General features: G+C 67.0%; 92 protein-coding genes and 2 pseudogenes (2 of these 94 running past the window's edge). 58 read left to right on the top strand and 36 right to left on the bottom strand.

All coding sequences use genetic code 11. The features are described 5' to 3' along the window. From NDI76_RS18400 to NDI76_RS18375, 6 genes are all read left to right on the top strand, one after another. A protein-coding gene (locus tag NDI76_RS18400) for a glycoside hydrolase family 3 C-terminal domain-containing protein (protein ID WP_310925624.1) crosses the window boundary here: on the top strand, positions 1-2,159 show its 3' portion. 553 nt of this gene lie to the left of the window's left edge; only the last 2,159 of its 2,712 coding nucleotides appear in the window; its start codon lies beyond the left edge, outside the window; the stop codon is at positions 2,157-2,159. A 321-nt stretch (positions 2,160-2,480) separates the two neighbouring features. Further along, the gene (locus NDI76_RS18395) at positions 2,481-3,281 is read left to right on the top strand and encodes an aldo/keto reductase (RefSeq protein WP_310925623.1); all 801 of its coding nucleotides are present in this window, start codon (positions 2,481-2,483) and stop codon (positions 3,279-3,281) included. Positions 3,282-3,389: 108 nt separating this feature from the next. Beyond that, positions 3,390-3,950: a type 1 glutamine amidotransferase domain-containing protein gene (locus tag NDI76_RS18390; RefSeq protein WP_310925622.1), complete on the top strand. Its 561-nt coding sequence runs from the start codon at positions 3,390-3,392 to the stop codon at positions 3,948-3,950. A 101-nt stretch (positions 3,951-4,051) separates the two neighbouring features. After that, positions 4,052-4,927, top strand: a complete 876-nt coding sequence (locus tag NDI76_RS18385; protein WP_310925621.1) for a helix-turn-helix domain-containing protein — start codon at positions 4,052-4,054, stop codon at positions 4,925-4,927. Positions 4,928-5,203: 276 nt separating this feature from the next. Then, positions 5,204-5,692, top strand: coding sequence for a hypothetical protein (locus NDI76_RS18380; protein ID WP_310925620.1), 489 nt, complete (start codon positions 5,204-5,206; stop codon positions 5,690-5,692). Positions 5,693-5,828: 136 nt separating this feature from the next. After that, positions 5,829-6,197 (top strand): DUF7837 family putative zinc-binding protein, encoded by a 369-nt coding sequence (locus NDI76_RS18375; protein WP_310925619.1) that lies wholly within the window; start codon positions 5,829-5,831, stop codon positions 6,195-6,197. Positions 6,198-6,245: 48 nt separating this feature from the next. On the opposite strand, the gene NDI76_RS18370 is transcribed toward NDI76_RS18375, so the two are convergent. From NDI76_RS18370 to lpdA, 5 genes are all read right to left on the bottom strand, one after another. Further along, complete coding sequence (locus NDI76_RS18370; protein ID WP_310925618.1) at positions 6,246-6,524, bottom strand: DUF6684 family protein; 279 nt, start codon at positions 6,522-6,524, stop codon at positions 6,246-6,248. Between the two features lie 56 nt (positions 6,525-6,580). Continuing rightward, the gene (locus tag NDI76_RS18365) at positions 6,581-7,474 is read right to left on the bottom strand and encodes a sulfurtransferase (protein WP_310925617.1); all 894 of its coding nucleotides are present in this window, start codon (positions 7,472-7,474) and stop codon (positions 6,581-6,583) included. A gap of 145 nt (positions 7,475-7,619) precedes the next feature. Beyond that, positions 7,620-9,203, bottom strand: a complete 1,584-nt coding sequence (locus NDI76_RS18360) for a dihydrolipoamide acetyltransferase family protein (RefSeq protein WP_310925616.1) — start codon at positions 9,201-9,203, stop codon at positions 7,620-7,622. A gap of 90 nt (positions 9,204-9,293) precedes the next feature. Then, on the bottom strand, positions 9,294-11,519 hold the full coding sequence (locus tag NDI76_RS22670; protein WP_425498381.1) for a thiamine pyrophosphate-dependent enzyme: 2,226 nt from the start codon (positions 11,517-11,519) through the stop codon (positions 9,294-9,296). Positions 11,520-11,612: 93 nt separating this feature from the next. Continuing rightward, positions 11,613-13,034 carry a dihydrolipoyl dehydrogenase gene (lpdA, locus tag NDI76_RS18345; RefSeq protein ID WP_310925615.1) on the bottom strand — a complete coding sequence of 474 codons (1,422 nt, stop codon included), beginning with the start codon at positions 13,032-13,034 and terminating at the stop codon, positions 11,613-11,615. 436 nt (positions 13,035-13,470) lie between these two features. Between lpdA and NDI76_RS18340 the strand changes: the two genes are divergently transcribed. From NDI76_RS18340 to NDI76_RS18330, 3 genes are all read left to right on the top strand, one after another. After that, on the top strand, positions 13,471-13,860 hold the full coding sequence (locus NDI76_RS18340; RefSeq protein WP_310925614.1) for a TFIIB-type zinc ribbon-containing protein: 390 nt from the start codon (positions 13,471-13,473) through the stop codon (positions 13,858-13,860). 4 nt (positions 13,861-13,864) lie between these two features. Beyond that, positions 13,865-14,653, top strand: a complete 789-nt coding sequence (locus NDI76_RS18335) for a GNAT family N-acetyltransferase (RefSeq protein WP_310925613.1) — start codon at positions 13,865-13,867, stop codon at positions 14,651-14,653. 105 nt (positions 14,654-14,758) lie between these two features. Beyond that, entirely contained in the window at positions 14,759-17,011 is a 2,253-nt protein-coding gene (locus NDI76_RS18330) for an NADP-dependent malic enzyme (protein ID WP_310925612.1), read from the top strand. A gap of 155 nt (positions 17,012-17,166) precedes the next feature. Here NDI76_RS18330 and NDI76_RS18325 read toward each other — a convergent pair whose 3' ends face one another. Both NDI76_RS18325 and NDI76_RS18320 read right to left on the bottom strand, forming a co-directional pair. Further along, entirely contained in the window at positions 17,167-17,919 is a 753-nt protein-coding gene (locus NDI76_RS18325; RefSeq protein WP_310925611.1) for a proteasome assembly chaperone family protein, read from the bottom strand. Between the two features lie 43 nt (positions 17,920-17,962). Next, a complete protein-coding gene (locus NDI76_RS18320; protein ID WP_310925610.1) occupies positions 17,963-19,273 on the bottom strand; it encodes a phosphoribosylamine--glycine ligase in 1,311 nt (436 codons plus the stop codon). 203 nt (positions 19,274-19,476) lie between these two features. Between NDI76_RS18320 and NDI76_RS18315 the strand changes: the two genes are divergently transcribed. Next, positions 19,477-19,872 carry a DUF7383 domain-containing protein gene (locus NDI76_RS18315; RefSeq protein WP_310925609.1) on the top strand — a complete coding sequence of 132 codons (396 nt, stop codon included), beginning with the start codon at positions 19,477-19,479 and terminating at the stop codon, positions 19,870-19,872. Positions 19,873-19,999: 127 nt separating this feature from the next. On the opposite strand, the gene NDI76_RS18310 is transcribed toward NDI76_RS18315, so the two are convergent. Together NDI76_RS18310 and NDI76_RS18305 are read right to left on the bottom strand one after the other, a co-directional pair. After that, positions 20,000-20,401 (bottom strand): hypothetical protein, encoded by a 402-nt coding sequence (locus NDI76_RS18310; RefSeq protein ID WP_310925608.1) that lies wholly within the window; start codon positions 20,399-20,401, stop codon positions 20,000-20,002. A gap of 87 nt (positions 20,402-20,488) precedes the next feature. Then, positions 20,489-21,664 (bottom strand): lycopene cyclase domain-containing protein, encoded by a 1,176-nt coding sequence (locus NDI76_RS18305; RefSeq protein WP_310925607.1) that lies wholly within the window; start codon positions 21,662-21,664, stop codon positions 20,489-20,491. Between the two features lie 241 nt (positions 21,665-21,905). On the opposite strand from NDI76_RS18305, the gene NDI76_RS18300 reads away from it, so the two are divergent. Next, on the top strand, positions 21,906-22,169 hold the full coding sequence (locus NDI76_RS18300; RefSeq protein ID WP_310925606.1) for a hypothetical protein: 264 nt from the start codon (positions 21,906-21,908) through the stop codon (positions 22,167-22,169). 156 nt (positions 22,170-22,325) lie between these two features. On the opposite strand, the gene NDI76_RS18295 is transcribed toward NDI76_RS18300, so the two are convergent. Beyond that, complete coding sequence (locus tag NDI76_RS18295; RefSeq protein WP_310925605.1) at positions 22,326-22,529, bottom strand: DUF5789 family protein; 204 nt, start codon at positions 22,527-22,529, stop codon at positions 22,326-22,328. Between the two features lie 215 nt (positions 22,530-22,744). On the opposite strand from NDI76_RS18295, the gene NDI76_RS18290 reads away from it, so the two are divergent. The 5 genes from NDI76_RS18290 to NDI76_RS18270 all read left to right on the top strand — a co-directional run bounded on the left by NDI76_RS18290 (position 22,745) and on the right by NDI76_RS18270 (position 28,931). Then, positions 22,745-24,142, top strand: a complete 1,398-nt coding sequence (locus NDI76_RS18290; protein WP_310925604.1) for a glycosyltransferase family 1 protein — start codon at positions 22,745-22,747, stop codon at positions 24,140-24,142. A gap of 353 nt (positions 24,143-24,495) precedes the next feature. Further along, positions 24,496-25,701, top strand: a complete 1,206-nt coding sequence (locus NDI76_RS18285; protein WP_310925603.1) for an AGE family epimerase/isomerase — start codon at positions 24,496-24,498, stop codon at positions 25,699-25,701. A 143-nt stretch (positions 25,702-25,844) separates the two neighbouring features. Next, a complete protein-coding gene (locus NDI76_RS18280; protein WP_310925602.1) occupies positions 25,845-26,579 on the top strand; it encodes a sugar phosphate isomerase/epimerase family protein in 735 nt (244 codons plus the stop codon). Positions 26,580-26,671: 92 nt separating this feature from the next. Then, positions 26,672-27,769, top strand: a complete 1,098-nt coding sequence (locus NDI76_RS18275) for a Gfo/Idh/MocA family protein (protein ID WP_310925601.1) — start codon at positions 26,672-26,674, stop codon at positions 27,767-27,769. Between the two features lie 394 nt (positions 27,770-28,163). Beyond that, entirely contained in the window at positions 28,164-28,931 is a 768-nt protein-coding gene (locus NDI76_RS18270; protein WP_310925600.1) for an IclR family transcriptional regulator, read from the top strand. A gap of 9 nt (positions 28,932-28,940) precedes the next feature. On the opposite strand, the gene NDI76_RS18265 is transcribed toward NDI76_RS18270, so the two are convergent. Then, positions 28,941-29,804 carry a UbiA family prenyltransferase gene (locus tag NDI76_RS18265; RefSeq protein WP_310925599.1) on the bottom strand — a complete coding sequence of 288 codons (864 nt, stop codon included), beginning with the start codon at positions 29,802-29,804 and terminating at the stop codon, positions 28,941-28,943. 132 nt (positions 29,805-29,936) lie between these two features. Here NDI76_RS18265 and NDI76_RS18260 point away from each other — a divergent pair, with 132 nt between their 5' ends. After that, positions 29,937-31,505, top strand: a complete 1,569-nt coding sequence (locus tag NDI76_RS18260; protein WP_310925598.1) for a class I adenylate-forming enzyme family protein — start codon at positions 29,937-29,939, stop codon at positions 31,503-31,505. A gap of 40 nt (positions 31,506-31,545) precedes the next feature. Here the strand turns inward: NDI76_RS18260 and NDI76_RS18255 are convergent, their stop codons facing one another. Then, on the bottom strand, positions 31,546-33,018 hold the full coding sequence (locus tag NDI76_RS18255; protein WP_310925597.1) for an SLC13 family permease: 1,473 nt from the start codon (positions 33,016-33,018) through the stop codon (positions 31,546-31,548). A gap of 83 nt (positions 33,019-33,101) precedes the next feature. Between NDI76_RS18255 and NDI76_RS18250 the strand changes: the two genes are divergently transcribed. Genes NDI76_RS18250 through NDI76_RS18240 form a run of 3 tightly spaced genes read left to right on the top strand, consistent with a single transcriptional unit; the run spans position 33,102 to position 35,112 of the window. Then, positions 33,102-33,725: an MBL fold metallo-hydrolase gene (locus NDI76_RS18250; RefSeq protein ID WP_310925596.1), complete on the top strand. Its 624-nt coding sequence runs from the start codon at positions 33,102-33,104 to the stop codon at positions 33,723-33,725. Between the two features lie 56 nt (positions 33,726-33,781). Next, on the top strand, positions 33,782-33,970 hold the full coding sequence (locus NDI76_RS18245) for a hypothetical protein (protein WP_310925595.1): 189 nt from the start codon (positions 33,782-33,784) through the stop codon (positions 33,968-33,970). Between the two features lie 59 nt (positions 33,971-34,029). Beyond that, positions 34,030-35,112, top strand: coding sequence for a cupin domain-containing protein (locus NDI76_RS18240; protein WP_310925594.1), 1,083 nt, complete (start codon positions 34,030-34,032; stop codon positions 35,110-35,112). A 25-nt stretch (positions 35,113-35,137) separates the two neighbouring features. On the opposite strand, the gene NDI76_RS18235 is transcribed toward NDI76_RS18240, so the two are convergent. Beyond that, the gene (locus tag NDI76_RS18235) at positions 35,138-35,458 is read right to left on the bottom strand and encodes a hypothetical protein (RefSeq protein WP_310925593.1); all 321 of its coding nucleotides are present in this window, start codon (positions 35,456-35,458) and stop codon (positions 35,138-35,140) included. A gap of 298 nt (positions 35,459-35,756) precedes the next feature. Between NDI76_RS18235 and NDI76_RS18230 the strand changes: the two genes are divergently transcribed. Beyond that, positions 35,757-36,959 carry an iron-containing alcohol dehydrogenase family protein gene (locus NDI76_RS18230; RefSeq protein WP_310925592.1) on the top strand — a complete coding sequence of 401 codons (1,203 nt, stop codon included), beginning with the start codon at positions 35,757-35,759 and terminating at the stop codon, positions 36,957-36,959. 265 nt (positions 36,960-37,224) lie between these two features. Next, the gene (locus NDI76_RS18225; RefSeq protein WP_310925590.1) at positions 37,225-38,133 is read left to right on the top strand and encodes an AEC family transporter; all 909 of its coding nucleotides are present in this window, start codon (positions 37,225-37,227) and stop codon (positions 38,131-38,133) included. 280 nt (positions 38,134-38,413) lie between these two features. Here NDI76_RS18225 and NDI76_RS18220 read toward each other — a convergent pair whose 3' ends face one another. The 3 genes and pseudogenes from NDI76_RS18220 to NDI76_RS18210 all read right to left on the bottom strand — a co-directional run. Beyond that, positions 38,414-39,262: a beta-keto acid cleavage family enzyme gene (locus NDI76_RS18220; RefSeq protein WP_310925589.1), complete on the bottom strand. Its 849-nt coding sequence runs from the start codon at positions 39,260-39,262 to the stop codon at positions 38,414-38,416. Beyond that, the gene (locus NDI76_RS18215; protein ID WP_310925587.1) at positions 39,259-39,399 is read right to left on the bottom strand and encodes a hypothetical protein; all 141 of its coding nucleotides are present in this window, start codon (positions 39,397-39,399) and stop codon (positions 39,259-39,261) included. Before NDI76_RS18215 ends, NDI76_RS18220 begins: the two co-directional genes overlap by 4 nt. A 165-nt stretch (positions 39,400-39,564) precedes the next feature. Further along, positions 39,565-39,823 (bottom strand): annotated as a pseudogene (locus NDI76_RS18210) (ABC transporter substrate-binding protein); the annotation flags it as partial. A 153-nt stretch (positions 39,824-39,976) separates the two neighbouring features. Here NDI76_RS18210 and tbsP point away from each other — a divergent pair. The 5 genes from tbsP (at position 39,977) to NDI76_RS18185 (ending at position 46,027) form a co-directional block, all read left to right on the top strand. Then, positions 39,977-40,807: a transcriptional regulator TbsP gene (gene tbsP / locus NDI76_RS18205; RefSeq protein WP_310925585.1), complete on the top strand. Its 831-nt coding sequence runs from the start codon at positions 39,977-39,979 to the stop codon at positions 40,805-40,807. A 102-nt stretch (positions 40,808-40,909) separates the two neighbouring features. After that, positions 40,910-41,653 (top strand): TrkA C-terminal domain-containing protein, encoded by a 744-nt coding sequence (locus NDI76_RS18200; protein ID WP_310925584.1) that lies wholly within the window; start codon positions 40,910-40,912, stop codon positions 41,651-41,653. A gap of 311 nt (positions 41,654-41,964) precedes the next feature. Then, positions 41,965-42,978: a DHH family phosphoesterase gene (locus NDI76_RS18195; protein WP_310925583.1), complete on the top strand. Its 1,014-nt coding sequence runs from the start codon at positions 41,965-41,967 to the stop codon at positions 42,976-42,978. A gap of 179 nt (positions 42,979-43,157) precedes the next feature. Further along, positions 43,158-44,891 (top strand): alkaline phosphatase D family protein, encoded by a 1,734-nt coding sequence (locus NDI76_RS18190; RefSeq protein WP_310925582.1) that lies wholly within the window; start codon positions 43,158-43,160, stop codon positions 44,889-44,891. A gap of 89 nt (positions 44,892-44,980) precedes the next feature. Further along, the gene (locus NDI76_RS18185; RefSeq protein ID WP_310925581.1) at positions 44,981-46,027 is read left to right on the top strand and encodes a M23 family metallopeptidase; all 1,047 of its coding nucleotides are present in this window, start codon (positions 44,981-44,983) and stop codon (positions 46,025-46,027) included. A gap of 3 nt (positions 46,028-46,030) precedes the next feature. Here the strand turns inward: NDI76_RS18185 and NDI76_RS18180 are convergent, their stop codons facing one another. The 3 genes and pseudogenes from NDI76_RS18180 to NDI76_RS18170 form a co-directional block, all read right to left on the bottom strand. Then, a complete protein-coding gene (locus NDI76_RS18180) occupies positions 46,031-46,966 on the bottom strand; it encodes a PH domain-containing protein (RefSeq protein WP_310925580.1) in 936 nt (311 codons plus the stop codon). Then, positions 46,963-48,411, bottom strand: a complete 1,449-nt coding sequence (locus tag NDI76_RS18175; protein ID WP_310925579.1) for a hypothetical protein — start codon at positions 48,409-48,411, stop codon at positions 46,963-46,965. Before NDI76_RS18175 ends, NDI76_RS18180 begins: the two co-directional genes overlap by 4 nt. A 374-nt stretch (positions 48,412-48,785) precedes the next feature. After that, positions 48,786-50,020: pseudogene (locus NDI76_RS18170) on the bottom strand (RNA-guided endonuclease TnpB family protein). A gap of 54 nt (positions 50,021-50,074) precedes the next feature. On the opposite strand from NDI76_RS18170, the gene NDI76_RS18165 reads away from it, so the two are divergent. The 3 genes from NDI76_RS18165 to NDI76_RS18155 all read left to right on the top strand — a co-directional run bounded on the left by NDI76_RS18165 (position 50,075) and on the right by NDI76_RS18155 (position 51,481). Further along, a complete protein-coding gene (locus NDI76_RS18165; RefSeq protein ID WP_310925578.1) occupies positions 50,075-50,215 on the top strand; it encodes a hypothetical protein in 141 nt (46 codons plus the stop codon). A gap of 66 nt (positions 50,216-50,281) precedes the next feature. Further along, positions 50,282-50,920, top strand: a complete 639-nt coding sequence (locus NDI76_RS18160) for a helix-turn-helix domain-containing protein (RefSeq protein ID WP_310925577.1) — start codon at positions 50,282-50,284, stop codon at positions 50,918-50,920. A 90-nt stretch (positions 50,921-51,010) separates the two neighbouring features. Further along, positions 51,011-51,481 carry a pyridoxamine 5'-phosphate oxidase family protein gene (locus tag NDI76_RS18155; protein ID WP_310925576.1) on the top strand — a complete coding sequence of 157 codons (471 nt, stop codon included), beginning with the start codon at positions 51,011-51,013 and terminating at the stop codon, positions 51,479-51,481. 147 nt (positions 51,482-51,628) lie between these two features. On the opposite strand, the gene NDI76_RS18150 is transcribed toward NDI76_RS18155, so the two are convergent. The 6 genes from NDI76_RS18150 to NDI76_RS18125 all read right to left on the bottom strand — a co-directional run bounded on the left by NDI76_RS18150 (position 51,629) and on the right by NDI76_RS18125 (position 57,086). Beyond that, a complete protein-coding gene (locus tag NDI76_RS18150) occupies positions 51,629-51,841 on the bottom strand; it encodes a hypothetical protein (protein WP_310925575.1) in 213 nt (70 codons plus the stop codon). A 138-nt stretch (positions 51,842-51,979) separates the two neighbouring features. After that, complete coding sequence (locus NDI76_RS18145; protein WP_310925574.1) at positions 51,980-52,117, bottom strand: DUF7560 family zinc ribbon protein; 138 nt, start codon at positions 52,115-52,117, stop codon at positions 51,980-51,982. A gap of 117 nt (positions 52,118-52,234) precedes the next feature. Next, entirely contained in the window at positions 52,235-52,648 is a 414-nt protein-coding gene (locus NDI76_RS18140; RefSeq protein WP_310925573.1) for a helix-turn-helix domain-containing protein, read from the bottom strand. A 155-nt stretch (positions 52,649-52,803) separates the two neighbouring features. After that, on the bottom strand, positions 52,804-53,154 hold the full coding sequence (locus NDI76_RS18135; protein WP_310925572.1) for a four-helix bundle copper-binding protein: 351 nt from the start codon (positions 53,152-53,154) through the stop codon (positions 52,804-52,806). Positions 53,155-53,435: 281 nt separating this feature from the next. After that, positions 53,436-54,035 carry an Lrp/AsnC family transcriptional regulator gene (locus tag NDI76_RS18130; protein ID WP_310925571.1) on the bottom strand — a complete coding sequence of 200 codons (600 nt, stop codon included), beginning with the start codon at positions 54,033-54,035 and terminating at the stop codon, positions 53,436-53,438. Between the two features lie 351 nt (positions 54,036-54,386). After that, the gene (locus NDI76_RS18125) at positions 54,387-57,086 is read right to left on the bottom strand and encodes a heavy metal translocating P-type ATPase (RefSeq protein ID WP_310925570.1); all 2,700 of its coding nucleotides are present in this window, start codon (positions 57,084-57,086) and stop codon (positions 54,387-54,389) included. Between the two features lie 232 nt (positions 57,087-57,318). Between NDI76_RS18125 and NDI76_RS18120 the strand changes: the two genes are divergently transcribed. The 7 genes from NDI76_RS18120 to NDI76_RS18090 all read left to right on the top strand — a co-directional run bounded on the left by NDI76_RS18120 (position 57,319) and on the right by NDI76_RS18090 (position 67,909). Next, the gene (locus NDI76_RS18120; protein ID WP_425498387.1) at positions 57,319-57,969 is read left to right on the top strand and encodes a helix-turn-helix domain-containing protein; all 651 of its coding nucleotides are present in this window, start codon (positions 57,319-57,321) and stop codon (positions 57,967-57,969) included. Positions 57,970-58,093: 124 nt separating this feature from the next. Then, positions 58,094-60,031 carry an ABC transporter substrate-binding protein gene (locus NDI76_RS18115; RefSeq protein WP_310925568.1) on the top strand — a complete coding sequence of 646 codons (1,938 nt, stop codon included), beginning with the start codon at positions 58,094-58,096 and terminating at the stop codon, positions 60,029-60,031. Positions 60,032-60,125: 94 nt separating this feature from the next. After that, the gene (locus NDI76_RS18110) at positions 60,126-61,115 is read left to right on the top strand and encodes an ABC transporter permease (RefSeq protein WP_310925567.1); all 990 of its coding nucleotides are present in this window, start codon (positions 60,126-60,128) and stop codon (positions 61,113-61,115) included. Beyond that, complete coding sequence (locus NDI76_RS18105) at positions 61,115-62,032, top strand: ABC transporter permease (RefSeq protein ID WP_310925566.1); 918 nt, start codon at positions 61,115-61,117, stop codon at positions 62,030-62,032. Before NDI76_RS18110 ends, NDI76_RS18105 begins: the two co-directional genes overlap by 1 nt. Beyond that, a complete protein-coding gene (locus NDI76_RS18100) occupies positions 62,029-64,122 on the top strand; it encodes an ABC transporter ATP-binding protein (RefSeq protein ID WP_310925565.1) in 2,094 nt (697 codons plus the stop codon). The genes NDI76_RS18105 and NDI76_RS18100 overlap by 4 nt, the downstream gene beginning before the upstream one ends. 55 nt (positions 64,123-64,177) lie before the next feature. Then, positions 64,178-65,623: an SLC13 family permease gene (locus NDI76_RS18095; RefSeq protein WP_310925564.1), complete on the top strand. Its 1,446-nt coding sequence runs from the start codon at positions 64,178-64,180 to the stop codon at positions 65,621-65,623. A gap of 57 nt (positions 65,624-65,680) precedes the next feature. Then, positions 65,681-67,909, top strand: a complete 2,229-nt coding sequence (locus NDI76_RS18090) for a glycoside hydrolase family 3 N-terminal domain-containing protein (RefSeq protein WP_310925563.1) — start codon at positions 65,681-65,683, stop codon at positions 67,907-67,909. Between the two features lie 16 nt (positions 67,910-67,925). Here NDI76_RS18090 and NDI76_RS18085 read toward each other — a convergent pair whose 3' ends face one another. Further along, positions 67,926-69,116 carry an amidohydrolase family protein gene (locus NDI76_RS18085; protein ID WP_310925562.1) on the bottom strand — a complete coding sequence of 397 codons (1,191 nt, stop codon included), beginning with the start codon at positions 69,114-69,116 and terminating at the stop codon, positions 67,926-67,928. A gap of 942 nt (positions 69,117-70,058) precedes the next feature. Between NDI76_RS18085 and NDI76_RS18080 the strand changes: the two genes are divergently transcribed. The 4 genes from NDI76_RS18080 to NDI76_RS18065 all read left to right on the top strand — a co-directional run bounded on the left by NDI76_RS18080 (position 70,059) and on the right by NDI76_RS18065 (position 77,450). After that, positions 70,059-71,912, top strand: coding sequence for a rhamnogalacturonan lyase (locus NDI76_RS18080; RefSeq protein ID WP_425498386.1), 1,854 nt, complete (start codon positions 70,059-70,061; stop codon positions 71,910-71,912). Positions 71,913-72,009: 97 nt separating this feature from the next. Next, positions 72,010-73,455, top strand: coding sequence for a sulfatase family protein (locus NDI76_RS18075; protein WP_310925560.1), 1,446 nt, complete (start codon positions 72,010-72,012; stop codon positions 73,453-73,455). A 56-nt stretch (positions 73,456-73,511) separates the two neighbouring features. After that, positions 73,512-76,379, top strand: coding sequence for a glycosyl hydrolase 115 family protein (locus NDI76_RS18070; protein ID WP_310925559.1), 2,868 nt, complete (start codon positions 73,512-73,514; stop codon positions 76,377-76,379). A gap of 72 nt (positions 76,380-76,451) precedes the next feature. Then, positions 76,452-77,450 carry a GDSL-type esterase/lipase family protein gene (locus NDI76_RS18065; protein WP_310925558.1) on the top strand — a complete coding sequence of 333 codons (999 nt, stop codon included), beginning with the start codon at positions 76,452-76,454 and terminating at the stop codon, positions 77,448-77,450. Positions 77,451-77,475: 25 nt separating this feature from the next. Here NDI76_RS18065 and NDI76_RS18060 read toward each other — a convergent pair whose 3' ends face one another. Then, complete coding sequence (locus NDI76_RS18060) at positions 77,476-78,474, bottom strand: Gfo/Idh/MocA family protein (protein ID WP_310925557.1); 999 nt, start codon at positions 78,472-78,474, stop codon at positions 77,476-77,478. A gap of 101 nt (positions 78,475-78,575) precedes the next feature. On the opposite strand from NDI76_RS18060, the gene NDI76_RS18055 reads away from it, so the two are divergent. From NDI76_RS18055 to NDI76_RS18035, 5 genes are all read left to right on the top strand, one after another. Beyond that, entirely contained in the window at positions 78,576-81,437 is a 2,862-nt protein-coding gene (locus NDI76_RS18055; protein WP_310925556.1) for a glycoside hydrolase family 2 protein, read from the top strand. Positions 81,438-81,560: 123 nt separating this feature from the next. Next, positions 81,561-82,532, top strand: a complete 972-nt coding sequence (locus NDI76_RS18050; RefSeq protein WP_310925555.1) for a Gfo/Idh/MocA family protein — start codon at positions 81,561-81,563, stop codon at positions 82,530-82,532. Beyond that, the gene (locus tag NDI76_RS18045) at positions 82,529-83,317 is read left to right on the top strand and encodes a hydroxypyruvate isomerase family protein (RefSeq protein ID WP_310925554.1); all 789 of its coding nucleotides are present in this window, start codon (positions 82,529-82,531) and stop codon (positions 83,315-83,317) included. Before NDI76_RS18050 ends, NDI76_RS18045 begins: the two co-directional genes overlap by 4 nt. A gap of 139 nt (positions 83,318-83,456) precedes the next feature. Further along, entirely contained in the window at positions 83,457-85,286 is a 1,830-nt protein-coding gene (locus tag NDI76_RS18040) for an ABC transporter substrate-binding protein (RefSeq protein ID WP_310925553.1), read from the top strand. 123 nt (positions 85,287-85,409) lie between these two features. Then, entirely contained in the window at positions 85,410-85,859 is a 450-nt protein-coding gene (locus NDI76_RS18035) for a universal stress protein (protein ID WP_310925552.1), read from the top strand. A 451-nt stretch (positions 85,860-86,310) separates the two neighbouring features. Here NDI76_RS18035 and NDI76_RS18030 read toward each other — a convergent pair whose 3' ends face one another. After that, entirely contained in the window at positions 86,311-89,031 is a 2,721-nt protein-coding gene (locus tag NDI76_RS18030; protein WP_310925551.1) for a family 78 glycoside hydrolase catalytic domain, read from the bottom strand. A 137-nt stretch (positions 89,032-89,168) separates the two neighbouring features. Between NDI76_RS18030 and NDI76_RS18025 the strand changes: the two genes are divergently transcribed. Further along, the gene (locus NDI76_RS18025; protein ID WP_310925550.1) at positions 89,169-90,776 is read left to right on the top strand and encodes a glycoside hydrolase family 28 protein; all 1,608 of its coding nucleotides are present in this window, start codon (positions 89,169-89,171) and stop codon (positions 90,774-90,776) included. Between the two features lie 58 nt (positions 90,777-90,834). After that, positions 90,835-92,535 (top strand): right-handed parallel beta-helix repeat-containing protein, encoded by a 1,701-nt coding sequence (locus NDI76_RS18020; RefSeq protein ID WP_310925549.1) that lies wholly within the window; start codon positions 90,835-90,837, stop codon positions 92,533-92,535. Between the two features lie 40 nt (positions 92,536-92,575). On the opposite strand, the gene NDI76_RS18015 is transcribed toward NDI76_RS18020, so the two are convergent. Next, a complete protein-coding gene (locus tag NDI76_RS18015; RefSeq protein WP_310925547.1) occupies positions 92,576-93,769 on the bottom strand; it encodes an oligogalacturonate lyase family protein in 1,194 nt (397 codons plus the stop codon). Between the two features lie 95 nt (positions 93,770-93,864). On the opposite strand from NDI76_RS18015, the gene NDI76_RS18010 reads away from it, so the two are divergent. From NDI76_RS18010 to NDI76_RS17980, 7 genes are all read left to right on the top strand, one after another. Next, the gene (locus NDI76_RS18010; protein WP_310925546.1) at positions 93,865-94,089 is read left to right on the top strand and encodes a hypothetical protein; all 225 of its coding nucleotides are present in this window, start codon (positions 93,865-93,867) and stop codon (positions 94,087-94,089) included. Positions 94,090-94,356: 267 nt separating this feature from the next. Next, entirely contained in the window at positions 94,357-96,120 is a 1,764-nt protein-coding gene (locus NDI76_RS18005; protein ID WP_425498385.1) for an ABC transporter substrate-binding protein, read from the top strand. Between the two features lie 61 nt (positions 96,121-96,181). Next, complete coding sequence (locus NDI76_RS18000) at positions 96,182-97,204, top strand: ABC transporter permease (RefSeq protein ID WP_425498380.1); 1,023 nt, start codon at positions 96,182-96,184, stop codon at positions 97,202-97,204. After that, entirely contained in the window at positions 97,197-98,216 is a 1,020-nt protein-coding gene (locus NDI76_RS17995) for an ABC transporter permease (RefSeq protein WP_310925544.1), read from the top strand. The genes NDI76_RS18000 and NDI76_RS17995 overlap by 8 nt, the downstream gene beginning before the upstream one ends. A 56-nt stretch (positions 98,217-98,272) precedes the next feature. Continuing rightward, complete coding sequence (locus tag NDI76_RS17990; RefSeq protein WP_310925542.1) at positions 98,273-99,310, top strand: ABC transporter ATP-binding protein; 1,038 nt, start codon at positions 98,273-98,275, stop codon at positions 99,308-99,310. Beyond that, positions 99,303-100,373 (top strand): ABC transporter ATP-binding protein, encoded by a 1,071-nt coding sequence (locus NDI76_RS17985; RefSeq protein WP_310925541.1) that lies wholly within the window; start codon positions 99,303-99,305, stop codon positions 100,371-100,373. Before NDI76_RS17990 ends, NDI76_RS17985 begins: the two co-directional genes overlap by 8 nt. Positions 100,374-100,468: 95 nt before the next feature. Beyond that, a complete protein-coding gene (locus NDI76_RS17980) occupies positions 100,469-100,696 on the top strand; it encodes a hypothetical protein (protein WP_310925540.1) in 228 nt (75 codons plus the stop codon). A 391-nt stretch (positions 100,697-101,087) separates the two neighbouring features. On the opposite strand, the gene NDI76_RS17975 is transcribed toward NDI76_RS17980, so the two are convergent. Genes NDI76_RS17975 through NDI76_RS17965 form a run of 3 tightly spaced genes read right to left on the bottom strand, consistent with a single transcriptional unit; the run spans position 101,088 to position 103,608 of the window. Next, positions 101,088-101,885, bottom strand: a complete 798-nt coding sequence (locus NDI76_RS17975; RefSeq protein WP_310925539.1) for an SDR family NAD(P)-dependent oxidoreductase — start codon at positions 101,883-101,885, stop codon at positions 101,088-101,090. 55 nt (positions 101,886-101,940) lie between these two features. Next, the gene (gene rhcF, locus NDI76_RS17970; RefSeq protein ID WP_310925538.1) at positions 101,941-102,789 is read right to left on the bottom strand and encodes a 2,4-diketo-3-deoxy-L-rhamnonate hydrolase; all 849 of its coding nucleotides are present in this window, start codon (positions 102,787-102,789) and stop codon (positions 101,941-101,943) included. Positions 102,790-102,849: 60 nt separating this feature from the next. Continuing rightward, positions 102,850-103,608: an IclR family transcriptional regulator gene (locus NDI76_RS17965; protein ID WP_310925536.1), complete on the bottom strand. Its 759-nt coding sequence runs from the start codon at positions 103,606-103,608 to the stop codon at positions 102,850-102,852. 107 nt (positions 103,609-103,715) lie between these two features. On the opposite strand from NDI76_RS17965, the gene NDI76_RS17960 reads away from it, so the two are divergent. Beyond that, positions 103,716-105,833, top strand: coding sequence for a beta-glucosidase (locus NDI76_RS17960; RefSeq protein WP_310925535.1), 2,118 nt, complete (start codon positions 103,716-103,718; stop codon positions 105,831-105,833). Positions 105,834-105,873: 40 nt separating this feature from the next. Here NDI76_RS17960 and NDI76_RS17955 read toward each other — a convergent pair whose 3' ends face one another. From NDI76_RS17955 to rhcE, 4 genes are all read right to left on the bottom strand, one after another. Further along, positions 105,874-109,149, bottom strand: a complete 3,276-nt coding sequence (locus NDI76_RS17955; RefSeq protein ID WP_310925534.1) for a family 78 glycoside hydrolase catalytic domain — start codon at positions 109,147-109,149, stop codon at positions 105,874-105,876. Between the two features lie 209 nt (positions 109,150-109,358). Then, complete coding sequence (locus NDI76_RS17950; RefSeq protein ID WP_310925532.1) at positions 109,359-110,390, bottom strand: TIGR03560 family F420-dependent LLM class oxidoreductase; 1,032 nt, start codon at positions 110,388-110,390, stop codon at positions 109,359-109,361. Positions 110,391-110,392: 2 nt separating this feature from the next. Further along, positions 110,393-111,598 (bottom strand): L-rhamnonate dehydratase, encoded by a 1,206-nt coding sequence (gene rhcD, locus NDI76_RS17945; RefSeq protein WP_310925531.1) that lies wholly within the window; start codon positions 111,596-111,598, stop codon positions 110,393-110,395. Between the two features lie 131 nt (positions 111,599-111,729). Next, the gene (gene rhcE, locus NDI76_RS17940) at positions 111,730-112,764 is read right to left on the bottom strand and encodes a 2-keto-3-deoxy-L-rhamnonate dehydrogenase (protein ID WP_310925530.1); all 1,035 of its coding nucleotides are present in this window, start codon (positions 112,762-112,764) and stop codon (positions 111,730-111,732) included. Between the two features lie 177 nt (positions 112,765-112,941). On the opposite strand from rhcE, the gene NDI76_RS17935 reads away from it, so the two are divergent. Both NDI76_RS17935 and NDI76_RS17930 read left to right on the top strand, forming a co-directional pair. Continuing rightward, positions 112,942-113,463: an LUD domain-containing protein gene (locus NDI76_RS17935; protein WP_310925529.1), complete on the top strand. Its 522-nt coding sequence runs from the start codon at positions 112,942-112,944 to the stop codon at positions 113,461-113,463. Between the two features lies 1 nt (position 113,464). Continuing rightward, positions 113,465-115,343, top strand: the 5' portion of a protein-coding gene (locus NDI76_RS17930) for an LUD domain-containing protein (protein ID WP_310925528.1). 353 nt of this gene lie beyond the right edge of the window; only the first 1,879 of its 2,232 coding nucleotides appear in the window; the start codon lies at positions 113,465-113,467; its stop codon lies beyond the right edge, outside the window.

The following is a 115,343-nucleotide window of genomic DNA, read 5'->3' as shown; positions in this document are numbered from 1 at the left end:
TCCAGTCGGAAGGCGTCGTCGCGACCCTGAAACACTTCGTCGCGTACAACCAGGCGAGCACCACGGGGAACGTGCTCGACTACTTCTCGTACTCCGAGCACAACGTCATCGTCGACGAGCGGCCGCTTCGCGAAATCTACTGCCGACCGTTTCGGGAGGCCATCGTCGAGGGCGGCGCCGGCGCGGTGATGCCCGCGTATACCCGCATCAACGGCACGTTCTGCTCCGAACACGACTACCTCCTCGAAGAGGTGCTGAAAGAGGAGTGGGGCTTCGACGGCTTCGTCGTCTCCGACTGGGGGGGCACGCACAGCACCGTCGACGCCGCGGTCAGCGGTCTCGATATCGAGATGCCGTCGGCGCAGTACTTCGGCGAGGCCCTCGCGGAGGCCGTCGAGAACGACGATCTCTGGGTCGGGAACGTGGACGAGCAGGTCCGGCGGGGCCTCCGGTCGCAGTACGAAATCGGCGCTCTCGACGGCGACAGGAAGGGTAGCGACCCCGTTCGCGGAACGGACGAACACTTCGCGCTCGCCCGACGGATGGCCGAGGAGGGGTCGGTCCTCCTGAAGAACGAGGACGACCTCCTCCCCCTCGACGAGGACGTGACGGACGTCGCGCTGGTCGGACCCAGCCCGACCGAGTTCAAGAACGACGTGGGCGGCAGCGACGCGGTCACGGGGATTCGGTACGTTAGCCCCGCCGACGGCATTGAGGCGGCGGGCGGCGACGGCGTCTCGGTGACCGCGGTGGCCACCGACCGCTACGAACCGGCGGGACCGACCGACTTCACACCCGCGGGCGGCGACGGCGGGGAGGTGGCAGCGACGGAGACAGAAGTGCAAACGGCGAGCACCGATGAGACCGAAATCGGAACCGAAACCGAATCCGGCGACGCGAGCGAGAGCGACAACGGGACGGAGAACGGGAACGGCTTCGTCGCGGAGTACTACGCGAACGGGGCGTGGGAGGGGTCCCCCGAACTCGTCCGACGCGAGAAGAGCGTCGACCTCACGGAGGCGGACCTCGAACGGTTCGCCGACGCCGACGCGGTCTCGGTCCGTTGGCGCGCGACGTACACGGCGCCCGAGACGGGGACGTTCGCGTTCCTCCTGACGAGTCAGGGCGCGAGCACGCTCTCCGTCGACGGCGAGACGGTCGTCGACAACGAGGGCGGCGGCTTCGCCGGGCCCAAGGGCGAGGAAGCGACGCTGGAGTTCGAGGAGGGAGAGACGTATACGGTCAGCGTCGAGGCGGCAGGCGCCGTCCCCGTGTCGTTGGAGGTGAACCCGCCGTCGTCGCTGGACGAAGCGGTCTCCGCGGCGGCGGAGGCGGACGTGGCGCTGGTCCTCGCTCGGACCGATACGTTCTACGGCGACGACCGACACGAGTTCGAACTCCCGGGCAACCAGAACGCGCTCATCGAACAGGTCGCGGCCGCGAACGGGAACGCCGCCGTTCTCCTGAACACGGAGACGCCGGTGGCGATGCCGTGGCTCGACGACGTACCGGCCGTGATGCAGGTGTGGTTCCCCGGACAGGAGGGCGGAGCGGCCCTCGGAAGTCTACTGTTCGGCGATATCTCCCCGTCCGGGAAGACGCCGGTCACGTTCGCCGAGTCGATGGACGACTACCTGCCCGGCGAGGTGACGACGCTCCCCGACGACGGACGCGCGTATCCCGGCGTGCGGGGGAACGTCTTCTACGACGAGGGCGTGTTCGTCGGCTACCGGCACTTCGACGAGGCGGACATCGAACCGCTGTTCCCGTTCGGTCACGGGTTGAGTTACGCGGCGTTCGACTACGGCGAGATAACGCTCTCGCGTAGCGAGACCACACCCGACGAGGGGTTGACCGTCAGCCTAGACGTGACGAACGAGAGTGAGACGACGGGGCGGGAGGCCGTGCAACTGTACGTCTCCGAGGTCGACCCGGCGGTCGAACGCCCGCCGAAAGAGCTCAAAGGCGTCGCGAAAGTCGAGATTCCGGCCGGCGAGTCCAGAACAGTCGAAATCGAACTCGGACGCGGCGCGTTCGAGTACTGGGACCCCGAGACGGAGGACTGGACCGTGAACCCCGGCGAGTTCGAGATACTGGCCGGTAGCTCCTCCCGAGATATCCGACACAGCGCGTCCGTATCTGTCGTCGAAAGGGAGTAGAAACCGAGCGGCGATACGTCCCCTCGCCTAACCCAGTCCTCTTCGCGACGGTTGTGCGCGAAGCGTCCGCTCCGGTGCGCGAGTCCGTTCGACGCTCTACGTTCGATATATGGCGCACGGACGCGTTTGGAACGACGTATCGAATATGAGTCTTTGACGTTATATTCCTCGGAAAAAGAACTAAAGGTGCACTTGATATAAACAGAGTAGGGAAGAGAGATGTCGAACTGCCCGGCGGACGGTCCGAATGATGGGCGCGCGTCGGTTCCACTGAACGTTGCGGGCGTCACCCCTTTATCTAGCGCGCCGGTAGGAGGAAGCGTGTTCGACGACGACACGCGACTCGGACTCGGGACGTACAGCCTGAAAGGCGACGAGGGGGCCGACACCATCGAGGCCGCCATCGACGCCGGTTACCGACACCTCGACACCGCCCGCCTCTACGAGAACGAGGAGACGGTCGGCGAGGCCATCGCCGCCTCGGACGTCGACCGCGAGGACCTGTTCGTGGCGACCAAGGTGGCACACTTCGAGGAACCGGAAAAGACCGAGGAGTACGTGCGAACGGCGGCCGAAGAGAGCTTCGAGCGACTCGGACTCGACCGCATCGACCTGCTGTACCACCACTGGCCGAAGGGACAGGACGACGTCGAGACGGTGCTGCCCGTCCTCGAAGAGTTCGTGGAGTCGGGCCGAGTCTCGAACCTCGGCGTGAGCAACTACACCATCGACGACGTGTCGCTGGCGCGCGACCTCGTGGACGTCCCCATCGAGGCCAATCAGGTGGAGATGCATCCGCTGCTTCCCCAAGAGGAGATGCGCGAGTTCCTCTACGGGAGCGACACCGACCTCGTCGCGTACTCGCCGCTGGCGCAGGGAGAGGTGTTCGAGGAGGACGCCATCGTCGAGATAGCCGACAAACACGGCGTCTCGCCGCCGGCCGTGAGCCTCGCGTGGGTGCTGGAGAAGGGCGCGACGCCGATTCCGCGGACGAGTTCCGTCGACCACCTCCGGGACAACCTCTCCGCTCGGACCCTCGAACTGGACGACGAGGACGAGAAGCGCATCGACGCTATCGCCCGCCGACACCGGTGCGAAGACCCCTCCTGGATGTCCTGGTAGGCTGCCGCGGCCGCCGATCGAATTTCCCGTCGCAGTACTGCGCTCTCGACCTCGTACGACGGTTCTGCCCAAATTCTTATCAGCTCTACGACCCTCGAATTAATCCGTATGAGCGACTCCGGTCAGCAGCTCGAGGACGTATCGGTCGCTATCTTCGTCGCCTCCGCGGGTTCGGAGGAAGTGGAGTTCACGGAGCCCAGAGAGGCCGTCACCGACGCCGGCGCCGACGTCACGGTCGTCGGACCCGAAACCGGCGACGCGGACCTGGTCAACAACGACCTCGAAGAGGGCCAAACCGTCGAAATCGAGGAGGCGTTCGAGGACGTCTCGGCCGACGACTTCGACGCGCTGGTCATCCCGGGCGGCACCGTCGGCGCGGACCGAATCCGTCTGGAGGACGAGGCGACGACGTTCATCGAAGAACACGTCGCGGACGACAAGCCGGTCGGCGTCATCTGTCACGGCCCGTGGACGCTTGTCGAGGCGGGCGTCGTCGACGGTCTGACGCTCACCTCCTTCCCCAGCCTGCAGACGGACATCCGCAACGCCGGCGGCGAGTGGGTCGACGAGGAAGTCGTCACCGACCAACGCGTCGTCACGAGTCGCAAGCCCGACGACATCTCGGCGTTCTGCGAAACCATCGTCGAGGAGTTCGCGGACGCGGCGTAGCGACTCGGCCGCACCCCGGACGCACCGAGCTTTTTCTTCGACCCGCCGACCGCTCCCGCGAGAACGTTTAGGGACCGCCGGACGGTAGTTCGCCCGTGACGATGGACCTCGATACTCGCGACCTCGCGATTCTCCTGGCACTCGGGGACGACGGCCCGGCGACCGCGAGCGACGTACAGACGGCGGCGCGCGAGGACGCCTCGACCGAGGCGGTCGAAGAGCGTCTTTCGCGCCTCGCCGAGGGCGGACTCGTCGCCCAAGCGGACGGCGGCGAGTACGAACTCACCCCGAGCGGTCGCCGGTTGCTCCGGACGGAGACGGACGATTCGGCGTCGCGTCCGGATGTCCCCGCGGAGGCCGAACGCGCCATCGAGACGGCCGACCTCCACCCCGGCGTCGCGGACGCCCTGGCGCGCGCGGTCGTCTTCCTCCGTAACTGGGGGTCGGCGACGTCCGAAGAGATAATCGACGCCGCGTACAGCGAGACCGACCTCGGGTACGACGACGGCGAGCGGTGGTGGGACGAACTCGTCCGCGACCCGTTCGGCGCTCTCCCCGGCGTCGTCCCGCCGTCGGACGAGGGCGGCGAGTGGCGATACGACGGGAGCGAGACGCCGTCTGACGACGCCGAGGAGGCGACGGGCGCGAACCGCGAGGGTGACGACGGGCGCCGCGTCCTCGACGGCGCCGACGACCGTTACGGGAGTGCGAAGCACGCCCTCGAACGCGAGGCGATGGACGACGCCGAGGCGGCGGCGTTCGCGGCGGCGTTCGAGGCGTTAGCCGCGTCGGACGACGCCGGCGCGACCGCCGCCGACCTCGTCGAACGCGCGGCGTCGGAGACCGGTTCGAGCGTCGACGCCGACCGACTGACCGAGGCCCTGGAGTCGGTTCCGGGCGTCCGGAGAGAGGGTGGCCGGTGGCGGTACGACCGGGACAAACGGTTCTGGAACGAGGAGGACTCGACCGGTGAGTAGCGTCGAGTCTGTCCGGACGGTCGGCGCCGCGCGCGACCCGTTCGGCTCCGACGCTGTCCCGACGCCGGAGTGGCGCCGGGCGTCGTAAGCCGTTCGGGCTCGCTCCCCGACCGCGTATAGCCGGCCTGCTTTCTATGTGAAGGCGTTTATCCGACCCCGGCAGGCGCTTCAGAAACGCCTGGTGTGTCCGTCGATAATCGGCCTCTCGAACCTGCTCCCGACGCTTCGAGGGGCCGTCACGCTTATCGAAACCGGGCCACTTCCGACGACGTACCCATGGCACTTCTACGGTCGGCGCGGCGAGACGACGGCGGCGACTCGGACGGCGCGTCGACGCTGAAAACCGGCGTCGTCGCGGGGTTCGTGGCGACCGTCGTGATGACGGCGTTCCGCGAACCGACCGCCCGGTCGCTCCCTCCGACGTCGAACTTCCTGAGCCGATGGCTCGGCGGCGACTCCGAGGACTACCCCATCTCGTCCGTTCTGCTCCACCTCGCGTACGGCGTCGGCGGCGGCGTCGCCTTCGGATTCGGTTGGACCCGCCGCGGCGTCCGGACCGACGAACCCGAGACCGTCGGGTTGATTCTCGGATCGCTGTACGGCGTCGCGCTCTCTCTCTTCGGCGAGCACGTCGTCCTGAAGTACCTCGTCGCGATGGAGCTAGATACGGACGAGTCGGCCGTGTTCCACGCGGGACATCTGATATACGGTCTCACCGTCGGCGTCTGGTTCGGGTCGCGCGAACGAGACGACGAGTCCGCCTGAGTTCGACTCGTCTCCCTCTTCAAGAGATTGCGTATCCGGCCTGAACGACTTTGAGGACCGCCCCCGACCGACCGAGTATGAACAGTCGTACCACGGACCGCGTCGGACGGGCGACCGCGCCGAGAACGACGGGTCGGTGCTGACCGTGCGACCCGACGCGCCGTCCGACGGCATCTGTCCGAACTGCCGAGCGTCGCTGTCCGCCTCGGAGGCGGTCGTGGCGTTCGAGTCGGACGCCTCCGACGCAGACGGCGTCACCCTCGTCGAGTGCCCCTCCTGTGGTTCGGTCGTCCGGCCAGCGTCCCCCGGTCCTGCTGACGACGGCATTCGCGTCTTTCGAGGGCGGTCCGCGTACGCGCTCTGTGCGACGTGCGGCGCCCCGGTCACGCTCGTCGTTCCCGAGCGCTCGGTGGTGACCGACCGACACCCGGACGGCGTGGTGAACGCGCGGTGCGAACGCTGCGCCGGCGTGACTACCGTCGGGTTCAAACGCAGGGGCGAGTGAGCGGGGCGGAAAAGGTGGGCGGAGAGACGAGACGGCTCGACCCGTCGGCTACAGTCTGTCGGACTCGGGCACCACTTCGTCGCCCGACTCGTCTCCGCTGGACGAGATGGCTCTCGCGGAGACGAACGTCAACAGTCCGAGCAGGACCAACGGAATGAGCGTGAGCATGTGCGTGAGGTTCATCGCGAACGGGTCGTAGGGGTACGGGTTGAACACGAGGTTCACACCGACGAAGAAGAGGAGGATGCCCATCGGCACGAGATTGACCGTGATGTCGAGGAGCGTCTCGTAGTCGAATCCGGCGATGGACGTGAGCGACGGACTCATGTCAGAGAGAACCGCTCCGACGTAGATAGTACTGTCGCCCGAACGGCGCTCGGGAGTTATCCCTTGCTCGCGCGCGACGCCGGGTCGTCGGTTTCGACTTCGATGGGCGAGCGGATGAGGTTGCCCCACTCGGTCCACGACCCGTCGTAGTTGCGCACGTCCTCCCAGCCCAGCAGTTCGTGCAGGGAGAACCAAGTGATAGAGGAGCGCTCGCCGATGCGGCAGTAGGTCACGACCTGACTGTCGCCCTCGATGCCGTGTTCGGCGTACATCTCGCGGAGTTCCTCGGGGTCTTTGAACCGGCCGTCGTCAGCGAGGTTCTCGCTCCACGTGATGTTCTCCGCGCCGGGGATGTGGCCCGCGCGCTGGGCCGTCTCGGGGCTCCCCTCGGGCGCTATCTTCTCGCCGCGGTACTCCTCGCCGCTCCGCACGTCGACGAGGGGGACGTCGAGTTCGAGGGCGTCGTCGACGCCTTCCCGGTAGATTCGGAGGCCGTCGAACGGGCCGCTGGCGTCGTACTCTCGCTCGGAGAAGTCGGGTTCCTCCTCGCTGGTCGGGAAGTCGTTCTCCATCCAGTAGGGTCGACCCCCGTCGAGCAGTTTCACGTCGTCGTGGCCGTAGTACTTGAACTGCCAGTAGGTGTAGGCGGCCCACTGGTTCGACTCGTCGCCGTACAGCACGACGGTGGAGTCCTCCGTAATTCCGGCCTCGCCCATTATCTCCGCGAACTCCTCCTTGTGGAGGATGTCGCGCTGGACGGAGTCCTGAAGGTGCGACCCCCAGCGGAAGCCGACGGCGTTGGGGATGTGCGACTCCGCGTAGGACTCGTCGTAGTCGATGTCGGCCTCCACGAGACGGTAGTCGGGGTCGTCGCTCCCGAACTCCTCGAGGTGGTCTTCGACCCATTCCGGCGAGACGATGGCGTCGCTGTCGTGCGCGGTGGAACTCATGCGCTGTCAACGTCGGTCCGCCACGCACGTCAATCATTGGGCCGCCGTCCGGGAGTTGTCGGAGCTGATGAGTGTCGATTCGCACGAGAGGTATCGGCGGAGAGTCGGGCGAAAGCGGGGACGGAGACGGACGCGGTTCGACCGCCTACAGGCGGCCGAGGAGCACGTCGGTGTTCTCGACGCCCTCGATGACGTACTCCATGAACTCGTTGGCCTTCACGCCGTCCACGAGGCGGTGGTCGTAGGTGAGGTAGAAGTCCACCTGCGGGCGCACTTCCACCTCGTCGTCGGCCGTCGCGACGGGTTCCTTTCGAATCCGGCCGATACCCATGATGGCCGCCTCGGGGTGATTGATGACGGGCGTGCCGAACGTTCGGTGCTCGCCGCGCGTGGCGAGGTTGGTGACGGTGAACGTGCCGCCTTGCATCTCCTCGCCGCCGATGGACCGGTCGCGGGCCCGTTCGGCGAGGTCGTTCATCTCGCGGGCCACCTCGACGATGGACTTCCGGTCGATGTCCTCGATGACGGGAACCATCAGACCGTCCTCGGTGTCGACGGCGAAGCCGACGTTGTAGTAGTGCTTCTCGACGATTTCTCCCGTCGTGTCGTCGACGCTGGCGTTCACCATCGGGAACTGCTTCAGCGCGGGGGCGACGGCCTTCAGGAGGATGGGCGTGTACGTCACGTGCACGTCGTGCGCCTCGTCCAGTCGCTCCTTCAGTTCGATCAGTTCCGTGGCGTCGGCCTGAAAGCCCGAGGTCAACTGCGGGACGATGGACGCCGAGCGAGTCATGTTCTCGGCTATCTGCCCGCGCAGGCCCGAGAGGTCGCGCCGCTCGGAGCGCTCTTCGTCCTCGTCGACCGGCACGGGTTCTATCTCGGTGGTCGGGTGGGAGATGGCGTTCGCCGCCGCACCGCCGGACGTCGCCGATTCGCCGGCGGACGCCTCGGACGCTTCCGCGGCCTCCCCGTCGGCGCTCTCGCCGGACCCGGAGAGGCGCGCCTCGATGTCTTCGCGGAGGACGCGCCCGTTCGGTCCCGACCCGTCTATGTCGGAGACGTCGACGCCCTCCTCGCGGGCGTACGCCCGCGTCCGCGGCGCGGCGAACACGCGACCCGCTTCGGTCGACGGCGACTGCGACTCCTCGCCCTCCGACTCGGCGTCGGCCTCTTGGTCGCTCTGGGCCTCGGCCTCGGACTGCTGGACGGCCTGTTCGCGGCCCTCGTCGACGCTCCGCGGTCCGTCGTCGCTCTCGTCGGCGTCCTCTGATTCGTCCGTCTCCTCTTCAGACTCCTCGGAGTCGTCTTCGGTCTCGGTTTCCTCGTCCGCTCCGTCGGCTTCTTCGTCGGATTCGGATTCTTCCTCGTCGGCCGCGTCGTCCTCGTTCTCCGCTTCGCCTCCTTCGGTTTCGTCGGTCTCTTCGGCCTCTTCGGCCTCTTCCTCCGCTTCCTCGGCCGCCTCCTCTTCGGCCGCACCGCTCGGCGGCGAGTCCGTCTCCATGACGACGAGGACGGACCCGACCTGCACGGTATCGCCCGCGTCGGCCTTCAGTTCCTCTATCGTCCCTGGACACGGCGAAGGGACGTCGGTGACGGCCTTGTCCGTCTCCACCTCGCAGAGCACGTCGTCCTCGGCGACGTCGTCGCCGGACCCGACGTGCCACTCGACGATTTCGGCCTCCGTCAACCCCTCGCCGGGGTCGGGGAGTTCGAACTCGTAGCGGGTCATCGCGCACCCCGCGGGGCGTCCGCGTCGTCCTCGTTCGAGTCCGTTCGGGCGGGCGATTCGTCTCGGGTCGCGGTCGGTCTCGCGTGGGTCTCAGAACTCATAGCTCATCACCGCCTCGATGGCGTGTTCGGCGCGTTCGGCGTCCGTCAGGTAGTCGTCCTCGATGTCGTTCGCGGGGAAGTGCACGTCGTACCCGGAGGCGCGTTTGACCGGCGCCTTCAGGCGGTCCAAGGCGTACTCGTTCAGCAGGGCCGACAGCTCCGACCCGAGGCCGAGCGTCCGCCTGCTCTCCTGGACGACGACGCACCGACCCGTCTTCTTCACCGAGTCGAGAATGGTCTCCACGTCCAGGGGCGAGAGCGTGACGAGGTCGATAACCTCCGCGTCGGCGTCGACGCTCTCGGCGGCCCGTCTCGCCTCGGGGAGCATCGCGCCCCACGTCAGGACGGTCACGTCCTCGCCCTCGCTGACGACTCTGGCCTCGTCCAACGGGAGCGTGTACTCCTCCGTCGGCACCTCGCCCTCGATACCGCGGTATATCTGCTTGGGTTCCATGAACACGACCGGGTCGTCACAGCGGATGCTCGACGCCAGAAGGCCCTTCGTCTGGTACGGCGTCGACGGGCAGACGACGCGGACGCCCGGCGCGTGAATCTCGAACGTTTCCGTGGACTCCTGGTGGTATTCGAGGGCCTTGATGCCGCCGCCGTACGGCATCCGAATCGTCATCGGCATCTCCACGTCGCCGCCGGTGCGCTTGTACATCTTGGCGACGGCGTACATGAACTGGCCGAAGGCGGGGTAGAAAAAGCCCATAAACTCTATCTCGGGAATCGGCCGGTCGTCGCGCATCGCCATGCCCGCGGCGGTGCCGATGATGCCGTTCTCCGAGAGGGGGGTGTCTATCACCCGCGAGTCGCCGAACTCGTCGAGCAGTCCGTCCGTGGCGCGGAAGACGCCGCCCAGCGGTCCGATGTCGTAGCCGAGGGCGCGCGTGTCGTCGTCGCGGTCCATCTCCTGGTGGAGCGTTCGGTTCACCGCGCTCACGATGTCCATCGACTCGCTGTCGGCGTCGTCGGGGTCGAGGGGGGAAGCGTCGACGTCGAGGGACGGCCCCTCGTCGGCCCACTGCTCGGTGTCGAACGCTTCGCCCGTGAAGTCCGTGAAGGGGTTCTCGCCGTCGCGTTCGCGTCGGAACTCGGTGCGCTGATGCGCCTCGCGCCAGGAGGTGCCGTGGAGGTGGTGGTCGAACATCCGCATCGGGTCCGAGTCCGGCACGTCTCGGGCCGTCGCCACGGCGTCGTCCACCTCCCCGTCGACCGCCTCCTGAATCTCCTCGCGTTCGCCCTCGTCGAGGAGGCTCTCGCCGTCGAGGTACGCGGAGAAGCGGTCTATCGGGTCGCGGTCGGCCCACTCCTCTTTCAGTTCCTCCTCCTCGCGATAGAGGCTCGCGTTATCGGAGGTGTTGTGGTTACCCATCCGGTAGGTGACGCACTCGATGAGCGTCGCTCCGCCGCCCTCGCGGGCGCGTTCGACGGCCTCCTCGGCCGCCTCGTAGACGGCGAGCACGTCGTTGCCGTCGACGCGTTCGTGCGGGACGCCGTACGCCTCCGCCTTCTGGGCGAACGTCTCCGCGCCGGTCTGTCGCTTCGACGGTTCGGAGATGGCCCACTGGTTGTTCTGGACGACGACGACGACGGGGGCGTCGAACACGCCCGCGAAGTTCATCCCGTCGTGGAACGACCCCTCGCTGGTCGACCCGTCGCCGATGAACGCCATGGAGACGTTATCCCTGTCGCGGAATCTGTCGGTCATCGCCGACCCGGCGGCGTTCGTCACGTTGACGCCGACGGGCGTGTAGTCGGGCGAGAAGTTCACCGGCGACTCCCAGTCGCCGAGTCCCTCCGCGACCGTCTCGGGGGCCTGTCCCGTGACGCCGAGGATGATTTCGGCCATCGGCACGTCCCAGTGCAGGAGCGCGGCGTTCTGGCGGTAGGTGTAGAACACCCAGTCGTCCTCGCCGAGGGCCGCGGCGGCGCCGAGCGCCGTCGCCTCCTCGCCGAGCGACCGCGCGACGAGGCTGGCCTCCCCGCTCCGTTGCATGTTGAGCATCTTCTCTTCGAGCGTCCGCGTGGCCACCATCGTTCGGTAGAGGCCGACGAGTTCGTCGTCCGCGAGGTCCGGCACCGCCGCGTCGTCGAGGAGGTCGCCGTCTTCGTCCAGCAGTTGGCGGAAGTCGCCCGGTTGGCCCGGTTCGGACCACATCTCGGTCTCGGTCTCGGTTTCGTTCTCCGACTCCTCGCTCTCCTCAGACATGGTCCCGTGTGAGCGGCCGTCGTCCGGCGGATGGTTCGCTGGCGGTTCGCCGCGTTCGCGCCGTCTTCGTGGTTGCGTACATGGTGGTGTGGGTCAGTCGTTCTGGGTGTGAATCGCGCGGCCCGACGCGTTCGCGGCCGCCTCCTTCGCCGCCTCCGAGAGCGTCGGGTGGGTGTGGATGGTCGCGGAGACGTCGTCGAGGGTCGCCCCGAGTTCGAGAGCGAGGCCGAACTCGGCTATCAGTTCCGAGGCCTCCGGGGCGACTATCTGCGCGCCGAGGAGGTAGCCCTCGTCGTCGTCAGCGACGACGCGGACGAACCCCTCCTCCTCGTCTAAGGTGAGGGCGCGGCCGTTCGCGCGGAGGGGCATCTCGCCGACGACGGTGTCGTAGCCCGCCTCCTCGGCGTCGGACTCGGTCATGCCCACGGTCGCTATCTCGGGGTCGGTGAACACGACGGTCGGGACGGCCTGGTAGTCGAGAGCGGCGGGTTCGCCGGCGATGACCTCCGCGACGGTTTCGCCCTCGCGCATCCCCTTGTGGGCGACCATCGGTTCGCCGGCCACGTCGCCGACGGCGAACACGTTGTCGACGGCGGTTCGACCCCGTCCGTCCGTCTCCACGAACCCGTCCTCGTTCGTCTCGACGCCGATGGCGTCGAGGTTCGCGGTGTCGGCGACGGGTTCGCGCCCGACGACGACGAGGACGCGGTCGGCGTCGTACTCGCTCTCCTCGCCGTCCTCTGTGACCGTCGTCACCCGGACGCCGTCGCCGTCGTCCGCCTCGGTCCACTCGTCGGCCTGTTCGCCGAACTGGAAGTCGACGCCGGACTCCGCCGCCCGTTCGCGGACGAGTTCGCTCGCCTCCTCGCCGTAACCGGGGAGCACCTCGTCCAGCATCTCCACGACGGTGACGTCGGTGCCGACTTTCGCGTAGACGCCGGCCAGTTCCATCCCGATGTAGCCGCCGCCGACGACGAGGAGCGAGTCGGGCGCCTCTTCGAGGGCGAGCGCTCCCCGGGAGTCGAGTATCGGGTCGTCGTCGAACGCGAATCCGGGCAGTTCGACGGGGCGACTCCCCGTCGCCACAACGGCGTACTCGAAGGACAGTTCGGCCTCCCCGTCGTCGGTGCGGACGGTCGCCGTCGTCCCGTCGACGAACTCGGCGACGCCCTCGACGACGGTGGCGCCCGCCGCCTCGCAGAGTTGCTCGACGCCGCCGGTGAGTCTGTCGACGACGCCGTCCTTCCACTCGACGGTGTCTTCGAGGTGCACCTCCGGGTCGGCGCGGACGCCGCGGTTCTCGGCCCCGGCGGCGTCGTGCGCGGTGTCCGCGGCGGAGATGAGCGCCTTCGAGGGGATACAGCCGTAGTTGAGACAGGTTCCGCCGACGGCCTCTTTCTCGACGAGGATCACGTCGAGTCCGAGTTGCCCGGCGCGGATGGCGGCGACGTACCCGCCCGGACCGGCGCCGACGACGAGCAGTTCCGTTTCGTTCGGTATCTGTTGGTCGGACATAGTGTGAATCGACTGCGGTCGGTCGTCGAGCGGTGCATCTGCGGGGCGAGGGTGTCGCTCTCGGCCCCTCCGGGGTCCGGGCGCGCCGGCCGACGTCGCCGCGGGTCGGTCCGAAGTCGGCGGCGCTCCCTCGCCTGTGGTGGGTGAATCATTCACAGAGATGATAAAGAAATGGGCCGAAGAGAAGAATACCCAGATGGAGTATGTTTATCTCCCGTCGACGACGCCGCTCGGAACCGGTCGACGGCCGGCGGACCCTCGCCGCACGAATCGGAGACTCGACCGCTGCTCCCGCCGTTCGCGGGACGGTCGACCTACTACCGCCCCGCTTGGTAGTCCGTCCTCGCCGCCCGAAGACCGCTCACGTCCCCGTATCTGACACATTCCGATGATGTCGGCCGCCAGAATGAACCGTTCCCTCTCCGAATCGTCGTGTATGACAGAGAGCACGAATGCGCCGGAGGACGCGGCCGGAATCAACCCCGGAAAGGTCGTCTACGACCACGAGGGGAACGAACTCGGCATCGTGTCCGACATGACGAGCGAGGGGTTCGAGGTGTCCATCGTCGACGACGTCGAATCGGTCGACGAGGACGGCTACGCGGACATCGACCACCCGGCCGTCGAGGGCGAGCAGTCCGCGAAGACGAACGAAGAGGACCTCCACGGCTCCGAACAGGAGGCGAACCCCGGACAGGAGTTCGGCGAGGGCTACATCATGTGGCGCTGCGACGACTGCGGCGAGGTGGGCGAACTCGAAGACGGCCTGCCGACGGAGTGTCCGGACTGTGGCTCCGAGGCAGTTCGCAAGCAGCGCGAGGACTAATCCGATGACGGAACACACCCTTCGCGAGTACGAGTCCGGCGACGAGGACCGCGTCCGCGAACTCGTCGAGAGTTCGATGACCACCTCCTACGCGCTCAGCCCCCGAGAGATAGACGCGATACTGGAGTCGGCGTACCTCGACGAGACGCTGTTGCACCCGCGCGAGGACGCCTTCGTCGTCGTCGCCGAAGCCGACGGAACGATCCTCGGGGCCGCGAGCGCGACGTTCGGCGACGACGAGACCGCCGTGCAGTGGATCCACGTCGACCCCGAGCGACGCGGCGAGGGCGTCGGCACGGCGCTGTTCGAGCGTATCAGCGAGGAGTTCGAGGAACGCGGCGTCGAGGCGAAGCGAGCCATCGCGCTCTCGGCCAACACGAACGCCGGCGCGTTCTTCGAGCGGTTCGGCTACGGGAAAGTCGACGAGCGACAGCGCGAAATCGGCCGTGAAGACCTCGTGGAGTACGTCTTCGAGGAGGGCGCCGAGACCGAGGAGAGCGACGCGGACGAGGCGTCCGCCGGGAACGAGTCCGTCCCCGACTACCCCGACACCGTCAGCGACGAGGACGGCGAGGAACTCCACCTCGGCGGCGACGACGACGACCTAGTGCCCGCCTCCGAGGGCTACTTCGTCGCGTCCTACACCGAGTCCGACCGCTCGGAGCGGTACGGCTACTACTGTCTGAACTGCGAGTCGCTGGACGTCTCCATGGACAGCATGGAGACGATACGGTGCAACGACTGCGGGAACACGCGCAACCCCGACGAGGAGTACGACGGCTCCTACCTGTAGTTCGGGGAGACCGCCCGACTCTCCCGCCGCGGACGGACCGGAGCGGACGCATCCTTCACCCGCCGGTCAGCTATCTTTATGCGGTGCGGGTGACGGTATCTGTCCATGTCACTTGACGACGACGCGCGGGAGTACCACCGCGAAGAACCACCAGGTAAGATCGAAATTTCGACCACGAAGTCGACGAGCACCCAACGCGACCTCTCCTTGGCGTACTCGCCTGGCGTGGCGGCCCCGTGCCGCGACATCGCCGAGGACCCCGAGTACGCTTACGAGTACACGGCGAAGGGCAATCTGGTGGGCGTCGTCTCTGACGGCTCCGCGGTCCTGGGTCTGGGTGACATCGGCGTGCAGGCGTCCAAGCCCGTCATGGAGGGCAAGGGCGTGCTGTTCAAGCGGTTCGCGGACATCGACGTGTTCGACGTCGAAATCGAACCCGAGGACGTCGACGAGTTCGTGAACATCGTCAGCGCGATGGAGCCTACCTTCGGCGGCATCAACTTAGAGGACATCAAGGCGCCGGAGTGTTTCGAGATAGAGTCGCGCCTGCGCGACGAGATGGATATCCCCGTATTTCACGACGACCAGCACGGGACCGCCATCATCTCCGGCGCCGCCCTGCTGAACGCACTCGACGTGGTCGACAAGGAGATGGACGAGGTGCGGGTGACGTTCGCCGGGGCGGGCGCCGCGGCGACGGCGACGGCGCGCTTCTACCTCTCTCTCGGCGTCCGCCCCAACAACATCGTGATGTGCGACATCGACGGCGTCCTCACCGACGAACGACGGGAGGCGGGCGAGTTGAACGCGCAGAACAGCGAGTTCGCCCGCGACGTTGAGGCCGACACGCTCGCGGAAGCGATGGAGGGCGCGGACGTCTTCGTCGGCCTCTCGGCGGGCGGCATCGTTTCCCGGGAGATGGTGGCGTCGATGGCCGAGGACCCGATTCTCTTCGCGATGGCCAACCCCGACCCCGAAATCGGCTACGAGGCGGCCAAGGAGGCCCGCGACGACACGGTCGTCATGGCGACGGGTCGGTCGGACTACCCCAACCAGGTGAACAACGTGCTCGGCTTCCCGTTCATCTTCCGCGGCGCCCTCGACGCCCGCGCCACCGAGATAAACGAGGAGATGAAGGTGGCCGCCGCGGAGGCACTCGCCGAACTCGCCCGCAAGGACGTTCCCGACGCCGTCGTGAAGGCCTACGGCGACCAACCCCTGCAGTTCGGCCCCGAGTACGTCATTCCCAAGCCTCTGGACACGCGGGTGCTGTTCGACGTCTCCGCCGCCGTCGCGCGGGCGGCGATGGAGAGCGGCGTGGCCAGACAGGAGATAGATTTGGACACCTACCGCGAGCGTCTGGAGGCGCGCGTCGGGAAGTCCCTGGAGATGCTCCGGGTCGTCCTCAACAAAGCGCAGAGCGACCCCAAGCGCGTCGTCCTCGCGGAGGGAGACCACGAGAAGATGATCCGCGCCGCCGCCCGGATGCGGACGGAAGGCATCGCCGAACCCCTCCTCATCGGCGACAGAGACCGCATCGAGTCGGTCGTCGCCGAACGCGGCCTCGACTTCGCTCCGGACGTCGTCGACCCGAGCGCCGACGCGATGGACGAGTACGCCGACCGACTCTATCGGAAGCGCCGGCGGAAAGGCCTGACGCGGCGGGAGGCGGCCGAACTCGTGAGTACCGACCCCGACTACCTCGCCAGCGTGATGGTCGACGCCGGCGACGCCGACGCGATGCTGACGGGCCTGACCCACCACTACCCGCCGGCGCTCCGCCCGCCCCTGCAGGTCATCGGGACCAAACCGGACGCGAACTACGCCGCCGGCGTCTACATGCTCGCGTTCCCCGACCGCGTGGTGTTCTGCGCCGACGCGACGGTGAACCGGGACCCGAGCGCCGACGTCCTCGCCGAAGTCGCCCAACACACCGCCGACCTCGCACGGCGGTTCAACGTCGACCCGCGCGTCGCGTTCCTCTCGTACTCCGACTTCGGGAGCGTCGACAACGAGGGAACGCGCAAACCGCGCGACGCGGCCCGGATGCTCCGCTCGGCGAACGTCGACTTCCCGGTCGACGGAGAGATGCAGGCCGACACGGCCGTCGTCGAGGACATCCTCACCGGAACGTACGAGTTCTCCGAACTCGACCGTCCCGCGAACGTCCTCGTGTTCCCCAACCTCGAAGCCGGCAACGTCGCGTACAAACTGCTCCAGCGGTTGGGCGACGCCGAGGCCGTCGGTCCGATGCTCGTCGGCATGGACGAACCGGTGCACGTCATCCAACGCGGCGACGAGGTCAAAGACATCGTCAACCTCGCGGCCGTCGCGGTGGTAGATGCACAAGAAGAGTGAAAACCACCGAGCGCACGCCCCCTTACGCCGGTAGCCCTGTAACGGATATCGAAAACGACGCCGTTTTTTCGGAGAACGTACAGTTCGAAACGATCGGAGCCGCGCGGTTCGGTCGGCCGAAGTGTGAGGCGGACGAACGTCTGACCGCGGCGGCGCTACATGAACATCCGGTCTTCGGGGTAGTCCCGCCCGGACCCGCCCTCTTCGAGCGTCCGCATTCGCTCTTCCAGTTCGCGGTACTGGTGCCGCAGTTCCTCCGCCTGTTGCCTGAGTTCCGCCTCGTCGATTCTGACGCCGTACAAGTCCTCCAGGGCGTCGAGAAGGAGCAACGCGGCGTCCAAGTCGGGCCCCGGCGGATGCGCTGGCGTCACGAGGGCACCGACGGGCGGCGCGTTGGCGTCGAGGCCGTGGAGCATCAGTTCCCCGAGGAATCCGTCGAAGAATCCGCCGCCCAGGGGTTTGACGTCCGCGTCCTCGAAGTGGGCGGCTTGGTACTCCTCTGTGGCGACGTAGAACACCGCGTGCTCGTCCGGCCCGTGCGCGAACGGAACGCCGTGAACGACGGTTATCTCCTCGATTCCGTACTCGCTCGCGAACGAGACGAGCGCGTCGCAGAACGGTTCGCCCACGCCGACAGGGAGGAACAGTTCGCTCACGAGCACGGTCGTATCGAACTCGGGGACGTCGTAGAGGCGCATCGGGTACCGAGGGGTTCCGTCGGTGAACGGCGTGATGTCGGTGAGGCCGCGCGCGGTGACCTGCCCGCTCTGCGTCGACGCCGAGTGCCCGACGAGGTAATCGACCGTACTCAGCCCCACCATGCCCGGGAACGCCGTTCCGACGACCAACCGGGAGCCGACGTTCGCGTCGTCCGACGCGCCGAACCGGAACGAGGGTATTGTTGACATCACTCGAACAGTACCGCGCGGAGCGACTAAACTGGTACCGTTCTCAGGGACCGAGATACCCCCACGCCAAGAGCCGGTCACCGTCGCCGTCGATCCACCGTTCGCCGATGTCGTCGCGGTAGTAGACGTTCGGGATGACGATGTCGTCGATGCGGTCGTACGCCTGTTCGCGGGCCTCCTGCATCGTCTCGCCCTTGCCGGTCACGACGAGGGGCATGCCGTTCTCGCCGGCGACGCGCCACTGCCCGTCCACCCGCTTTGCGTCTTCGAGGTGGATTCCCTCGCGACTCTCCGTCTCGAACACGACGGCGGCGTTCCGCGAGTTCTCGTCGTACGTCTTCTCGTCGGTGAAGGGGAAGGGCGGGAGAACGATTCGAACGGCGATTTGATAGCCGCGGTGGACCTCCAACTCGGGGTCGTTGCCGTGCGCGAGGTCGTAGAAGAACTGGCCGGTCGACGACTCGAAGGACTCCTCTTGGAGGGCGATGGTGGGGTAGCCGAACCGCGGGGTGAACTCCAGCGGGTAGATGCCGCGGTCGTTGACGATGCAGTTGATGTCGATGCTGCCGACGTAGCCCTCCTCGGCGAGCCATCCTTCGAGTTTGCCGAGCGTCTCCTCGAAGAGGCGGTTCCGCCCGGCCCAGAACATCGAGGTGCCCATCTCGCCCGTCGACGGGCCGATGTTCCCGGGGAACAGTCGCTTGTGCTCGAAGTTGAAGTTCACGCGGTCGACGAACCGTTCTCCGTCGAAGAACCCGCAGACCGCGATTTCCACCCCCTCGACCTTCCGCTGGAGCTGAAACCCGGTCATGCGGTGTCCCCACGCCTTCTCGTAGGCTTCGAGCACGTCGACCACGTCGCTGCCGTCGTCCTCGCTGCCGACGTACAGCAGACGTTTCACGTTCTGGACTTCGCCCAAGGGTTTGATGACGTAGGGCGCGCGGTGGTCTCGGACGTACGCTATCGCCTCCTCGAAGTCGTGGAAGACCCGGTGTTCGACGGTGTCGACGCCGTGGGATTCGAGCACGTCCATCGCGTAGCCCCGGTCCTCCTCCAGGCGGTCCGTGTTCGGCGTGCCGCCGACGACGGCTTTCCCCTCCTCCCGGAGTTCCCGGGCGAGCGCACCGGTACCGACGGTCGAACCGACCCACACGTCGTCGAAGACGACGACGTCGGCCCAGTCGACTTCGGCGCGCCAGTCGTCCGTCTTCGGGACGAACCCGTCGCCGATTTCCCTGTCGCTCTCGGCCTCGATGTAGTACTTCACGTCGTGCCCCTCGCGGTGGACCTGCCACGCGAGGTCGGTGATCAGCGCGGCGTCCGCGGAGACGAAGAGGAAACGTTTGCTGTCCATACGACTCTCCACGACGGCCAGCTATATGGTTGGACGTGGTCCGTACGCCGCCCGCGCGTCCCGACCCGTACGCTGCGGAAGAGCCCTCCCGACCGGAGTTCGTCCAAGTGATTCGATTAAACTTTCTCTCCGTTTATCAGGACCAGACGACCGCACCTCGCTCGCCTCGGAAACGCTTTGGGCCCTCGTTCCGAGGTGAAGACATGGCCGACCGACACCGCGCCAACTACGCGCTGCTCCCGGTTCTCGAACAGTTGGGTCCGAACGAGGGTGCACTCGACGTCCCGTGGGCGACGTTCGCGGGCGACCGCACCTCGGAGTACGAGTTCACCGTTCCGACCGAACGGACGGCAGACCCCTACGTCGAACTACAGGCGTACGACGTGGGAACGTACGGTCACGAGATACTGCTCAACGGCGACTCGCTCGCCGGGTTCGACGTGCCGCCGGCGGAGGGCTGGCAGTTTTGGATGGACACCGTCTCCGGAAGCGAACTCCGAGAGGGGGTGAACACAGTACGAATCCGACGGGACGCGTCGGAGGACGACTCGTTCGCGGTCGGAAACGTCGTCGTCCACTGGAAGGAGCCGATAGAGTGACTCGCAGCGCGAACGCCTGAAACTAAGCTCAGGTTTATTCGGAGTGGTTTCCGGCACACGTCGACCGGCCGAACTCCCCGAGTCGACCGCGTCGCCGACGGGGCGGTCGTCGGGCGCGGCGTCGGCGCTACTCGCGGATGTCCTTGGGGTCTCCCTCGGGACCGTCGTGCGCGACCGGTTCGCCGTCGCCGGTGTCCCCGGTCGCCACCGTGTTCTGTTCGTCGTCCGGCGGGCGCTCTCGCTCCGCGGCCTCGTCGGCGTCGGCGACGTTCTCGCGGTCGATGACCCGAAGGACCGGTTCGTCGTCGGGACCGCTCCGGCGGTACTGGAGGAGTCGGTCCTCGGCGTCGAACCGCTCGAAGAAGCGCTCCCACTCGACCGGTTCGGCGTCCGAATCCGTCGAGAACACCAGTTCGTCGGACGGACCCGACGCCCGCGTCGGGACGGCGCCGACCTCATCCGCCAGCGACCGAATCTCGTCGTGGTCCGTCGTCCGCTTCCATCCGGTGTTGTCGGTGTCGTTCGCCATGGATTCCGACGTAGAGTTTCCGGGACGATAAGCCGGTCGGCCGGTCGTCGCGCAGGGTCGCCGGCGTCCGGACGACGGGCGCTCTCGTCACTCGTCCCGCCGGTCGGCACGACGGAGCGTCTCGTGGAGGCCGAGGACGAACGCGGGGACGACGAGCATGAACAGGTGCTCTTCGAGGGGGATGCCGAACAGGTCGACGCCCGTTCTGAGCACGATGTCGAAGACGCCGACTTCGAGCGTGTACCAGTCCCAGAGGTAGGCGACGGGGTAGAGGACGGCAATCGTCCGGGCCGCCGACCACAGCGCCTCTCGACCCGCGCGAACGAGAAGCGCGAGGGCGACGGTACCGAAGACCACCTCGGTCGCGAGGTAGGTGTACGGCCCGAGCACGCCGATATCCGGGAGCGGAGCGTTCGTCAGGGGGGCGAACCAGACGCCGACGACGAGGACGGCGAGGAAGACGTACGCGCCGCGCACGAGCAGCATCGTCGCGAGTTCCGGGTCGGCATCGAGGCTGACGGCGGCGACGACGCCGAACAGCGCCGCGGCGACGACGGCCGAGGGCGGGAACAGGCCGTCGACGGCGAACCAAAGCGTCGCCACGAGAGCGACACCGACGAGGGCGTGCGCGAATCGCCGCGCCCGACGGCGGCCGAGGACGACGGCGACGGTCCGTTTGTCGATGGAGCGGTCGTAGTCGTAGTCCGTCGAGTCGTCGATGACTTTCACGCCGCAGAGGAGGACGAAGAACACGCCGGCGAAGGCGAGCGGTGCCGCCGCGACGGCGAGCGTCTGGACGTAGTAGCCGCCGAACAGGGCGACGGCGATGCCGAGCGGGTACCCCGCCGTCGTCGTCACGGGGTTCGTGTCCAACTGCGGCGCGTGGAGGACGCCGATGACCCACGCGGGGAGGGTAGCGAGGGCGGCGAGTGGGCCGGCGAACAGCCACAACACGGCGAGGCAGGCCGCGAATACGACGCCGGCGGCGACGAGGGCCAGGCGACACCCGCCCGCCGTCAGCGGGTGGTCGTCGTCCTCGCCGCGGACGTGGAAGTCGACGTATCCGTCCTTCACGTGCGCCGTGTAGACGCTGGAGAAGATGGCGAAGAGGTGAGCGAGGAGGACGACCGGATGTGCCTCCGCGGCGAGTATCGCGCCGAACGCGGCGGCGGCGACCGGCGGGAGCATGAACACCGGGTGGACCTGCGACCCGAGGGCCCGTCCGGCGGCGAGCGCTCCGTGTCCGTGGCGAGAGATACCCATACGCGTGGTATCGGTGCCGACCACAAGAACCTACGGGCCAGTGTCGATGCGAACGCCGGCGGCGTCGGGCGGATTCGAGCGTGCGGTCGCCGTCGGTGAAACCGCCGTTCGGGGGGGTCGTTACCCGCGCACGGTTGTAATATACTATCGTCGGAGAGCGACACAGACCGACCCTCGCTACACGCACCGCCGAGGCGTCACGGCCGTACCGTTGACGGGTCTCGCGCTCGAACCGACGTCCGTGACGGACGAACCGAACGTCGAAACGGTCGAATCGGGAGACGACTACTACCACGTCCGATTCCGCGACCCGGACGAATTCGACGACGTCCGCACGCCCAACTGGGCGCAGAACGCCGCCGAGTCCGTCTCCGAGGGAGCGGAGGTGCGGATGGGGAACCGAGGCGACGATTGGGAGGTCCAGAGCGCCCTCGTGAAAAAGAGCGTCGGCGAGGAGAAGGCCGTCGAACAGGCCGAGAAGATACTGGACGAGATCTCGTCCTGACGGCTCTCGGTCGTCGGTTCCGCTCGGTCGACCGAAGTTCGGCGCGTGCTTACGCCGACGCCGCGCCCCCCTCGTCGTCCTCCCCCTGTCGGCCTCGGTCCGAGTACTTCTTTCGGCCGATGACCTCGTCGCTCACCATGCTCATGACGCTCTGTTTCACGTCCTCGGCCGATTCGAACTCGTCTCTCCCAACGGGCCGAGCACCTCCCGCAGCGTCTGAGAGCCGTCTTCGAGTTCGAGTTCCCGGTCGCCGTACCGCTCCAGCAGGTCCGCTTTACTCGTCGGATACTCGTCGTCGGCCAGTTCGTCGCCGAGGGAACCGAACTCGACGCCTTGTTCGCGGCTTTCGTCGGGAGCCATGCGACAGAAGGGGTCGAACGGAGCATATACTCTCTGCTGGCGTGTGCCGATAACGCGGTCGCCCCGGAAGAGCGAGGCGACGAGGTGCGACCGATGCAGTCATGCGAGCCTCCGTCGTGGTTACACTCGAAGGTGCCCCATCGATGCGAGTCCTCATCATCCCCGAACTGTACTGACCGCGCGACGCCAGCGCGAACGCGACGCTGAACGACGCCGTGACGTGGGTCCGCGAGTGGTTGCGGCAGGACCCGACTGTCCACGTCTACTGGCTGCTCCCCCACCGGGGAACCGCGGACTACGAACGCGAGGACGTCCTCGCCGACCGCGACCGGGTTACGCTCCTCGAGGCCGACCACTTCATGGAGGGGACCGACAGCGAGTACGTCTTCACCGAGAGCGGGTACACGGAGAACCAACTGCGGGTGATACGCGAGCGAATCTACGAGGAGTTGGGGTACGTCGACATCGTCGTCGACCAACTGCGCCAGGGCCGCGAGGACCTCCTGAAGTGGCTCCTCCTGCAGTCCGGGCACCAGGCGGACGAACCGAAGCCGTTCGACCTCATCGTGAACGTGCACGACCTGATGCTCCCGTTCAAGTACGCGACCGACGGCTACCGCGACGACTACCACCGAAAGCTCGAAGTCGCCCACGCGGTCCTCGCCGACGGCTGCTGGTTCAAAGCCGGTCTCGACGCGACCGAACTCCCCATGTTCGGCCGGGAGTTCCTCTTGGAGACGGTCATCGAGGACGCGCTCGACGACGCGGTGATGACCGAGAGTCCGATCGACTTCAGCCGGTTCGAAGAGCGGTACGCGACGGAACCGCGCTACCTCCACATCGCGGGGTCGGGGTGGCAGAAAAAACACCCCGAACTGCTCTTCGATATCGCCGCGGACCTCCACCGAGAGTACGGCATCGAGACCGTCTTCACCAGTATGGACGATATCCCCGAGTCGTACACCCGGTACCCGTGGGTCGAGGCGTACCCGAGGGCGTCGTGGGAGGAGTACGAGCGGATGCTCCGAAAGGGGGACATCGCAATCTGCGCGACCGAGTACGACACCCTCGCGCGGACGTGGTTCGAGCAGGCGGCGAGCGGACAGGTGCTCGTCGTCCGCGACGAACCCTGGGTCGAAGACTGCGTCCCCGAGGACTCTCCGCTCGTCGTCCCCGTGGAGGAACTCGGGAGTCGCGCGCGGTGGGTCGTCGAGCACTGGGACGACGCGGTCGCCGCGAACCGCCGACTGATCGACCACGTCCGCGAGGTTCGAAGCCCGGAGCGCGCCGGCCGGAAGACGCTCGACGACATGACCCGGCGCGTCGACGAGAAAATCGACCGGTACGCCGAGGCGTATCGGAAGGACGGTTCGCGGCGGTCCGCCGTCGGGCGGGCCATCGACCGAACCGACCCCGACAGCATCGCGCTCGACGAACTGAACGAGGCGGGCGCGACGGTGACGAAGGACGGAACCCCGCTGTTGAGCCACGAGTGGTGCTCTATTACGGACCTCGTGTTCGCGTTGCGCGTGCGCGGGTACCACGACACCGGAAACGCCGGAGCGCCGGTGTTCCGCCGAGCCTCCGACCCTGATTCGATGGAACAAATATAGCGACGGATAGCGGCTATCCGGAGTCAACATTCGAGGTACGCGTTCGAAATCGCCGTTCGAGAAGCGACGGCGCGCTCAGAGCGAAACTGGTCGACGATAGGTGTGCGAATCGCGCCGCGCGAGGGCGCGCGGTCCGCGCCGAACTCTACCGCACGGTCACCCGAGGAGGTGTTACAGGTCTATCGCTGTAATCTGCGCGAGCTATCGTAGCGTCTGCAACTGTTTACACATCCGACCGCACGCCGTCGTGCGGTCGAGTGTGTGATGACTTTCAGACGCTACGATAGTCGTCTCCGAGTGCGTCGGTGCGGCGACCCGGTGGCTTTTTCCACCGCGCAGGAGAGAAGCAGGGTATGACGCACCCGATTCCGTCTCGGTCGCCCGAGTGGCTCCGACGCGACGCCGTCGACGCGCTCCGGTTCCACCGAGAACGCTCGATGGACACGCACTTCGGCGGCTACGTCGCGCAGGTGAGCGACCGCGACGGCGCCATCTACGACTCGCGCACGAAACACCTCGTCCCGACGGCGCGGTTCGTGTTCGCGTTCAGCGTCGGAAAACTCCTCGACGGGCCGGTGTGGTGCGAACCGGCGGCCGAGCACGGACTCTCGTACCTCCGGAACGTCGCCTACGACGAGGAGCGCGGCGGGTACGGTTGGCTGTTTGAGGGGCGCGAGACGACGGACGGCACGCGGGCGACGTACGGGCACGCCTTCGTCCTCCTCGCCTACGCGACCGCGACGCGCGCCGGCATCGGCGACGTCGAGGGTCGCATCGAGGAGACGTACGACATCCTCGACGAGCACTTCTGGGAGGCCGAGCACGGCGCCTTCGCCAGCAACCGAACCGAGGAGTGGGACCCCGCCGAACCCGGCTACCGTGGACAGAACGCGAACATGCACGCGACGGAGGCGCTGCTCGCCGCCTACGAGGCGACCGGCGAGGAGCGGTATCTCGACCGAGCGGTCACCGTCGCGACGACGATCGCCCGCGACAAACCGGACGAGGCCGACGGCCTCCTCTGCGAGCACTTCACGTCGGAGTGGGAGATAGACTGGGAGTACAACCGCGAGAAGAAGGCGGACCTGTTCCGCCCGTGGGGCTACCAGCCGGGTCACATGCTGGAGTGGGCGAAGCTACTCGTCCGCCTCGACGCTCACCACGACGGCGAGTGGTATCTCGACCGGGCGGAGCGGTTCTTCGACGCCTCCGTGACCGACGGGTGGGACGACAACCGTGGCGGATTCTACTACACCATCGACCGCGACGGGTCGCCCATCGTCGAGGCGAAGTACACGTGGGCGCTCGAAGAGGGTCTCGGCGCCGCGGCCCGACTCGCCGACGCGACGGGCGAAGAGCGCTACTGGGAGTGGTACGAGCGCATCGCGGAGTACCTGCACGAGTACGCGACGAACCACTCGCTGGGCATCCGCTACGAACGCCTCACGCCGGACGGCGAGATACACCCGAGCATCGACGAGACGCCGAAGGTCAAGAGCGGCTACCACCACGTCAACGCCTGCTACGAGGTGCTGGCGTCGATGGGCGCGGTAGAGTAGACGTAGCCGCGCACCGCGCGGTCGGCCTGTGCGAGTCCGAGGCGACGTGCGTCTCCGGTAGTCCATCACCGTCGTTTACCGGAGAAGGGGCAACCCTTGGTCGTTCACGGGCACTTATGCCGCAGAGCGGAGAACCCCGACCCATGACATCCATCGGATTTCAACTGTACAGCCTCCACGCGGTGGAAGACTCCCTGCCGACGGTCATCGAACGCGTCGGCGAGACGGCGTTCGAGGGCGTCGAACTCGCCGGTCTGGGCGACGCAGGCCCCGAAGCCGTCGGCGAAGCGCTGGCGTCGGCCGACCTCGAACTCGCCGCTGCGCACGTCGGCCTCGAAACGTGGGAGGAGAACTTAGAGGAGACGGCGGAGACCTACCACGAACTCGGCTGCGAGGACGTCGTCGTGCCGTGGCTGGACCCCGAGGAGTTCGAGTCCGTCGAGTCGGTGGAGGCGGCGGCCGACCGTCTGAACGCCGTCGCGTCCGACCTCGCGGCGCACGACCTCTCCCTGCACTACCACAACCACGACCAGGAGTTCGTCGAACTGGACGGGGAACCCGCGCTGTCGCATCTCCTCGAAGCGACGAACGACGACGTGGGACTGGAACTGGACCTCGGATGGGCCGGCGCCGCCGGCTACGACCCCCTCGCGTACCTCCACGAACACGCCGACCGGGTGCGCCTCGCCCACCTGAAGGATTACGACGGCGAGGCCGGCGAACCCGCCGTGGTCGGGGAGGGCGATTTGGACATCGAAGCCGCCGTCAACGACGTCCGCGAGCACGGGATAGAGTGGTTCGTCTACGAGGCCGAGGAGGGTCCGGACAGCTACGACACGCTGACGCACGCCGACGACGTCGTCCGGACGTACTGGTGAGGGTTACCGCGGGGACGCACGCTGTCCGGCCGTCGGCGGGTCCGCGAGGCGAAACCACTATGCCGGTGGTTCCCGCAGACCGTAGTAGATAGATGAGCACCTACACTGTTGCGGTCATCGGAACCGGTCCCGACCCGAGCAACCCTACGGTCGAGGGGTTCGCTATGGGCTATCGACACGCCGAAGCGTACGCGACCGACGACCGGTTCGAGTTGGTCGCCGCCGCCGACATCGTCGAAGAGAACGGCCGAGCGTTCGGAAACCACTTCGACCTCGACGAGGAGAGCGTCTACACCGACTACGAGGAGATGCTCGCCACGGCCGAACCCGACATCGTGAGCGTCTGCGTCCCGCCGGCCATCCACCGGCCCGTGGTCGTCACGTGTGCTCGGAGCGGCGTCGTGGAGGCCATCCACTGCGAGAAGCCGATGGCCGACACGTGGGAGGACGCCCGGACGATGGTGCAGGAGTGTTGGCGGCGCGACGTGCAGTTGACGTTCAACCGGCAGCGTCGCTTCGGGAAACCGTTCACGGAGGCTAAGCGACTCATCGACGAGGGTGAAATCGGGTCGCTCGAACGCATCGAAATCGGATGGGGGGACTTCTACGACACCGGTGCTCACTCCGTCGACCTCGCGTGCATGTTCAACGACGAGTACACCGCCGACTGGGTCCTCGCGGGCCTCGACTACCGCGAGGAGGACGTGCGGTTCGGCTCCCACCAGGAGAACCAGATGTGGGCGCAGTGGCGCTACGAGAACGGTGTCTACGGCGTCGTCTCGACCGGACCGGGGGCGGATTTTGTCGGGGCTGCGTTCCTCATCCGGGGCGACGAGGGAGCGATTCGTATCGACGTCGAGGACGGACCGATGCTCGAACTGGAACGCGGCGGCGAGCGAACGAAAATAGACGTCGGCTCCGAGACGCTCCACCACAGCGGACAGGAGAAGGGTCGATTCGGGTCGCAGTTCCACGACCGCGCGGTCGCGGAGGTCGCAGACGCCCTCGACGAAGGGCGCGAACCGGAGTTGAGCGGCAGACGGGGCCTCAACACCGCGGAGATACTGTTCGCCGGCTACGAGTCGGTGCGCACCCGTAGCCGCGTCGACCTCCCGCTCGACCTGAGCGACAACCCGCTCGAAGCCCTCGTCGAGTCGGGCGAACTCACCCCCGAATCCCCCGACGAGTAGAGAAGAGAGGGGTCGGTCGACCTTCGCGCACGTCCCCGTGAACGCGGGAATCGAAACTGCCGGAATCTTGTTCGGCGACATCGAACGATATCGACCGCTCGGGCCTTCGATTCGTGCGTTCGGTTCGGAAGAAACGCCTCGTTCGAACCGCGAGTGCGACGGTACGTCTCCCGTCGCCATTGACTGACGGAACTACGGGCGTAATGCTTCGCTCGCCTCTCCTAACGATGTTCGATGAGAAGGAACGAGCGAGATGGCCCGAAGCATCCGTTTACTCTCGGCACCGGCAACGGGTTGCGACGATTTCTCGACGGCCGCCGGTCGTTCGGGAGTGTCGACCCGCGGGCGACGACCCGGCGCAAACGTTAGGAGCCTCCCGAACGCTGTGAGAGGTATGGCTTCGGATACTCCCGAAGGAGGCGGCATCAAGTCGGACGAGACGCTGTTCGACCTCGTAGAACACATCCGCGAGGCGGACGGCGCGGGCGTGACGGAGTTGGCGGCGGCGACGGGTCGCGCGAAGAGCACCGTCCACGGACACCTCTCGACGATGCGCGACCGGGGGTTCGTGGTGAAGCGAGACGGGGAGTACCACCTCGGACTGGAGTTCTTCAACTACGGGCACCACGTCCGGGCCCGGCGCGCAGTGTACGACGCCGCGCTGCCGGTTCTCCAAGACGTCGCGGACGACACGGGCGAGACGGCGTGGCTGATGGCGCACGAGAACGGGCGCGTCATCTACCTCGACGGGCGCTCGGAGGGAGTGGACATCAACGTCAATTCGCTCATCGGGTCGTGGAAGTACATGCACTCGAACTCCGGCGGAAAGGCGATTCTCGCGCACCTTCCCGAGCAGGAGGTCGACGAGATTCTGGCGCGACGCGGCCTGCCGGCGCAGACGGAGGCGACGGTGACCGACCGGGAGCGCTTGGACGAGGAGTTGGCGGAGGCCCGCGAACGCGGTTACGCGCTCAACTTCGGCGAGGACCTGAGCGGCATCCACGCCGTCGCCGTCCCCCTCGTCTCGGAGGGGTCCGTGGTTGGGTCGCTCGCCGTCGCCGGACCGGCCCACCGACTCCCGCGCGAGCGGTGCGAAGGGGAACTAGCGGACCGACTCTCCGCCGCCGCCAACGACGTGCAACTCAGTCTCACCTACCGCTGAACGCGCCTCTCACGGGGCGACGCCGGCGGCGCGCGCGAGGACGCAGGTGACGCCGAAGCACGTCGCGGCGTAGAGCGTCGCGGCGAACGGGTAGGCGGCGACCATCTGGACGCGGACCGCTCGTTCCGGCGGCGCCCGAACGCAGAGAACCGCGGCGGCGAACGGGAACGCCGCGGCGACGGCGGCAGGGAGGGGGAGCGCCCCCGAGGCGACGGCGGCGAGGACGACAACCCCCGAGAGGGCGACGAATCCGGCGGCGACGCGGGCGGCGCGGGCATCCCCGAGGACGACGGGCACCGTCCGCTTGCCGATACGTCGGTCGAACGAGCGGTCCAGTCGGTCCAAGGAGACGTTCGCCCCCGTCAGGAGAGCGACGAACGAGAGGGACGGCCACGCCAGCCACGGGGGGACCCGCCCGGTCTGAGCGACGTAGCCGCCCGCGAGGACGAGTCCGACGGCGACCGGATAGTCGAGGCTGCCCGCGACCGTGCGCGCGTCGAGGTGGGAGGCGTGGACGTACCCGAGGAGCAGTGGGAGGAGAGCGAATGCGGCCGCGAGGGGACCGGCGACGACCGAGAGCGCGGCGCACGCCACGAGTGAGACGAAGGCGGTCACCGTGATGGCCGGACGGAGGAGCGACGCGGCGACGCGCGGGTCGTCCTCGCCGCGGACGTGGGCGTCGACGAACTCGTCGCGGAGGTGGGCGACGTACAGCGCCGAGGCGACGCAGACGACGTGAAGGCAGAGGGCGACCGGCGAGACGGACGGTGCGAGAAGCGCGCCGAACAGGGCCGTCCCGACGGCGGGCGCCATGAACGGCGGCTTCACCTGCGTCGCCAGCGCGCGCGGTCCGGTGGTCTGCGCCGCGTCCATACCGGGTCGCCGCCGCCGAGCGGTAAAGTTCCACCCGTTCGCGCGTCGAGCGCGCGGTTCGCACCCGGTCGGCCGCGTCGCCTACCATAAGGATTAATAACTATCGAATAGGGGTTGGTACTGACTGTCAGCATGAGATTCTTCGACGCTTTCCGGCGAACCGTCCGGTGTCACGGGGGCGAGACGGCGCTCGTCGCCGAGGACGGACGGACGTTCACGTACGCGGAACTGGACGACCGGAGCACCCGCCTCGCGAACGCGCTCACGGCGCGACTGGGGGACGGCCGCTGCGCGGTGCTCGGCGGTAACTCCCCGGCCGCCATCGAAACGATGGTGACGGGCCACAAGCGCGGCGCCGCGACGGCTCAACTCCCGTTCCGGGGCGAGGCCGAGGAGTTCGTCCGCATGTGCGAGTCGGTGGACGCGACGGGGTTCGTCTTCGACGACGACAACCGCGAGACGGCCGAGGAAGTGCTAGCCCGGCGCGACTTCGAGGCGGCCATCCACGTCGGCGACGCCGACGTCGACGCGGCGGGCGTCGAGTCCTACGAGGAGGTACTGGCGGAGGCGCCCCCGACGCTCGACGGGGCGCCGCCGGCCGACGGGGAGTGCTCCATCTTCTTCACCAGCGGGACGACCAGTCGGCCCAAGGCGGTGCCGTTCGACGGCGAACAGTTGTGGTACGGCGCGATTCAGGGCGTCATGGAGCACGGTATCGACCGGACCGACGCCGGCATCGTCGCGACGCCGTGGTACCACATGGTCTCCTCGGACGCGTGGATCTATCCGCACTTCCTCGCCGGCGCCACCGTCGTCCTCCACTCCGACTTCGACCCGGCAGGCCTGCTCGAACAGGTCGAGAAACTGGAGGCGACGGGTCTGCTGGCCGTGCCGACGCAGTTGAACGCCGTCGTCGACGCCCAGCAGTCGCTGGAGTGCGACACGAGTTCGCTGGAGTACGTCCGGACCGGCGGCTCCGTCGTCAGCGAACGCCTCGTCGAGCGGATGAGCGAGCACGTCACCGACCGGGTGTACAACACCTACGGGATGACCGAGGCGGGGCCGAACCTCACGTTCTCGCTCCCCGAGGACCAACACGAGCGGCCGGGGACCGTCGGGAAGGAGGCGCACACCTACGAGATTCGCGTCGTCGAACCGGTGCCGGTGACGGAGCATCCCGACCCCGAGGCGACGGTCGACGCCGGCGAGGAGGGGGAGATAATCGCCCGCAGTCCGGGCTGTTCGGACGGCTACATCGACAACCCCGAGGCGGAGGCGAAGTCCTACTTCGAGGACCCCGCGAGCGGGGAGGACGGGAAGTGGCTCCGGACGCGCGACGTGGCGCGCATCGACGAGGAGGGCTACCTCTACATCGTCGACCGAGTGGACAACATGTTCGTCAGCGGCGGCGAGAACGTCTACCCGGTCGAGGTCGAACAGGCGCTCGAATCGCACGCCGCCGTCTCGGAGGCGTACGTCTTCGGCGTCGACGACGACCACTGGGGTCGCGTCGTCAACGCCGTCGTCGTCACTGAGGGCGGAAGCGTCACCGGGGAGGAACTCGACGAGTTCTGCCGCGAGCGGACCGACCTCGCGAACTACAAGCGCCCGCGCGAGTACACGATTCGGACGGAGGAGCTCCCGCGGACGAGCACCGGGAAGATAAAGCGCGGCGCGATAACCGACCAGACGAGCGAGTAGCGGAAGCCGAGGCGAGGATTCCGGCCCCGCCCGCCTCCGGTCAGACGAAGAGCGCGAAGAGGAGTATCTGCACCGGGAGCAGAACGAGCAGGGTGAGGAGCGAACAGACGGTGGCCATCCGGACCAGTTCGCGGGTGTCCGTCGCTCCGAGTCCGAGCATGGCGACGAGGACGGCCGACTGGTAGGGGAAGAAGTACGACAGGAGGACGACGCTCTCGGTCATGGCGACGGGGAGAATCGGGACGCCCGCCCCCTGCGCGAACGAGATGAACACCGGCGTGAGCACGCTCGCCACCGCCATCCCCTCCATCACGAACATGAGCGCCAGCGTCGCGACGGCGACGGCCGCGAGGACGACGGGGAGCGACGCGCCGCCGGGGACCAAAGAGAGGATTCGGTCGGCGGCGACGGCGGTGAAGTCGGTCCGTTGGAGTCCCTCGGCGATGGCGAAGACGGCTCCGAGGAAGAACACGACGGAGAAGTCGGCGTCCGCGACGGCGTCGACGTCGACGACGCCGATGCGGGGGAGGAAGGCGAGGACGACGACGACGAGAGCGCCGTACACCGGGTGGAGACCGTGTATCGCGTCGGTCGCCCAGACGGCGACGCCGACGGAGAGGAAGGCGAGCATCCGTCGCGCGTCGCTCGCGTCGATGGGTTCCTCCCCGCCGTCGGTCGCGTCCGTGCTTGCATCTCCGTCGTCCGGGTTCGCGTCCGGACGCTCGTCCGCGGCGCCCGCGTCGACGGACACCGTCCCGGAGTTCCGCGGGCGATAGAGGACGTACGCGACGGCGACGACGACGGCCGACCGGGCGAGCGACATCACGGGCGCGAGCCACGTCAGCCACTCGACCCACCCGAGCGAGACGCCGGTCGTCGACTCGACGATGCCTGCGACGATGATGTTGCCGAGCGACCCGGTGAGGACGCCGGCGGCGCCGTAGAACGTCACGAACAGGGGTCCCAAGAACAGGCCGACTCGCGGCCGGCGCTCGGAGAAACACTCGCCGGCGGACACCAGAATCGGGCCGAGGATGAGGACCCTGACGAGCGCCGAGGGGACCAACACGACGAACGCCAGGGCGACGAGCGAGAACGCCCCGAGCAGGTAGCGGTACGCGGTCGTCGGGTCCGAGCGGGCGTGTCCGGGCATTCGGTCGAACACGCGCCGCTCGACGAGCGTCGAGAGCCCGCTGTGACGGGTCGCCTCGCCGATGAGGATGCCGAGGACGACGAGCCACGTCGCCGCCGACCCGAACCCGACGAGGGCGAGTTCCGTCGAGAACCGCACGCCGACGAGGCCGATGCCCACCAGTCCGGTGAGCCACGGCGGGACGGGCGTCCCGACCCACAGGGAGACGCAGAACGCGGTGATGGCGAGCATCGCGGCCGCGTCCGGAGAGAGCGGCGCGTACGCGACGACGAGAGCCGCGAGGCCGACGCCGACGGGGACGGAGAGCCACGAGGCGTCGACCCCGCGGACGCGGGCGGCGAGGGCGGAGGCGTCTGCCATTCGCCCGTCGGTTTTCGAGCGAGCGATATAACGATTGGTCATCCGTCACAACTCCTTTCCCACTCGCGGGACGTTCGACTGACATGATCACGGAAGTCGCGGACGACGTGTACGACCTGACCGTCGCGGAGCGAAACGGCGGCCGCTACCGCGTGTTCCTCTTCGACCGGGAGACGCCGACGCTCGTGGACGCGGGGTTCGAGGACACCACCGACACCGTCGCCGAACGGGTCGAGGAGGTGGGCGCGGAACCGGAACGACTCGTCCTCACGCACGGGGACGGCGACCACATGGGCGGGTTCGCGTCGCTGGCCGAGCGGTACGGCGCGGAGACGTGGGTACCGCAGCAGACGCGCTGCGAGGAGTTCCGACCGGACGAGCGGTACGGCGACGGGACCGAAATCGGACCGTTCACGGCGGTCCACGTCCCCGGCCACACCTCCGACCACCACGCGCTGGTCGACGAGTCGCGGTCGCTGGCCGTCCTCGGCGACGCGGTGTTCGGCTCCGACGTCCGCGGCATCCCGGCGGGACACTTCGTGCTGCCGCCGGCGGTGTTCACCGAGGACCTGGCGTCGGCCGAGGAGAACCTCGAACGCCTCGCGGCGTACGAGTTCGACGTCGGACTCCTCTTCCACGGGTCGAACGTAACCGAGGACGCGAGCGGGAAACTCACCTCCTTCGTTGACTTCGCGGGAAAGCCCTGAAAGCCGACTCGCGCGGCGGACAACACGCTTTTGGAGGTGCCGTCGAATCTACGAACATGGCCGAGTTCGAGAACCCGTACGCCGAGGAGAGTCCGTTCGCGCGGGCGCACTTCGACTGCCCGAACTGCGACGGGAAACTGTGGGAGTACGCCATCCAGCGACAGATGGTCTGTGAGGACTGTCGGTCAGTCTTCCCCGCCGGAGAGATATTCGACGCGCAGGCCCGGCCGCCCACCGAGGCGTGACGGACCGGCGGACGTGCACATCCATCACGCTTATGTCTAACCTGATATAACGATAAACCATGGCACAGAAGGAGCCGGAGGAACTCCTCGAACTGAGTTCCGACACCCGAAGCATCCTCGAACAGCACGGCCTCCGACCGCTCTGGGAGGTCGAAGACGACTTCGGGAACGTCATCGACGACCCCGAACCGGGCATCTGGCACTGGGAGGAGATTCAGGAGGCCATCGACGGTATCGAGGCGGACGTCCCCATCGCCGAGTTGCCGCCGGGGTTCCAGCGGCGCGTCGCCGTCCCCATCAACCGGAGTCTCGGTAACGCCATCTCCAACACCATCTACGTCGGCGTCCAGACGGTGTCGCCCGGCGAGACGGCCCCCGCCCACCGCCACTCGGCGAACGCCCTCCGCTTCACCATCGACGGCAACGAGGACATGAAGACGGTTGTCTCCGGCGAGGAGTTCCCGATGGAGAACAACGACCTCATCACGACGCCGCAGTGGGAGTGGCACGACCACGTCAACGACTCCGACGAGACGGCGGCGTGGTTGGACGTCCTCGACCTCCCCCTGTTCCTCGACTCGATGAACAAACAGCAGGTGTTCGAGAACCACGAACTCGAACGCCAACCGGTGACGAAGACGCAGGGCTACTGGGACTCCCAGTACGGTCGCGGCCGCCCCGCCGACGAGAAATCGGACGGGGAGATTCCGGGGCCGTTCGAGGGCATCCGCGAGGCGACGCCCCCGTACCGCTTCGGATGGGAGGAGATGGAGGAGACGCTCCGCCAGCGAGCGGACAACGACGACCCGGACCCGAACGACGGCTACAGCCTCGCGTACGTCAACCCCGCGACGGGCAAGGAGCCGCTGTTTCCGACGATGTCGTTCCGCGCGCAGTTGCTGCAGGAGACGACCGACCCCCACTTCCACAACGCGACGGAGGTGTACTTCGTCATCGAGGGCGAGGGGGCGACGCACGTCGACAGCGAGGCCCTGGAGTGGGGCCAGTGGGACATCTTCGTGGTGCCGCCGGACGCGACGCACCACCACGAACCCGACGACGAGGCCGTCCTTCTCGGGATGACCGACCGCCCGGTGCTGGAGGCGTTCAACTTCTACGCCGAGGCGGAGCCGTCGTCCTGATTTACGGACCGAACCGCACGACCGGTCACAGACCGAACTGACGCGCGAACCAGCGCTCGCGGGCCGCGGCGACCATCGCCTCCCAGTCCTCGAACGCCGTCGTCTCCGCGGCGAACGCGTCCCACTCCCCGCCGGGAACGGCGCCGAGTTCGGCCGGCGACGACGCCGACGACGGACTCGCGCGAACCATCTCCCCGAACGTTCGAAACGAGGTGTGTTCGCGCAGGAACGTCCGGTCGAACAGCGCCGTCGGCGGAATCGAATCCCGCCCTCCGAGCACCTCGGCCGCGCTCGGCGGCCCCTCGGCCGAGTCGTCCGACACGTCGACCGTCAGGTCGAATCCCATACCTCCCGGTCCGTCTCGCCGACACGTAAACCGTTCGCGTCGGTCGTCTCGAACGCGGACAGAAACGGACGACTGCGCCCGTCGGCCGTGGTGCGTCGCGCGGGCCCATGTCGGGGGTGCGGTCGCGTCGTGTCACCGGGGGTCGTCAGCGTCCGGAAAACCATACCCGTCTGCGGTCCGAATCGGGCGTCGTGACGACCACAACGCCGCGAACGCGCGACCGGCCGCGGAGTCGGCCCGAGTTCGGAACGGCCGCGCCGGCCCGCCGGAATCGAGGCGGAACAGGAGGGCAGAACAGATGAGCGACGGGTACCGGTTCGAGTTCGACGCGCCCGTGATTCGCTCGCGCCGCGGCGCGGCCGCCGACCTCGCGGCGGAGTTGGGAGAACACGGTCTCGAACGTGCGCTCGTCGTCTGCGGGTCGACGGTCGGGGAGACGCCCGCCGTGATGGACCCCGTGAGAGAAGGATTGGGTGACCGACTGGCGGACGTGTTCGCGGAGACGACCCCGGAGAAGCGACTCGGCACCGCCTACGACGGACTCGCGGCCGCGCGCGAGTGCGACGCCGACGTCGTCGTCGGCCTCGGCGGCGGCAGCAGTCTCGACGTGGCGAAGATGGTTGGCCTCCTCGCGGCGGACGAGCGACCGCCCGAAGAGGTGGGCGCGGAACTCGTCGAGCGAGGGACCGTCACCGTTCCGTCCGGCGACTTGATGCCCGTCGTCGCGGTGCCGACGACGCTGGCCGGCGCGGAGATGTCGAACGTCGCGGGCGTGACGGCCTCGCCCGAGTCGGGTCCGGTCGACGAACCCGCGAGCGGCGGCGTCGCGGACCCGAAGCTGACCCCCAGAGCCGTCGTTTACGACCCCGAACTGTTCGCGACGACGCCGAAAGGGGTGCTCGCGGCGTCGGCGATGAACGGCTTCGACAAGGGTATCGAGACGCTGTACGCGTCGAACGCGACGCCCGTGACCGACGCGACGGCGTCGCGCGGACTCGGACTGCTCGGACCCGGTCTGCGCCGACTGGGCGAGGGCGACTCGGACCCGGACGCGGAGACGCTGGACCCGGTCGTCGAGGGGACGATGCTCGTCCAGTACGGCGTCTCCCGGCCCGACGGCGTGACGCTCTCTCTCATCCACGCGTTCGGACACGGCCTCACGCGCACGTACGACGTGCAACAGGGCGCCGCGCACGCCGTCGTCGCCCCGCACGTCCTCCGGTATCTGTTCGAGGAGGTCGACGGCCGCCGCGAACTGCTCGCGGATTCGTTGGGCGTAGGACAAGCGGCGAATCCCGCCGCCGCGGTGGTCGACGCCGTCGAGCGGATTCGGGACGCGCTGTCGCTCCCGTCGCGTCTGCGCGACGTGGACGGCCCGGAGCCCTCCGAGTTCGAGGCGGTCGCGGAGAACATCCTGAACGACTCGTTCCTCGCCAACGCCCCGGACGGACTCGACCCGACGGTCGAAGCCGTCGAAGAAGTGCTCCGCGACGCCTACTGAGCGCGGGCGGAGAGCGACGACTGTCGGGTTCCACCGCCGAGCGTTTCGCCCCGCGCTGCCGTCAGTATACAGTTCGTCTCTCAAAGACAGCAAAACTATTTTTTCTGTCTCTTCTATCTCTCCTATCTTTTCGGTCAGAACGGCGCGAGAACCATCACGTTCGTTCGTCTTGGTTGCCGGCGAGAACGCCTGAGACGACGGTCGAAGCCCGATGGGGTTGCCGCGGAGCGTAAGACCAAATGGGCCGCCGGCCGACGTGGACCACATGGACGTCGTCTCGAACCTGCTCTATCTTCTCGTCCTCCTGTTCGCGGGTATCAGCGGGCGCCGCCTCGGACTCCTGACCGAGTCGCGTGCGGACCTGCTCACGCAGTTCGCGTTCTACCTCGCGCTTCCGGCGCTCGTCTTCACGTCCACGTCGAGTCAGTCGCTCGGCGACGTACTCGACCCGCGCCTGATCGCCGGGTTCTGGCTCTCCCTCCTCGTCGTCGGCGCGTTCGGGTGGGTCGTCCACCGGCGGACGTCCTCCCCGGCGACGCGGAGCGTCGCCGTCGTGCAGTCGTACCACTGTAACTTCGGCTTCCTGGGCCTGCCGATAACCGCGGCCGCGTTCGGCGACGTCGCCACCGCGAAGGCGAGCGTCATCCTCGGCGTCGGTGGCCTGACGCAGATACCGGCGACCGTCGCGGTCCTCGCCTTCGTGAACGAGGCGGAGGCCGACCTCGTCGAGGAACTCCGGGGCTTCCTCGCGAACCCGGTCATCGGCGCCTTGGTCCTCGGCTTCCTCTGTTCCGCGGTGGGCGTCTCTATCCCGGGGGTCGTCTCGAACGGCCTCGGGGCGGTAGCGCAACTGGCGCTCCCGGCCGCGTTGCTGGCCGTGGGGGCATCGCTGTCGTTCGACGCAGGCGCGGTCGACGTTCCGACGGTGGGGTCGGTCGTCGCCCTGAAGATGTTACTCATGCCCGTGACGGCACTCGTCGCGTTCTCGCTGCTCTCGGCCGACGTCTCGACCACCCGCGCCGGCGTCCTCATGCTCGCCATGCCGACGGCCATCTCCACGTTCATCTACGCTACGGAACTCGGCGGCGACGCGGACCTCGCCTCCGCCAACGTCTTCGCGACGACCGTCGCCTCCGTCGGGACCATCCTCCTCGTCCTCCAGTTCGTCGGGTGAGCGAACGCCTCTTGACGACACCTCGAAGAACAGTCACCAGTCGGGAGCAGTTGATGAGAGATGGGAATCACCGGGGATAGCAAACATAAAAGAAATAGCAAAAACAGAAAAGACAGCAAAAACCAAACACGAGGCCGGGAAAGCGGCTTCATCAAACCAGCAAAACTAGCAAGTACGCTCTATCAAACATATCAGTTGGACATCTACAGAATGAACGGGATTGTCCGTCCGAGAGGATGAACAACCGTGAGTGGGCCCTGAAATCGATCGAAACGCCCTCTCAATCCACCAGTCTGAGTATCTCACGCGCTTGGTCGGTCGTCGCCACCGGCCGACCGAGACGCTCCGCTATCGCCGCGGCGCGCGCGACTAACTGCGCGTTCGACTCGGCCAACTCGCCGCGCCGGAGGTAGACGTTGTCCTTCAGTCCGACGCGGACGTGACCGCCGAACAGCACTCCCATCGCCGCGAAGGGGAGTTGGTGCCGGCCGAACCCGAGCGTGTTGAACGACGCTCCGGCCGGAAGGTTGTCGATAGAGTTCAAGAAGTTCTGTGGGGTGGGTCGAGTGAGCGTGCCCGGACCGAAGATGAGCGTGGCGTAGACGGGCGCCGAGAGGTCGCGGCGGTCGAGGAGGCCGTGCACCTCGTTGAGGTGGCCGTCGTTGAACACCTCCAGTTCGGGTTTGATGCCGCGCGTCCGCATCTCGTCGTAAAGGTCGTTTACTAAACCGCGGGTGTTCTCGCTGGTCAGGCGGTCGTACCGATTCAACGGTCCCATGTCGAGCGACGCCATCTCCGGGGCGGGGTCGGTTCGGAGCGGTCGCGCCCGGTACTCGTCCGGCGCGGCCGTCCCGCCCGTGGAGTGTTGGATGATCACGTCGTCGGCGTGCCGGCGAACAGCGTCGTCTATCTCTTGAAACCGCTCGGTCGAGAAGGAGCGCTCTCCGTTCGGCCGGCGGGCGTGGAGGTGAACGACGGACGCTCCGGCCGCCTCGGCCTCCGCGGCGGCCCGACCTATCTCCTCGGGCGTCTCGGGAAGGTTCGGGTTCGCCTCCTTGCCGTGGACCCCGCCGGTCAACGCGGCGGTGAGTATCACGGGGTCACCGGCGAGGTAGTCCTCGTAGCTCACGGGGCGTCTCCGGTTCCATCTTCGCTCTCGTCTCCATCTCCGGCCGCCTCGTCGGCGTGCTCGCGATAGATTTCGCAGTCCGTCGCGTGGTCGAGTCCGTAGCGGTCGTTGCAGACGTCGGCGCGCATCGCCTGCACGAACTCCTCGGCGGCGCGGCAGTACGCGCGGGGCGTCCCGTCGCCGCCGGGGAGCGGCCGATACTCCGAGAACGGACAGGTCAGAGAGGGTGATTAGCACACCGCGACCTTAACCGCTGGCACCCCGGAAGCGCCGCGCTCAGAGCGCCGACGGCGGTGGCGGGGTCAGAAGTCGCCGGCGACGATGTCGTTCACGCGCCGGCGGTCGAACAGCGATTCGTCACCGAACGCGTCGGGGAAAGAGTCCCTGCGCAGCCATCTCTAGTTGGAACGGGTAGATAATCGGCCCTTGGTACGTCAAACCGCCGTAGATGACGCGGTCGTTCTGGACCGCGGTGAGTTGGCTCGCGACGTCGTGCTTCCGGAGGGGTCGGACGACGTTCTGCCGGAAATACTTCTCCGAGACGTTCCCCTGAATCCGCAAACGGACTCGAACTGTCGCCGGAATAGTCCGAAAATCGACGGGATCGTAGTTACCAAATAGATACGGTGCCTGAGAGGCGATTATGAGGGTTGTACAGATTTCTCAAGCCGTAATGCCGCCAGAGCTAAATACGGACCAACTATGAAATAAAGTATGAACCACCCAGCAGAACTGCTGACAGACGAGATGAGCGAGGTCTTCGAGTGGACGTTCGAGACGACGGAGAGTTCGCTGTACCTCGTCAACCCCGCCGCCGACGCACTCGAACGGGCGGTGGAGTCGCTCAGCACGTTCGACGGACGGACGCCGACGGTCCGTGTCCTGGGCGAGAAGACCACTCTGCGCGAGGTCATGGACGACTTCCTCGTCGCCAGTCGAACGGCCGATCTCGTCGAGTCCGAGACGCTCGAACTCCGCGTCCTCGACGACGCGGACGGCCACAAGCCGAACCTGATGGCGTCGGAGTCCGCCGTGACGACGGTCGTGAGCGCGGATTCGCTGCTTGCGGGCCTCCGGACCGACGACGAGGAGTTCGTCGGCGCCGTGCGCGAGGAGTACGAGACGCTCTTCGAGGCGAGCGACGGGTACAAACTCCACACCCCGGGGCTCAGCCGCGTCGAGACGACCATCTCGGAGCGCCTCGGTCCAGAGTGCAGAACCGACTTCACCGAACTGCTCTCGAACCTCCAGACCGCCCGCGGGGACAGCCAAGGCCCGGACGAAGTCGCCATCAGCCTCCTCGTCGCCGCGCGGAACGAGGAACTGTTCTACGACGTCTCGCGGTGGGCCGAGGATATCGGACTCGCCTCGAAAGCGACGTTCTCGCGGAAGAAGAGCGAACTCGAAAAGCAGGGGCTCATCGCCACCGAGAAAGTTCCCATCGACGTCGGCCGCCCGCGACTTCGCCTCAAACTCGGCGACGAGCGGTTGAGAGACGCCAGCGGGGCGCAGTTGGCGAGCGTCGCGCAGAGTACGGGTAGTTAAGGCCTCGCGGAACGCACGTACCGCAACCGCCGCGACCGACCGAACCCGCCGACCGGACCCGATTCCTGTGGCGTTTATCATCGTGGACGACCAGTGCGCCGTATGGTCGACCGATTGGACGACGTCGACAAGCGGATTCTCTACCACCTCGTGCGGGACGCGCGAAACACCTCCGCCCCCATGGTGGCCGAGGAGGCGCACGTCTCCGCCGGGACGATTCGGAACCGAATCAACCAACTGGAAGCCGACGGCGTCATCCGCGGCTACCACGCGCACGTCGACTACGAACGCGCGGAGGGTCGCCTGACGAACCTCGTCGTGGGGACCGCCGAGGTACACGAACGGGAGCGGTTGGCCAAGCAGGTGGCCGACGTGCCCGGCGTGGTGAACGTCCGGCAACTCATGTGCGGAACCGGAAACATCCACGTCACGGCGGTGGGTGAGGACGCCCGAGAACTCTCGCGGGTCACCCGGAGCGTGGCGGAGATGGGCGTGGAGATAGAGGACGAACACCTGTTGCAGCACGAAGAACACCGCCCCTACCACGCGTTCGGACCCGAGGGGCGGCGGGGCCGGCAGTCCATCGCCGACTTCATGTCGCTGTCCGGCGGCGCCGAGGGGGTCGAGGTGAGCGTCGCCTCCGGCGCGAAGGTGGACGGGACGACCCTCAGCGAGGCGAACGAACGCGGCTACGTCGACTCGGAGGTGTTGGTCGTCTCGGTCGAACGGGACGAGAAGATACTCACGCCGCGCGGCGACACCGAGATACGCGCCGACGATTTGGTGACGCTGTTCGCGCGCGGCGACCTGCCCGAGGAGACCATCACGGCGTTTGGCGGCGACTGAGAGGCGACCGAGACGGCGGACGCGTCGCGGGGTCCGATTCACGAACGCCGACGACCGAACAATACGGAAGTATTGACAGTAGTGAAAACATACATTTATCAGCCGGTCCGCGAAAGTGGAGGTGCGGGAGCGCTTCTCCCCCATCCCACCACGTTCCCGCACCGGGGCCGGAGACGGCGTCGGTCTGAGTCCCCCCGGACTCACTTTCGGTCGACGACCCGAGCGGACGGGACAGTCGCGGTTCGACGGGAAACCACGTATCTTCGGAACGACAGATAGACGCTTGTATCCCGACCACATACATCCAGGCGATGACGAAAGCGCGAGAACTCTTCGAGTTGCTCGCTGGGGCCGAGCAACTCACCGTCGTCTGCCACAACAACCCGGACCCGGACTGCCTGGCGAGTACGCTCGCACTGGGGCGTATCGCCGCGGAGGCCGGGATAGACGAGCGTCAGATTCTGTACGGCGGGAGCATCTCACACCAGCAGAACCGCGCGTTCATCAACCTCCTCGACATGGAACTCGAACTGTTCACCCCGGAATCGCTGGGCGAACGCGACGCCGACTCGTTGCTCGCGTTCGTCGACCACTCGCTGCCGGGGGTGAACAACGAACTCCCCGAGGACACGCCCGTCGATATCGTCATCGACCACCACAGCGTCGAGGACGTCGAGGGACGGTTCGTCGACCACCGCGAGGATATCGGCGCGACGGCGACGATACTGACCGAGTACGTCCGCGAGTTGGACGTGACCGTCGAGGAGACGCTGGCGACCGGACTGCTGTTCGCTATCCGCCGCGAAACGCTCGGCTTCCTGCGCGGCGCGACGGCCGCCGAGTACGACGCCGCGGGAGCGCTCCACGGCCACGCCGACCGGGACTTACTCCGGACGCTGTCGACGCCGTCGGTGAGCGGCGCGACGATAGACGCCATCTCCGACTCCATCGACAACCGGGTCGTTCGCGGCTCAGTCCTGCTCTCGCACGTCGGACGAACGGACGAACGCGACGCCCTGCCGCAGGCGGCGGACTATCTCGCCACCTTGGAGGGCGTCGAGACGGCCGTCGTCTTCGGCATCGTCGAGGACGCCATCGAGATAAGCGCGCGGTCGACCGACTCGCGCGTCCACGTCGGCAACGCCCTCAAAGAGGCGTTCGACGGCGTGGGCAGCGCCGGCGGCCACCGCGAGATGGGCGGCGGCGAGATTCCGCTCGGCATCTTCGCCGACTACCGGAGCGACGACGAGCGGTTCGTCGACATCGTCGAGAACGTGGTCACCGACCGCCTGGCCGACAGCCTCAAACTCTCCGACGCGCCCTGACCGCGACCCGAGGAGCTGGTGAGACGCCGTCGAACGTACGCCGCCTCGGTGCGAGTCGTCTCCGTCTCCCTCGGACGACCAACCGATACCTCCGCACGGAGAGTTGACAATACCGCTCATTCCTGACAATAGGTATATTATAAGCGTATTACACCCCCGGCGTCGACGCACTACCTGTCATGTCAGGGAAGGTGACGCGGCGAGGACTGCTCGCGACGGTCGGAACCGCGACGGCGACGGCGACGCTCGGCGAGGGCGCGGTGGGAACGGTCGAAGCGACGACCGAAACCCCCGAATCCGAGACCGAAGCGGATTCGGACGAGGAAGTCCCGGAGAAACCGGTTCCGCGGGCGGTACAGAGCGGAGACGTGAAGTCCGACCGGGCGATCATCTGGAGTCGGACCGACGCGCCGGCACGGATGTACGTCGAGGTGGCGACCGACGAGTACTTCTCGGACGTGCGGACGGTTCGGGGGCCGGCGGCGCTGTCGGTGACCGACTACGCGGCGAAACTCGACCTGCGAGGACTTCCGAGCGGCGAGGAGATACACTACCGGGTCGTCTTCGAGTCGCTGGAGCACCCGGCGATTCGGAGCGACCCGGTAAGCGGCCAGTTCAGAACGCCGGCGGAGGGCGAGCAGGACGTCCGGTTCGTCTGGGGCGGCGACGTGGTCGGACAGGGGTGGGGAATCGACCGCGACCGCGGCGGGATGACCATCTTCGAGGCGATGCGCGAACTCGACCCGGACCTGTTCATCCACTCCGGGGACGCCGTGTACGCCGACGGTCCGCTCCCCGAGACGGTGGAACTGGACGACGGCGGCGTCTGGAACAACGTCGTCACCGAGGCCAAATCCGAGGTCGCGGACGCGCTCTCGGAGTTCCGCGGCAACTACCGGTACAACTTCATCGACGACCACTACCGGAACTTCCTCGCGGAGGTGCCGATGATCCCGCAGTGGGACGACCACGAGGTGACGAACAACTACTACCTGGGCGAGATGCTCCCGGAGGACGACCCCCACGACGTGGAGAGCGTGAACCTCCTCGCTGCCCGCGGTCAGCGAGCGTTCGTCGAGTACATGCCGATTCGGACGCAGGAGAGCGGTTGGAACGAACACTACGATAGCTTCGAGTACGGGTCGACGATGGAGGTGTTCCGACTCGACCTGCGGAGTTACCGCGGGCCGAACACGGCCACGCGGAACGAGGAGGAGAGCGAGGCGACGGCCGTCCTCGGCGAGGAACAACTCGCGTGGCTGAAAGAGTCGCTCGCGGCGTCGGAGGCGACGTGGAAGGTAATCGCCTCCGACATGCCAATCGGCCTCGTCGTCACCGACGGCGACTACTTCGAGGCCATCGGCAACGTCGACGGCGAACCCGTCGGCCGGGAGCACGAAATCGCGGACCTCCTGTCGTTCCTGAACGAGGAAGACGTGCGAAACGTCGTCTGGTTCACCGCCGACGTCCACTACACCGCCGCCCACCACTACCATCCCGACCGCGCGCAGTTCACCGATTTCAATCCGTTCCGGGAGTTCGTTACCGGACCGCTGCACGCGGGGACGTTCGGACCGAGTGCGCTCGACGACACCTTCGGACCGGAAGTCGCCTACGAGAAGTCACCGCCGGAGGGCGAGGCGAACCTCCCGCCGAGCGAGGGGCTTCAGTTCTTCGGACAGGTCGACGTGGCCGCCGACTCCGAGGAGATGACGGTCACGCTTCGGGACCGCGACGGCGACGAACTGTACAGCGAGACGCTCGTTCCGGGAGCGTACGGTCACGCGGACGGCGGTGACGACGAGAGCGACGACGAAGCCGACGCCGCCACCGAGTCGGAAGGCGAAGACGACGAGACGGCCACCGAGACCGAATCGGACGGCGAGGGGCCCGCCCACACGGCCGAGGGGTGAGGAAACCGCCGCCGTCTCGACGCCGTCGGAAAGGACGTCGTAAAATCGCACGCACAACGCTCTTCTCCCGCCGCGTCCACCCCCCCGGTATGCCCTCCCGGACCGAGACGGGCGCGTCAAACGACGAGCGACCCCGTGACCCCGCCGAGTCGAAGTCGGTACTGCGGAGGCTCCCGGACCCGACAAACCTCGCGCTGCTGGGTCTGCTCGGCCTCCCGGCCGTCGTCTCTCCCCGATTTGCGGTGCTCTCCCCGTTTCTTTACTGCTTTCTGTTCGGTCTCTGGCCCTTCGTTCCGATGTTCCTCCCGTCGCGCGGCGAGTCCCCGACCGAGTGGGTGCGGATGGGTGACCGGTGGAGCACCGCGCGGTTCCTGCTGTCGATGATTCCGTTGCAACTCAACCCGTTCGTACAGGGGCAGAGCGTCGGCCAACTGCTCGGCCACCTCGACGTCTACCGCCGCTATCGGTTCGACCCACCGGACCCCGAGTCGTTCGAGCAGCGAGCGACCTACCGCCTGCCGGTCGAAGACGAGTGGACGGTCGTCAGCGGCGGGCAGGAGAGGAAAGATTCGCACTCGTGGAGCATCCTCGCACAGCGGTACGCCTACGACCTCGTGACAACGGACGGAGAGGGCCGAACGCACGCGGGCGACGGGGATGACCCGTCGGACTACTACTGCTGGGAGGAACCCGTCGTCGCACCGGCCGCGGGCGTCGTCGTCGACGCCAGCGACGGACACCGCGACGCGCCGCGGACGCGCGGATGGTTGGACCTCCGACAGCGAGACATCCGCGGCAACTACGTCGTCGTCGAACACGCGCCGAGAGAGTACAGCGTGCTCGCGCATCTCCGCGAGGGAAGCGTCGCCGTAAGCGAGGGCGACCGGGTCGAACCCGGGCAGCGAATCGGACTGTGCGGCCACTCGGGTAACTCCACGGAACCGCACCTGCACTTCCACGTGCAGGACTCGCCGTCGTTCTATCGGGGGATGGGGCTACCCGTCGGATTCGACGGGGTCGCCGTCGCCGACGGACCCGACGGCGAACCGGTCGGCACGGGACGCGTCGCCTTGCGGGCGGGACAGCGCGTCGTACAGCAGAAATCGGAGCGGACGACGAACCCGGAAGCGGAGTGAACGCTACGGCGAGTCGTCGCGAGTCGTCTCGCCGAAACCGTCCACCGCGTCGTCCCTCACAGGACCCGACTCGACCGTGCCGCCGTCGCTCCACGGTTCGGGGTCGGGGAACGCGCCGTCGGCGTCGGCCGTCGACAGTGGTTCGACGGTTCCGGTTCCGGCTCCGGCTCCGTCCGCGTCGAGCACGGCGTTCTCCGAACTCGAATCGACCGGCGTCGCTTCAACGAACGCGCCGTCGAGTCGGTCCTCTCCGCGGTCGGCGCCGTTGACCGTGTGGTCCATCTCGTCGCGTATCTCGTCGGCGAACTCGGCGGAGTCGTAGACGGAGCGAACCGTCACGCTCAGGTTTCCGCTCGCGCCCGCTCGGACGTGGATGTTGCCGAGACCGAACAGCGTGTCGACGACGGACTGGCGCTCCTCAACGGCGCGGACTTTCTCTAAGGGAACCTCGGTCCGCGAGAGGGAGACGAACCGGTACTCCTGCAGCACCCGGCGGTTCGTGACCACGTAGGTCGTGAGCGTGTTCCGCCAGTAGCGGTGGATGCCCGTCGAGAACAGGTACAGCCCCGCAGCGAGGGCGAGCGTCGGGTACACCAGCGGGTAGTCGGTGAAGTACAGCAGGTCCAATCCGGCCGCGAGGAACGGGACGGAGAGGAACGTCTGCAGTAGCGCGCTCCGCTGGGCGGGGTCGCGGTCGTCGACGACGAACTCGTTCTCCCGCATCGTCGGGTCGTCGGGCGTGCTGGCGAACTGCACGTAGATACCGAGCGCGACGACGAATAAACCAAAGAGCGCCAACGGAACGCCGGCGAGCGGCGGTGCAGTCGGTTGGTTCGCCACCAGCGGGTACTGCGACTGGAACGCGTAGACGTACGCGCCGAGCGCGAGGAACGGCGCGCCGAACAGCGCGCTCCACGCCGCGGGGAGTCCGCGGGTCATCGGCGCCCCTGTGAGAGTTGGAAGACGATTCCCAGCCCGGAGAGGAAGATGCCGACCAGCGTGAGCGACGTCTCGCTCAGGGCGGTACCGCCGCAGGCGGTGAAGAAGCCGCGCTGGCACTCGGTATCGGCGTCCGCGTCGTCCGGGGCGTCGGCGGGCGTCGCCGTCGGCGCGCCGAGCGGTTCGTCGGCGGTGAACGTCGGTGGCTCCGGCGTCGCCGTCTCGGGTTCGGGCGGTACGTGAACCGTCACCGGACGGGTTTCGACGGCGTCGCTGCCGACGTACACGCCGTGTTCGACGTTCGGCGAGGAGAGCGGGACCGCCGCGTCGGCCACGTCGTCGTAGGTCACGCGGAAACTGACGGTCCGTCGCTCGCCGATGGGGACGTGCGTCCAGTCGGTGGCGACGACGGCGCCGTCGACGCGGTAGCCGAGTTGCCCCTCGAAGTCGGCGGTGTCGACGTTCCGAACGGTGAGGTTGACGCGGTAGTCGTCGCCGGGGCGCACGTCGTCGGGCGCCTCGAAGGACTCGACGGCGAGGGCCGAGGCGTCGGCGCTCGGCCCGCGGACGACGCGGACGGCGCCGCCGGCGCGCGAGTCGCCGGTTCGGACGCCGTGGTCGTACGTCGTCTCGTTCTCGACGGGTCCGACGACTGACGCCGCGTCGGCGAGCGTCATCTCGAAGGCGACCTGTCGGTCGTCGCCCGCGGCGACGGTGACGGCCCGTTCGACGACGGGTTCGCCGGCGAACGCGTAGTCGACGTTCCGGGTGATAGTGACGTCGCCGGGGTTCCGGACTGTCGCGAGGACGATATAGGACTCGTTATGGGAGATTTCGGTCGGCGCGTCGAAGCGTTCGACGGAGAGGTCGACGTCGGGGGTGACGCGGAGGCGCGCGGCCGCTCCGGCGCCCGACTCGTTTCGGACGCCGTGGACGTACGTGCCCGAGACCGTCGAACCGAGCGCCGATTCGACGTCGGAGAACGGGACGGCGAACTCGACGGTCGCCGACTCGCCCGCGGCGAGGGTCATCGTCCGCGAGGCGATGGTGGTTCCACCGAGAGAGTACCGGAGCGTCTCGGTGCCGTTCGCCGACGCGCGGTTCGTCACCGTCGCGTTCACCGCGACGTCGTCACCGGCGCGGAGGCTCTCGGGGGCGTCGAGGTCGGAGACGACGAACACCGTCGCGTCGGCGGGCGGCGGGGACTCGGTCGTCGTCTCGGTGGCCGTCACCGTACCGGGCGGCGGAGTCGACGTCGGCGTCGAGTTCGTCTCGGTCGTTCGGTTCGCCTGCGGCGTCTCGGTCGCGGCGTCGGTCGCGGTGGGCGTCGGCCCGACGTCGCCCGCCGCGCCGCCCGCGGCCGCCGTTCCGACCGAAACGGAACAGAGGACGAAGACGAACGCGAACGCGAGCACGGTGGAGGACCAATGAGGGTTCGAATTCACGACCGAACCATCAATGACAGCCCATATAAATGTTGTGTGAACGAGACAGTTCTCGAAACAGAATGGTATGGCGCCGAACGTTCAGACGAGACGCAGAGGGGCTCTAAAACGTGTTATTACCGCATTAAGCTCTCCCCATTCGGAACCTGAATCGGTATGTCTGTTTAGTTAGATATATTGAATTTCAATTCATCCATATTGTATTTCGGGTCGTCAGTCAGAGTCGTATTCCGACTGCGACTCGGTTCCCTGTGGACGGCGGTGGCCACCGCTAGCATGAAGGTGCGCCGCGCGGACGGTGCGTACGACACGTGACATCCTCCCCGCCGTTTACGGCGGGGCTTCCCACACGGGGGAAATCCGTTAGGCAGGTTTCAGTCCGAAAACGCCGAGAGCGTCATCTGCGAGGGTGTCTCGCTCGTCTTCCGGTGGGCTGTGGCGGTGTCACGACCGCTCCCGTCCTGTAGTGAGTCATCGCCTGCCGGTTTCCAAGGCAGGCTCTCTCCCCACGGGTTAGCGCGACCGGCGATGTTCGCCGCTGCGTTAATATCCGCTTGGAACTCCGAGACGTGGCAGTCGCCGTGCGGACACGCAAACTCCGCTTGCTGACTCCGACGACCGAGACGACCGCAAGCGTGGCAGGTTTGGGAGGTGTACGCCGCGTTGACGTACTCAACGCAAATCTCTGCCTCGGTCGCTTTGTCCTCAATTCGACCCTGTAGCTGGGCGAACGCCCATGCATGAAGCCGCCGATTCATGAACTTACCGTAGTCCAACCGTTCGCGGATATACGACAGGTCTTCGAGAACGATAACGGGGTTCTCGAAGGAATCAGCGTATTCGACGGCTTGCCGAGACGCTTTCTCGACAATATCCGTGAGAGCGTTCTGGTAGTGGTCGAATCGTTCGTCTACGCGCCACTCGGCGGCGTCTCGTGATTGTAGCCGGCGGAGTGTGGTGAACATCTCTTTGCGGAGGTGTCGCGCCCGACTGCCGCTGATGAGCATCGGTTTCCGTAGTACGTCGCGTTTGAGGGCACAGCCCGTTATCAACGCGCTCTCGCCTACGTCGAAACCGATGTACGTCGGATTGTCCGATTCAGTCGGTGCTTCGACCGAGTATTCGACGGTGACGTGCAACTCCCACGACGTGCGGTGTTGCTGTAACCGAAGTTCGCCCGCTTTCGCGTCTTCGGAGAGTAGGTCGAACCACAACGATTCCTGCTCCGGGTTGATACGGAGCGGAATCCAGAAGTTCGTCCCGCGTCCGGGCTGCGGGGCCTGCCACACAAATCCGTGTTCGCGGTCGTCGGAGTAATCGAACCTCGCGGCCCGATTGACGAGTCGAAGCGGATGCTCGTCGTCTAACTCCTCGGCGTTGTACGTCGAGCGGAGTTTCGGGACGTAGGATTTAGCGCGTCTTTGGCTTGGTACGGCAGGTCGTAGGGCGTCACAACGTCGTTGACCGCAGACATTGTATCCGCCCGGTTGTCGAAGGCGTCGTGGAGTGCGGTTCGGTAGGTGTCCAAGAGTCGCTGGAGGCGCTGCTCCTTACCCGTAGTGGGCGTTGCGAGCGTGGCCTGTAGCGTCTTCGTCACCATCTCGGACACAGTATTGGATAGCCGACCGCCACACATAAACATAACTCTGGTGTAACACCAGACATGAAGTACGTCAAGGTAGATTTTGAGGACGAATGCCAGTACGAGAGCCTGAAAGAGACGAAAAAGCGCCACGGGCTAACGTGGAAGGGGATGCTGCTCCACGCACAACGAGAGTTGAATTCCGGCCCGACCAGCGAGTAGCGGTTGGTCAGCACCATGTCGCATTTCCTCCCGGCCTGAAGGCCGAGATTCCCTGCTTGAATTAAGATGGCGTCCGGAATACGAGCGACAGTGAAGTTCACCGATCCGAATGGGTGTCCCATCGCTCGGCGTTCCGAGTCCGCGGGGGGAGCCATCGACCAGACGTCTACGAGCGTCTCGTTGCCCGGAGAGAGGGGGAGCGTCACCGAGTTCCTGGTTCCGGGAGACGACGACGAGGAGGACGCCGTCTTCTCCTACGGGACGGCGACGGTGTTTCGGACCGCCCACGAGGACGACGCGACCTGTCCCTGCGAGTGCCTCGGCCGGTTCGGCTGTCCGGTCCACCGCTACGTCGCCGACGACGGCGACCTGACGCTCGTCTTCCACGCGGCGGACTTCGGGCAGTTGCAGACGGTGATGGGTGAACTCGGCGAACGGTTCGAGGACGTGGACGTCCAGCGTCTCCTCCAACCGCCGCTGGAGGGGCCGCCCGAAGAACGGGTGTTCGTCAACCGGGGGAAACTCACCGACAGACAGCGCGAGGTGTTGGAGACGGCGTACCGGATGGGGTACTTCGAGCGACCGAAGGGGGCCAACGCCACCGAGATAGCCGCGGAACTCGGTATCTCCCAGTCGACGTTCACCGAGCACCTCGTCACCGCGCAGCGGAAGATTCTGGAGGACGTCCTGGAGGGGAGTGCGTAGCGGTCCGATGCCGCCCAGCAACGGCGGTCCGGTCGCCGCGCCCGCACGGTGGAGAATTTAAGTCGAGCGGTCTCGTCGCACCAGTACGCAATGTCACTCGCCCAGGAAACCGAGATGTCGGACTCGGAGATCGACGAATTCCTCGGTCGTCACGAGACGGGCGTTCTCTCGCTCGCCCGGTCGGACGACCCCTACGCCATCCCTATCTCCTACGGATACGACGCCGACGCCCGGACGTTCTTCGTGCGACTCGTCTCGACGCCCGAGAGCGAGAAACGGCGGTTCCTCTCGTCGTCGCCGCGGGCGCGCATCGTCATCTACGAGGAGAGCGAGTCGAACCCGACGTCGACGTACCGGAGCGTCGTCGGCACCGGCACCCTCGAGGAGATATCGCCCGCGGAACTGACCGTCGAGCACATCGAGCAGTACGGGAGCGCGAAGCGACCGCTGTTCGAGATATGGGGACAGTCGAAGGAGGACCTCAACATCCAACTGTACACGCTCGACCCGAACGAACTGAGCGGGCGACGAACGGAGATAGACCGAGACGCGGTCGAGTGACGAAAGCGGTCGAAGACCGGGAGAACGAGGCTGCTAACTGGCTAACGGCACGGGTTCTTCTTCGAGACGGAGGTCGGAGCCGTGCTTGGCATTCAAACAGAGTACTATACAGCGCCGTGATAACGCGGTTCGTCAATCGACTGGATGTCACTTTTGTCGTCCGACGTACAGCTCCACCGCTCGTAAAATACCGATGAGGAGGACGGCTCCAATACCCAGATTGACGATCTGTGACGCTGCAGGATTGATCACGTTCTCTACTTGCAGCCAAGCGAGCGAGAGTGCACCAGCAGCGAAGATGAGTGCTATGGCAAGATACACTGCCGGGCTGGATCGGTCAGTTGAAATTGAGGTCGGCATCTTTGAGGGTGCTCTCCTGTTCAAGTAGGTTCATTAATAGTCTTCTTCCCTCTACCAACGGTGCTAAATACGGACGCCGTTCTGAGCGGCTGTTTTTCCGATGGACTCCGGAGGAGGGAATCGTAGCACCGACAACCATTAACAAGAAGCGAAATGCTGCGAGTCGACCGACGCCCCGCAGACGGGGCATCCGTGCGTCAGCGTCGCCTCCCGCATCGGGGCGTTGACCTCGATTCGCTGACCGCACTCCGGGCAGGTGAAGACGAACTCGCTCATGGCCGCTGTTTCACACTCTCCCATATAGGCGGTTTGGCTCCCGGAACCGACGGCGGTTCCCCGCTGATATCCTGGTACATTTACATCGAGGGCGCGGACGCGGACGTCCCGAAGGGGTCACCGCCCGCCCGCCACCGACGAGTGGGTCGACCGCTCGGCGCGTTCGCGGCGGGTGACCGACAGCGAGAAGTCGCCCGCGGCGTCCATCGACACCACGATGTCGTCGACGCGGCGGCGGTACTGGCTGGTGTGCTTACCCGACCGGCAGAGGCGGAGGCTCTCCTCGAGGAGGCCGGCCTCGGTGAGCGACTCCACTTTCCGGTAGGTCGTCGACAGGGGGATGTCGCACTCCTCGGAGAGTTCGCCCGCGGACAGAGCCTCTTCGCTGGTCGCCCGGAGGATGGCACGGCAGTCGGCGTCGTCGAGCACGTCGAAGAGACTCTCGACTTCGGAGACGTCCGAGACCGTACGGCTCTCGTCGCTGCGTTCGTGGCGGCGGACACCCATCGGGGCCATCGTCGACTGACTCATACGATATTGGATGCGGGGAACCACAACCAGTCTGCACCGCAGATATCCGGGGTGGTTTATATACTATCGAGTGCGGGCGGTCGACGGAACGGGTCGGACGGACGCGAAGAAAAATCGGTGTGGGACGTCGACGTCGAGAGCAGTACGCCGGCGGTTTAGGCCATGCTCCGGCACGTCTCGGCGCAGTCGCGGAGGACCTCCGCGCACTGCTGGCAGTGGTCGGAGTCGTGGCTCTCACACTCGTCGGCGCAGTCCTCGCAGGCGTCCGCACACGCCTCGGCGAGGTGACCGCTGTAGTCGGAGTCGCGGGCCATCAGTCGCGCGTGGAGCGACGCGATGTCGGCCACGTCGCGGCAGAGGCGGGCGCACTGCTCCATCTCCTCGCTGCCGAGACACTCGTCGGCGCACCACTCGCAGACCTCGGTGGCCCGCGTGCAGTTCTGGATACATTCGCGCTGTTCCTCGCTCAGGTGGTCGATCTCGGAGACGGTCTCTGAAAGGGACATCGCACCTAGTACATCGGGCGGCACCTTTTCTTCGCTTGTGGCTAGGATCGTTAACTTCCGTTCGCAACGTCGAACGCGTCGCTCACGGAGTTTCCGGACGGTTGTTCCCGATACGAGAGACGACGACGTCGCCGACGCGCCGAGTCGCCCGAACAAACCGCTCCGTCGGGGACGATTCGGTTTCGAACGGACGCCTGTTCGGGACGAACGTGGCGAGAACGAAAAAGACAGCGCGCCGAGACGATCGTTCGCTACTTCGATGAGAGTTCGAGGCGGGAACCTCACCCGTCGGCCGACTCGGCGAGCGACTCGTACTGGTCGCTAATCTTCTCCGCGCACGACGCACAGCAGACGTGGTAGAGGTCTCCCGACTCGACTTCCACCGTCTCGCCCTCCCCGGAGACGACGTTCCCGCAGACCGAACACTGCACGTCGAAGTCGCCCGCTTCCAGTTGGGGCTGCCAGGAGGATTCGAGCACGGACTCGACCCGGTAGTCCCTGAGCTCCAGTCCTTCGAGCGCCGTTCGGAGCAGCGCGTGTATCTCCGAGGGGGAGCGCATCATCTTGGCGACGACGCGCGACTCGACGGTGCGGAACACGTGCTCGACGCCCTCTTCGGACTCCAGTCGGGACAGCACCTCCTCGGCGTCCGCCGGGTGCGACTCGACGACGACCAGGGTCTCGTCGGCGCCCGACAGCAGCGTGCGATCCAGTTCGAGGGTGAAGCGCTGAATGATGCCGAGTTCGCGGAGCCGTTCGACGCGGGTGGAGACGGTCGGCGGCGAGCGGTCGACCTCGTCGGCGATGCCGCGGAACGACCGGCGGGCATCCTCCATGAGAAGTCGCAGGATGTCGACGTCCGTCTCGTCCAGCTCGGTCATGGGCGACCGTTCCGTTCGCAGCCTGTTTTGGCTTCTGGCAGGGCGGGTCGTTTCGTTCGACCGGGCGTTCGAAACAGGCCTTCCCCCTTCGGTCGCTTATCTATCGTAAGTTCGATTCGCCGAGGCTGCCGATTCGTTAACCGCTGTGGGCCGAGGTGTGAAGCGAGACGACCGCAAGGACAGTACAGAAGTACGCGACGAGCGTCCCGGGCGCCTTCGTTCCCGGTTCGTATCCATGCAACTATCACAGCTACGGAGCACCGCCGTCTGAATCTAGCGCCGACGAATGCAACCAAGGCGTATCGAAGCGGGCCGCGATTGCGACGGAGCCGTGAGGCGGAAGCGACGAGGCTACCGTCGGAGGAACCCGAGCAGTCGGTAGTCGTGGTCGGGCGTGTACCGCCGGAACAGCAGGCTGTTCGTGAGCACCGACACCGACGATATAGCCATCGCGCCCGCGGCGAGGACGGGTTGGAGCAGGCCGAGCGAGGCCAGCGGAATCATCGCCGTGTTGTAGCCGAGCGCCCAGAAGAGGTTCTGTTTGATCTTCTGGAGCGTCCCCTCCGAGATGCGGACGGCCTTCACCACGTCGAGGGGGTCGTCGCGCATCAGCGTCACGTCGGCCGCCTCGATAGCCACGTCGGTTCCGCTGCCGATGGCACAGCCGACGTAGGCCACCGCGAGGGCGGGCGCGTCGTTGACGCCGTCGCCGACCATCATCGCCCTGCTGCCGTCGGTCTGAATCTCCTCGACCGCGTCGGATTTGTCCTCGGGGAGCACCCCGGCTCGGACGTTTTCGGGGTCGATTCCCACCTGCTCGGCGACGGCGCGGGCCGTGCGCTCGTTGTCGCCGGTGAGCATCATGACCTCGGTTCCGCGGTCGCGGAGTGCCGCGACGGCCTCCGTCGCGCTCTCTTTGACCGTGTCCGCGTCGGCGACGACGCCGAGCAGTTCGCCCGCTCGCGGCGTCCTGCCGCTCGCGTCGCGGTTCTCGCTCCGCTCCGAACCGCGCACGCGCCCGACGAGCATCGCCGTCTTCCCCTCGTTCTCCAGTCGCTCCATCGTCTCGGCCGCCGGCGAGGGGTCGATGTCGTTCTCGCGGAGCAGTTTCCGGTTGCCGACGAGTATCTCGTCGCCCTCGACCGTCGCGCGGACGCCGTGGCCGGGGACGTTCTCGAAGTCGGCGGCGTCCGGCACGTCGATGCCCCGTTCCTCGGCGCCGTCGACGATGGCCCGAGCGAGGGGGTGTTCGCTGCCGGACTCCGCCGCGGCGGCGAGTCGGAGCACTTCGTTCTCGTCGTCGCTCTCGTCCTCACGGTCGTCCGTATCCGTCTCCCCGCGTTCGGGCGCGGCGACCGCACCGCCGTCCGTCGCGGCGTCCGTTCGGTCCCCGCCGTCGGCGACGGCGCTCCCGTCGCCGCCGAACGCGACCACGTCGGTGAGGCTCATCTCGCCCTTCGTCAGGGTGCCCGTCTTGTCGAAGACGACGGTGTCGACGTCCTTCGCGCGTTCGAGCACGTCGCCGCCCTTGAACAGCACGCCGTTCTGCGCGCCGATGGTGGTGCCGACCATCGTCGCCGCCGGCGTCGCCAGTCCGAGCGCGCACGGACAGGCGATGAGGACCGCCGAGGCGAACACGACGACGGCGAACTCGAACGCCGACAGCGCCGCGGGACCGCCGCCGACGAGTCCCCACAGCGGAAGCGAGCCGACGAACCCGGCGAGCGCCTGCGGGAAGACGTACCAGACGGCGCCCCAAAACAGGGCGTTCAGGATGACCGCGGGGACGAAGTACGCCGAGATGCGGTCCGCGAGGTTCTGAATCTCGGGCTGGCGCGACTGCGCCTCCTTCACCGTCTGCACGATCTGCTGGAGGGCGGTGTCCTTGCCGACCTTCGTCGCCTCGACGACGAGCACGCCGTTCTCGTTTATCGTCGAGCCGACGACTTCGTCGCCCTCGCCCTTCTCGACGGGGACGGACTCGCCGGTGACCATCGACTCATCGACCGCCGACTGGCCGTCGACGACGACGCCGTCGGTCGGAATCTGCTCGCCGGGGCGGACCTTCATCCTGTCGCCGACGTCGACATCCTCGACGGGGACCTCGCGTTCGGTCCCGTCGTCGTCGACGACGGTGGCCGTGTCCGCCTCCATCTCCAGCAGCGTCCGGAGGGCCTCGCCGGCCTGCCCCTTCGAGCGGGCTTCGAGGTAGTTGCCGAGCGTGATGAACACGAGGATGAGGGCCGCGGTGTCGAAGTACAGCCCCTCGCTCGCCAGCAGTCCCAGGAGGACCACGACGGAGTAGACGTACGCGGTGGAGGAACCCAGCGCGATGAGCACGTCCATGTTCGCCGTGCGGTTCTTCACGAGCGCCTTGTACGAGTTGCGGTAGAACGGCCGCCCGAGGACCAGTTGAACGGGCGTGGCCAGAGCGAACTCCACCCAGCCGAACTCGACGCCGAACACCTCGTCGGGGAGCACGCTCCCGCCGAGGAGCAGTTTCTCCACGAGGAAGAACAGGAGGGGCGCGGAGAGCGCCGCGCCGAACAGCGTCAGCCGGAGCTGTTTTCGGATTTCGGCCTGTCGGGCGGCGTCGCGTTTATCTTCCGAAGACTCCCCGTCGTCGCCGTCCTCGCGGACGGGGTCGTACCCCGACTCCTCGATGGCGTCGTAGAGGTCCGACAGCGTCGCCTCCGCGGGGTTGTACGTCACCTGCGCCTCGTCGGTCGCGAAGTTCACGTCCGCGGAGACGACGCCGGGCGTTCGTTCCAAGGCGCCCTGTACGGTCTCCGAACAGTTCGCACACGACATGTCGGTGATGCCGATGGTCGTCGTCTCCGCGACGGGGTCGTAGCCCGCCTCCTCGATGGCGGCGTAGATGTCGCCCAGTGAGACGACGTCGGGGTCGTACTCGACGGTCCCCTCGTCGGTGGCGAAGTTGACGTTCGCCTCCGTCACCCCGTCCAGCGACTCGACGGCGCCGGACACCGTCTGCGAACAGTTCGCACAACTCATCCCTTGCATGTCGATTCGACTCTTGCGCTGACTCATTACCTCTAGATACGGGTCCCTTATTCAACCCGGTTTCCCTTTCGGAAGTTCGGTTTTGTGGGTGGAAGAACCTTCGAATAGAAAGCGACGCGGAATAGACGGCTGGGAGTCGCGCTCTCGGCGACGACGGCGGCGCGCGGCGAAACCAGCACACGTTTCACGGCGTTCGCCCTCCCGAGGAGTGGAGGGAGAGACGATTCTCACGATAGAGTTCGAGACGGAATCGACGGGGGTGGTCGCCGAGTTGCTGCCGTTCGTCGGCGACGGGGGGAGCATCGAGGTGGACAACGCCTTCTACGTCGAGGACGGCGAGTGGTTGGAGTCGTTCACCGTCGCCTCGACGGAGGAGGTGGACCTCGAAGCGCGCTTCGAGGAGGTTCCGGGCGTCTCCGTCTTCTACACGCAGTCCATCCCCTCGGGGTCGGCGGGCACGCACCTCGCGCGGGCCGTCGTCTTCGCGAACGAACCCTACCCGTACGTCCTCGAAACCGTGCTGCGGCGGCACGCGATACCGAACCGCCTCGTGGTCGAGAGGGGGACGGTCAGCGTCATCGCGACGGTGGCCGAGTGGGACGACTTCCGGGAGTTGGCCGACGACGTCGAGGAGAAGTACGGCCGCTTCGACCTGCTGAAGGTGAACGAGACGGACCGGCCGGGCGAACCGCTGGACAGCGGACGCCTCACGGACGTCCTCGTCTCGAAGTTCAGCGACCACCAGATAGACGTCCTGGAGACGGCGTACACGATGGGCTACTTCGCCGTGCCGCGCGAGGCGTCGGCGCAGGAGGTGGCCGACGCCCTCGAAATTCAGCAGTCCACGTTCAGCGAGCGCATCCGCACGGCGCAACACACGCTGTTCGAACTTATATTCTCGACTAGGTGAGATTGTTTTCTAGGTTACCTACCATATCACTGATTTCATTCGTCCTCCCCCACTTAATGTGTGATACTCATCACCGGGGTTCGGGGGAAGTCCTACCCGATAATCGGTGTTGTTTGCGACCATCATGGGCGATGATGACAGACGAACCAACTCGGAATCGGGGACGACCCGGCGGCGGTGTCTGAAGGCCGCCGCGGGACTCGGCGCTGCGGGCGTGACGGGTCTGTCCGGGTGCGTCGGCGGCGGGTCCGGTCCCGTCAGCCTCGACCCGGACGTCCCCGCGGGCGCGCCGGAGACCGTCGAGACGAAGTACTGGCACGACTGGCCGACCGTCGACGCGGAGTCGCCGCCGATGGAGTACACGGCGCGGGCCGGCGCGGTCCTCGACCCGGTCACCATCGAGTTCTCGACTGAGGACGACCCCTGGATGCGCGAACACGCGTTCATGTTCCAGCGGTCGCTCCGCGACCTCGGCGTCAGACCCGAACTCGACAACCGACCGCTCAACCAACTGTACGCGCAGAGTTGGGCGACGAGCGGGTTGGAAAACACGATCTCGATGAGCACGCACGGGCCGGACCCCCAGCGCGGACTCGACCCGAACCCGCTGTTGATGCGGCGGTACAAGTCCAGCCCGTCGAACTACGACAACTACTGGCACCCGAAGCTCAACGAGATTCTCGACGAGCAGCGCCGCCTGACCGGCGACCGAGAGCGACGGAAGGAACTGGTCGACCGGGCGCAGGCGATTTTCGCCGAGGACGTGGGCGCGCTCATCACGCTGTTTCCAGACGTCATCACGGCCGTCAACGAGCGGAAGTGGGACGGCTACGTGATGACGCCGGGCAACGGGCCGACGGGCGACGCGTTCCAGTGGTCGGAGGTGAACCTCCAACCGCGGACGGGCGAACGCGCCTACGTGAAGGGAACGTCCGTCTCGATGAACTCGCTGAACCTCCCGTGGGCGGCGGGCGGGGCGGAGGCCAAACGGCTCACGTACATCTACGACGGCCTGTTCGACGCGTCGCCGGACCTCGAAGTCGTCCCCGCCCTCGCCACGTCGGCGGAGTTCGTCGACGACACCACGGTGGAGATGACGCTCCGCGAGGGCGTGACGTGGCACGACGGCGAGTCGTTCACCGCGGAGGACGTGAAGTTCTCCGTCGACTTCTACAACGAGCACTCGGCGGTGAGTCAGGCGCCGTTCTACGGCCCGATCGACTCCGTCGAGCGCCTGGGGAGCCACGAGGTGCGGTTCAACCTCTCCCGACCGGACGCCTCGTTCCTGACCCAGCGGGTCGTCCGCAGCGCCATCATCCCGAAGCACCGCTGGGAGGACGTCGAGAACCCTACACAGTACAGTCCGACCGAACCCGTCGGCACCGGCCCCTTCGAGTTCGGAAGGTGGTCGCAGAGCAGCAAGTTCGTCGTCGAACGCAACGACGACCACTGGACGTGGGACGACGACTGGCGCGCCGAACACCTCGGCGACGCCGCCGCGCGCGGCCCCGGCATCGACCGGGTCATCTGGGTGAACGTCGGGAACGTCAACGCGCTCATCGGCGGCCTGCAGAACGAGAAGATAGACGCCGTCGCCGGCCGCCTGTCGAACACGCAGGCCGAACGCGCCGCCGACACCGCGGGCGTCGACAAACGCGTCGCGGACAACTTCGCCCCCTTGGACACGAAGCTCATGTTCTCGTCGCCGCTGATTCGCGACAAGGAGTTCCGCGTCGCTCTCGCGAAGGCGGTCGACAAGGAGGGGTTCGTGAAACAGGTCCTCCAAGGACGGGCGACGGTCCCCCCGGGCGAGAACTTCATCTCCGACCTGACGATCTGGACCAACTCCGAGACGAAGAACTACGCGTACGACGCGGAGGCGGCCCGCGAAATCCTCGCCAGGGCAGGGTACACGTGGGACGGGAACGGCAACCTGCGCTTCCCGAACGGCGACGCGTGGGCGGCGTTCGTCGAACGCGTCCAGAACGGCAACTGCCACCGCCGCCGAACCGAACTCGACCAACCCGACTTCGCGGATTCAGACGGAGGCTCAAACCAATGACGACGAGAACCGAGAGCGACGACCGCATCGACCCCCGCGACGCCCCGCGACGTTCGGCGTCCGGCGAACCGACGAGGGAGACGGAGGTGGGGCGATGAGCCAGTTCCAGCGATTCCTCGCCAAGCGCATCGGCATCGCGGCGGCGCTCACCCTGGTCGCCGTGACTATCATCTTCTTCACCCTTCGGCTCCTTCCCGGAAGCCCGTTCACGCAACTGGTGGCCTCGGGGAACCTCTCCGAGCAGCAGGTCGCGGAGATTCTGTCGTTGTACGGACTGAACAAGCCCCTGCACGAGCAGTACCTCATCTACCTGCAGAACCTGCTCACGTTCCAGTTCGGCTACTCCATCCGGCAGACCCGGCCGGTCTGGGAGATTCTCGGGCCGAAGCTGTTCAACACGCTGATACTGCTCGTGCCCGCCCTCGTGACGACGGCGGTGCTGAGCACGCTGCTCGGGATGTACGCCGGGTGGAAGCGCGGGTCGTGGCTGGAGACGGGCAGCATCGTCACGACGACGTTCCTCCGGTCGACGCCGGTGTTCATCACCGCGCTGCTGTTCATCATCGTGTTCTCGTACACGCTCGACCTCGTCCCCGCGTTCGGCATGCGCGAGATAACCGCCAGTCCGACCGGGTTCGCCGACACCTACCTCTCGGTCGACTTCCTGCACCACTATCTCCTCCCGTTCACGGTGGCGGTGCTGTACTACAGCGGCGACTTCCTCCTCCTCGCCCGCAACGGCGTCGTCGAGCAGAAGGGTTCCGAGTTCCTGAAGCTTCACAAGGCGAAGGGGCTCTCCGAGACCGAGCAACTGCTGCGGACGGGGCGGAACTCGCTGCTTCCCGTCCTCACCTACTTCGCGCTCCGACTGGGGATGATATTCCAGGGGCTCATCCTCTTAGAGGTCGTGTTCGGGTGGCCCGGCATCGGCCGCCAACTCGTGATGTCCATCTCCCAGCAGGACTTCCCCGTCGTGCAGGCGGCGGTGTTCCTGATGGCGCTGGCGGTCATCGTGATGAACCTCGTCGCCGACGTGCTGTCGGCGTACTTCGACCCCGCCGTCACCGCGGGAGGTGGGAGCTGATGTCCGTCGACAGCGTCGAACCCGTGCGTTCGTGGCTTCGCTCCGGCGTGGACCGAGTCGCGTCGAACCTCCGGTTTATAGCCGGGGACACACCCGCGGCCGTCGGCTTCGCCGTCATCGCGACGTTCGCGTTCCTCGGGGTGTTCGGCCCAGTCATCGCGCCGCACGACCCCATCCGCTACAGCGTCCAGACCGGCCAAGGAACCATCGCGCGCCTCAACGCGCCGACCCTCGCAGCCCCCTTCGGGACGACGGCCTACGGGAAGGACGTGTTCAGCCAGTTCCTCGCCGGCGCGCGGCCGACGTTCATCGTCGGCCTGTTCGGCGGACTGGCGACGGGCGGCGTCGGGTTCCTCGTCGGCCTCGTCGCGGGCTACTTCGGCGGGACGGTCGACGAGGTGCTGATGCGCCTGACCGACCTGACGTTCTCGCTGCCGTTCATGCCGATGGCGCTGCTGCTGTTGACGTTCGTCCAGCCGAACATCTGGGTCATCACGGCCATCGTCGCGGCGTTCCTCTGGAAGATGCCCGCGCGGGTCATTCGCTCTGAGGTGCTGTCGGTCTCCGAGCGGACGTTCGTGCGGTCGGCGAAGGCCAGCGGCGCGGGCCACCTGCGGACGATGTTCGTCCACGTCGCGCCGAACGTCCTCCCCATCGCGTTCCTGTACACGGCGTACGGCGTCGCGTGGTCCATCGCCGCGCAGGCGAGCCTCGCGTTCCTCGGCTTCGGCGACCCGACGACGACGAGTTGGGGCCGGATGCTCCGGCAGGTGTTCGCCTCCGGCAGCATCCGCGTCGCCTGGTGGTGGGTGATTCCGCCCGCCGTCGGCATCGCCGCGGTCACGACGTCGGTGTTCCTCATCGGTCGCGCCTACGAGGAAGTCATCAACCCCGAAATCAGCGAGCAATCACAATGAGCCTACTCGAAGTCGAAGACCTGACGGTGACGTACGGTTCGGACGACGGCCGCGTGCACGCGGTCAACGGCGTGTCGTTCGAGATACGCGAGGGCGTGAACTACGGCCTCGCCGGCGAGAGCGGGTCCGGGAAGTCCACAGCCGCGGAGGCGCTCCTCGGACTGCTGCCGAACAACGGCCGGGTCGACGGCGGGTCGGTCACGTTCAAAGGGCAGGACCTGCTCTCGATGTCCGATGAGGAGCGCCGGGACGTGCTCTGGGAAGAGATCGCGTACATCCCGCAGAGCGCGATGGACTCGCTGGACCCCGTGATGACCTGCGGCGCGCAGATTCGGCAGGCGATACAGAAACACCGGAACGTCTCCGAGGCGAATGCGCGCGACCGGGTGCGCGAACTGTTCGAGATGGTCGGGCTCGACCCCGACCGGACCGAGCAGTATCCCCACGAGTTCTCCGGCGGGATGCGCCAGCGGGTCACCATCGCGATGGCGCTGGCGCTGGAACCGGACCTCATCGTCGCCGACGAGCCGACGACGGGACTGGACGTGGTGGTGCAGGACAAGATTGTGGACACGATACTGGAGATACAGGAGCGCATCGACAGCTCGCTGCTCCTCATCACGCACGAAATCGGCGTCATCGCGGAGACCTGCGACGACCTCTCCATCCTCTACGGCGGGACGGTGATGGAGCAGGGCAGCGTCGACAACGTGCTCGTCAACCCGACGAATCCCTACACGATGGGGCTGAAGAACTCCTTCCCCGAGGTCGAACGGCTCTCGGAGGACCCGGTGGCGATTCCGGGGTCGCCGCCGAGCCTCGACGCGCCGCCGACCGAGTGCGTGTTCGCCGACCGCTGCCCGTTCGAGACCGAGGAGTGCACCGACTCGGAACCCCCGCTGGTCGACCTCCCGAACCGCAACCACCGGTCGGCCTGTCACCACGTCGACCGGGCCGCGCGGATGCGGCGGGAGGCGACCGACCCCGAGACCTGGGGCGTCGACCCCGCCGAGGAGTCGGTCGCCGACGGACGGAGCGAGGAGATTCTCCGCGTCGACGACTTGGAGAAGTGGTACTCGACGAGTCAGTCGCTGTTCGACCAACTCCGCGGCGCGGAGGCGCCGCAGGTGAAGGCTGTCGACGGCGTGTCGTTCTCGTTGCACCGCTCGGAGATTCTCGGCGTCGCGGGCGAGAGCGGGTGCGGGAAGTCGACGCTCGGCGAGACCGTCGCCATGCTCGAAGAGCCGACCGGCGGCGACGTCGAGTTCGACGGGAAGAGCGTCGAGGAGTACCAGCGCGGCGGGATGAAGGAGTTCAGGCGGAAGGCGCAGATCATCTTCCAGGACCCCTTCGACTCGCTGAACCCGCGGCAGACGGTCCGGCAACTCGTGACCGAACCGCTGAAGATTCACAACCTCGCGGAGGGCCGACAGACCGAGAAGGCGACCGAGACGCTCGAACGCGTCGGGCTGACGCCCGCCGAAGAGTTCCTCGACGACTACCCGCACGAACTCTCCGGCGGGCAGCGACAGCGCGTCGCCATCGCCCGCGCCCTCGTGCTCGACCCGGACTTCCTCGTCTGCGACGAACCGGCGTCGATGCTGGACGTCTCGCTGAAGGTCAACCTCCTCAACCTGCTCCGCGACCTGGCCGACGAGGACGACATCGGCATCGTCTACATCTCACACGACCTCGCCAGCCTCTCGCAGGTGTCGGACCGACTCGCCGTCATGTACCTCGGCCGCATCATCGAACTGGGCGACACCGAACGCGTCGTCTCCGGGCCGAAACACCCGTACACCGAGGCGCTGCTCTCGGCCGCACCGGAGAAAGACCCCTCGCAGGACCGCGAACGCGTCCTCCTGGACGGCGAACCGCCGGACCCGGTCGACCTGCCCGAGGGCTGTACGTTCGCCCCCCGGTGCCCGAAGGCGACCGAGGAGTGCCGCGCGGCCGAACCGCCTCTCTCGGAGGCCGCCGACGCGGACGGCGACCACGCCGCGGCGTGTTACTTCCCCGTCGACGAGGAGGACCGAACGGGGGACGCCCCCGCCGGCGCGTCGGCCTCGAACACCTCCGCGGACGACTGAACCGACCGAGATGGACCCCGCTCGAACTCCCTCCCAACCCACGCGCGCTTCATAGATGCCCGACGACGCTCACGCCGACGACGAACCGGCCCTCGCCAGAGCGGACGCGCTCGGAATCGCCGCCGCCGTCGCCGTCCTCGCGTGGGGCGCGCTGGCGGAGCCGTCGGCGTTCGCGCCGAACGCACAGGACGTGATGGCGGTATTCGGCTTCGCGCTGGTGCTGTGGCTCACGGAGGCCGTGCCGTACGTCGTCTCCGGGACGCTCGCCGTCGTGCTGCTCGTCGTTTTCGGCGTCGCCCCGTCGTTCGCCGTCGCGGCCTCCGGGTTCGCCTCCTCGCTCGTGTTCTTCCTCCTGCTCGTGTTCCTCCTCGGCACGGCCATCGACGAGGTGGACCTCGACCGCTGGTTCGCATCCCGACTGCGCTCGTCCGGGGAGGGTGCCGCGCGGCCGTTCCGGTCACTCGCGGCGAACCTGTTCGCGCTGGCGTTCCTCATGCCGTCGGCGGTGGCGCGCGCCGTCACGTTCGTCCCGGTGGTCAGGCGGGTCCGGGACGCCTACGACCTCGACCCGGGCGGCGGCTTCGAGCGCTCCTCCTTTCTCGTGCTCGGACACGTCAACCCCGTCGCCTCGCTGGCGCTCATGACCGGCGGGGGGATGGCGCTGGTGACGGCCGAAATCGTCCGCTCGGGGTCGCGGAGCGTCACGTGGCTGGAGTGGGCCGCGCTCATGATACCGCCCGTAGCCGCGTTGTACGCGCTCTCTGCGGCGACGGCGGGCCTCCTCTACGGCGGCGCAGCGGTGGACGCGTCGGTCCAAGAGAGCGTCGAGGCGGACGGGGGCACGTCGGGCGGAACGGTCGGCGCGCTCACCCGCGACCAACGAATCGTCGCGGCGACGATGGCCGGCGCGGTCTGTCTGTGGCTTCTCGGCTCCGTCACCGGCCTCCCGGCCATCGTCCCCGCGGCCTTGGCCGTCGCGGTTCTCGCCCTCCCCGGTATCGAGATTCTGACGGCCGCGGACGCCGCCGACGTGAGTTGGGGCATCCTCTTCGTCGTCGGGGCGATGTTCTCCATCCTCGACCGGATGGAGGCGACCGGGGCGCTTCGCACCATCGTCGAGGCGGCGACGGGTGCGGTCCCCTTCCACGCGATGCCTCACTGGCAGGGCGCGGCCGTGCTCCTCGGGGTGGCCGTCTGCGTCCGCGTCCTCTTCTCGACGGGGTCGGCAGCGATGCTCGTCGTCCTCCCGGTGGCGCTCCGAATCGGCGGCGAAATCGGGCTGAACCGGCTGTTCCTCGCGCTCGCCGTCGTCCTCGTCGTCGGGTCGACGACCGTCTTCCCGTTCAACACGACCGCGGTGTTAGTGTCGATGGAGGAGGGGCCGCTCGACGGGTTCGACGTGCTGGCGTTCGGCCTCGTGACGATGACGTACTCGCTGGTCGTCGTCGCCGTATCGTGGGCCGTCTACTGGCCCGCCGTGGCCGCGGCGTTCCCGGGGTGAAGCGTGGGGGGTTCGTCGGAGCCGATGGTTTATGACGGCGTAGAGCACCTATCGAACATGGAAACGCGGACGCAGTCGTTGCTCGACCGGGTCTCGCCCGAGCGGCGAGCCGAGGTCGAAGAACGCGTCGAGACGCTGCTCTCGGAGCTGACGCTCGAACAGAAAGTGGGGCAGCTGAACCAGCTGAACGCCGACTTCTCGACCGGGACCGCCGTCGGAGACATGGACGTCGAGCGGGGGATTCTGGACGGCGACATCGGGTCGGTTCTCAACTTCACCGACCTCGAAGAGGCGCGCCGGTTTCAGGAACTCGCGGTCGAGGAGTCCGACCACGGGATTCCGCTCGTGCTGGCGCTGGACGTCATCCACGGCCACCGGACGATCTTCCCGATTCCGCTCGGCGAGGCGGCCTCGTGGAACCCGGAGATGGCGGAACTATCGGCGCGCGTCGCCGCGACCGAGGCCGCGGCCAGCGGAGTCCAGTGGACGTTCGCGCCGTCGGTCGACGTCAGTCGCGACGCGCGCTGGGGCCGCGTCATGGAGGCGGCGGGTGAGGACCCCTACCTCGCCGGAGAATTCTCGAAGGCGCGCGTCCGGGGGTTCCAAGGCGACGACCTCGCCGCGGACGACACCATCCTCGCGTGCGCGAAACACTTCGTCGGCTACGGCGCCGTCGAGGCTGGCCGCGAGTACAACACGGTCGACGTCTCCGAGACGGCCCTCCGCGAGGTACACCTCCCGCCGTTCGAGGCCTGTCTGGAGGCGGGCGTCGGCAGCGTGATGAACGCTTTCAACCTCCACGAACGCATCCCAGCCAGCAGCAACGAGACGCTCGTGGCGGGCCTCCTGCGCGACGAACTCGACTTCGAGGGACTCGTCGTGTCCGACTGGGACTCGTTCGGCGAACTCGTCGAGCACGGGGTCGCCGGAGACCTGCGCGACGCGGCGCGAGCGTGTATCGAGGCCGGTTCCGACGTCGACATGGTCAGCGGCGCCTACGCGACCGAACTGGTCGAACTGGTCGAAGACGGCGTCGTCGAGGAGTCGCTCGTCGACCGGGCCGTCCGGCGCCTACTGACCGTCAAAGCCGTTCTGGGTCTGTTCGAGGACCCCTACCGGTACTTCGACGAGGAGCGTCGCTCCCGGCGAACCCTCACCGACGACCACCGCGAGGCCGCCCGCGAAGTCGCCGGCGAGTCCCAGGTCCTGTTGAAGAACGAGGACGACCTGTTGCCGCTGAACGACGGCGGGGACGTCGCGCTCGTCGGCGGACTCGCGGACAGCGCAACGGACATGCTGGGTGCCTGGCACGCCGTCGGCGACCCGGCGGACGTGACGACGCTCAAGACGACGCTCACGGACCGCGTCGAGAACCTGACGTACGCCGAAGGCTGTGACCGGGACGGCTCCGTCGGTGACGAGCAACTGGAGGCGGCGGTCAAGGCGGTCGCCGCCGCGGACGTCGCCGTCGTCGCCGTCGGCGAGCGCTACGACCAGAGCGGCGAGGCGGCGAGTCGTGCGCACCTCGACCTGCCCGGCGACCAGCGTGCACTGCTCGAAGCCCTCGTCGGGACAGGAACGCCCGTGGCCGCCGTTCTGTTCAACGGTCGGCCGTTGGCGATAGACTGGGAGGCGGAGCACGTCCCCGCAATTCTCGAAGCCTGGTTCCCCGGCGTCGAGGCGGGTCCGGCTATCGTCGACGTACTCCTCGGCGAACACGACCCCTCGGGTCGGCTCCCGATGAGTTTCCCCGTCACCGAGGGGCAGATACCCGTCTACTACAACCGTCTGCGAACCGGACGGCCGGCCGAGGACGCCGACGCGGACCTGACGAGGCCGCCGGCGAATCCCGGCGAGAAGTACACGTCGCGGTATCTCGACGTGCCGAACGACCCGCTGTACGCCTTCGGCCACGGCGAGAGCTACACCGCCTTCGCGTACACCGGCGTGACCCTCGGCGCGGCGGCGATTACGGCCGGCGAGAGCCTCGCTGTCGACGTGACGGTCGAGAACGTCGGCGACCGGGCCGGAACCGAAGTCGTGCAGGTGTATCTCAGAGACGTGGTCGGTAGCCGCGCACGACCGGTCAGGGAGTTGGTCCGCTTCGAGAACGTCGACCTCGACGCCGGCGAATCGGCGACCGTCTCCTTCGAGTTGACGACGGCCGACCTCGAGTTCTGGACGGCCGACGAAGCGTACGCGGCCGAACCGGGCGAGTTCGAGGTGCAGGTCGGCCACGCGGCCGACGACGTCACCGCGGTCGAGACGTTCGAACTGGTCGAGTGAGGCGTCTAAAGACCGTTCACCACTGCCACTCCTCCCGCGGGTCGACGCTATCCTCGGCGCGGTCGAAGACGTGTTCGCCGTCGACGAAGACGTGCTGGGCGCTCGTGTCGAACTGATAGAACGGGCCGTCCCAGACGACGATGTCCGCATCGGTTCCTTCTTCGAGGGTACCGACGCGGTCCTCGATGCCCAGAATCTCCGCGGGGTTGCGCGTGACGACGTCGAGGGCGGCCGCTTCGGGCAAGCCCTCGCGGACGGCGAGGCCGACGCAGACGTCGAGGTGTCGCTGGGGGACCACCGGCGCGTCGGTCTGAACGGCCACCTTCACGCCCGCCTCGTGGAGGATACCCGGCGTCTCGAACGTGATGTTCCGGAGTTCGTACTTCGCGCCGGAGTACAGCGACGGGCCGCAGACGGCGGGCACGCCGCGTTCGGCGAACTCCTCAGCGACGAGGTGCCCTTCCGTCGCGTGTTCGATAGACAGGTCGTCGATACCGAACTCCTCGGCGATGCGGAAGACGGTCACGATATCGTCGGCGCGGTGAGCGTGAACGCGCAGGGGTAACTCGCCCTCTACGACGCGCGCGAGGTTCTCCAGACCCAAGTCGCGGTCGAACGTCTCCTCGTTCTCCGCGGCGTTCGCCCGCTTTTCGACGTAGTCCTCGGCGTTCATCAGCGCCTGTCTGAGCGTCGCCGCGACGCCCGGTCGGGTCGAGGGCTGACGGTCCTTGCGTTCGCCGTGGAAACGCTTCGGATTCTCGCCCATCGCGGCTTTCATCCCGTCCTCGCGGATGAGCATTCGGTCGGCGATATCGCCGTAGGTCTTCATCGAGCAGATGACACCGCCGACAACGTTTCCGGACCCCATCCGCGCGGAGACGCTGGTGACGCCGTTCTGGAAAGCGTACTTCAGTTCCTCGTCGCGCGGGTGGAAGCCGTCGAGGGCGTTGACGTGCGGCGTGACCGGGTCGGTCCCCTCGTTGTAGTCGCCGTCCTCGGGTTCGCCCCACTCGGCCATTCCGGCGTGACTGTGCGCGTCGACGAGGCCAGGGGTGACCGGCGTGCCGTCGACGTCCAACTCGGTCGCCTCGCCGGGCGCATCGACGTCGCCGACGGCGGCTATCTTTCCGTCCTCGACGAGCAAGTCCCCCTGCACCGTCCCCCGGTCCGTCGCCGTGCGCAGCGTCGCGTTGCGAATGACGTACATACGGCACGGTCACGGGGAGCGTACAATATGCTTCGGTTCGAAAGTGGGTCGACCGCTGACCGGCGGTTGTGAGAGCGAAGTAGTGAGTCGGATGTACCGGAATTCGATGAGCAGATTCGGCCGAGTTATGGTGTAGTAGAGCTATCTAATCCCTAATAGCAGCGATTCTAAGTCACTTACGAAGGTAGGAACCATATATGAGTGTGTAAGTGGCATATTTACTCTTAATTTATACATGAATAGAATAGAAGAACCGGATGTAGAACTATACTAGTCTATCCAACGGGATAATCAGCGAATGAGGCAGAACCGCTCAGCAGTTTCCGACAGTATCGGACGCCGTTCGTCGCTCGCCTCCTGGTCAACTGAGGAGGAAGGCCGACCAACCATACTATAACGGAACTAACTCTGTAATGATTGTAGCATTCGGGCGGGGAATCGAGCAGTGAAGAAAAGATACCACCAGTACCGACACGAGTCGTCCGGGTAGGGCGGACGGAAACGGATACGAATCCGGACCGGCCTCAAGGCGGGTCGGAGGGCAGCGCAGCGTCTACCCGCATCCGCTCGGCCGCTTCGAGGGCGTCGTGGGGAATGTCACACGTCCGGTAACTCCGGAACCGCAAGCGAACGCTTCGAGGGGTTGGAGTCGTCGAACGAACCCACGGAAGTCGTCGGCGAGAGAGTAGTGCGAGTCATTCTCAATCTCCTTAAACCAAAGTTTTATAACAATAAATTGACAACGAGAAAGGCGTCGTAGCAGACATGAACGACCAAAACGCGGATGGATGGACTAGCGGCAGCTATCGACGAGAGTTCCTCGGAGGCGTCGCGTTCGGGACGGCCGGCCTGCTGGCGAGCGGCGTCGGTTCGGCGGCCGCCGCCGGGCAGGGCAACCGAGGAAACGGAAACGAACGGGCGGACGGAGACGGCCTCCGGCAGATGGAGGCGCTGGACAGGGGACTGGTCGCCGTTCCCACCGACGGCGGCGTGCTGGTTCGGTGGCGCCTGTTCGGCACGGAGCCGGACGACCTCGGCTTTCACCTCTTTCGTGACGGAGAGCGGGTGAACGACGCTCCGATCACCGAGAGCACGAACTACCTCGACCCCGAGGGGACGACCGACTCGACGTACGCGGTCCGACCGGTCGGCGTCGGCCGCGCCGGCGACGACGGACCCGGCCGAGGCGAGGACAGCGGCGACTCCGAAGAACAGGGGCGCCGCGGCGGCAAGCCGGGCATGTCCGACTCCGTCGAAGTGTGGGACGAACGGTACAAGGAGATACCGCTGAACAAACCCGACTCGGTCGAGGGGGAGGACGGCGAGACGGTTACCTACCACGCGAACGACGCGAGCGTCGGCGACCTGACGGGCGACGGGACGCTCGATATCGTCCAGAAGTGGTCGCCCTCGAACGCCAAGGACAACTCCCAGACGGGACACACGAGCGACGTCCTCATCGACGGTTACACGATGGACGGCGAGCACCTCTGGCGAGTCAACCTCGGACAGAACGTCCGCGCGGGCGCCCACTACACCCCGTTCGTCGTGTACGACTTCGACGGCGACGGCAAGGCCGAACTGGCCGTCAGAACGGCCGACGGCGCGACGGACGGCACCGGCGCGGTCATCGGCGACCCCGACGCCGACTACGCGAACGAGTCGGGCTACGTCCTCGACGGGCCGGAGTATCTCACCGTCTTCGACGGCGAGACGGGCGAGGCGTTGGCGACGACCGACTTCGAACCCGCCCGCGGCGACGTCTGCGATTGGGGGGACTGTTACGGAAACCGCGTCGACCGCTTCCTCGCCGGCACCGCCTACCTCGACGGGGAACGGCCGAGCATCGTCATGACGCGCGGCTACTACGCGAAGACGATGCTGGCCGCGTGGGATTTCCGCGATGGCGACCTCGACCTCCGGTGGCTGTTCGACAGCGACGACGGCCACCCCGAGTACGAGGGGAAGGGTGCGCACACGCTGGCCACCGCGGACGTCGACGAGGACGGAAAGGACGAAATCGTCTACGGCGGCGCAGTCATCGACCACGACGGGAGCCCGCTGCACACGACGACGATGGTGAACCCCGATACGCTTCACTGCGGGGACTTCCTCCCCGACCGGGAGGGAGTGGAGATATTCGTCCCCTCGGAGTACCCGCCGGAAGGCGCCCCGAGCGCGTCGATGCGCGACGCGGAGACGGGCGAGTACATCTGGGCCAGCGACGGCGACGACGTCGGGCGGGCGATGGTCTCCGACGTCGACCCGAACTACGAGGGCGCCGAAGCGTGGGCGTCCGGCGGCGTCGGCACGTACGCGGCCAGCGGCGAGCGGATCCGGGAGGACCCGATTCCCTCCATCAACTCCGCCGTCTGGTGGACGGGCGACCTGCTGCGGGAACTGTTGGACCACGAGTGGAACGCCGAAGAGACGTACGGCGTCGGACGGCTCACCAAGTGGAACCCGGAATCGGAGGAGCTCGACCCGCTGAAATCCTTCGAGGGAACCCGCTCGAACAACTGGACGAAGGGCAACCCGTGTCTCTCCGGCGACATCCTCGGCGACTGGCGCGAAGAGGTCATCTGGCGAACCGAGGACAGCGAGGCGCTCCACCTCTACGCGACGCCGCACGAGACCGACCACCGGCTGTACACGCTGCTGCACAATCCGCAGTACAGGACCGCTATCGCGCGGCAGAACGCCGGCTACAACCAGCCGCCGTGGCCGAGTTACTTCCTCGGACACGGGATGGACGACCCGCCGTCGCCCGACATCGAACTCGTCTCCGACGACTGAACGCGGCGACGACGACAGCGTCGTGAACGGGACGCCGGAAGGCGAGCGACCCCTCGCCTGAGGGGGGTTTATGTCGCCCGTCGTCGAAGCGGCGACGATGCCTCCCGCCGCCCCTAACGTCCTGTTCGTGATGACGGACCAGCAGCGATTCGATACGATTCGCGCGCTGGGCAACGACCGAATCCACACGCCGAACATCGACCGCCTCGTCGCGCGCGGCGTGTCGTTCACCAACGCGTACTCGACGACGCCCATCTGCATCCCCGCGAGACACACGATACGGACGGGGTGCGACGCGCTCACGACCGGCTACTTCGGCAACGAGAAACGCGACGCCGCGCACCTCGAAGACCGCTGCGGCCCGTTTCTCGCGCGGCGCATGGGGGAACTCGGGTACCGGACGTTTCTGGTCGGAAAGTACCACGCGCACCCGCGCGATATCGACCTCGGCTACGACACCCGTCTCAGCGCCGAGGCCTATCGCGCTGACACCGGCCACAAGGTGAAGACGACGGCCCGAGAGGGAGCGATGATTCACCTCCCACAGCGGAACGCGCTGCCGCGAGAGACGAACTACGAGGCGTGGATGACCGACCGTGCAGTCGACCTCGTCGGGGGGAGAGATGAGGACGACGACCGACCGTTCTTCGGACTGGTCTCGTACGAACCCCCGCACCCGCCGTTCGCCCCGTCGCCGCCGTTCGACCGGATGTACGACCCGGACCGGCTCTCGGACCCCGTCGAGGGCGAGTTGGCCGTCGACCACATGGACGAGAAGATACCCGCGCAGAACCACCACTTCTGGACCGCTCGCGGGAACGGTATCGACCGCACGACCGCTCGGGTCGTCAAGGCGCACTACTACGGGATGGTCTCGGAAGTCGACCGACATATCGGACGTCTCCTCGACGCGGTGGAGGCGCGCGACGACGCCGAGAATACGGTAGTCTGCTTTTTCTCCGACCACGGCGAGATGCTCGGCGACCACCGGGGGTGGGAGAAGACGTCCTTCTTCGAGTCCTCCTGTCGGGTTCCCTTCCTCGTGAGTTGGCCCGCGGAACTCCCGGAGGGAGAACGATGCGAGGAGTTCGTCTCGTTGACCGACCTCTTCGGCATCGCCACGACGGCCGCCGGGAGTCAGGAACTGCGAGACGGCGTCGACGTGCTCGGGATGCTTCGCGGGGACACCGGCCCCCGCGAACGCCTGTTCGGCTACCACCGAACGCCCCGACTGCCGCCGAACTTCACGGCGATGGTCCGCGAGGGCGACTGGAAGTACGTGTTCATGCGGAACGGCGGCCGCGAGCAACTGTTCGACCTCTCGACGGACCCGAACGAGGTCGACGAGTGCGCGGGCGACCACCCCGAAAAGACCGCGGAACTCCGAGAGTCACTCGCCGAGAAACTGACCGCCGAGGGACAGACGGCCTTCGTCGAGAACGGGACGCTGCGACGCGACCCCTACCGGGAGATAGATATGGGACGGCTGGTGCGCGAACCCTACCCGGCGTCGCCGGCGGACGTGCTCGGCGGCGACGAGTGAGCAGGGGGGTGCCGAGGGGTGAGGAGTTTTGTACCCCGGCGACTGAACGGGTGAACGTGATAACGCACGACTCCGTCTCCGGCGGGGTACCCCTCGTCCGCGACGGGTCGGCCGCCGACGTGTACGTCGACGAGGACGACGCCGACGTCGTCCGCATCGCGGCCGAGGACTTCGCGGAAGACGTCGCGCGGGTGACCGACGAACGCCCGGCCCTCGCGGGGTCGCTCGGCGAACTCACCGGTACAGCCGTCGTCGCCGGCACGCTCGGGTCCTCCGAGGGAGTCGACGTCTGCGTGGAACGCTGCGGACTCGACGGGGACGCCGAGCGCCTGTCCGGAGGGCGAGAGAGCTTCCTCGTGCGAACGGTGGCGGACCCGCTCTCCGGCGTCGACTCGGCGGTGCTCGTCGTCGGAAGCGACCGCCGGGGAACCGCCTTCGGCATCTACGAACTGTCGAAGCGAATCGGCGTCTCCCCGTGGTACTGGTGGGCCGACGTTCCCCCCGATCGGAGAGAGACGCTCGTCGTCGAACCCGGCGCGTACCGCTACGGACCGCCGTCGGTCGCGTACCGCGGCGTCTTCCTCAACGACGAGGACTTCGGACTGCGGCCGTGGGCGTCCGAGACGTTCGCGCCCGAGGACGCCGCCGACCGGCCCGGCGTCGGACCGCGGACGTACGAGAAACTGTTCGAGTTGCTCCTCAGACTGAAGGCGAACACCGTCTGGCCCGCCATGCATCCGGGGACGAAGGCGTTCTACCGCTACCCCGAGCACGCGGAACTCGCAGACAGGTACGCCGTCATCGTCGGCACCTCCCACTGCGAGCCGATGCACCGCAACAACGTCGACGAGTGGGAGGACGCCGTCGGCGAGTGGAACTACGCGACGAACCGAGACCGGGTTCTGGCGTACTGGCGCGAGCGGGTCGAGTCGGTCGCCGGATTCGAGAACGTCTTCACGCTCGGGATGCGCGGGATTCACGACTCGGGGATGCCGGGCGGGGAGACGCGAGCCGAGACCCGGACGCTGCTCCAGGGCGTGCTCGACGACCAGCGGCGACTGCTGGACGCCGCCCACGAGCGACCGGTCGAGGAGGTCCCGCAGGTGTTCTGTCCGTACAAGGAGGTGTTGGACCTCTATCGGGAGGGTCTCGACGTTCCGGAAGACGTCTGCCTGCTGTGGCCCGACGACAGCCACGGCTACCTCCGCGGACTTCCGACCGAGGCGGACCGCGAGCGTTCGGGCGGGTCCGGCATCTACTACCACCTCTCCTACTGGGGGCGCCCGCACGACTATCTCTGGCTGTCGAGCGTACCGCTCGGCGTCGTCTCGACGGAGATGAGGCGGGCGTACGAGGCCGGCGCGCGGGAGTGTTGGGTCGTCAACGTCGGCGACCTGAAGCCGACCGAGAAGGAGACGGAGTTCTTCCTCGACCTCGCGTGGGACGTCGACCTCGGAGGCCGTCGGTCGCCGTCGGAGTGGCTGGTCGACTGGGCGACGCGCGAGTTCGGCGAGGTGCACGCGGACGAGATAGCCGACCTCCTGAGCGAGTACTACCGGCTGTGTCTCGCCCGCAAGCCCGAGCACATGGGGTGGTCGACGGTGTACCCGGACACGCCGACCGGCGACCCGGCGTTCAGTTTCGTCCACGGGGGCGACGAGGCCCGGCGTCGACTCGACGCGTTCGTCGGACTGGTCGACCGGGCCGAAACGGCGTTCGAGTCGCTCCCGCGGGGGCGACGGCCCGCGTTCTACCAGTTGGTGCTGTACCCGCTTCGGTGCGCCGCGGCGATGTCCGAGAAGTTTCTCCACGCGGCGCGGAGCCGTCGGTACGCGGAACAGGGGCGGGCGAGCGCGAACCGGTACGCAGACGCCGCGCTGGACGCCCACGACCGGATTCGGGTGGAGACGACGCGCTACAACGAGACGCTCCTCGGCGGCAAGTGGGACCGGATGCAGTCGGCCTCGCCGCGCGACCTCCGGGTGTTCGACCCGCCGGACGTCGCCCGCCTCAACCCGGCGGGGCCGGGCGAACTCGGCGTCGCCGTCGAAGGACGGCGAGAACCGCTCGAACCGGACGGTGAGGTCCCGTCGTTGCCGGCGTTCCGCGCCGGGGTTGGCCGCCGACGGTTCGTGGACGTGTTCAACTACGGTGCGGCCCCCTTCGAGTGGACGGCGACGGCGGACGCCGAGTGGGTCGAGGTGAGCGAGCGATCGGGGACCGTCGAGGACGAGCGTCGCCTGTGGGTCGGGGTCGACTGGGACGAACTGGCGGAAGCGCGAGCGAGCAGTACCGTGACGGTCGCCGGGGCCGGCGCCGAGTACGCCGTGCGCGTCGAAGCCGTCGCCTCGGCGGACGAGACGTCGCGGGCGGAGGGTGCCGATTTCCTCGAAGTCGACGGTTCGGTCGGCATCGAGGCGGAACGCTACAGTCGGAAGGTCGACGGCGCGCCAGAGCGCTGGGTACCCGGCGACGTCCCCGGCCGCCTCGCCGGGGGGACGATGCGCGTCGCGCCGGCGCGCTTCGAGAGCCACGACCCGGACGCGGACGACGCCCCCCGACTGGAGTACGACGTCGAACTGACGACCGCGGGCGCCGCGACGGTCAAGGTGCAGTGCCTGCCCGCGCAGGCGGCGGGCGACGGACGGAACCTCCGGTACGCCGTCGCCCTCGGAGACGGTCCCCGCCGGGCGGTCTCCGTCGACCCCGACGGCGACGAGCACGACCCGGAGTGGCAGAAGAACGTCCTGCGCGGCGCCGCGGTCACCACCACGACCCACGACGTCGAGTCGGCCGGCGTCCGCACGCTTCGTCTGTGGGCGCTCGACCCCGGTCTCGTCGTCGACAGAATCGCCGTGTACGCGGACGGCGAACGCGAGACGTACCTCGGTCCCCAGGGGACGGCGGTCCGAAAGTCGAAGTGAGCGAGCGACGGTCGACCGCCGTCCCGCGCTTCCACCGGAAACGATTTCACCGCGCTTCGCGGCGGTAGTCGCATGGAGTACGACGATGTCAGCCTCCACAACGTCGGGGAGTTGCGCGCCGTCGACGGCGGCGAGGGACGGAAGCTACAGCGAGTCCCGGAGTCCGTCCGACGGTCGCTGAACGAGAAGGCGCGGGACGTGATGTACCGACCGGCGGGCGCGGAGATACGGTTCGTCCCGACCGAGGGGCCGGTCGAGGTGACCCTCTCCTCGCCCGACGGCGCCTGCGAGGTGGTCCCGTTCTGGGGGCCGTTCATGGACTCCGAGCACCGTCGCGTCGGGTCGGAACCCGAGACGTTCACGTTCGAGACGCCGGAGCGACCGGCCCAGTTGGACCCCGGGGCGTTCGCGTTCTCGCCCGCGGTCTGTCGGTTGGCGCTGTGGGGCGGGTCGGTCGTCCTCCACGGCGTCGACGGCGGGCGACGGCCGCCGGAACCGTCGGAACTCCCGGAGCGACGCTACCTGGCGTACGGGACTTCGATAACGTTCGGGAGCAACGCCACCGGTGTGAACCTCTCGTACCCGTGGCGCCTCGCGGAGTCGCTCGGAGCCGACGTGGTCAACCTCGGCTGTCCGGGGTCGGCGTTCTGCGAACCGGAACTCGCGGAGTACGCCGGGGGCCTCGACTACGACGTGGCGACGCTCGCGCTGTCGGTGAACATGCTCGCGGCGGGGTTCTCGGCGGAGACGTTCCGGGAACGCGCGCGCTACTTCGTCGGGACGGTCGCCGAGGGAGCGCCGGACGCCGCCGTCGCGGCCATCACGCTGTTTCCCTTCTCCGCGGACCTCGTCGCCGACCACGGCGAGGACGAGATGGCGTCGACGCCGGGGGCCTATCGACGGGCGCTCCGAGACGTCGCCGTCGACGCCCCGGAGAACGTCGCGCTCGTCGAGGGGACGGACCTCCTGGGCGCGGAGGGGCTGACCACCGACCTCGTCCACCCCTCCGACCGCGGGATGGGTCAGATAGCGGACGGGTTGGCGCGCCACTTCGGCGTCGGCGCCGAGTGAGCGAGGCCGCCGTCGGGTCGGCCGCTCACAGGTCCACGTCCACCCGCGACCCGGTGCGCGCGGACTCGTAGGCCGCTTCGAGCAGCGCCGTCACGCGGAGGGCGTCCTCGGCCGTCGCCGGGGGTTCGGCCCCCGACTCGACCGCGTCGACGAACGCCTCGAACTTCGTCCGCGCCTCGGCGTCGCCCAAGTCCGGCGTCCGTCGGTCGCCGTCCGCGTCGACGACCGAAAATTCGCGCGCGCCCCAGTCCTCGCCTTCGAGGTACACCGCCCCCTCCTCGTCCCAGACGTGAATGTGCTCCATCGTCCGGGGGACGACGCCCGAGTCGCCGAAACTGGCGATGGCGCCGTTGTCGAATCTGACCGTCATCGCGGACTGCTCGTCGACGCGACGCTCGTCGTCGTGGAACGACATCTCGGCGGTGACGGAGACGGGCGTCAGGCCGGTCATCCAGAGAACCGACTCGACGACGTGCGTGCCGACGCTGAACAGGTGACCGCCGCCGCCGACGTCGGGGTCCATCCGCCAGTTCGTCCCCGCCTCGTAGTGGTGTCGCCAGTCCTGCGTGAGCGACCCCGTGGCGAACGTCGGGTCGAGGTCGCCCTCCGCCCAGCGGTCGCGGGCGGCGACGAATCCGGGGTCGAGGTGGCGTTGGTAGCCGGCCATCAGGACGTGCCCCTCCTCGCGAACCCAGCGGACCACCTCGCTCGCCTCCGTCGAGTCGAGGACGACCGGTTTCTCGCAGAGGACGTGCAGGTCGCGGTCGAACGCCGCGCGAATCTGGTCGAAGTGGAACCCCGGCGGCGTGGCGATGACGACGGCGTCGAGCGATTCTTCGGCGTACATCTCCGCCTCGTTGACGTACAGCGCCGACGGGTCGAGGTCGAACGACTCGCCCGCCGCCGCCAGATTCTCTTCGTTCACGTCGACGACGGCGCCGATGGTGCCCCGAGGGTGCGAGCGAACCTCCTCGGCGAGGTGGCGTCCGATGCCGCCCATCCCGATGATACCAGTTCTGAACATCTCTTGTAGCCCCTCTCGCGCGGCGTAATGAGGTTTTCTTTCGAACGGCGTCGGAGCGGCAGGCAACGCTTAACTCCCGACCGGGAGTACCGTGCGAACTGATGACAGGAGACGACGGAACGGTCTCGCGGCCGTCGCAGTGCTCGCGGTCCTCGCGGTCGCTCGCCGGCGAGTGGGGGTTCGCGCTCGACCCGGACGACGTCGGCGTCGACGAGCGGTGGTTCGAGTCGTCGCTCGGCGACGTCATCTCCCTTCCGGGGACGACCGACGAGGCGGAGAAGGGGGCGCCGAACCCGACGCGCGAACCGGACCACCTGACGCGAAGGCATCCGTACGAGGGCGCCGCGTGGTACCAGCGAACGGTGACGATTTCCGACGAATGGGCGACGAAACGGGTCGTCCTGACGCTCGAACGGACCCGTTCGACGCGCCTCTGGGTCGACGGCGACCCCGTCGGCCGGCGCGACTCGCTGTCGACGCCGCAGGAGTACGACCTTCCGGCGGCGCTCGACGCCGGCGAGCACGTCCTGACGGTTCGCGTCGACAACACCTCCTCGGTGCTCTCGCTGCCGGGAGTCCAGCGGTCGCACGCGGCCACCGAGCACACGCAGACGAACTGGAACGGCGTCGTCGGCGACGTCCGACTCGACGCGACGTCGCCGGTGTGGGTCGACGACGTGCAGGTGGTCCCCGACCCGGACCGCGGCGCGGCGGCGGTCACCGTCTCGGTCGGCAATCGGACCGAAACGGCGGTTTCCGGTCGTCTCTCGCTATCGGTGCGAGCGGCGAGCGGCGACCGAGAGTCGGCGTTCCCGGCCGAGACGGCCGAGTTCTCGGTCGGCGCCGAGAGCGGAGCGCCTCGGTCGGAACCGACCTCGCCTCCGACGGCCCCGCCCGCTTCGACGACGGTCACGGCGACGTTCGACCTCGGAGACGAACTCCGGCGCTGGGACGAGTTCTCCCCCGAGACGTACGCCTTGGACGTCGAACTCGACGCGACGACGGAGGCGGAGTCGGGAGACGAGGAATCGCTGACGGACGCGGTATCGACGACGTTCGGCGTCTGCGAGTTCGAGGCGCGGGGGACGAAGTTCGTCGTCAACGGCCGGACGACGTTCCTGCGCGGTAACGTCGACTGCTGTATCTTCCCGCGGACGGGCTACCCGCCGACGTCGCGTTCGGCGTGGCGCGAGGTGTTCGAGACGGCGGCGGAGTACGGTATCAACCACTACCGATTTCACAGTTGGTGCCCGCCGCGGGCCGCCTTCGAGGCCGCCGACGAACTCGGCGTCTACCTTCAACCCGAACTCCCCCTGTGGAACAGCGAGACGGCGTTCGAGGACCGAGCGGCGCGAGCGTTCTACCGCGCGGAGGCCAAGCGCATCCTCGACGCCTACGGCGACCACCCCTCGTTCGTCATGTTCGCGCTCGGAAACGAGTTGTGCGGCGACCGCGACGCGATGGACGAACTCGTCGAGCACTGCCGCGAGCACGACCCGCGACCGCTGTACGCGACCGGGTCGTACAACTTCCTCAGCGAGTCGACGGTCACCGAGACGGACGACTACTGGACCACCGCGTCCGTCCCGTCGCCCGACGGCGCGGCGGGCGACCGGAGTCGCGTTCGGGCAGCGGCCCTCAACGAGCGCCCTCCCTCAACGACGAGGAACTACGAGCACCTCGTCGCTGACCTGCCGATGCCGGTCGTTTCCCACGAGATCGGGCAGTACCAGTTCTACCCGGACTTCGGCGAACTGCCGAAGTACGACGGCGTGCTCGCGGCGCGCAACCTCGAACTCGCCCGCGACCACCTCGAAGCCCACCGGATGCTCGACCGCGCCGCGGAGTTCGCGCACGCCTCCGGCCAGTTGGCGCTTCGATGCTACCGGGAAGACGCCGAGGCGGCCCTCCGCACGCCGTCGCTCGGCGGGTTCCACCTGCTCGCCCTGCAGGACTTCCCGGGACAGGGGACCGCGCTCGTCGGCGTGCTCGACTCGTTCATGGACTCGAAGGGCGTCGTCGACCCGGAGGCGTGGCGGCGGTTCTGCGCGCCGACGGTCGCACTCGTCGAGATGCCGTCGCGGACGTGGGAGGCGGACGAGACGCTCGCCGCGACCGTTCGCTTAGCGCACTACGGACCGACGCGGTTGGCGGGGGTCGCCGCCGAGTGGACGCTCAAGAACGACGAGGGCGTCGTCACCTCGGGACGGACCGACCAGACCGACGTCCCGCAGGGGACGGTGACGGCTCTCGGACGGGTGGACGTCGACCTCGCGGTCGACGCGCCGGCGGCGCTGGAACTGGTGGTGGACGTCGTCGCGGACGGGGTCGACGGGTCGGTGGCGACGAACCGCTACTCCGCGTGGGCGTACCCGGACGACGCGCCCGAACCGGCCGCCTGCGACGACGACGTGGGCGAAACGAGCGTGGTCGTGCGGCGGACGTTCGACGAGGCGACGCGGAACCTCCTAACCGACGGCGCGGACGTCCTCCTCGTCCCGAAGCGCGAGGACCTCGCCCACGCCGTCGACGGGACGTTTCGGACCGACTTCTGGTCGTACGCGCTGTTCAAGCGCCGCGCGCCGCCGGGAACGATGGGGCCGGCGCTCGACCCGACGCATCCCCTCTTCGAGGCGTTCCCGACGGCCGACCACGGCGACTGGCAGTGGTGGCACCTCCTGAAACGGTCCCACCCCGTCGTCCTCGACGACGCCCCGGCGGAGTACGAACCGCTGGTGCGGATGGTCGACAACATCGAGCGCAACCAGCGGCTCGGACTCGTGTTCGAGACGGCCGTCGGGGACGGCGGCCTGCTCGTCTGCGCCGCCGACCTCTTCGCGGCCGCCGCGGAGCCGTCGGTCCGGCAGTTCTACGACGCCCTGCGGACCTACGCCGCCTCCGACGCGTTCGACCCCGACGAGCATCTGACGGGGGAGGTCCTGCGAAAGCTCCTCGCACCGTGAGCGGTCGTTCGAATCGGCCGGCGCGCCCCGAGGACCGACTCGCGGAGTTGCGAACTCACGAGTCGATGTCCCGACGCGTGGGAGACAGTACCTTGATAACACGCGACCGGATAGTGGGAGGCGATGACCGTTCAACTGGCGTTTATCGGTGCGGGTGGTATCGCGTCCGTCCACCTCGACAACCTTGAATCGAACGAGCGAGCCGACGTCGTCGCAGTCTGCGACATCGACGACGAACGGGCGACGGCCGCCGCGGAGACGCACGGCGCGGCGGCGTTCACCGACCACCACGAGATGTACGAGGAAGCGTCGTTCGACGCCGTCGTCGTCGGGATTCCCCCCTTCGCGCACGAGGACCAAGAGCGGCTGGCGGTCGAACACGGAGCGGACCTGTTCGTGGAAAAACCGCTCGCACTGGACAGCGAGACCGTTCGTGAGAACGCCGCGGCCGTCGCCGAGTCCGACCGTCTCGCGCAGGTCGGCCACATGGTTCGGTACGTCGACTCGGTTCAGCGCGCGAAGGAACTCGTCGGCGACCGAACCGTCGCACTCGTCGACGGACACTGGTGGTGCGGTATCCCGGGTGAGGCGGACCACTGGTGGCGGAAGAAGAGCCTCTCCGGCGGACAGGTCGTCGAGCAGGCGACGCACACCTACGACGCGGTCCGGTACTTCGCCGGAGACGTCGAATCCGTATCGGCCGTCGGCGGCAAGGAGGTGTGCGAGGAGGAACTCGACTTCGAGGATTCCACCTCGGCGTCGATGCGGCACGAGACGGGCGCGATCAGTCACGTCTCGGCCACCTCGACCTCCGCGCGGTTCTCGCACGGACTGAGTCTGACGGGCGAGGGCTTCTCGCTCGAACTCGACGTCGGCGCCGACACCCTCGTCGGCACCGTCGACGGCGAGGAGATAGCGTTCGAGGGCGACGGCGACGCCTACGAGACCGAGATAACGGCGTTCCTCGAGGCGGTCGAGACGCGGGACGAATCGCTCCTCCGGTCGCCCTACGAGGACGCCCGGAAGACGTTCGAGACGACCCTCGCGGTCGAACGCGCCCTGGAGACGGGCGAGTCACAGCGGGTGACCGAATGAGCTTCACCGTCAGCGCGAACGCGAACATGGTGTTCGGAGTCGACGACCCGACGGACGCCATCGCAAACGTCGCCGACCTCGGACTCGAAGCGATCGAGTTCTGGGGTATCGAGGACGTCGACCCCGACGCCCTCCGCGACCGCTGCGACGAACACGGCGTCGCCGTGTCGGCGTCGACGTGCGTCGGCGTCGCGGCCAACACGCAGGGGGAGGGTCCCGGCCTCACCGACCCCTCGTTACACGAGGACGGAGTCGCGGACCTGGAGCGTTCGGTCGAACTCGGCGAGGCGGTCGGCGTCGACTCGCTCGTGGTCACGGTCGGTCCCGAACGGGACGACCTGCCGCCCGGCGCCGAACACCGCGCCGTCGTCAACGCCCTCCGTGACGCCGCACCCGCCGCGGAGGCGGCGGGTATCGACCTCGTGGTCGAACCGCTCAACAACCCGGTCGACCACCCCGGATACTATCTCGACTCCTCCTACGAGGCGTACGAAATCGCGGACGCGGTGGACAGCCCCGCCGTCTCGGTCCTCTACGACGTCTACCACCAGCAGATAACCGAGGGCAACGTCATTCAGAACCTGACCGAACACGTCGAGTTCGTCGGGTACGTCCACGTCGCCGACGTGCCGGGGCGACACGAACCCGGAACGGGCGAACTCAACTACGCGCGCGTCTTCGAGGCGTTGGACGACGCCGGGTACGACGGCTACGTCGGCCTCGAGTACTCCCCGTCGACCGACGCCGCGACGACGGTCGAACGCGTGCTCGAACTCGTTCCCTGAGCGCGCGGAGATTCGTCGGCCGCCGAGAGCGTCGGCACCGACCCGACACATCGACCCCCCGATGAGCCGGGAGTCGGAAGCCGAACCGCCGATATTCGTACATAAGAATTATACGTGATGTTGAGCAACGTCAACTCGTATGACCAGAGATAGCAACCGTCTTACACGTCGTCGGATGATCGGAGCGGCGGGCGGGGCGCTCGCGACCGGACTCGCCGGGTGCTCGGGAGAAGGGTCGAACGGCAACGCGACGGCGGCCGGTGGCGGCGGCGGTACCGCCGGCGGTTCCGGGGAGGGAAAGACGCTGACCATCATGGACGCTCGCCAGTTGACCCAAGTCCAGTTCAACGGGTTCAACGCGGCCAACTACGCCAATTCGTGGGACGTGATGACGCACGATATCGTCGCCTCCGGACACTCCGACGGCGCCATCAGACCGGACCTCGCCGAGGAGTTGACGACGGACGGGAAGACGCTGACCATCACCTTCCCGGAGGACCGCACGTGGTGGAACGGCGAGGACCTGACGGCCGAGGACCTGCTCATGCAGTTGGAGATAACTCGGCTCCAGGACCCGGAGGCCTCGCCGTACGAGGGCCACGAACTAGTGGACGACTACACGCTGGAGCGAACGTTCAAGAACCCGACGACGCCCGAACTGATGCGCGCCACCATCGCCGGGTTCCTCGTCAACACGCCGCGGTGGATATACGGCGAGTATCTCGAACGGTACCGGGAGGCGTCGACGCAGGAGGAACGGGACGAAATCACGTCGGACCTCCTCGGGATGACCATCTCTGCGAAGCAACTCGTCGACGAGGGCCTCGGGAACTCCCTGTACCGACTCGTCCGGTTCAACTCCTCCGAGGGCATCCTCGAGAAGTTCGAAGACCACCCGTACGCCGACCGAACGAACGTCGAACAGACGCGGGTCATCCCGTGGGACACCGCCGACCCCGAGTCGTTCATCGTCCAAGACGAGGTCGACCTCGCGTTCGGTGACTACATCACGGAGGAGAAACGCCAACGGTACCCCGACAACCTCCAGAACCAGTACGAACTGGAGTGGTTCCGTACCCAGAAGTTTACGTTCAACTATAAGAACGAACACCTCGCGAAGCGGAACGTCCGGCGGGCGGTCGCCGCCGCGGTCGACCTGCCCTCTATCGTCGCCGCCGCCAACCAGGCGGGAATCGTCGGGACGCCGACGCAGGTGCAGACCGGATTGCGTTCGTCCATCCACGAACGGTACCTCGGAGAGGGGTTCACGGACAAACTCATCCAGTACCCCGTCGAGGGCGACACGGAGAAAGCGGCGGAGTACATGCGCGCGGCGGGCTACTCGAAGTCCGGCGGCGAGTGGGTCGACGGGAGCGGTTCGTCGTTCAGTTTCACCATCATCGCTGACTCCAAGAGCGCGCAGACGCAGGCGACGAAGGTGTTCTCCGACCAACTGGACGCCTTCGGAATCGGCACCGACGTGAAGTCCATCGGTCTCGACTACTACGCGAAACTTCAGGAGTACGAGTTCGACATCGCGTGGATATGGCACGTCGCGAGGGCGCTGTGGCACCCCACCGCGTACTACTCGAACAACTTCTACGGCGTCGAGGTCGGCGACCCCGCCAGCAGCGACGACACCGGACCGACCGGCATCCCGTTCGAGACGACGATTCCGAACCAAGTCGGCGCCGAGACGGTGTCCGGAAGCGGGCAGTCGATCCAACCCGCACAACTCATGAACGACCTCCCCGTCGCCGAGACCGGAGAGGAGGTGCAGAAGATGACCCGGACGCTCGTCCAGTGGTTCAACTACGATATGCCGGCGCTCGTCTACGTACAGGAGAACAGCGGTTACTGGGGGGACACCGGCGACTTCACCTTCCAGATGCCCGAGGACAAATCGCTGATGTCGCGCACCAAACCTGGACGCGTGGCGTGGCTCCACGGGTGGGTCGGGCAGAAGTAATCGGCACAACCCCGATGACGCGGACCGAACGTCGTCCCGAGCGGCCACGATAGCCGTGCGCGGACCGTCTTCTCGCGCCTCGCCGGTGGATTTATGTCGTGTCGAAGGATGTGTTACTCGCATATGAAGCAAGGACTGGTCGTCGTTGAGGACTCCGAGGAGTACCGCGAACTCCTGCACGAAGCCTGCGAGCACGCGTCCGGGGCGGACGTCGACCTCCTCTTTTTGGTGACGCTCACCGACGAGGAGTACGAGGCGGACGTCGAAACGCTCGAATCCATCAAGTCGGTGGAGGACGTGAGTTACGACGTGTTCGCTACGGCCGAAAAGAGCGTCCGCGACACCGTCGACGACGTACTCTCGGAGTACGAGGTGGAGTACGATATCGTCGTCAGGGTCGTCAGCGACGACAAGCGGGCGCAGGCGGTCGTCGACGTAGGCGACGAGGAGGGGTGCGACCACGCGTTCATCCTCGGACGGCAGCGCTCGCCCACCGGGAAGGCGCTGTTCGGCGACTTCGCGCAGAAGGTCATCCTCAACTTCGACGGGTTCGTGACGATAGCGACCGCCTGACGCCGTCCGCCGGCGCACCGCAACGCGTTCCGTGCGCCCCTCCGTCTCGAACGGTACCCTGTATCACCGTTCTCCGACGACGTTCGTCCGGCGTCGCCGGACACTCTATCCGGTATCGTCGGATCGTCTCGGCCGAGTACCCGACTCGAAGGTCGACCGAAGTCGGTCGCATATTCGGATGAGACACGTTCTCTCACGTCCACGGAGCGTCTGCCGCTCGTTTGCGCGGATCAAAACAGTCGAGGATACGATATCTGACGCACGATGCGTTACAATAGTAGTACCGTAATTCGTACACTCGGATTGGATACGTAATCAACACGAGTATCCGGTATCGTCGGATGATTCTGAGAGATTTGTTCGGCCGGAGACGGCGGCGACCGAGGTGAAACGGCTGCTTTTCGAGCGCGTGATTCGAACTTGGATATCTTCCGACGATGGCGGAAGGTCGCTACGAACGCCCGACGGAGAACCGGTACGTACCCGCCTTCACGTCGACCGCGAGTTCGCCGTCGACGCGTGCGGCGCAGTCGACGCCGGGGACGGCCGGGTCGGCGCGGTCGTCCACGTCCCCGAGGGGTTCGCCGTCGACGGAGACGGTGCCTTCGGCGGGAGCGGGCAGTAAGACGGTCGCCTCGACGTTCCACGGAATCGTCAGCGAGAGCGAGAACTCCCCGTCCGTGCGCTCCCACGCCGCCCGCAGCGGACCGTACTCCGTCGGCACGCGGCCGCTCGCCGATTCGAGACCGTCCGTCGGCGGACGGACTCGGACCCGGCCGACCGCGGCGTCGTCGAATTCGACGCCGAGGAGGACGCGCTGGACGTACGCGAGGACGGTCGCACCCATCGCGTGCGACTCGCTGCGGTTCCGCCGTTCGTCGTCGGGGAGGTCCTCGTCGCGGCAGTGCCACGTCTCCCACGTGAACGTCCCGCCCTGCGCCAGGATGTTCGCCCATCCGTCGTCCGCGGGGTCGGTCAGGAGGTCGACCATCGCCGCGGGGCGGTCGCTCGCCTCGAACGCCTGCAGGAGCCACGGGACCATCATCGGCCCCATCCGCATCCCGGCGTCGGCGACGTGGTCCGCCACGCGGTCGATGGCCCCCTCGGGAACGACGCCGAACGCCAGGGCGAGAGCGTTCGCGTGCTGGGAGGCGTGCTCGCTCGCCCCCTCGGCGTCGGCGCCGTCGACGAACAGGTCCCCGTCGAAGAGTCGGTCGACGACCGCCGATTCCAGCGCCTCACACCGGCGACGGAAGTAGGCCAGTTCCGGGTCGGGGCGGCCGAGTTCCGCGCCGATACGCTCGGCCCGCGCCAAGGCGTTCACGCCGAGGAGGTTGACCGTCGTGCGGGCCGGCCACGCCCGGTCGTATCCGTAGCGCATCTCGGCGGGCCAGTCCACGATGCCCTCCTCGTACGGTCCCCCTTCTCCGCCGCTCAGGTTCGTCACGAGACCCGTCTCCTCGTCGACGTGGCGGACGACGTAGTCGGCGACGGCGCGGACGACGGGGTACGCCGTCTCGAGCAGGGTTCGGTCGTCGGAGACGAGGTAGTAGCGCCACACCCACTCCGGGAAGGACTCGGTGAAATCGGGGATGTCTCGCCTCCCGTCCCCGTTCGGATACACCGCGTTCAGCCGTCCGCTCTCGGCCCAGTAGCGGTAGTGCGACTGGACGAACTCCTCGATGGCCTGCCTGCTCAGGCGGCGTTCGCCGAAGGCGCGCGTCGTCACCCGCGAGATGTTGAGCGCGTCCATCAGGAACTGCCCTTTCTCCCGCGTCGGCGTATCGACGAACTGCTCCTGAGAGCCGTACAGCGCCGAGTGCCGCGCCAACTCGAACACCTCGTCCACCGTCTCGTTCGACGATTCGAACGTCGCCGCGTGCGGGTCGGGAACCTCGTTGTGGCGGGCGATTACCTCCACCTGGTCGGGCGAGAGGTCCTCTCCCGGGTCGTCGACCTGTAGGTACCGGAGGCCGAGGTAGTGGAACGGACGGAACGTCTGCTCGCCGTCGCGTTGGACACACGCGTACCGCATATCGGTCCACTGCGTGCCCTCGTCTGCCGAGACCGACCCGTCCGCCTCGCGGCGGTAGCCCGCACGCATCTCGACGCGTCGGCTGTCGGTACCCGACTCGAAGCGGACGACCGGAACCCCGGCGTAGACGCGCCCGAAGTCGAACACCAGCGCCCCGGAGTCGAGTCGCTCGACCGACTCGGGAGCGACGGCGCGCCGCTCGATTCCCCGATTCTGCGCGACCAGTCGTTCCCAAGGACCGGCGGGATGTTCCCCGACGACGTCGACGGTGTCCCACGCCGCGTCGTCGAACCCCGGTCGACTCCAGCCCTCGGGTCGACGGCGCTGGTCGACGACTTCGACCGGTTCGGCGATTTCGCCGTTCCGGAGGGGAGCATCGGTCCACGGTCCCTCGCGGGTCCGCCACGACCCGTCCGTCGTCACGACCCGTCGGCTCCCGTCGGCGAGTTCGGCGACCAGTCGGAGTAGCAGACCGGGTTCGCCCTCGGGGCGACCCTGTCCCTCGCCGTTCCACGTGTGCAGGACGCCGAGGGCGTTCTCGCCCGCGTTCAGGGCGTCGGTCACCTCGACGGTCTTGTAGTACTGGTAGTCGGGGTACGCGAACGACTGCCCGCGGTCGACGACGCTCCCGTTGACCGAGAGCGCGTACTGGTGGCCGGCGGAGACGTGGACGCGGGCGCGTTCGACGGCGGCGTCGAAAGCTATCTCTCGACGGAAGTAGGAGAACTGCCCGCGTTCGAACTCCCCGTCCTCGGGTCGTCGAATCCACGACGCCTCCCAGTCGTCCGCGGCGAGGGGGCCCATCTCCCACGTCGCCGCGTCGCTCCACTCGCCTGCGGTTCCGGTCTCGTCCCACACGCGGACCTTCCAGTGGTACCGCCCCTCGGCCGTCAGGGGAGCGCCGTCGTACTCAACGGCGGGCCGGGACGTCGTCCGCTTGCCGGTGTCCCACGCGTCGCCCTCGTCGTCGTCGAGTCGCTCCCGCGTCGACGCGACGAGGACGCGGAACGCGGTCTGTTTCGCCCCCTTCCTGTCCGTCTCGACCCGCCACCGGAGACACGGGTTGGTCTCGTCGATGCCGAGCGGTTCCGTCGCGTACTCGGTTCTCAGACCGGTCGGTCTGTCGGCTGCCGTCATGACCGCCGGTTGGACGGTCCGGATGATAAACGTACGCCATTCGCACAGGAACGTAGGCACGGGAACGCGGGAACTCCGACCGAAGCGCTCGGGGCACCACCGCAACACCTATCGGAACCGCTCGCCAGACACCCGCCATGGACGCTCACTCGACCGTCTCGGTACGGGAGTACGACGACGACGCCGAGACGGACACCGACGCGTTTCAGCGCGCGATAAACGCCTGCGCCGACGGCGGCGGGGGAACGGTCGCGGTGCCGGCGGGGGAGTACGTCGTCGGAACCGTACGCTTGAGAAGCCACGTCTCGCTCGAACTCGCCGCCGGCGCGACGGTGTTCGCCGCGTTCGAGGAGTCGGCGTACGACGACGCGCGGGTCGGACCGGACGGCGAACGACCGTTTCTCGTCGCCGACGGCGTCGAGAACGTCGCCGTCGAGGGGCGCGGGACGTTCGACGGCCGAGGGACGGAGTTCATGCTGATGGACACGCCCATCCGCGGCCACTCCGACGAGAGCGACGCGCATCCGTTGGTTTCGAACGGCGCGCACCGCGCCCGGCAGGGCGACGCGTACCTCGACCGCTCCTCGGGAACCGACAGGTGGCCGGCGGCTAAACCCGACTTCCGCCCCGGTCCGATGTTCCTCTTCGAGGGGTGCGAGGACGTCCTCGTTCGGGGGGTCACGCTCCGCGACATGCCCGCGTGGACGCTGAGCGTCCACGATTCCGAGGAGGTGGATATCGTCGGCGTGGACGTTCACAACCACCCCAGGATACCGAACTGCGACGGCGTGTCGGTGATGAACTCCCGGAACGTGCACGTCTCCGACTGCACGATACGGACGTGCGACGACGCCATCACGGTCGGGACGCTCGCCGAGAGCGACCGACCGACGGAGGGCGTGACCGTGACGAACTGCACGCTCGCCTCCAGCGCCTGCGCCATCAAGTTCGGGTCCGAGACCGCGCGGGACGTGCGGAACTGCACGTTCGAGAACTGCGTCGTCACCGACTCGAACCGCGGCCTCGGGATTCAGCACCGCGACGGCGGGGCCGTGGAGAACGTGCTGTTCTCGAACATCGTCGTCGAGACGCGCCTCCTTCCCGGTCCGTGGTGGGGGAAGGGGGAGCCGATCTACGTGACGTCGGTTCCGAGAGACGAGTCGACGAGCGTCGGCCCCGTCCGTAACGTTCGCTTCTCGAACGTCGTCGCGCGGAGCGAGAACGGGGCGCTCGTCTACGCCCACGAGAGCGCCGATGTGCGGGGAGTGCGGTTCGACGGCGTCGAAATCGAGGTTCGGCGAGGGGAACACGCCGACGCCGTCGGCGGGAACTTCGACCTCCAACCGACGTCGGTCGTGCCGCCGATACAGGAGCGCGATATCGCGGCGCTCCACGTCGAGAACGCCAGCGACGTGGACCTCCGCGACCTCTCGGTCGAGTGGGAGGGCGACGTCCCCGACTACTTCGAGAACGGCCTCCGGTGCGTCGGCGTCGAGGGACTCCGCGTCGACGGGTTCGCGGGGCGGCAGGCCCACCGGGAGTCGGACGCGGCGGCGGTCGACCTGCGCGCGGTGGACTCAGTGAGCGTCCGGAACTGCCGCGCGCAGGAGGGGACCGGAACGTTCCTCGCCGCGAGCGACGTCGCCGACGCCCGCCTGTTCGCCGGCAACGACCTCGCCGACGCGACGGCCGCCGTCGCGGGGGACGCCGACTTCCGGACGAACGGAAATCTCCCGCCACGCTGAATCGCTGGGGACGACGTTCGGTAGAAACCTATATGTTCGATGGATATGATTACGAACTGTGACGAACAGAGACGGCGGTCACGACAGCGATAGCTACGACGAACTGAGTCTCACGCGGCGAACGGCGCTCGCACTGTTCGGGGCGGCCGGAACCGGTGCGGCGGCGACCGGAAGCGCCGGCGCGACGACGGGCACAGAGAAGGAGCAGACCGGCGACGGCCCCTCCGGTCGGCCGTGGAACCGCGACGTGGACGCCGGCGGCCACGAACTCGACAACCTCGGGTCCCTCGACGTCGACCGCCTCTACACGCCCTCGCGGGCGGCCGACGTCGTCGTCTGGAAGGACGAGGAGGGGGTCTTCCACGCCGACGGCCGGGACGACCACGTAGCCAGCGGCGAGGACGTGCTGACCGTCGCGCAGGCCGCGGTCGACAGCCTCACCGACGGCCGCGACTGGAAGGAGACCGTCTCCATCGTCTCGCCGGGATCGGTCCCGTACAACGACGGGGACTTCCGCAGCGTCGAACTGCCGAGTTACACGGTGTTGGACGTCGCCGCCCCCCTCTCCTTCGAGTACGAATCCGGGGAGTACTCGAACGCCATCGCCGTGACGGCAACCGACGCGGAACACGTCGAAGTGCCGCGGTTGACCGTCGAGGGCGGGCCGTGGATGGCGCTGCGGTTCCAGCGCTGCTCGAACGTTCGAATCGGCGACGTGACCGTTTTGTACGACGAGGACGCCGACACCAACGACGGCATCCGAATCGACAACGGCTACGACATCGGCACGCCGAAGCGCTGCGAGGACGTGCGCATCGAGTCGGTCTACCTCGAAAACGGCGGCCATCACGCCGTCGAGACGTACGGCGTCGACCGGTTGCAGGTGGACCGCGTCCTCGCCACGGACATCGGAGGGTGTGCGGTGCTGCTCAACCAGACGACGGACGCGACGATAAACAGCGTCATCGGGCGAAGTCCCGGCGGTCCGGCGGGCTATCCGACGTTCCGCCTGGCGAACTTCTGCAACAACGTCTCCGTGGGGCAGGTCGTCAGCCGCGACGGGATGAAGGGAATCATGCTGCTCACGGCGCGCAACGCCTCCATCGGCGAGGTGAACATCGTCGGCGCGGAGGACTCCGGCATCTTCGCGTCCGCGTCGTTCAACGTCAGCATCTCCGGCGGCGTCATCAAGAACTGCGAGGGCGAGGCGATACGGGTTCACGGCTACCCGAAGGGGGAGACGGATTACACGCTCCCCACGGAGGGAATCACCGTCTCGAACGTTCGGATGCTCGACGACCGCCCGGAGGGGGAGCGCACGCAGACGCACGGGATACGAGAGACGGGGCCGACCGCGTTCGGAAATCAGTACGTCGACAACGACGTGCGGAAGGGCGGTACCGTCTCGCCCATCGCCGTCTCCTCGTCGAGTTCGGTCGTCGCCGGTAACGTCGGCGACGGCGAGGCCAGCGGAACGACGACGCTCTCGCCCGGCGAGTCGCCCGCGGCCCGCGTCGAGGGCGTCTGTCCGCACAAGGACGCGACGCTCGAACTCCGCGCGAAGGCGCACGAAGGTCCCGACGCGGCGTTCGCGTGGGAGTCGTACTTCGAGTGGACCGGCGACGGGTGGGACCTCGTGGTCGAGTGGCGGACCGACCCCGGCGAGGAACTGACGCTCGATTACATCGTGGACCGACCGCAGGCGAACATCGACCGGCGGCAGTTCGAGGACGACTGGGAGGAGTTCCGGATGGGGTGAAATCCGGCCGTAGCGGGGCGAACTGTCGAGCGACGAAACGTCAGTCCACTCGGAGACCCGGCCCCTCGTAGCGCGGGAGGTCGGAGAGGTCCTCCGGCACCGTCGCGAGATAGACCTCCGACCCGGCGCCGCCGCGGGTGCTGTCGAAGACCACGCTGTCGCCGTCCGGGGCGAGTCGCGAGTGCGGGTGGGCGTCGGCGTCGCTCTGCCAGTTGTGGGTGGCTAGCATCCGCGGCGCCTCGTAGGCACTCGCCTCCTCGTCCCAGCGCCAGAGGAGGTCGTACGGAACGCCGCGATAGGTTCCGTCGCCGACGACGAGGTCGCGCGTGTTACTGTGAAAGTGCGTGTAGACGTCCGGAGCGGGAGCCTCCCGTCGGTCCTCGTTGTCGTACCGTACCTGTCCGAAGAACGCGTCGGGGTCGTCACGGTCGCCGCGCCACCCGTGGTATCCCACGTACTCGCCGTCGGCGAGCCAGTACTCGTGGCCGACGGCCTCGCCCTCCTCCGTCGGCCGTATCCGCCACGTGTCGCCCGACGTCAGGTCGAGACCCCACACCCGGTCGACCCGCTCCCAGATACCCTCCTCGCAGTAGGTGACGAGTTCGGGATGCGTCGGGGAGGCGTTGACGTGGTTGAGCCACCGGTTCTCGTCGACGTGGACCGTCGGCTCCCCTCCCGAGAGGGGCACCGAAATCACCTTGGAGTTGGCGTCCACGTTCATGCGGGCCTCCATCCACCGCTCTCGGTTCTCGTCGTCGCGTTCGAGGTCGACGCGCTCGGAGATGGCGGCGACGACTCGCTCGCCGTCCGCGGTTATCGCCGCGTGGCTCCCGCCGTATCCGTCCGGGAGGCGGTACAGGGAGGTAAGCGTCTCGCGGTCGAGGTCGAACGCGACGAGACGGTCGTCGGCCCAGAAGGCGGCGACGCTCGCGTCGGGGTGACAGGTCACGCCCGAGAGCGAGGACGGGAGGTCGGTCAGTTGGCGTATCCCGCCTGTTTCGAGGTCGACCGAGTAGAGGTCGATGCCGTTCCCGCCGCGCGTCGAACGGAACATGAGCCGTCGGCCGTCGTCGTACCAACTCGGTTCCGTGAAGTAGAGGTGCCAGCTGTCGCCCTCCTCGCAGTCGGTGAGCTGACGGATCCGTGCGTCCGTCTCGGGGTCGTCGTACGTTCGCCATTCGGCTGGAAGTTCGCGGCCGGCGTCGGGTCCCTGGGCGAGGTCCTCATCGTGCATCGGGTGTTCGTTCCCGACAGCGGGTAATAAATCCGCGCCGACTGACGAACACGACCCGTCGCACGTTTGATAAGCACCGGTCGCGAAAGGCCGCCATGACCGACGCCAGTTTCGTCGACGTATTGTGCGATTTCCGCAACCAGTTTCGCCTCCTCGCGATGGTCTCGGCACTGGCGCTGGTCGTGCTAGCGGTCGCACTGCAGTTCGTCGAATCCGGAACCGCAACGTACGTCATCTCGGTCGTCCAGATAGTGACGTTCGTGATTATATTCATCGTCTCCGGTACGTTGCTCGTCGTCTGTACGCGACGCCAGACCTGATCGGAAACGCGGTCACATATCGTTCTCGGAGCATAGTTCCCTCGAAACGAACCGCATCTCGGATTTTCTGAGGCGTTCCTGCGTTGTTCGACGCCCTGCGGTCGTCCTCTCCGGTCATCCGCCCAAACCCGCGGTGAACAATAGATATATATACAGTCAGTGACACACTCTCCGATAGTGGTCATGAGCAATGACGAAAACCGCTGGAACCGGCGCGCCCTCCTGGGCGCCGGTGCCGGCATCGTATCAGCAGGACTAGCAGGATGTATGGGCGGCGACGGCTCCGGCGGCGGCGGGCAGTCCGGCGGCGAGACCGGATCGGGAACCGGCTCCGGCGGCGGGAGTTCCGGGGGCGGAAACGGGTCCGAGGAGCGATTGGACTTCGTCGGCGGGCGACAACCGACGCAGATTCAGTTCAACAAGTGGAACCTGGCGAACTTCGGTCACTCCTTCAGCACCTACTTCTGGACGCCGGTGGCGACGGCGTACTCCGACGGAACCATCGCCTCGGACTTCTTAGAGGACATCACGATAGACGGCAAGGAGATGACGCTGACGTTCCCGACGGGGTGGACGTACTGGAACGGCCGGGACGTCACGGCGAAGGACTACTACGTGGGCAGCGAAATCGACCGTCTTCAGGACCCCGAGTCGTCGAACTACGCGAGCCACGAACTGGTCGACGAGCGGACGATCAAGCGGACGTTCAAGAACGCCGTGACGCCGTCGCTGATGAAGGCGAGTCTGGTCGGAACCGCGGTCAACACGCCGCGGTGGATCTTCGAGGAGTACCTCACCCGCTACGAGGAGGCCTCGGGGTCCGACGAGCGCGACGCCGTCACGCAGGAACTGCTGAAGATGACCATCTCGACCCAGCAGTTCGTCGACGAGGGCCTCGGAAACGGTCTGTACGAGATAACGCAGTTCAACTCCGCGGAGACCATCACGCAGAAGTACGAGGACCACCCGTACGCCGACCGGACCGACATCGAGCAGACGCGCATCGTCCCCGTCGGCGACAACACGGACTCGCTGGCCACGAGCGACAAACTCGACATGGCGCTGTTCGGCTACATCAACGAACCGCAGCGCTACCCCGACAACATCAAGAACCAGTTCAAACTCAACTGGTTCAGAACTCAGAAGTTCATCCTTAACTGGAAGAACGAGCACCTCGCGAACCGCAGCGTTCGCCGGGCGCTCATCAGCGCCATCGACCTCGAAGCCATCACGAGTGCGGCCGTGCAGGCGGCTTACGTCGCCGAACCGACGCAGGTGCAGACGGGGCTTCGGTCGTCCATCCACGAAGAGTATCTCGGACAGGAGTTCGTCGACCAACTCATCAAGTACCCCGTCAACGCGGACACGGAGAAGGCGGCGCAGTACATGGAGGAGGCCGGCTACTCGAAGCAGGGCGGGACGTGGGCCAGTTCGGAGGGGAACACGGTCAGCCTCGACATCCTCACGCGCGACAACATCGGGCAGGCTCAGCCGAGCAAGTTCCTCAGCGACCAACTGAATCAGTTCGGTATCGAGACGAACCTGAACGCCGTCGGAGACAGCTACTACACGAAGCTTCAGGAGTGGGACTTCGACCTCGGGTGGGTCTGGCACGTCGCCAAGGCTCTGTGGCATCCCACCGCGTACTACTCGAACGACTTCTACGGCGTGCTAGTGGGCGACCCCGCCAGCAGCGACGACGTCGGCCCGACGGGCGTCCCGTTCGAGACGACGATTCCGAGCCAGGTCGGCGCCGAAACGGTGTCCGGGAGCGGACAGTCGATCCAGCCCGCCCAACTCATGAACGACCTCCCGGCGTCGACGTCGAAAGAGCAGGTCAAAGAGCGGACCAAGACGCTCGTGCAGTGGTTCAACTACGACCTGCCCGCCATCGTCTACATGCAGGAGAACAGCGGCTACTGGGGCGACGAGGCGAACTTCAGTTTCCCCGACGGGTCGGGCGAGCACAAGATAGACGCCAACAACCCGGGACAGCACGCGTGGATGCGCGGGTGGGTGACGCAGCGGTAACGACCGTCCCGAACGACTCCAGAAACAGTTTTAGGGAACCACATAGAAGATAATTCAAAACATGGCTACAAACTACTTGGCAAAGCGGTTCGGGCAGGCGATTCTGACCCTCGTCGCGACGGTGACGCTGTCGTTCGTGCTCTACCACGCGATGCCCGGAAGCCCGACCGAATCGCTCAAGAATGTCATCCTCTCACAGCAGGCGGGGACCGGGGGGAGCACGGTCAACCTCGAACGGCTGAACCGACTCGTCGCGCTGTACACGAACGTCCAACCCGACCAGCCGCTGTACATCCAGTTCTATCAGTACTTCAGCAGCATCATCTTTGAGCAGGACCTCGGCACCTCCATCTACGAGAACAAGCCCGTCACCGCGCTCATCTTCGAGCGGGTCCCGTGGTCGATGTTCATCAGCGTCTACGCGATGGTCGTCGGCTACTCGCTCAGCATCGTCATCGGAGCGGTGATGGCGTTCAAGGAGAAGTCGCGCTTCGACTCGGTGAGTTCCGTCGTTCTCATCGGACTCAACTCGGTGCCGTACTACATCGTCGGTATCCTCCTCATCTACTTCTTCGCCATCCAGATGTCGTGGTTCCCGTACGGGGGCCGCGTCTCCTCGAGCGTGACCGCCGGGTTCAACGTCCCGTTCATGCGCAGTATCGTCATGCACGCCGCGCTCCCGATACTCTCGATGAGCATGCTCGGACTGGGCGGCGCGCTGACCATGCGCGGCAACTCGGTCCGGGTGCTCGGCGAGGACTATCTCCGAGTCGCGAAGCTACGGGGTCTGCGCGGGTCTCGAATCGCGACGCAGTACGTGGGTCGAAACGCCATCCTCCCGATGTACACGCAGTTCATGATCGGCATCGCCGGCGTCTTCAGCAGTGCAGTCATCGTCGAACAGATCTTCTCGTACCCCGGCGTGGGACTGCTGATGTACAACGCCATCCAGACGCAGGACTACCCGCTGCTGATGGGGTCGCTCATCATCTTCACGACCGTCACCGTCGTGGCGATATTCATCGCCGACCTCACGTACGGGTTCGTCGACCCGCGCATCTCCGCAGGAGCAGACAATGAGTAACCGAGACCCCAACGATACGGTCGACCTCGAAGAGCTGTTCAACTCGTCCACGGAGCACGAACCGACGCCGATGAGCGAACGGGTCAAACGGACTCTCGACCTGACGGTCGTCGCCCCCGCCCGCGTCGCGCTGACCGACTGGCGCGCCGTCGTCGGGACGCTCATCCTGTTCGGGTTCTTCCTCGCGGGAACGGCCGGCGTCGTTCTCGTCGACCGGCCGACGAGCGGGGACGCCCCGATTCTCGCGCAACCGTTCCAGAACCCCAACTACATCCTCGGAACCGACACGTTCGGACAGCCCATCGGCGCCCAACTCATCCACGCGACGCCCGCGATGTTCAAGATGATATTCGCCGGCGCCGTCATCAGCATCGGCGTCGCGGCGCTGGTCGGCCTCCTGTCGGGATTTATGCGCGGAACGGTCGTCGACACGGTGCTGATGTCCGTCACGGACGTCGTCATCACGATTCCCGGCCTGCCGCTGGTCATCGTCCTGATGGCCATCTTCGCACCGGAGAACCCCTACATCGTCGGCGTCCTCCTCGGCCTCGACAACTGGCCGGGGCTGGCGCGGACGGTGCGCTCGCAGGTGCTCAGCATCCGCGAGGAGTCCTACGTGGAGGCCTCTCGGATAATGGGCCTCTCCACCGGGACCATCCTGCGCCGGGACCTCCTGGGGCAGTTGATGCCGTACATCACCATCAACTCCGCGCTCGCCTCCCGCCGCATCATCTTCGAGTCGGTCGGGCTGTACTTCCTCGGCATCCTCCCGTTCACGACGTTCAACTGGGGCGTGCTGATGAACCTCGCGTACAAGGGCGGGGCGCTGAACCGCCCGCAGATGCTGCACTGGCTCATCTTCCCCATGGTGACCATCTTCCTGATGTCGTTCGGCCTCGTGCTGTTCTCGCAGGGGATGGACAGCGTGTTCAACGTGCGACTCCGCGCGCGGCACGCCTCGACGACCACCGACGACAAGGCGGCGGACCAAGGGGATTCCGCGGAGATATGAGAACAGATGACGATACTACTATCAACGAGCACCCGCATGCACGCAGTAGGTGAACGATGAGCATTCGAGACGAGATATTCGAAATCCGGGACCTGAACGTGTCGTTCGAGTTGAACCGCGGCGCGTCGCGCGTCGTCAGAGACGTGGATATGGATATCCACCGGGAGGAGACGCTCGGTATCGTCGGCGAGAGCGGAAGCGGCAAGTCCATGCTCGCCTCCTCGCTGCTCAACGCCGTCGTCGAACCGGGCGTCTGTTCGGGCGAGGTGATGTACTACCCGCGGGAGGGCGACCCCGTGTCGGTATTAGAGCTCTCCGAGTCGGAACTCAAGCGGTTCCGCTGGGAGGAGGTCGCCATGGTGTTCCAGGGGGCGATGAGTTCGCTCAACCCCGTGATGCGGGTTCGCGCGCACTTCCGGGAGACGCTGCAGGACCACGGCCGCGACATCCCGGCCGGTCTCGAACGCGCCCGCGAACTGCTCGAAAGCGTCTACCTCGACCCCGATAGGGTCATGGACGCCTATCCGCACGAACTGAGCGGCGGGATGAAACAGCGCGCGCTCATCGCGCTGAGTCTCATCCTCGAACCGGAGGTGCTCGTGATGGACGAACCGACCGCGGCGCTGGACCTGTTGATGCAGCGCTCCATCGTCTCCCTGCTCGACGACCTCCAGGAGGAACACGACCTGACCATCGTGTTCATCACGCACGACCTCCCCTTGCTGACGAAAATCGCCGACCGCCTCACAGTCATGTACGCCTTCCAACTCATCGAGAGCGGGACGGTCGACGAGTTGCTCTACAACTCGTCGCACCCCTACACGCGCGCCCTGCTCGCCGCGACGCCGGACCTGAACGTCCCCGTCGACGAGATGCACGCCATCGCGGGGTCGAAGCCCGACCCGGTCGACCGGATTTCGGGCTGTTCGTACCACCCTCGATGTCCCATCGCAGACGAACACTGCCGGACCTCCGAGCCGCCGATGGCGACGGTCAGCGAGACCCACGAGGCGGCCTGTTTCTACCACGAGAAGGCGCAAGAGGCCGTTCCGTTGCGCGGCGACTCGATGCAAGAGGAGGCGGTCCATGAGTAGCACCGGGTCCGACCCGGTCGTCTCGGTGGAGGACGTTACCGTCGAGTTCGACAACAGCGGCGGGATGTTGGGCTTCTTCGACAACACGAACCCGGTCAGAGCCGTCAACGACGTGTCGCTGGACATCGGTGAACGCGAAATCGTGACGCTCATCGGTGAAAGCGGGTGCGGGAAGTCGACGCTCGGCAAGACGGCCATCGGCGTGCAGAAGCCGACCAGCGGAGCCGTGCGGTATCGGGGACAGGACATCTGGGAGGCCAAGAGCAGCGGTAAGAACGCCTCGGTTCCGTTCTCGGAGATACGACACGCCCTGCAGATCATCCACCAAGACCCCGGGAGCGCGCTGAATCCGAACCAGCGCGTCATCACGTCGCTGTCGCTGCCGCTGAAGAAGTGGAACCCGGACATGAGTCGCGAGCGTCGCGAGGAACGGATCCACGCGATGTTCGAACGCGTGGGGATGACGCCGCCGGGCGACTTCCTCAACCGCTACCCGCACCAGCTATCGGGCGGGGAGAAACAGCGGGCGGTGCTGGTCCGCGCGATGCTCCTCAATCCCGACCTCATCCTCGCCGACGAGGCCATCAGCGCGTTGGACGTCTCGCTACGGGTCGAGATGATGGACCTGATGCTCGAACTGCAGGACATTTTCGACACGTCGTACCTGTTCATCAGCCACGACCTCTCGAACGCCCGATACATCGCCGAGAAGTCGGGCGGTCGAATCGCCGTGATGTACCTCGGAGAAATCGTCGAAATCGGCGGCGTCGACGAGATAATCGAGAACCCGCAACACCCGTACACGAAGGCGCTCCGCTGGGCGACGCCGAACCTCTTCGACGACCGGGACGAGGAGGAGTTCCCCATCCGAGAGATAGACGTTCCGGACCCGAGGAACCTGCCGAGCGGCTGTAACTTCCACCCGCGGTGTCCGGAGGCCAGAGAGGTCTGTCAGCGCGAACACCCCGGCGAGATAACGACGGGGGCGGGCGAGCACCTCTGTCGGTGCTTCCGCGCGGACGACACCCACGAGTACTGGAACAGCCCGGACCTCCACGACTGACTCGGTCGCTCGGCCGCTACTTCTCCGCTCCTCGACGGTTCTCTCGCCCGCCGGACGGCGTAACACGTATGTAGTGGGAGAACACACGTCGAAGCATGTCGAACGCGACGTCATCGCGCCCCGAGGGGCAGACCGGGCTACCCGTTCCGAAGAGCATGCTGTTTTGGACCTGCATCGGTCTGGCGGTCATCCTATTCGTCCTCGGGATGTTCGTCTTCACGGGACCCGCCGCCGGAATCGCCGGCGTCTGGGGAGCGAGCCTGCTGGTCGGGTCGCTCGTCGGGTACGCCGGATATCTCGTCTGGTATCGCTTCGGCGCCTGAACCGGCCGTTACCGTCTCGGCGACGCTCGCACTGGACGAACTGAGTGCGGGGAGGGAGATTCCGAAGGCGTCCGTGTCGCGCCACGAGCGAACGGGAGTTCGGTCGGTAGCCGAGAGAGCGCCGGTCACGCAGTAGTCACTGCCGTCGAAGCCCGCACCGCTTCGGAGGGCTTCGAAAGGAACGAGTGTCCGATATTACCGGACAAAGGTAACGTGAATATCCGACGTTTCGCCCGGAAACGGGCGGGGGAGAGAGACTACGACGTCGAGGAAAATTACAGAAGTAGTGGTGTGACGATTTCGGTGCGCGCCTTCCGAAATGTGCGCTCCGAGGAGGATACTCCGTTCGGTGGTCCGACGATAGCGGACATTCGTCGGAGGGAGAGTGCGGTCACTTGCTGAGATACCCACCGTCGACGGCGATGGACTCGCCCGTCATCCACTCGCCCTCCGCCGAGAGGAGAAGGGCGACGACGTGTCCGACCTCCTCGGGACGGCCCATCCGGTCGAGCACGTGGTCGTCGAGGGCGTCGGCGAGCACCTCCTCGCGGGTCTTCTCGGACTGTTCGGCGTGTTCGTCGAGCCACGCTTCGACCATCGGCGTCTCGACGGTCCCCGGTTTGACGGCGTTGACGGTGATTCCGTGGTCGCTCAGTTCCTTCGCCAGAACGGACGTGAACGCCAGCACGGCGGCCTTCGAGGCGCCGTACGCGCCCTGTCCGGGGAACGGACGCTCCGCGCCCACCGAGGAAACGTTCACGATGCTCCCGGCGACGCCGTTGTCGACCATCGAGACGGCGACGGCCTTCGAGACGAGAAACGTCCCCTTGGCGTTCACGTCGAAGTGTGCGTCCCACTCGGCCTCGCTCGTCTCCAAGAGGGGAATCGCTCGCTGGATACCCGCGTTGTTCACGAGGCCGCATATCGGGCCGAGTTCGTCCGTCGCCGATTGGACGGCGGCCTCGACGGCCGATTCGTCCGTCACGTCCACCTCGTACACTGCCGCCTCGGACCCCGTCTCGCGGACGAGCGAGGCGGTCTCCGCTGCGACGTCCGGTTTCGTGTCGAAGACGGTCACGTCCGCGCCGGCGCGGGCGCAGCGAACCGCGATGCCGCGTCCGATACCCTGCGCGCCGCCGGTCACGACCACGTGTCTGTCGCTCAGACGGTCGTCTGTCTGCGTCGTCATACTCCCACTAGCGCGAGCGGCTACAAATAGGTACGCGGATCGCCCCGCGTCTCCGTTACTCTCGTTCGGCGACGACGGGGTTCGTCAGCGTCCCGATGCCCTCGACTTCGATTTCGACGGAGTCGCCGGGTTCGAGCAGTTCGGGCGGGTCGCGGAAGATGCCGACGCCGCCGGGCGTTCCCGTCGAGATGACGTCGCCGGGTCGCAGCGTCGTGATTCCGCTGATGTACTCGACGACCTCTCCCACGTCGAAGATGAACTCCTCGGTGTTCGACTCCTGTTTCGTCTCGCCGTTGACGCGGCAGGCCACGTCGAGTTCGTTCGGGTTCAACTCGCCCTCGGGCACCAGCGTCGGCCCCATGGGGGCAAACGTGTCGTAGCTCTTCCCGCGGAAGAACTGCTCGTCCTCGAACTGGGCGTCGCGTGCGCTCACGTCGTTCACGGCGGTGTAGCCGGCGACGTACTCGGAGGCGTCCTCCGCGGAGACGTGTTTGGCCGTCCGGCCCATCACGATACCCAACTCGACTTCGTAGTCGACCTGGTCGACGTCGGCGGGGTGGACGATGGGGTCCTCGGGGTTCGTCACCGACGTATCGGATTTCCCGAACAGAAGCGGTCGCTCGGGTATCTCTTCGTCCTGCTCTTCGGCGTGGTCGTGGTAGTTGAGGCCGACGCAGACGATTTTCCCCGGACGCGGGACCGGCGCGAGGAATTTCGCTTCTGACGCCGGAATCGCCTCGTCCTCGGCGGCCTCGACGGCGTCCTCGACGAGGCGGAGGAAGCCGGGACTTGTGAGGTTCTCGTAGGAAACCTCCTCTCGGAGTCCGGCCAGCGGTACAATGTCGTCGTCGCGGCGGACGCCCCACTGCGGTGCGCCGCCGTTCGTGTATCGGACGAGTTGCATCGTGCGTGAGTGCCACCGGGCGGTACCTAACTGTTGTGCTCCCGGGTCGGAGCGTTCGGGTCAGGAGTAGGTGAGGTTCACCTCGACGACGTTCGCGCTCCGGAGAATCTGCTCGGGGACCTCTTCGGTGAAACGCTGCTCGCGCATCCGGCTCTTGGGTCCGGAGACGCTGACGGCCGCGATGGCGTACCCCTCCTCGTCGGTTATCGGCGCGGCGACGCAGCGCATTCCCTTGACGCGTTCCTCGTCGTCGTAGGCGTACCCGCGCGCTCGGACCTCCTCTAAGACCTCGAACAGTTCCTCTCTGTCGGTTATCGTGCTGTCGGTGACCTGCGGCAGGCCGTGTCTGTCGAGTATCGCCTCCACCTCCTCGCGCGGTCGGTTGGCCATGATGGTCTTGCCGAGCGCCGTCGTCTGGAGGGGGACGCGCATCCCGGCGTGCGTGTCCAACTGGACGGCGTCGGGGCCGCGAGAGCGGTAGAGGAACACGCCCATCCCGTGCTCTTCGATCATCAGATTCGCGTGTTCGCCGGAGGTCTGCGCGAGTTGGTTTATCTCCGGGCGGGCTATCTTGAATACCTTCTTGCGCGAGCGCGCTTGGTCGCCCAACTGGAGAAAACGCGTGCTGACGTGGTAGGTGTCACCCTCCTTGATGAGATACTCCTCCCGTTCGAGCGTGCGGAGGTGGTCGTGCACGGTGCTCGTCGGCTTGTCGAGTCGCTGTGCGACCTCCGAGACGCCCGCCCCGTCGAGCTCCCGCAGGAGTTCGATGAGCTCGAAGGAGACTTTGACCGCCTTGATGGGTGCCGTGCCTGCCATAGTCTCTATCACTATTGTTTCGATAAAAGCTTTCCGCCATCGTCGGACGGAGTTGACGAAGCGCGACCAGAATATTAATCGGGCGAGTACTCGAATCCGAAGTAACCATGACGAACCCCAGCGGACGCGTGGAAGAGTTGGTCGGCGCGCTCACGCGCGAGGAGAAGGTGAGCCTCGTTCACGGCGCCGTGGACCCCGAACGAACCGCGACGGGATACCTACCGGGCGTCGAACGGCTGGACATACCCGAACTGAAACTGGTCGACGGCCCCCTCGGCGTTCGCGTTCCCGGTCAGACCGCGACGGCGTTTCCGGCCGCTATCGCCCTCGCGGCGACGTTCGATTCCGAACTCGCCGGACGCCAGGGCGTCGCGATGGGCCGCGAGGCGAAGGCGCGAGGACAGGACTCGATACTCGGTCCCGGCCTGAACCTGATTCGCGTCCCCCACTGCGGGCGGAACTTCGAGTACTACTCGGAAGACCCCGTGCTGACCGCCGACTTCGCCGCGACCGCGGTGGAGGGCATCCAGTCCGAGGACGTCATCGCGACGCCGAAGCACTACGTCGCCAACAATCAGGAGACGAAACGACTCCGCGTCAGCGCCGAGATGAGCGAGCGGACGCTCCGAGAACTCTATCTCCCCGGCTTCCGGGCGGCCGTCGAGGCAGGCGCGGGGTCGGTGATGACCTCGTACAACCGCGTCAACGGGACGCACATGAGCGACCACCGCCGCCTGCTCACCGACGTCCTCAAAGAGGAGTGGGGCTTCGACGGCTACGTCGTCTCCGATTGGTTCGGGACGAACAGCGTCGCCGGGTCGGCGAACGCCGGTCTCGACCTGGAGATGCCGGGCATCACCTTCGAGGAGTTGAAGGACGCCTTCCAGATGGATCCCGACACCGACCTGTTCGAAGACGCCGACGGGGAGGCGCTTCCGGGCCCCGACGCAAAGGCGGGGCTGTTCGCCGCCTCACTGGAGGAGGCCGTCGAGTCGGGCGAGGTTCCGGAGTCCCGCCTCGACGACATGGTGACGCGCATCCTGCGACAGATGGAGCGCGTGAGCCTCTTAGACGGTGAACGCGACGACGGCGCCGTCGACACGCCCGAACACCGGTCGCTCGCCGAGACCATCGCCGCGCGGGCGACCGTCCTCTTGGAGAACGACGGCGTCCTCCCGCTCGACGCCAACGCGGACGTGGCCATCCTCGGTCCAGGCGCCGAAGACGCGATGCTCGGCGGCGGCGGGTCCTCGGAAGTCGAATCGGCGCGCGAGACGCCGACGCTCGACGGGATTCGAGCGCGCTCGGAGGGCACCGTCGAGTACGCACAGGGCGTCGCGAGGATACGGACGCCGTCGTTCTTCGACCACGAGTCGGAGGAGGAACCCGAGACCGGAGACGACGAACCGAGTCTCGACGAGGCCGTCGAACGCGCCGCCGAGGCGGACGTCGCCGTCGTCGTCGTCCGGGACGCGAACTCCGAGGCCGAGGACCGCGAGAGCCTCCGTCTACCCGGCGAGCAGGACGAACTGGTCGAAGCGGTCGCCGCGGCGAACGACCGGACGATCGTCCTCGTCCAGTCCGGCGGCCCCGTCGAGATGCCGTGGCGCGAGGACGTCGCCGCCGTCGCGGTGACGTGGTACCCCGGACAGGCCGACGGCGACGCCGCCGCGGCGGTGCTGTACGGCGACGCCGACGCCGCGGGTCGCCTCCCGGTGACGTTCGCGCCCGAGGGGTCGTACCCGGCGAACACCGAGGAGCGGTTCCCCGGCGTCGACTACAAAGCGGACTACGACGAGGGCGTGTTCGTCGGCTACCGCCACTTCGACGCCGCCGAGGAGAAACCGACGTACCCGTTCGGCCACGGTCTCTCCTACGCGGAGTTCGCGTACGGCGACGCCGAGATGGCCGGAGAGTCGACGGTCGAGGTCGAGGTGGAGAACGTCTCCGACCGCGACGGCCGCGAAGTCGTGCAGGCGTACGTCGCGGCACCGGCCGTCGACGGCGTCGACAGACCCGAACGCGAACTCGCGGGCTACGCCGCCGTGGAACTCGCCGCGGGCGAGTCGACGACGGTGAGCGTCTCGCTGGACGAACTGGCGTTCCGCCGCTACGACGAGGATGAGGACGAAGACGGGGGCTGGACGACCGACGACGGGGAGTACGCCGTCGAGGTCGGTCGGTCCTCGCGCGATATCCGGACGCGGACGAGCGTCATGCGGTAAGGCGAAAGAAGGGCCGACGGACCGGTCGTCGGTCGCCCGGTTATTCGGCGACTGAGAAGGAGTACGACCCGGCGCCGACGTCGAGGACCACGTCGTCGCCGTCCCGTTCGACGGCGGAGACCCCGTCGGGAGCGCCCTCGGTGACGTCGTCACCCGACTCCGTCACCGACGCGCCGGCGGCGTCCGGAAGCCGAACGGTCGCACTCCCGTTCCACGGCACCGTTACGTCGAGTTCGTAGCTCTCCTCCTCGCGTTCCCACTCGACGGCCAACTCGCCGGCCGACGTGTCGACGCTCGCGGAGACCCACTCCAAGTCGTCGACCAGCGACGGTTCGACGGTCACGTGGTCGGTGACGGGTTCGTCGCCCAGTTTGATGCCCGCCAGGACCTCGTAGAAGAACTCCGAGACGTGCGTGTACGGCGAGTGGTTCAGCGAGTTCATCCCCGACCCGACGCTCTCGTCGGAGTTCCACCGCTCCCACATCGTCGTCGCGCCGTTGCGCGCCATGTACACCCACCCCGGCTGTTCGGGTTGGCTCACCACGTCGTAGGCGAGTTCGTCGTAGCCGTGGTTGGCGAGCGTGTGGATCAGAGGTCGCGTCCCGAGGAATCCGGTCTTCAGCTTTCGTCCGTCCGAGCGCACCTTCTCCGCGAGGTTCGACGCGACGGCGTCGACGGCCGACTCGGGGACCATCCCGAGGAACAGGGGGACGGCGTACGACGACTGCGTCCCCGGCCCGTAGACGTTCTCCTCGGCGTCGAAGAACCGGTCGTTGAACCGGGTCTTGATGTGTTCGGCGCGTTCGCGGTAGTTCTCCGCGTCCGCCTCGCTGCCGACGACGTCGGCAATCTTCGCGAACGTATCCGTCACCTGATAGCAGAACGCGGTGTTGTAGAGGTCGTGCGGGAGTCCACGCCGGCCGTCGGCGTTCTCGAACGTCAGCCAGTCGCCGAACTTCCCGTACTCGTCGGTGACGATGCCGTCCTCGCTCACGTCGTACCAGTAGTCGAGGTAATCGCGCATCCCCTCGTACTGCTCGCGGAGCAGTCGCTCGTTCCCGTCGTGGAGGTAGAGATACCACGGAATCATCACGCGCGTTATCGACCACGTGGGGTCGGCGGGGTCCTCCTGGTTCTTGTTCGGGATGACGTCGGGGACGTAGCCCATCGGAGACGCCGCGTCGTCGTGGTCTCGCGCCCACTTCTCGTCGAACCGGACGGCGTCGAAGTTGAACAGCAGCGACCGCGTCGAGATGTGCGCGTCGCCGGTCCAGCCGAACCGCTCGTCCCGTTGCGGGCAGTCCTCCGGGATGGAGTGGGTGTTGCTCCGGAGGCCCCACACCGAGTTGTGCTGGAGTTGGTTCAGGTCGTCGTTCGAGCAGGCGAACTCCCCGCGTCGGTCCATCGCCGTGTGGACGGCCTTCGCCGTCACGTCGCTCGAGTCGAGGTCGCCGGGGTAGCCGCTCACCTGCGCGTACCGGAAGCCGTGGTAGGTGAACCGCGGTTCGTACGTCTCCGTCGCGTCGCCGCGGGCGAGGTAGGTGTCCGTCGCGTCCGCGGTGCGGAGGTCCGTCGTCGAGAGGTCGCCGTCCTCGGTGAGCGCCTCGGCGTGTCTGAGCGTCACCTCGTCGCCGGCGTCCGGGTCGCGGACGGTGAGTTCGAGCCACCCGGTGAGGTTCTGGCCGAAGTCGAGGATGGGTCCGTTCGGATGGTCGTGGACCTCCTGGACCTCGAACGCGTCGACGACGCCCATCGATTGGATGCGCTCCGGACGCAGCGTCCCGCCGGGGGCGTCGACCACCGCCGCACCGTCCCAAGAATCGTCGTCGAACGCCGGCGAGGCCCACCCGTCGAATTCGCGTCTCGCGTCGTACCGCTCGCCGTTGTAGATGTCGTTCTCTCGGATGGGGCTCGCGGCCGCCCGCCAACTGCCGTCGGTGGCGAGGCGCCGTTCGGTTCCGTCCTCGAACTCAACAGAGAGCGTGGCCCGACCCCGCGGAGAGCCGTCGTTCACCCAGTAGGCGTGCGTCTTCGAGAACCACCCGCGCCCGAGCCACAGACCGAGGGCGTTCTCACCCTCCGTGAGTCGGTCGGTGACGTCGTGGCTGGAGTAGAGCACCCGCCGCTCGTAGTCGGTCCAGGCGGGGTCGAGGACGCCGTCGCCGACCTTCTCGCCGTTCACGTAGAGTTCGCCGTAGCCGACCGCCGCGACGTGGATGCGCGCGGACCGAACCGGTTTGTCGAGCGTGAGTTCGGTCCGGAGCAGCGGGGAGGTCGACCCGACGGTCGAGCGCGTGTGACCGTTGACGAGATGTCCGCGACCCCACGTGCCGGACTCGACCGTCGAGGACGCCTCGACGGCGCCGTCGCGCGCGAGTTCGTTCCCGTTCAAGTCACGGACCGTGAGCCCCGCGAGGGCGAAGCACCGCCAGGCGTTCTCGGACTGCACTGTGCGCTCTGCAGAATCATCTTCCCGAAACGGCGACTCGACCAGCGGACTGATCTCGAAGAGGTCCGTCGCGGTCACCCGGACGTACCGACCGTCGACGTCGAGGTGGTCGTGCGTCGCCGAGGACACTGTCTCGTTTCCCGCGTTTCGTCCCTCACCTTGGGTGACGACGCTCTTGGAGTCCGACGGGTCGCTGACGACCGTCGCGTTCTCGAAGTCGGGCGAGTCGCTCACCTCGATACGGTAGCCGTCCGGGAACCCGAACCCGGCGAGCGGGTTCTCCCGCCACGACATCGTCACGACGGTGTCGTCCGGCGTCCGCATGATGTCGACGGGTTCGGCGGGGTGAAGACCGACGGTGTCGATCGAACGACGCTCTCCGAGGTCGACCTGTACCCACTCCTCGCCGTCCCATCTCTCGTCTCGCCACTGACTTCGCCACCCGTTCGAGTCTCCCCCTTCGGGTTGGTGACTGATCCACTCGCCGCGCCAGTCTTCGGGTTCGAGGGCCGTCGAGAACCGCGCGGGGTCCGCCCACCCGGTCTCTCCGGCGTCGGTCCAGAGCTTCACCGACCAGTGGTACGTCGCGTCGGAGTCCAACTGCGGTCCGTCGTAGGCGACGTTCGTCGCCCGCCCGTCGTCGACGCGGCCGGAGTCCCACGTGCCGCCTCGGCCCGCTTCGACGGCCGAGCGGTCGCGGCCGACGACCACTCGGTAGGCGCGCTGTTTCCCTCCGCGTCGGTCGGTCCCACCCCGCCAGGCGAACCGCGGCGTCTCCGTCGGGTCGACGTTCTCCGGCGATTCTTCGTACTCGACGCGAAGGCCCGTCGGAAGGTGTCGATGTGTTGCCCCGTCGTGTGTGACCATACGAGATGACTCCGCGGCGGTCGGACTAAAGTGTCCCTGTCGAATCAGGACGGACGGCGAAGGAGCGTTCTCGGGGACGGAGCGCCAGGTCCTCCTGCGCCGAGGCGGTCCGCGCTCTCTGGAGCGAACATGCCGTGCTATCCGAGGAGAACGTGGAGAACTACGGGGCGGTACAGAGAGAGGGACGAGAAGAGATTCGGCGCCGAAGCCTACCGGAACTCGGGTATCACTTCGTCGGCGAACAACTCCATCCCGTCCGTCGCCGGGAAGTCGAGGAACCAGCCCTGGAACTTCGTCACGCCGACGTCGATACGCCGCTGGATGGCCTCGGCGCACTCCTCGGGCGTGCCCACGACGAAGTACTCGCGGGCGTCCTCGATGGTCTCGATGGGCGCTTGGTCCTGGTACTCCTCTTCGAACTGGATGGGGAGCATCAGGTCGAGCAGTTCGTCGCGCGTCTCCTCGTCGCGCGTGCAGATAACGTGCCCGTCCCACGAGTACTCGATGTCGTCGGGGTCGCGACCGACCGTCTCGCAGTGGCCCTCGATGACGCCGATTTTGTGCTCCAACGTGTCGACGTCGCCGTTGAAGACGTCCGTGTTCCACACGTCGGCATGCTTGGCGACGAGTTTGAGCGTCACCTCCTCGCCCTGTCCGCCGACGAGGATGGGCGGATGGGGGTCCTGCACCGGCGGGGGCGCGCAGGGGGCATTCTCTATCTGATAGTGGTCGCCGTCGAAACTCGCACCCTCGCCGCCGGCCTCCCACATGCGCTTCATCAGGCGGATGGACTCGTCGAGGCGCATCAGGCGCTCGAAGCCGCCCCGGTACTCCCAGCCGTAGGCGTCGTACTCGGGTTCGTGCCACCCGGCGCCGAGACCGAGTTCGAGTCTGCCGCCCGAAATCACGTCCAGCGTCGCCGCCATCTTGGCGAGGAGGGCGGGATTTCGGTAGTCGTTGCAGAGCACGAGCGACCCGACGTTCACGTCCTCGGTGAAGCCCGCGATGGCCGAGAGGAGCGTCCACACCTCGTACTCGGCGCTGTCGCGGCCGAGCATGAGGTGGTCGGGCGCCCACACGGCGTCGAATCCTAGCTCTTCGGCCGTCTCGACGCCCATCTTGGTCGTCTCCCAGTCGAGCGACTCGTACCGGGGCGTGTCGCGGTGGACCGGGTCGGTGCCCGACTCGGGCGCGCCGGCGAAGACGGGGACGTTGTACTCGAATTTGATGTCTCCGCTCATGATCACTCCACGGCGAAGTGTTCGAGCGCCTCGTGGTTCAACTGCGTGCTGAGACCGGGTTCGTCGGGCAGCGGAATCGAACCGCCCTCGGGAGAGGGCGGGTTCTGGAAGATGGCGTCGGCGTACGTCGACTCCTTTTCCTCCTGCTGCTCTTGGAACCACTCGGGCGTCGGGAAATACTCCGCCATCGGCATGTTCGTGTGCCCCGCGATGGCGTGCAGCGTCGGATTCGTCCCGGCGTGGGGAATCACCGGCACGTCGTGGACCTCCGCCATGTCCGCGACCTTCTGAAGCTCCGTGATTCCGCCGACGCGACCGACGTCGGGTTGGAGGATGTCCACGGCCTCCCGTTCGAGCAGGTCCTCGTGCCCCCAGCGCGTGAACTCGTGCTCGCCGCCGGAGATGGGCATCGGGGCGGCCTCTCGGACCTCGGCGTAGCCCCTGATGTCGTCGGCGATAACCGGCTCTTCGACCCACGCCATGTCGTACTTCGAGAGGCGCTGGGTCATCTTCTTGGCGTACTTGACCGACCAGCCCATATACGCGTCGCCCGCGATGTCGATGTCGTCCCCGACGGCGTCCCGGACGGTGCTGACTATCTCCTCGTTTTTCTGCATGCCGGCGCGGCCGTCCTCGGGTCCGTGGAGGAAACGCAGTTTCATCGTGTCGAAGCCCGCTTCGGCGTACTCGATGGCTTCGCGCTCCAGCGTCTCCATGTCGACGGGGTGGAGGTTCGACGCGTAGGCGGGGATGTCCGTCTTCGTCGGGCCGCCGAGCAGTTCGTAGACGGGCTTGCCGGCCTCCTTCCCGGCGATGTCCCACAGCGCCTGGTCAACGGCGCTGATGGCCATGACGGCGACGCCTTTCCGCCCGAAGGGTAGCGTCGCGCGGTACATCTGCTCCCAGAGGTGTTCGCGCCGCATCGGGTCCTCGCCGTGGACGATCTTCGAGAGCGTCTCCTCGACGACGGTGGCGATGGCGCCGGTGCCCCAGTTCCCGACGCCGATGCCGGTGATGTCCGCGTCGGTCTCGATTTCGACGACGACGTCTCCCACCGGACCCATCCACTTCCGGCGGGCCTGCGGGTTCTCGCCGTCGACGTTGCGGTACTCGTCGTACTTCGACATGATGGTGACGAGGGGGAACTCGATGAACTCGCCCCACGACTCGTTGCTGACTTTCGTCGCTGAAACGTCTGTTATCTCCATGGTTCGTGCGGTTACTCGCACGTCCACTCGGGAACGTATAGTATTTTCCGTCGGAGACCGGACGACGGCGCGGCGAAGAAGCGTCTACTCGGGCGCTCGGGACGACGAGATGAGCGGCGAAATGGGGACGCTCAGTAGTCGAACTGGAACACCGGCTTACAGGTCTCGGACCCGAGGAACGCCTCGAAGGCGGACGCCGGGTCGTCGACGCTGTAGGAGGTGTCGAGTATCTTGTCGACGGCTATCTCGCCGCGTTCCATCAGGCGGAGCGCCTGCTCGAAGTTCGTCCATGTCGACCCGTAGGAGGTGTCGACGGATATCTCGCCGCGGACGACGGGAGTGAGACTGACCTCGCTCGTGTCATTGGGGATGCCGACGACGACGACCTGTCCGCCCTTCCGGGTGACTTCGGTGGCCGTTCCGACGCCCGTGTGGTGGCCCGTCGCGTCGAACACCACGTCGAACCCGACGCCGTCGGTGAGCGAGTCGACGTAGTCGTCGATGCCCGTCTCGGACTGCACGTTCACCGTCTCGATACCCAACTCCTCGACGAGCGGAAGTCGATATCTCGTGTCCTGTTCGAGTCCCGAGACGACGACGTTCGCGCCGAGGGAGTCCGCGACGGCGGCGACGAGGACGCCGATGGGTCCCGGCCCCTCCACGAGGACGTTGTCGCCGGGCGTCGCATTCGACCGCGTGAGGACGGCGCGCGTGGCGATGCTCGTCGGTTCGGTGATGGCCGCGTGGTCGAGCGGTACGGCGTCGGGGACGGCGTGGACGTGTTCGGGCGCCACGGTGACGTACTCGGTGTAGGCGCCATCGCGGTGCATCCCCGTGATGGAGAAGTTCTGACAGACGTTCGGCTGTCCGTTCTTACACTGGAAGCAGTGTCCGCAGTCGTGTATCGGTTCCTCGACGACTTTCTGACCCTCGACGAATCCCTCGACGTCCGTCCCGATTTCGACGACTTCGCCGGAGTACTCGTGGCCCATCACCCGCGGGATGGGAATCCACTCGTACCCGCCGTCGTACTTGTACGCGTGCGCGTCGCTGCCGCAGAGGCCGGCCGTGTGTACTTTCACGAGCAGTTCGTCTGCCGCCGGAGAGGGGGCGTCTCGCTCCTGTGTCTCCACGGAACGGGGCCCAGTTTGAACGATTGCTTTCATAGTTGCTGGTAGAGTTCGGCTTACTCGACTCAGTAAAGCCATACAGGTATGTAGGCTAATAATTTTGGGTAGCCGGGATAGCGTCGGGGAACCGCTCCGAACGTCTCGTCGGCCGGCGGCGCCCCAAATGCCGCAACCCAAACTAAATAGTCGCGTGGTGCCTGCGTTGGCGTACCGATGTCCGCAGCCACGCTTTCGCGGTTCGAGTCCGCGCTGAAGGAGTTGGACGTGACCGTGAGTCGCGTCGGGAGGGAGGAGTTTCGAGCGCACGTTGAGGAAGTCGTGCGACCGCACGCCGTCGGCGTCGACCTGACGGAGACGTTCGACGACCCGGCGCTGTCGCTCGAAGAGACGTCCGTCGAAGTCGACCCCGCGCCCGCGACGCTCCGGGAGGCGAAGACGGGCGTGACGGGCGCGACGCTCGGTATCGCCGACTACGGGTCCGTCGTGCTCACCGCCACCGACCGCGCGAGCGAACTGGCGAGCCTGTTCGTCGAGCGCCACGTCGCCGTGATTCGCGCCGAGGACGTCGAGGCGGACATGGCGTCGGCCGTCGACGCGCTGGGAATCCAGCTTCGCGAGACGGGCGGGAGCGCGGTCATCGCCACCGGGCCGAGTTCGACGGCGGATATGGGCGCGTTGGTGAAGGGAGCGCACGGCCCCCGCGAGGTTCACGTCGTCGTCGTGGAGGAGAAGTGAGATGTCGAAAGCCGACGACCTGCGCCGACTGATGCGGACCGAGGGCGCCACGGTGGCGGAGAACACCCGCGCCTTCAACGAGGGGCGGTATCGGTCGGTCGCCGATTTGGAGGATTACGAGGACCTCAAAGACGAGGCCCGGGCCATCAAGGAGGACGCCATCGCGCGCCTCCCGGACTTGATCGACGAACTGCGCGAGACCGTCGAGGCGAACGGCGGGACGGTGTACGTCGCAGACGACGCCGCGGACGCCAACGAGTACGTCCGTTCGGTCGTCGCCGACCGAGGGGCCGAGCGCGCGGTCAAGTCGAAGTCGATGACGACCGAGGAACTGGACCTGAACGACGCGCTCGAAGCCGACGGCGTCGACGTGGTCGAGACGGACCTCGGCGAGTGGGTACTCCAACTCGCCGAGGAGGCGCCCTCGCACATCGTCGCGCCCGCCATCCACAAATCGCGCGACGCCATCGCCGAGTTGTTCGAGGAGCGGTTCGACCCCGACGAACCGCTGGAGACGGCCGAGGACCTCACCTACTTCGCGCGCGAGAAGTTGGGCGAGCAGATAACCGACGCGGAGGTGGGCATCACCGGCGCGAACTTCCTCACCGCCGACACGGGGACGATGGCGCTGGTGACCAGCGAAGGGAACGCCCGTAAGACCGTCGCCGCGACGGACACCCAGATTACGGTCGCCGGCGTCGAGAAGGTGATTCCGACCGTCGAGGACCTGCACCCGTTTATCGAACTCATCGGTCGCTCCGGCACCGGGCAGGATATCACCTCCTACGTCTCGCTCCTGACGCCGCCCGTCGACACACCCGTCGTGGACTTCGACGACGAGACGACGCCGCTCTCCGAGTTCGACGCCGACCGCGAGTTCCACCTCGTCTTGGTCGACAACGGTCGGATGGCGATGCGCGAGGACGACCAACTCAGGGAGACGCTGTACTGCATCCGGTGTTCGGCGTGTTCGAACTCCTGTGCGAACTTCCAGAGCGTCGGCGGGCACGCCTTCGGCGGCGAGACGTACTCCGGCGGCATCGCCACCGGGTGGGAGGCCGGCATCGAGGGACTCGACACCGCCGCCGAGTTCAACGACCTCTGCACCGGGTGTACGCGCTGTGTGAACGCCTGTCCGGTGAAGATAGATATCCCGTGGATAAACACCGTCGTCCGCGACAGGGTGAATCGCGGCGTGGACGGCGAACTCGATTGGCTGGTCGACGGGCTGACCCCCGACGAGGAGGACGACGGAGCACCGCTACAGAAGCGGTTCTTCGGCAACTTCGAGACGGCGGCGAAACTCGGAAGCGCGACGGCACCCGTCTCGAACTGGCTGGCCGACACCGAACTCTCCCGGTGGGCCTTAGAGAAGGCGTTCGGCATCGACCCGCGCCGCGACCTACCGGAGTTCGAGCGTGAGACGCTGGTGGAGTGGTTCGAGAACCGGGGCGGCCAGGCGGCCTCGGAGCGGCGAGCGGCGGAGGCGCGGGCGGGGCGGGAGTCGAGTGGTCGAGACGCCGACCGCAGCGCCGTCGTCTACCCGGACCTCTACACGAACCACGTGCAGGTCGACCGCGGGAAGGCGGCCGTGCGGGCGCTGGAAACGCTCGGCGTCGACGTGGTCGTCCCGTCCGTCGCCTCCAGCGGCCGCGCCCCGTTCTCGCAGGGGATGGTCGCCACCGCGGCGGACCACGCCGAACAGGTCACCGAGACGCTCGCGCCCTACGTTGCGGACGGCCGCGACGTCGTCGTCGTCGAACCCTCGGACCACGCGATGTTCGCGCGCGAGTACGAGCGACTCGTGAGCGAGGAGGCCTTCGCGTCGCTCTCGGAGCACAGTTACGAGGTGCTGGAGTACGTCTACGGCCTGCTGGAGA

The organism is Halogeometricum sp. S1BR25-6, from assembly GCF_031624495.1.
GTDB lineage: Archaea > Halobacteriota > Halobacteria > Halobacteriales > Haloferacaceae > Halogeometricum > Halogeometricum salsisoli.
Note: the sequence above shows the minus strand (reverse complement) of the source record. Positions and strands in the feature narration are given on the sequence as shown.

Bases quoted from the DNA above. Each gene is read 5' to 3' on its own strand.
- NDI76_RS18090 (WP_310925563.1), top strand. From the start codon at position 65,681: ATGGAAACGCGGACGCAGTCGTTGCTCGACCGGGTCTCGCCCGAGCGG.
- NDI76_RS22670 (WP_425498381.1), bottom strand. From the start codon at position 11,519: ATGTCTGAGGAGAGCGAGGAGTCGGAGAACGAAACCGAGACCGAGACC.
- NDI76_RS18075 (WP_310925560.1), top strand. From the start codon at position 72,010: ATGCCTCCCGCCGCCCCTAACGTCCTGTTCGTGATGACGGACCAGCAG.
- NDI76_RS18255 (WP_310925597.1), bottom strand. From the start codon at position 33,018: ATGGCAGACGCCTCCGCCCTCGCCGCCCGCGTCCGCGGGGTCGACGCC.
- NDI76_RS18015 (WP_310925547.1), bottom strand. From the start codon at position 93,769: ATGCACGATGAGGACCTCGCCCAGGGACCCGACGCCGGCCGCGAACTT.
- NDI76_RS18035 (WP_310925552.1), top strand. From the start codon at position 85,410: ATGAAGCAAGGACTGGTCGTCGTTGAGGACTCCGAGGAGTACCGCGAA.
- NDI76_RS18310 (WP_310925608.1), bottom strand. From the start codon at position 20,401: ATGGCGAACGACACCGACAACACCGGATGGAAGCGGACGACGGACCAC.
- NDI76_RS18080 (WP_425498386.1), top strand. From the start codon at position 70,059: ATGGAGGCGCTGGACAGGGGACTGGTCGCCGTTCCCACCGACGGCGGC.
- NDI76_RS17985 (WP_310925541.1), top strand. From the start codon at position 99,303: ATGAGTAGCACCGGGTCCGACCCGGTCGTCTCGGTGGAGGACGTTACC.
- NDI76_RS18195 (WP_310925583.1), top strand. From the start codon at position 41,965: ATGACGAAAGCGCGAGAACTCTTCGAGTTGCTCGCTGGGGCCGAGCAA.
- rhcE (WP_310925530.1), bottom strand. From the start codon at position 112,764: ATGAAAGCAATCGTTCAAACTGGGCCCCGTTCCGTGGAGACACAGGAG.
- NDI76_RS18110 (WP_310925567.1), top strand. From the start codon at position 60,126: ATGAGCCAGTTCCAGCGATTCCTCGCCAAGCGCATCGGCATCGCGGCG.
- NDI76_RS18125 (WP_310925570.1), bottom strand. From the start codon at position 57,086: ATGAGTCAGCGCAAGAGTCGAATCGACATGCAAGGGATGAGTTGTGCG.
- NDI76_RS18050 (WP_310925555.1), top strand. From the start codon at position 81,561: ATGACCGTTCAACTGGCGTTTATCGGTGCGGGTGGTATCGCGTCCGTC.
- NDI76_RS18145 (WP_310925574.1), bottom strand. From the start codon at position 52,117: ATGAGCGAGTTCGTCTTCACCTGCCCGGAGTGCGGTCAGCGAATCGAG.
- NDI76_RS18380 (WP_310925620.1), top strand. From the start codon at position 5,204: ATGGCACTTCTACGGTCGGCGCGGCGAGACGACGGCGGCGACTCGGAC.
- NDI76_RS18165 (WP_310925578.1), top strand. From the start codon at position 50,075: ATGAAGTACGTCAAGGTAGATTTTGAGGACGAATGCCAGTACGAGAGC.
- NDI76_RS18365 (WP_310925617.1), bottom strand. From the start codon at position 7,474: ATGAGTTCCACCGCGCACGACAGCGACGCCATCGTCTCGCCGGAATGG.
- NDI76_RS18140 (WP_310925573.1), bottom strand. From the start codon at position 52,648: ATGAGTCAGTCGACGATGGCCCCGATGGGTGTCCGCCGCCACGAACGC.
- NDI76_RS18135 (WP_310925572.1), bottom strand. From the start codon at position 53,154: ATGTCCCTTTCAGAGACCGTCTCCGAGATCGACCACCTGAGCGAGGAA.
- NDI76_RS18390 (WP_310925622.1), top strand. From the start codon at position 3,390: ATGAGCGACTCCGGTCAGCAGCTCGAGGACGTATCGGTCGCTATCTTC.
- NDI76_RS18185 (WP_310925581.1), top strand. From the start codon at position 44,981: ATGCCCTCCCGGACCGAGACGGGCGCGTCAAACGACGAGCGACCCCGT.
- NDI76_RS18360 (WP_310925616.1), bottom strand. From the start codon at position 9,203: ATGACCCGCTACGAGTTCGAACTCCCCGACCCCGGCGAGGGGTTGACG.
- NDI76_RS17950 (WP_310925532.1), bottom strand. From the start codon at position 110,390: ATGAGCGGAGACATCAAATTCGAGTACAACGTCCCCGTCTTCGCCGGC.
- NDI76_RS18325 (WP_310925611.1), bottom strand. From the start codon at position 17,919: ATGTCAACAATACCCTCGTTCCGGTTCGGCGCGTCGGACGACGCGAAC.
- NDI76_RS18225 (WP_310925590.1), top strand. From the start codon at position 37,225: ATGGACGTCGTCTCGAACCTGCTCTATCTTCTCGTCCTCCTGTTCGCG.
- NDI76_RS18330 (WP_310925612.1), top strand. From the start codon at position 14,759: ATGTCACTTGACGACGACGCGCGGGAGTACCACCGCGAAGAACCACCA.
- tbsP (WP_310925585.1), top strand. From the start codon at position 39,977: ATGAACCACCCAGCAGAACTGCTGACAGACGAGATGAGCGAGGTCTTC.
- rhcF (WP_310925538.1), bottom strand. From the start codon at position 102,789: ATGCAACTCGTCCGATACACGAACGGCGGCGCACCGCAGTGGGGCGTC.
- NDI76_RS18005 (WP_425498385.1), top strand. From the start codon at position 94,357: ATGGGCGGCGACGGCTCCGGCGGCGGCGGGCAGTCCGGCGGCGAGACC.
- NDI76_RS18250 (WP_310925596.1), top strand. From the start codon at position 33,102: ATGATCACGGAAGTCGCGGACGACGTGTACGACCTGACCGTCGCGGAG.
- NDI76_RS17960 (WP_310925535.1), top strand. From the start codon at position 103,716: ATGACGAACCCCAGCGGACGCGTGGAAGAGTTGGTCGGCGCGCTCACG.
- NDI76_RS18180 (WP_310925580.1), bottom strand. From the start codon at position 46,966: ATGACCCGCGGACTCCCCGCGGCGTGGAGCGCGCTGTTCGGCGCGCCG.
- NDI76_RS18045 (WP_310925554.1), top strand. From the start codon at position 82,529: ATGAGCTTCACCGTCAGCGCGAACGCGAACATGGTGTTCGGAGTCGAC.
- NDI76_RS18280 (WP_310925602.1), top strand. From the start codon at position 25,845: ATGACATCCATCGGATTTCAACTGTACAGCCTCCACGCGGTGGAAGAC.
- NDI76_RS18010 (WP_310925546.1), top strand. From the start codon at position 93,865: ATGACCGACGCCAGTTTCGTCGACGTATTGTGCGATTTCCGCAACCAG.
- NDI76_RS18320 (WP_310925610.1), bottom strand. From the start codon at position 19,273: ATGGACAGCAAACGTTTCCTCTTCGTCTCCGCGGACGCCGCGCTGATC.
- NDI76_RS18055 (WP_310925556.1), top strand. From the start codon at position 78,576: ATGACAGGAGACGACGGAACGGTCTCGCGGCCGTCGCAGTGCTCGCGG.
- NDI76_RS17980 (WP_310925540.1), top strand. From the start codon at position 100,469: ATGTCGAACGCGACGTCATCGCGCCCCGAGGGGCAGACCGGGCTACCC.
- NDI76_RS17965 (WP_310925536.1), bottom strand. From the start codon at position 103,608: ATGGCAGGCACGGCACCCATCAAGGCGGTCAAAGTCTCCTTCGAGCTC.
- NDI76_RS18190 (WP_310925582.1), top strand. From the start codon at position 43,158: ATGTCAGGGAAGGTGACGCGGCGAGGACTGCTCGCGACGGTCGGAACC.
- NDI76_RS18115 (WP_310925568.1), top strand. From the start codon at position 58,094: ATGGGCGATGATGACAGACGAACCAACTCGGAATCGGGGACGACCCGG.
- NDI76_RS18200 (WP_310925584.1), top strand. From the start codon at position 40,910: ATGGTCGACCGATTGGACGACGTCGACAAGCGGATTCTCTACCACCTC.
- NDI76_RS18065 (WP_310925558.1), top strand. From the start codon at position 76,452: ATGGAGTACGACGATGTCAGCCTCCACAACGTCGGGGAGTTGCGCGCC.
- rhcD (WP_310925531.1), bottom strand. From the start codon at position 111,598: ATGGAGATAACAGACGTTTCAGCGACGAAAGTCAGCAACGAGTCGTGG.
- NDI76_RS18040 (WP_310925553.1), top strand. From the start codon at position 83,457: ATGACCAGAGATAGCAACCGTCTTACACGTCGTCGGATGATCGGAGCG.
- NDI76_RS18385 (WP_310925621.1), top strand. From the start codon at position 4,052: ATGGACCTCGATACTCGCGACCTCGCGATTCTCCTGGCACTCGGGGAC.
- NDI76_RS18370 (WP_310925618.1), bottom strand. From the start codon at position 6,524: ATGAGTCCGTCGCTCACGTCCATCGCCGGATTCGACTACGAGACGCTC.
- NDI76_RS18315 (WP_310925609.1), top strand. From the start codon at position 19,477: ATGGCCGACCGACACCGCGCCAACTACGCGCTGCTCCCGGTTCTCGAA.
- NDI76_RS18130 (WP_310925571.1), bottom strand. From the start codon at position 54,035: ATGACCGAGCTGGACGAGACGGACGTCGACATCCTGCGACTTCTCATG.
- NDI76_RS17955 (WP_310925534.1), bottom strand. From the start codon at position 109,149: ATGGTCACACACGACGGGGCAACACATCGACACCTTCCGACGGGCCTT.
- NDI76_RS18335 (WP_310925613.1), top strand. From the start codon at position 13,865: ATGACGGAACACACCCTTCGCGAGTACGAGTCCGGCGACGAGGACCGC.
- lpdA (WP_310925615.1), bottom strand. From the start codon at position 13,034: ATGTCCGACCAACAGATACCGAACGAAACGGAACTGCTCGTCGTCGGC.
- NDI76_RS18340 (WP_310925614.1), top strand. From the start codon at position 13,471: ATGACAGAGAGCACGAATGCGCCGGAGGACGCGGCCGGAATCAACCCC.
- NDI76_RS18275 (WP_310925601.1), top strand. From the start codon at position 26,672: ATGAGCACCTACACTGTTGCGGTCATCGGAACCGGTCCCGACCCGAGC.
- NDI76_RS17935 (WP_310925529.1), top strand. From the start codon at position 112,942: ATGTCCGCAGCCACGCTTTCGCGGTTCGAGTCCGCGCTGAAGGAGTTG.
- NDI76_RS18025 (WP_310925550.1), top strand. From the start codon at position 89,169: ATGGACGCTCACTCGACCGTCTCGGTACGGGAGTACGACGACGACGCC.
- NDI76_RS18155 (WP_310925576.1), top strand. From the start codon at position 51,011: ATGTCACTCGCCCAGGAAACCGAGATGTCGGACTCGGAGATCGACGAA.
- NDI76_RS18060 (WP_310925557.1), bottom strand. From the start codon at position 78,474: ATGTTCAGAACTGGTATCATCGGGATGGGCGGCATCGGACGCCACCTC.
- NDI76_RS18230 (WP_310925592.1), top strand. From the start codon at position 35,757: ATGAGCGACGGGTACCGGTTCGAGTTCGACGCGCCCGTGATTCGCTCG.
- NDI76_RS17990 (WP_310925542.1), top strand. From the start codon at position 98,273: ATGAGCATTCGAGACGAGATATTCGAAATCCGGGACCTGAACGTGTCG.
- NDI76_RS18265 (WP_310925599.1), bottom strand. From the start codon at position 29,804: ATGGACGCGGCGCAGACCACCGGACCGCGCGCGCTGGCGACGCAGGTG.
- NDI76_RS18285 (WP_310925603.1), top strand. From the start codon at position 24,496: ATGACGCACCCGATTCCGTCTCGGTCGCCCGAGTGGCTCCGACGCGAC.
- NDI76_RS18245 (WP_310925595.1), top strand. From the start codon at position 33,782: ATGGCCGAGTTCGAGAACCCGTACGCCGAGGAGAGTCCGTTCGCGCGG.
- NDI76_RS17975 (WP_310925539.1), bottom strand. From the start codon at position 101,885: ATGACGACGCAGACAGACGACCGTCTGAGCGACAGACACGTGGTCGTG.
- NDI76_RS18085 (WP_310925562.1), bottom strand. From the start codon at position 69,116: ATGTACGTCATTCGCAACGCGACGCTGCGCACGGCGACGGACCGGGGG.
- NDI76_RS18305 (WP_310925607.1), bottom strand. From the start codon at position 21,664: ATGGGTATCTCTCGCCACGGACACGGAGCGCTCGCCGCCGGACGGGCC.
- NDI76_RS18030 (WP_310925551.1), bottom strand. From the start codon at position 89,031: ATGACGGCAGCCGACAGACCGACCGGTCTGAGAACCGAGTACGCGACG.
- NDI76_RS18095 (WP_310925564.1), top strand. From the start codon at position 64,178: ATGCCCGACGACGCTCACGCCGACGACGAACCGGCCCTCGCCAGAGCG.
- NDI76_RS18150 (WP_310925575.1), bottom strand. From the start codon at position 51,841: ATGCCGACCTCAATTTCAACTGACCGATCCAGCCCGGCAGTGTATCTT.
- NDI76_RS18105 (WP_310925566.1), top strand. From the start codon at position 61,115: ATGTCCGTCGACAGCGTCGAACCCGTGCGTTCGTGGCTTCGCTCCGGC.
- NDI76_RS18240 (WP_310925594.1), top strand. From the start codon at position 34,030: ATGGCACAGAAGGAGCCGGAGGAACTCCTCGAACTGAGTTCCGACACC.
- NDI76_RS18100 (WP_310925565.1), top strand. From the start codon at position 62,029: ATGAGCCTACTCGAAGTCGAAGACCTGACGGTGACGTACGGTTCGGAC.
- NDI76_RS18000 (WP_425498380.1), top strand. From the start codon at position 96,182: ATGGCTACAAACTACTTGGCAAAGCGGTTCGGGCAGGCGATTCTGACC.
- NDI76_RS18235 (WP_310925593.1), bottom strand. From the start codon at position 35,458: ATGGGATTCGACCTGACGGTCGACGTGTCGGACGACTCGGCCGAGGGG.
- NDI76_RS18295 (WP_310925605.1), bottom strand. From the start codon at position 22,529: ATGGCTCCCGACGAAAGCCGCGAACAAGGCGTCGAGTTCGGTTCCCTC.
- NDI76_RS18270 (WP_310925600.1), top strand. From the start codon at position 28,164: ATGGCTTCGGATACTCCCGAAGGAGGCGGCATCAAGTCGGACGAGACG.
- NDI76_RS17995 (WP_310925544.1), top strand. From the start codon at position 97,197: ATGAGTAACCGAGACCCCAACGATACGGTCGACCTCGAAGAGCTGTTC.
- NDI76_RS18160 (WP_310925577.1), top strand. From the start codon at position 50,282: ATGGCGTCCGGAATACGAGCGACAGTGAAGTTCACCGATCCGAATGGG.
- NDI76_RS18260 (WP_310925598.1), top strand. From the start codon at position 29,937: ATGAGATTCTTCGACGCTTTCCGGCGAACCGTCCGGTGTCACGGGGGC.